At 48.5% G+C, this 115,343-nt stretch carries 105 protein-coding genes, 1 tRNA gene and 1 riboswitch (2 of these 107 cut by a window edge); of the genes, 35 read left to right on the forward strand and 71 right to left on the reverse strand.

Annotation, left to right across the window (positions count from 1 at the left end):
• The 3 genes from QL223_RS09920 to QL223_RS09930 all read right to left on the reverse strand — a co-directional run.
• A protein-coding gene (locus QL223_RS09920) for a methyl-accepting chemotaxis protein (protein ID WP_281544629.1) crosses the window boundary here: on the reverse strand, positions 1 to 1,402 show its 5' portion. Its footprint begins 914 nt before the window's first position; only the first 1,402 of its 2,316 coding nucleotides appear in the window; its start codon is at positions 1,400 to 1,402; its stop codon lies beyond the left edge, outside the window.
• A gap of 328 nt (positions 1,403 to 1,730) precedes the next feature.
• Positions 1,731 to 2,237, reverse strand: a complete 507-nt coding sequence (locus tag QL223_RS09925) for a GNAT family N-acetyltransferase (RefSeq protein WP_281544630.1) — start codon at positions 2,235 to 2,237, stop codon at positions 1,731 to 1,733.
• Positions 2,234 to 2,944: an aspartate/glutamate racemase family protein gene (locus QL223_RS09930; RefSeq protein WP_002540524.1), complete on the reverse strand. Its 711-nt coding sequence runs from the start codon at positions 2,942 to 2,944 to the stop codon at positions 2,234 to 2,236. The genes QL223_RS09925 and QL223_RS09930 overlap by 4 nt, the downstream gene beginning before the upstream one ends.
• A gap of 193 nt (positions 2,945 to 3,137) precedes the next feature.
• Here QL223_RS09930 and QL223_RS09935 point away from each other — a divergent pair, with 193 nt between their 5' ends.
• Positions 3,138 to 4,049 (forward strand): aldo/keto reductase family oxidoreductase, encoded by a 912-nt coding sequence (locus QL223_RS09935; RefSeq protein ID WP_281544631.1) that lies wholly within the window; start codon positions 3,138 to 3,140, stop codon positions 4,047 to 4,049.
• Between the two features lie 25 nt (positions 4,050 to 4,074).
• Here QL223_RS09935 and QL223_RS09940 read toward each other — a convergent pair whose 3' ends face one another.
• Positions 4,075 to 5,301 carry an EAL domain-containing response regulator gene (locus QL223_RS09940; RefSeq protein WP_152442393.1) on the reverse strand — a complete coding sequence of 409 codons (1,227 nt, stop codon included), beginning with the start codon at positions 5,299 to 5,301 and terminating at the stop codon, positions 4,075 to 4,077.
• A gap of 270 nt (positions 5,302 to 5,571) precedes the next feature.
• Here QL223_RS09940 and QL223_RS09945 point away from each other — a divergent pair, with 270 nt between their 5' ends.
• Positions 5,572 to 6,456, forward strand: coding sequence for a DMT family transporter (locus tag QL223_RS09945; protein WP_239643992.1), 885 nt, complete (start codon positions 5,572 to 5,574; stop codon positions 6,454 to 6,456).
• A gap of 41 nt (positions 6,457 to 6,497) precedes the next feature.
• Here the strand turns inward: QL223_RS09945 and QL223_RS09950 are convergent, their stop codons facing one another.
• Complete coding sequence (locus QL223_RS09950; protein ID WP_002540528.1) at positions 6,498 to 6,989, reverse strand: MarR family transcriptional regulator; 492 nt, start codon at positions 6,987 to 6,989, stop codon at positions 6,498 to 6,500.
• Positions 6,990 to 7,447: 458 nt separating this feature from the next.
• On the opposite strand from QL223_RS09950, the gene QL223_RS09955 reads away from it, so the two are divergent.
• The 6 genes from QL223_RS09955 to QL223_RS09980 all read left to right on the forward strand — a co-directional run bounded on the left by QL223_RS09955 (position 7,448) and on the right by QL223_RS09980 (position 14,859).
• Positions 7,448 to 8,704, forward strand: coding sequence for an imelysin family protein (locus QL223_RS09955; RefSeq protein WP_002540529.1), 1,257 nt, complete (start codon positions 7,448 to 7,450; stop codon positions 8,702 to 8,704).
• Positions 8,705 to 8,787: 83 nt separating this feature from the next.
• Positions 8,788 to 10,164 carry a di-heme oxidoredictase family protein gene (locus tag QL223_RS09960; RefSeq protein WP_281544632.1) on the forward strand — a complete coding sequence of 459 codons (1,377 nt, stop codon included), beginning with the start codon at positions 8,788 to 8,790 and terminating at the stop codon, positions 10,162 to 10,164.
• Positions 10,165 to 10,175: 11 nt separating this feature from the next.
• Positions 10,176 to 11,189: an imelysin family protein gene (locus QL223_RS09965; RefSeq protein ID WP_281544633.1), complete on the forward strand. Its 1,014-nt coding sequence runs from the start codon at positions 10,176 to 10,178 to the stop codon at positions 11,187 to 11,189.
• A gap of 9 nt (positions 11,190 to 11,198) precedes the next feature.
• The gene (locus QL223_RS09970; RefSeq protein WP_039850283.1) at positions 11,199 to 12,281 is read left to right on the forward strand and encodes a DUF1513 domain-containing protein; all 1,083 of its coding nucleotides are present in this window, start codon (positions 11,199 to 11,201) and stop codon (positions 12,279 to 12,281) included.
• A gap of 101 nt (positions 12,282 to 12,382) precedes the next feature.
• Positions 12,383 to 14,023, forward strand: coding sequence for a L,D-transpeptidase family protein (locus tag QL223_RS09975; protein WP_281544634.1), 1,641 nt, complete (start codon positions 12,383 to 12,385; stop codon positions 14,021 to 14,023).
• A gap of 281 nt (positions 14,024 to 14,304) precedes the next feature.
• Positions 14,305 to 14,859, forward strand: a complete 555-nt coding sequence (locus QL223_RS09980; RefSeq protein WP_002540535.1) for a DUF882 domain-containing protein — start codon at positions 14,305 to 14,307, stop codon at positions 14,857 to 14,859.
• 43 nt (positions 14,860 to 14,902) lie between these two features.
• On the opposite strand, the gene QL223_RS09985 is transcribed toward QL223_RS09980, so the two are convergent.
• Both QL223_RS09985 and QL223_RS09990 read right to left on the reverse strand, forming a co-directional pair.
• A complete protein-coding gene (locus QL223_RS09985; RefSeq protein ID WP_281544635.1) occupies positions 14,903 to 16,639 on the reverse strand; it encodes a lysophospholipid acyltransferase family protein in 1,737 nt (578 codons plus the stop codon).
• Positions 16,640 to 16,673: 34 nt separating this feature from the next.
• Positions 16,674 to 17,498, reverse strand: a complete 825-nt coding sequence (locus QL223_RS09990; RefSeq protein WP_002540538.1) for a UDP-2,3-diacylglucosamine diphosphatase — start codon at positions 17,496 to 17,498, stop codon at positions 16,674 to 16,676.
• Positions 17,499 to 17,777: 279 nt separating this feature from the next.
• On the opposite strand from QL223_RS09990, the gene QL223_RS09995 reads away from it, so the two are divergent.
• Entirely contained in the window at positions 17,778 to 18,431 is a 654-nt protein-coding gene (locus QL223_RS09995) for an MBL fold metallo-hydrolase (RefSeq protein WP_281544636.1), read from the forward strand.
• A gap of 4 nt (positions 18,432 to 18,435) precedes the next feature.
• Here the strand turns inward: QL223_RS09995 and QL223_RS10000 are convergent, their stop codons facing one another.
• Positions 18,436 to 19,125, reverse strand: coding sequence for a DUF2982 domain-containing protein (locus QL223_RS10000; protein ID WP_002540540.1), 690 nt, complete (start codon positions 19,123 to 19,125; stop codon positions 18,436 to 18,438).
• A 328-nt stretch (positions 19,126 to 19,453) separates the two neighbouring features.
• On the opposite strand from QL223_RS10000, the gene QL223_RS10005 reads away from it, so the two are divergent.
• Both QL223_RS10005 and QL223_RS10010 read left to right on the forward strand, forming a co-directional pair.
• Positions 19,454 to 19,831 (forward strand): MarR family transcriptional regulator, encoded by a 378-nt coding sequence (locus QL223_RS10005; protein WP_281544637.1) that lies wholly within the window; start codon positions 19,454 to 19,456, stop codon positions 19,829 to 19,831.
• 351 nt (positions 19,832 to 20,182) lie between these two features.
• Complete coding sequence (locus QL223_RS10010; RefSeq protein WP_165012421.1) at positions 20,183 to 20,584, forward strand: hypothetical protein; 402 nt, start codon at positions 20,183 to 20,185, stop codon at positions 20,582 to 20,584.
• A 56-nt stretch (positions 20,585 to 20,640) separates the two neighbouring features.
• On the opposite strand, the gene QL223_RS10015 is transcribed toward QL223_RS10010, so the two are convergent.
• Both QL223_RS10015 and QL223_RS10020 read right to left on the reverse strand, forming a co-directional pair.
• The gene (locus tag QL223_RS10015; protein WP_281544638.1) at positions 20,641 to 22,050 is read right to left on the reverse strand and encodes a basic amino acid/polyamine antiporter; all 1,410 of its coding nucleotides are present in this window, start codon (positions 22,048 to 22,050) and stop codon (positions 20,641 to 20,643) included.
• 241 nt (positions 22,051 to 22,291) lie between these two features.
• The gene (locus tag QL223_RS10020) at positions 22,292 to 22,807 is read right to left on the reverse strand and encodes a hypothetical protein (RefSeq protein WP_002540544.1); all 516 of its coding nucleotides are present in this window, start codon (positions 22,805 to 22,807) and stop codon (positions 22,292 to 22,294) included.
• A 200-nt stretch (positions 22,808 to 23,007) separates the two neighbouring features.
• On the opposite strand from QL223_RS10020, the gene QL223_RS10025 reads away from it, so the two are divergent.
• Positions 23,008 to 23,646, forward strand: a complete 639-nt coding sequence (locus tag QL223_RS10025) for a thiopurine S-methyltransferase (RefSeq protein ID WP_281544639.1) — start codon at positions 23,008 to 23,010, stop codon at positions 23,644 to 23,646.
• Between the two features lie 66 nt (positions 23,647 to 23,712).
• On the opposite strand, the gene purT is transcribed toward QL223_RS10025, so the two are convergent.
• The 9 genes from purT to QL223_RS10070 all read right to left on the reverse strand — a co-directional run bounded on the left by purT (position 23,713) and on the right by QL223_RS10070 (position 33,702).
• Positions 23,713 to 24,888, reverse strand: coding sequence for a formate-dependent phosphoribosylglycinamide formyltransferase (purT, locus tag QL223_RS10030; RefSeq protein ID WP_281544640.1), 1,176 nt, complete (start codon positions 24,886 to 24,888; stop codon positions 23,713 to 23,715).
• 177 nt (positions 24,889 to 25,065) lie between these two features.
• Entirely contained in the window at positions 25,066 to 25,950 is an 885-nt protein-coding gene (locus tag QL223_RS10035; RefSeq protein WP_083939927.1) for a DMT family transporter, read from the reverse strand.
• A gap of 121 nt (positions 25,951 to 26,071) precedes the next feature.
• Positions 26,072 to 26,959 carry a cytidine deaminase gene (gene cdd, locus QL223_RS10040; RefSeq protein WP_002540548.1) on the reverse strand — a complete coding sequence of 296 codons (888 nt, stop codon included), beginning with the start codon at positions 26,957 to 26,959 and terminating at the stop codon, positions 26,072 to 26,074.
• Positions 26,960 to 27,108: 149 nt separating this feature from the next.
• Positions 27,109 to 27,798 carry an LrgB family protein gene (locus QL223_RS10045; RefSeq protein ID WP_002540549.1) on the reverse strand — a complete coding sequence of 230 codons (690 nt, stop codon included), beginning with the start codon at positions 27,796 to 27,798 and terminating at the stop codon, positions 27,109 to 27,111.
• 3 nt (positions 27,799 to 27,801) lie between these two features.
• The gene (locus QL223_RS10050) at positions 27,802 to 28,146 is read right to left on the reverse strand and encodes a CidA/LrgA family protein (protein ID WP_002540550.1); all 345 of its coding nucleotides are present in this window, start codon (positions 28,144 to 28,146) and stop codon (positions 27,802 to 27,804) included.
• A gap of 129 nt (positions 28,147 to 28,275) precedes the next feature.
• Entirely contained in the window at positions 28,276 to 28,773 is a 498-nt protein-coding gene (locus QL223_RS10055) for a hypothetical protein (RefSeq protein ID WP_039850284.1), read from the reverse strand.
• A gap of 133 nt (positions 28,774 to 28,906) precedes the next feature.
• Entirely contained in the window at positions 28,907 to 30,331 is a 1,425-nt protein-coding gene (sbcB, locus tag QL223_RS10060) for an exodeoxyribonuclease I (protein ID WP_281544641.1), read from the reverse strand.
• A gap of 108 nt (positions 30,332 to 30,439) precedes the next feature.
• The gene (locus tag QL223_RS10065; RefSeq protein ID WP_281544642.1) at positions 30,440 to 32,503 is read right to left on the reverse strand and encodes an EAL domain-containing protein; all 2,064 of its coding nucleotides are present in this window, start codon (positions 32,501 to 32,503) and stop codon (positions 30,440 to 30,442) included.
• Positions 32,500 to 33,702 carry a GGDEF domain-containing protein gene (locus tag QL223_RS10070; protein WP_002540555.1) on the reverse strand — a complete coding sequence of 401 codons (1,203 nt, stop codon included), beginning with the start codon at positions 33,700 to 33,702 and terminating at the stop codon, positions 32,500 to 32,502. The genes QL223_RS10065 and QL223_RS10070 overlap by 4 nt, the downstream gene beginning before the upstream one ends.
• A 409-nt stretch (positions 33,703 to 34,111) precedes the next feature.
• Here QL223_RS10070 and QL223_RS10075 point away from each other — a divergent pair, with 409 nt between their 5' ends.
• The 8 genes from QL223_RS10075 to QL223_RS10110 all read left to right on the forward strand — a co-directional run bounded on the left by QL223_RS10075 (position 34,112) and on the right by QL223_RS10110 (position 43,318).
• A complete protein-coding gene (locus QL223_RS10075; RefSeq protein WP_281544643.1) occupies positions 34,112 to 34,960 on the forward strand; it encodes a TauD/TfdA family dioxygenase in 849 nt (282 codons plus the stop codon).
• Between the two features lie 615 nt (positions 34,961 to 35,575).
• Complete coding sequence (locus QL223_RS10080; protein ID WP_281544644.1) at positions 35,576 to 37,231, forward strand: peptide ABC transporter substrate-binding protein; 1,656 nt, start codon at positions 35,576 to 35,578, stop codon at positions 37,229 to 37,231.
• Positions 37,232 to 37,239: 8 nt separating this feature from the next.
• On the forward strand, positions 37,240 to 38,187 hold the full coding sequence (locus QL223_RS10085; protein ID WP_281544645.1) for an ABC transporter ATP-binding protein: 948 nt from the start codon (positions 37,240 to 37,242) through the stop codon (positions 38,185 to 38,187).
• 10 nt (positions 38,188 to 38,197) lie between these two features.
• Positions 38,198 to 39,214: an oligopeptide/dipeptide ABC transporter ATP-binding protein gene (locus tag QL223_RS10090; RefSeq protein WP_281544646.1), complete on the forward strand. Its 1,017-nt coding sequence runs from the start codon at positions 38,198 to 38,200 to the stop codon at positions 39,212 to 39,214.
• Entirely contained in the window at positions 39,211 to 40,173 is a 963-nt protein-coding gene (locus tag QL223_RS10095; protein ID WP_281544647.1) for an ABC transporter permease, read from the forward strand. Before QL223_RS10090 ends, QL223_RS10095 begins: the two co-directional genes overlap by 4 nt.
• Positions 40,174 to 40,175: 2 nt before the next feature.
• A complete protein-coding gene (locus QL223_RS10100) occupies positions 40,176 to 41,117 on the forward strand; it encodes an ABC transporter permease (RefSeq protein WP_002540562.1) in 942 nt (313 codons plus the stop codon).
• Between the two features lie 150 nt (positions 41,118 to 41,267).
• Positions 41,268 to 42,455, forward strand: coding sequence for an NnrS family protein (locus QL223_RS10105; RefSeq protein ID WP_281544728.1), 1,188 nt, complete (start codon positions 41,268 to 41,270; stop codon positions 42,453 to 42,455).
• A 92-nt stretch (positions 42,456 to 42,547) separates the two neighbouring features.
• Positions 42,548 to 43,318, forward strand: coding sequence for a class II glutamine amidotransferase (locus QL223_RS10110; RefSeq protein ID WP_281544648.1), 771 nt, complete (start codon positions 42,548 to 42,550; stop codon positions 43,316 to 43,318).
• A gap of 30 nt (positions 43,319 to 43,348) precedes the next feature.
• Here QL223_RS10110 and QL223_RS10115 read toward each other — a convergent pair whose 3' ends face one another.
• Complete coding sequence (locus QL223_RS10115; RefSeq protein WP_281544649.1) at positions 43,349 to 44,107, reverse strand: hypothetical protein; 759 nt, start codon at positions 44,105 to 44,107, stop codon at positions 43,349 to 43,351.
• A gap of 322 nt (positions 44,108 to 44,429) precedes the next feature.
• On the opposite strand from QL223_RS10115, the gene QL223_RS10120 reads away from it, so the two are divergent.
• On the forward strand, positions 44,430 to 45,065 hold the full coding sequence (locus QL223_RS10120) for a 2OG-Fe dioxygenase family protein (protein WP_046303307.1): 636 nt from the start codon (positions 44,430 to 44,432) through the stop codon (positions 45,063 to 45,065).
• A gap of 160 nt (positions 45,066 to 45,225) precedes the next feature.
• On the forward strand, positions 45,226 to 46,581 hold the full coding sequence (locus QL223_RS10125) for a MipA/OmpV family protein (protein WP_002540568.1): 1,356 nt from the start codon (positions 45,226 to 45,228) through the stop codon (positions 46,579 to 46,581).
• Positions 46,582 to 46,685: 104 nt separating this feature from the next.
• Here the strand turns inward: QL223_RS10125 and QL223_RS10130 are convergent, their stop codons facing one another.
• The 4 genes from QL223_RS10130 to QL223_RS10145 all read right to left on the reverse strand — a co-directional run bounded on the left by QL223_RS10130 (position 46,686) and on the right by QL223_RS10145 (position 51,037).
• Positions 46,686 to 47,162, reverse strand: a complete 477-nt coding sequence (locus tag QL223_RS10130; RefSeq protein ID WP_002540569.1) for a hypothetical protein — start codon at positions 47,160 to 47,162, stop codon at positions 46,686 to 46,688.
• A 172-nt stretch (positions 47,163 to 47,334) separates the two neighbouring features.
• Positions 47,335 to 47,925, reverse strand: coding sequence for an FMN-dependent NADH-azoreductase (locus QL223_RS10135; protein WP_281544650.1), 591 nt, complete (start codon positions 47,923 to 47,925; stop codon positions 47,335 to 47,337).
• 192 nt (positions 47,926 to 48,117) lie between these two features.
• Positions 48,118 to 48,816 (reverse strand): NrdJb, encoded by a 699-nt coding sequence (locus QL223_RS10140; RefSeq protein ID WP_281544651.1) that lies wholly within the window; start codon positions 48,814 to 48,816, stop codon positions 48,118 to 48,120.
• Positions 48,817 to 48,880: 64 nt separating this feature from the next.
• Complete coding sequence (locus QL223_RS10145; protein WP_281544652.1) at positions 48,881 to 51,037, reverse strand: adenosylcobalamin-dependent ribonucleoside-diphosphate reductase; 2,157 nt, start codon at positions 51,035 to 51,037, stop codon at positions 48,881 to 48,883.
• 347 nt (positions 51,038 to 51,384) lie between these two features.
• Here QL223_RS10145 and QL223_RS10150 point away from each other — a divergent pair.
• The 3 genes from QL223_RS10150 to QL223_RS10160 all read left to right on the forward strand — a co-directional run bounded on the left by QL223_RS10150 (position 51,385) and on the right by QL223_RS10160 (position 52,791).
• Positions 51,385 to 51,458: transfer RNA gene (locus QL223_RS10150), tRNA-Cys, on the forward strand.
• A 119-nt stretch (positions 51,459 to 51,577) separates the two neighbouring features.
• Positions 51,578 to 51,835: a DUF6482 family protein gene (locus QL223_RS10155; protein ID WP_002540574.1), complete on the forward strand. Its 258-nt coding sequence runs from the start codon at positions 51,578 to 51,580 to the stop codon at positions 51,833 to 51,835.
• 275 nt (positions 51,836 to 52,110) lie between these two features.
• Entirely contained in the window at positions 52,111 to 52,791 is a 681-nt protein-coding gene (locus QL223_RS10160) for an HAD hydrolase-like protein (protein ID WP_002540575.1), read from the forward strand.
• Positions 52,792 to 52,852: 61 nt separating this feature from the next.
• Here the strand turns inward: QL223_RS10160 and QL223_RS10165 are convergent, their stop codons facing one another.
• Positions 52,853 to 54,241 (reverse strand): sodium:alanine symporter family protein, encoded by a 1,389-nt coding sequence (locus QL223_RS10165; protein WP_281544653.1) that lies wholly within the window; start codon positions 54,239 to 54,241, stop codon positions 52,853 to 52,855.
• A 129-nt stretch (positions 54,242 to 54,370) separates the two neighbouring features.
• Positions 54,371 to 54,483: riboswitch (glycine riboswitch) on the reverse strand.
• A 386-nt stretch (positions 54,484 to 54,869) separates the two neighbouring features.
• Between QL223_RS10165 and QL223_RS10170 the strand changes: the two genes are divergently transcribed.
• Positions 54,870 to 56,006 carry a hypothetical protein gene (locus tag QL223_RS10170; protein WP_281544654.1) on the forward strand — a complete coding sequence of 379 codons (1,137 nt, stop codon included), beginning with the start codon at positions 54,870 to 54,872 and terminating at the stop codon, positions 56,004 to 56,006.
• A gap of 62 nt (positions 56,007 to 56,068) precedes the next feature.
• Positions 56,069 to 57,223 carry an amidase family protein gene (locus QL223_RS10175; protein WP_281544655.1) on the forward strand — a complete coding sequence of 385 codons (1,155 nt, stop codon included), beginning with the start codon at positions 56,069 to 56,071 and terminating at the stop codon, positions 57,221 to 57,223.
• Positions 57,224 to 57,855: 632 nt separating this feature from the next.
• On the opposite strand, the gene QL223_RS10180 is transcribed toward QL223_RS10175, so the two are convergent.
• The 19 genes from QL223_RS10180 to QL223_RS10270 all read right to left on the reverse strand — a co-directional run bounded on the left by QL223_RS10180 (position 57,856) and on the right by QL223_RS10270 (position 72,602).
• A complete protein-coding gene (locus tag QL223_RS10180; protein WP_281544656.1) occupies positions 57,856 to 58,509 on the reverse strand; it encodes a DUF4376 domain-containing protein in 654 nt (217 codons plus the stop codon).
• 2 nt (positions 58,510 to 58,511) lie between these two features.
• Complete coding sequence (locus tag QL223_RS10185; protein ID WP_281544657.1) at positions 58,512 to 59,405, reverse strand: hypothetical protein; 894 nt, start codon at positions 59,403 to 59,405, stop codon at positions 58,512 to 58,514.
• Positions 59,405 to 60,004: a putative phage tail protein gene (locus tag QL223_RS10190; RefSeq protein ID WP_281544658.1), complete on the reverse strand. Its 600-nt coding sequence runs from the start codon at positions 60,002 to 60,004 to the stop codon at positions 59,405 to 59,407. The genes QL223_RS10185 and QL223_RS10190 overlap by 1 nt, the downstream gene beginning before the upstream one ends.
• Positions 59,992 to 61,071, reverse strand: coding sequence for a baseplate J/gp47 family protein (locus tag QL223_RS10195; RefSeq protein WP_281544659.1), 1,080 nt, complete (start codon positions 61,069 to 61,071; stop codon positions 59,992 to 59,994). Before QL223_RS10195 ends, QL223_RS10190 begins: the two co-directional genes overlap by 13 nt.
• Positions 61,061 to 61,519, reverse strand: coding sequence for a phage GP46 family protein (locus tag QL223_RS10200; protein ID WP_281544660.1), 459 nt, complete (start codon positions 61,517 to 61,519; stop codon positions 61,061 to 61,063). The genes QL223_RS10195 and QL223_RS10200 overlap by 11 nt, the downstream gene beginning before the upstream one ends.
• Positions 61,516 to 62,106, reverse strand: coding sequence for a phage baseplate assembly protein V (locus QL223_RS10205; RefSeq protein WP_281544661.1), 591 nt, complete (start codon positions 62,104 to 62,106; stop codon positions 61,516 to 61,518). The genes QL223_RS10200 and QL223_RS10205 overlap by 4 nt, the downstream gene beginning before the upstream one ends.
• Positions 62,100 to 63,224 (reverse strand): phage baseplate assembly protein, encoded by a 1,125-nt coding sequence (locus QL223_RS10210; RefSeq protein WP_348651393.1) that lies wholly within the window; start codon positions 63,222 to 63,224, stop codon positions 62,100 to 62,102. Before QL223_RS10210 ends, QL223_RS10205 begins: the two co-directional genes overlap by 7 nt.
• Positions 63,142 to 64,341 (reverse strand): DNA circularization N-terminal domain-containing protein, encoded by a 1,200-nt coding sequence (locus QL223_RS10215; RefSeq protein WP_281544663.1) that lies wholly within the window; start codon positions 64,339 to 64,341, stop codon positions 63,142 to 63,144. The genes QL223_RS10210 and QL223_RS10215 overlap by 83 nt, the downstream gene beginning before the upstream one ends.
• Before the next feature lie 9 nt (positions 64,342 to 64,350).
• Positions 64,351 to 66,126: a hypothetical protein gene (locus tag QL223_RS10220; protein ID WP_281544664.1), complete on the reverse strand. Its 1,776-nt coding sequence runs from the start codon at positions 66,124 to 66,126 to the stop codon at positions 64,351 to 64,353.
• A 110-nt stretch (positions 66,127 to 66,236) separates the two neighbouring features.
• A complete protein-coding gene (locus QL223_RS10225) occupies positions 66,237 to 66,629 on the reverse strand; it encodes a phage tail assembly protein (protein ID WP_062715044.1) in 393 nt (130 codons plus the stop codon).
• A 12-nt stretch (positions 66,630 to 66,641) separates the two neighbouring features.
• Positions 66,642 to 66,995, reverse strand: coding sequence for a phage tail tube protein (locus QL223_RS10230; protein ID WP_062715042.1), 354 nt, complete (start codon positions 66,993 to 66,995; stop codon positions 66,642 to 66,644).
• 12 nt (positions 66,996 to 67,007) lie between these two features.
• A complete protein-coding gene (locus tag QL223_RS10235; RefSeq protein WP_281544665.1) occupies positions 67,008 to 68,480 on the reverse strand; it encodes a phage tail sheath subtilisin-like domain-containing protein in 1,473 nt (490 codons plus the stop codon).
• The gene (locus QL223_RS10240) at positions 68,477 to 68,680 is read right to left on the reverse strand and encodes a DUF2635 domain-containing protein (RefSeq protein ID WP_062715038.1); all 204 of its coding nucleotides are present in this window, start codon (positions 68,678 to 68,680) and stop codon (positions 68,477 to 68,479) included. Before QL223_RS10240 ends, QL223_RS10235 begins: the two co-directional genes overlap by 4 nt.
• Positions 68,677 to 69,288, reverse strand: a complete 612-nt coding sequence (locus QL223_RS10245; protein ID WP_062715036.1) for a hypothetical protein — start codon at positions 69,286 to 69,288, stop codon at positions 68,677 to 68,679. Before QL223_RS10245 ends, QL223_RS10240 begins: the two co-directional genes overlap by 4 nt.
• Positions 69,285 to 69,827, reverse strand: a complete 543-nt coding sequence (locus tag QL223_RS10250; RefSeq protein ID WP_281544666.1) for a phage virion morphogenesis protein — start codon at positions 69,825 to 69,827, stop codon at positions 69,285 to 69,287. The genes QL223_RS10245 and QL223_RS10250 overlap by 4 nt, the downstream gene beginning before the upstream one ends.
• Positions 69,827 to 70,264 carry a DUF1320 domain-containing protein gene (locus tag QL223_RS10255; protein ID WP_281544667.1) on the reverse strand — a complete coding sequence of 146 codons (438 nt, stop codon included), beginning with the start codon at positions 70,262 to 70,264 and terminating at the stop codon, positions 69,827 to 69,829. The genes QL223_RS10250 and QL223_RS10255 overlap by 1 nt, the downstream gene beginning before the upstream one ends.
• A gap of 15 nt (positions 70,265 to 70,279) precedes the next feature.
• On the reverse strand, positions 70,280 to 70,672 hold the full coding sequence (locus QL223_RS10260) for a hypothetical protein (protein ID WP_281544668.1): 393 nt from the start codon (positions 70,670 to 70,672) through the stop codon (positions 70,280 to 70,282).
• A gap of 73 nt (positions 70,673 to 70,745) precedes the next feature.
• Positions 70,746 to 71,633, reverse strand: coding sequence for a Mu-like prophage major head subunit gpT family protein (locus QL223_RS10265; protein ID WP_281544669.1), 888 nt, complete (start codon positions 71,631 to 71,633; stop codon positions 70,746 to 70,748).
• 6 nt (positions 71,634 to 71,639) lie between these two features.
• On the reverse strand, positions 71,640 to 72,602 hold the full coding sequence (locus QL223_RS10270; protein ID WP_281544670.1) for a phage protease: 963 nt from the start codon (positions 72,600 to 72,602) through the stop codon (positions 71,640 to 71,642).
• 289 nt (positions 72,603 to 72,891) lie between these two features.
• Here QL223_RS10270 and QL223_RS10275 point away from each other — a divergent pair, with 289 nt between their 5' ends.
• Positions 72,892 to 75,513, forward strand: a complete 2,622-nt coding sequence (locus QL223_RS10275) for an ATP-binding protein (protein WP_281544671.1) — start codon at positions 72,892 to 72,894, stop codon at positions 75,511 to 75,513.
• Positions 75,514 to 75,556: 43 nt separating this feature from the next.
• Here the strand turns inward: QL223_RS10275 and QL223_RS10280 are convergent, their stop codons facing one another.
• The 11 genes from QL223_RS10280 to QL223_RS10330 form a co-directional block, all read right to left on the reverse strand.
• Positions 75,557 to 76,033 carry a hypothetical protein gene (locus QL223_RS10280; RefSeq protein WP_281544672.1) on the reverse strand — a complete coding sequence of 159 codons (477 nt, stop codon included), beginning with the start codon at positions 76,031 to 76,033 and terminating at the stop codon, positions 75,557 to 75,559.
• Positions 76,034 to 76,291: 258 nt separating this feature from the next.
• The gene (locus QL223_RS10285; RefSeq protein WP_281544673.1) at positions 76,292 to 77,047 is read right to left on the reverse strand and encodes a phage minor head protein; all 756 of its coding nucleotides are present in this window, start codon (positions 77,045 to 77,047) and stop codon (positions 76,292 to 76,294) included.
• Positions 77,040 to 78,596, reverse strand: coding sequence for a DUF935 domain-containing protein (locus tag QL223_RS10290; RefSeq protein ID WP_281544674.1), 1,557 nt, complete (start codon positions 78,594 to 78,596; stop codon positions 77,040 to 77,042). Before QL223_RS10290 ends, QL223_RS10285 begins: the two co-directional genes overlap by 8 nt.
• Before the next feature lie 9 nt (positions 78,597 to 78,605).
• On the reverse strand, positions 78,606 to 80,192 hold the full coding sequence (locus QL223_RS10295) for a hypothetical protein (RefSeq protein WP_281544675.1): 1,587 nt from the start codon (positions 80,190 to 80,192) through the stop codon (positions 78,606 to 78,608).
• Entirely contained in the window at positions 80,189 to 80,767 is a 579-nt protein-coding gene (locus QL223_RS10300) for a DUF3486 family protein (protein WP_281544676.1), read from the reverse strand. Before QL223_RS10300 ends, QL223_RS10295 begins: the two co-directional genes overlap by 4 nt.
• Position 80,768: 1 nt before the next feature.
• On the reverse strand, positions 80,769 to 81,065 hold the full coding sequence (locus tag QL223_RS10305) for an ArsR family transcriptional regulator (protein ID WP_158174742.1): 297 nt from the start codon (positions 81,063 to 81,065) through the stop codon (positions 80,769 to 80,771).
• A complete protein-coding gene (locus QL223_RS10310) occupies positions 81,062 to 81,391 on the reverse strand; it encodes a DUF2730 family protein (RefSeq protein ID WP_158174741.1) in 330 nt (109 codons plus the stop codon). Before QL223_RS10310 ends, QL223_RS10305 begins: the two co-directional genes overlap by 4 nt.
• On the reverse strand, positions 81,391 to 81,615 hold the full coding sequence (locus tag QL223_RS10315) for a TraR/DksA C4-type zinc finger protein (RefSeq protein ID WP_115659816.1): 225 nt from the start codon (positions 81,613 to 81,615) through the stop codon (positions 81,391 to 81,393). Before QL223_RS10315 ends, QL223_RS10310 begins: the two co-directional genes overlap by 1 nt.
• Entirely contained in the window at positions 81,612 to 82,223 is a 612-nt protein-coding gene (locus QL223_RS10320) for a hypothetical protein (RefSeq protein ID WP_281544677.1), read from the reverse strand. Before QL223_RS10320 ends, QL223_RS10315 begins: the two co-directional genes overlap by 4 nt.
• A 10-nt stretch (positions 82,224 to 82,233) precedes the next feature.
• Positions 82,234 to 82,758 (reverse strand): N-acetylmuramidase, encoded by a 525-nt coding sequence (locus QL223_RS10325; protein WP_281544678.1) that lies wholly within the window; start codon positions 82,756 to 82,758, stop codon positions 82,234 to 82,236.
• 167 nt (positions 82,759 to 82,925) lie between these two features.
• Positions 82,926 to 83,333, reverse strand: coding sequence for a Mor transcription activator family protein (locus QL223_RS10330; protein ID WP_158174739.1), 408 nt, complete (start codon positions 83,331 to 83,333; stop codon positions 82,926 to 82,928).
• Positions 83,334 to 83,632: 299 nt separating this feature from the next.
• On the opposite strand from QL223_RS10330, the gene QL223_RS10335 reads away from it, so the two are divergent.
• Entirely contained in the window at positions 83,633 to 86,152 is a 2,520-nt protein-coding gene (locus tag QL223_RS10335; protein ID WP_281544679.1) for an ATP-binding protein, read from the forward strand.
• On the opposite strand, the gene QL223_RS10340 is transcribed toward QL223_RS10335, so the two are convergent.
• The 9 genes from QL223_RS10340 to QL223_RS10380 all read right to left on the reverse strand — a co-directional run bounded on the left by QL223_RS10340 (position 86,149) and on the right by QL223_RS10380 (position 92,306).
• Complete coding sequence (locus QL223_RS10340; protein WP_281544680.1) at positions 86,149 to 86,607, reverse strand: regulatory protein GemA; 459 nt, start codon at positions 86,605 to 86,607, stop codon at positions 86,149 to 86,151. The genes QL223_RS10335 and QL223_RS10340 overlap by 4 nt on opposite strands.
• Positions 86,607 to 86,819, reverse strand: coding sequence for a hypothetical protein (locus QL223_RS10345; protein WP_281544681.1), 213 nt, complete (start codon positions 86,817 to 86,819; stop codon positions 86,607 to 86,609). The genes QL223_RS10340 and QL223_RS10345 overlap by 1 nt, the downstream gene beginning before the upstream one ends.
• A gap of 57 nt (positions 86,820 to 86,876) precedes the next feature.
• Positions 86,877 to 87,125 carry a hypothetical protein gene (locus QL223_RS10350; RefSeq protein ID WP_188009225.1) on the reverse strand — a complete coding sequence of 83 codons (249 nt, stop codon included), beginning with the start codon at positions 87,123 to 87,125 and terminating at the stop codon, positions 86,877 to 86,879.
• A 9-nt stretch (positions 87,126 to 87,134) separates the two neighbouring features.
• Positions 87,135 to 87,746: a DUF3164 family protein gene (locus QL223_RS10355; RefSeq protein WP_158174732.1), complete on the reverse strand. Its 612-nt coding sequence runs from the start codon at positions 87,744 to 87,746 to the stop codon at positions 87,135 to 87,137.
• Between the two features lies 1 nt (position 87,747).
• The gene (locus tag QL223_RS10360) at positions 87,748 to 87,981 is read right to left on the reverse strand and encodes a hypothetical protein (RefSeq protein ID WP_281544682.1); all 234 of its coding nucleotides are present in this window, start codon (positions 87,979 to 87,981) and stop codon (positions 87,748 to 87,750) included.
• Positions 87,982 to 88,046: 65 nt separating this feature from the next.
• On the reverse strand, positions 88,047 to 88,616 hold the full coding sequence (locus tag QL223_RS10365; RefSeq protein ID WP_281544683.1) for a hypothetical protein: 570 nt from the start codon (positions 88,614 to 88,616) through the stop codon (positions 88,047 to 88,049).
• The gene (locus QL223_RS10370; RefSeq protein WP_188009221.1) at positions 88,613 to 89,224 is read right to left on the reverse strand and encodes a hypothetical protein; all 612 of its coding nucleotides are present in this window, start codon (positions 89,222 to 89,224) and stop codon (positions 88,613 to 88,615) included. Before QL223_RS10370 ends, QL223_RS10365 begins: the two co-directional genes overlap by 4 nt.
• Before the next feature lie 13 nt (positions 89,225 to 89,237).
• Positions 89,238 to 89,969 (reverse strand): ATP-binding protein, encoded by a 732-nt coding sequence (locus tag QL223_RS10375; RefSeq protein WP_188009220.1) that lies wholly within the window; start codon positions 89,967 to 89,969, stop codon positions 89,238 to 89,240.
• Positions 89,970 to 90,080: 111 nt separating this feature from the next.
• The gene (locus QL223_RS10380; protein ID WP_281544684.1) at positions 90,081 to 92,306 is read right to left on the reverse strand and encodes a DNA-binding protein; all 2,226 of its coding nucleotides are present in this window, start codon (positions 92,304 to 92,306) and stop codon (positions 90,081 to 90,083) included.
• A gap of 478 nt (positions 92,307 to 92,784) precedes the next feature.
• Between QL223_RS10380 and QL223_RS10385 the strand changes: the two genes are divergently transcribed.
• Together QL223_RS10385 and QL223_RS10390 are read left to right on the forward strand one after the other, a co-directional pair.
• Positions 92,785 to 93,465: a hypothetical protein gene (locus QL223_RS10385; RefSeq protein WP_281544685.1), complete on the forward strand. Its 681-nt coding sequence runs from the start codon at positions 92,785 to 92,787 to the stop codon at positions 93,463 to 93,465.
• 44 nt (positions 93,466 to 93,509) lie between these two features.
• Complete coding sequence (locus QL223_RS10390; RefSeq protein WP_281544686.1) at positions 93,510 to 93,875, forward strand: hypothetical protein; 366 nt, start codon at positions 93,510 to 93,512, stop codon at positions 93,873 to 93,875.
• 430 nt (positions 93,876 to 94,305) lie between these two features.
• On the opposite strand, the gene QL223_RS10395 is transcribed toward QL223_RS10390, so the two are convergent.
• The gene (locus QL223_RS10395; RefSeq protein ID WP_281544687.1) at positions 94,306 to 104,466 is read right to left on the reverse strand and encodes a S8 family serine peptidase; all 10,161 of its coding nucleotides are present in this window, start codon (positions 104,464 to 104,466) and stop codon (positions 94,306 to 94,308) included.
• 667 nt (positions 104,467 to 105,133) lie between these two features.
• Between QL223_RS10395 and QL223_RS10400 the strand changes: the two genes are divergently transcribed.
• Complete coding sequence (locus QL223_RS10400) at positions 105,134 to 106,189, forward strand: AraC family transcriptional regulator (protein ID WP_281544688.1); 1,056 nt, start codon at positions 105,134 to 105,136, stop codon at positions 106,187 to 106,189.
• Between the two features lie 15 nt (positions 106,190 to 106,204).
• On the opposite strand, the gene QL223_RS10405 is transcribed toward QL223_RS10400, so the two are convergent.
• From QL223_RS10405 to QL223_RS10430, 6 genes are all read right to left on the reverse strand, one after another.
• Positions 106,205 to 107,227 (reverse strand): LacI family DNA-binding transcriptional regulator, encoded by a 1,023-nt coding sequence (locus QL223_RS10405; RefSeq protein WP_281544689.1) that lies wholly within the window; start codon positions 107,225 to 107,227, stop codon positions 106,205 to 106,207.
• Between the two features lie 51 nt (positions 107,228 to 107,278).
• A complete protein-coding gene (locus QL223_RS10410; protein ID WP_281544690.1) occupies positions 107,279 to 108,472 on the reverse strand; it encodes a Gfo/Idh/MocA family oxidoreductase in 1,194 nt (397 codons plus the stop codon).
• Between the two features lie 32 nt (positions 108,473 to 108,504).
• Positions 108,505 to 109,161 (reverse strand): hypothetical protein, encoded by a 657-nt coding sequence (locus tag QL223_RS10415; RefSeq protein WP_281544691.1) that lies wholly within the window; start codon positions 109,159 to 109,161, stop codon positions 108,505 to 108,507.
• A 5-nt stretch (positions 109,162 to 109,166) separates the two neighbouring features.
• Positions 109,167 to 110,324 (reverse strand): Gfo/Idh/MocA family oxidoreductase, encoded by a 1,158-nt coding sequence (locus tag QL223_RS10420; protein ID WP_281544692.1) that lies wholly within the window; start codon positions 110,322 to 110,324, stop codon positions 109,167 to 109,169.
• Positions 110,325 to 110,491: 167 nt separating this feature from the next.
• Entirely contained in the window at positions 110,492 to 111,496 is a 1,005-nt protein-coding gene (locus QL223_RS10425) for a sialic acid TRAP transporter substrate-binding protein SiaP (RefSeq protein WP_281544693.1), read from the reverse strand.
• A gap of 321 nt (positions 111,497 to 111,817) precedes the next feature.
• The gene (locus QL223_RS10430) at positions 111,818 to 112,705 is read right to left on the reverse strand and encodes a helix-turn-helix domain-containing protein (RefSeq protein WP_281544694.1); all 888 of its coding nucleotides are present in this window, start codon (positions 112,703 to 112,705) and stop codon (positions 111,818 to 111,820) included.
• A gap of 119 nt (positions 112,706 to 112,824) precedes the next feature.
• Between QL223_RS10430 and QL223_RS10435 the strand changes: the two genes are divergently transcribed.
• The 3 genes in view from QL223_RS10435 to QL223_RS10445 are tightly spaced (at most 29 nt apart) and all read left to right on the forward strand, a layout consistent with a single transcriptional unit that may run on beyond the window.
• Positions 112,825 to 113,886: a 4-oxalomesaconate tautomerase gene (locus tag QL223_RS10435; RefSeq protein ID WP_281544695.1), complete on the forward strand. Its 1,062-nt coding sequence runs from the start codon at positions 112,825 to 112,827 to the stop codon at positions 113,884 to 113,886.
• 29 nt (positions 113,887 to 113,915) lie between these two features.
• Positions 113,916 to 114,788 (forward strand): amidohydrolase family protein, encoded by an 873-nt coding sequence (locus tag QL223_RS10440; protein WP_281544696.1) that lies wholly within the window; start codon positions 113,916 to 113,918, stop codon positions 114,786 to 114,788.
• 18 nt (positions 114,789 to 114,806) lie between these two features.
• Positions 114,807 to 115,343 carry the 5' portion of a 4-carboxy-4-hydroxy-2-oxoadipate aldolase/oxaloacetate decarboxylase gene (locus QL223_RS10445; RefSeq protein WP_281544697.1) on the forward strand. 174 nt of this gene lie beyond the right edge of the window, so only the first 537 of its 711 coding nucleotides appear in the window; its start codon is at positions 114,807 to 114,809; its stop codon lies off the right edge, out of view.

Genomic DNA, 115,343 nt, shown 5'->3' on the forward strand with positions numbered 1-115,343 from the left:
CATCCAGACGCATCGTGAGGTCATGATTTTTGGCGATGCTGGTGATACGTTGGGTGAGATTGGCAATCGGCTTATTAATGCTTGAAGCAATCACCCAAGCGCAAATGATAGCAATAGCAATAATCACGACGCCTGTAAGAGCTGCCGCCTGATACAAAGTGGACTCAAGAGCGTGAACCTCGAACAGCGCTTCTTGTTTGTTTATCTCTGAAATCAGTGCCCATTGGATGCCAAGAATATCTATCGGTGTGTAGGCAGCGAACACAGTGCTACCAAGATGATTCTCCGTAGCTACGAAGCCTTTTTCGCCTGCAAGCGCCTGGCTCGCGTATGTTGAATCTATAGGCTGCTGCCCTGCAGAAGACTCTGTGGTGGCAATGCGGTCGACCTGTTTCTGCGGCACGCCAAATGTGGCAAGTAGTTTGAGGTATTCTTCTTTATCTTCAACCAACATACGGGCTTGAGAGCGCATCAGGCCGTCTGGGCCAACCAAGAATGACTCCCCGGACTCGCCCAAACCGTCTTCTCGCCACCTCCCGTGGTAAGTCATAATGGTGTTAATCGTATCAATGGGCATTTGGAAGACGAGTACACCGATGTTTTTTCCATCTTTTACGATCGGGGATCCAATGAAAGAAGCGGGGCTGTCATAGGAAGGGTAGTAGGGTTTGAAATCGACAAAGGAAAACTCGCCTTTGCCTAAACTTTTCGCACCAGTAAACGCTTCAGCAAGACCGCTGTCTTTGTAAGGGCCTGTTTGGAGGTTGGTCGCGAAGTCGAGCTCTTTGAAAACGGAGTACACGATATTGCCAGAGTTATCGACCAGAAAGATGTCGTAGTAACCAAATGACTCCAGAAAGGTGCGGTAATTGTTGTGAAAAACCTCGTGAATCTCACTGTAAGTCGTGCCATCGCTTGCCTTGTCTAACAGGTGCTTATTACCGAGTGGGTGTTCGTTTAAACCGATATATGCCTGTTGCAGAAGCAATCCGTTTTGACCAATGCTGTCGAGGTTTGAGAGGGCGTCTGTACTGGCATTATTGGTTTCCCTGAACGTAGCCCCAAACTCATTTTGGTAATAGTTCTTGAGAATGTCTCCCTGTTCCGTGGTTGGGAACGTCTCTGTGGTGACACTTTGGAAGCTTTTCGCAAATTGAACCATGGCATCTTCTGTCATGGTTGAGTTGGCCAGATTGGTGAGCTGTTTACTGATGTTGACGAAATAATCTTGCACTTCCGCTTTTTTCACTTCTCTGACTGAAAGCAGTTGATTCTCCAACTGATGTTCAATCGCTAATGAGGAAGTATTGATGGCAGTTGCTGTGAGTAAACTCGCTGTCGCAATGACAGCGATGGCGCTGATTGCGATGAACGCGGTTTTAATTTTTGTAGAAATTCTCATTGTCACCTTGCTCCATAAAAGAGACATGCGATCCAAATAGGTTTCTTGAAAGTGTAGGAAAACTTTTTGACAAATTGTTTACTTCGCGCAGGAATCTTTGTGCGGGCTCATTAAGGTAATGAAAGTGAAGGGAATTAGTTTTCATTATTAAAAACAGAGGGATAGAAATTTAAATTAAGAAGTGAAATACGGTAAATGTGGAGGGTTGTTGGTGGGATTGTATGACTTTATGGTCTTTTCGGTTTTTGCGGTGGGTAAGAGAAATTGGACAAAGTTTATAAGCCTTTGCCCACTTTAAAATGTGTTGATAATGAATGAGGATATGTATTTATTTGTTATTTATTGATTTCTCTAAAATGGCAACGGAGTAATACTGGTCAAATTTATAGCCAACATCAGTCAATAGCCCAACCTGTTGAAAGCCAAATTTTTCGTGCAATTTAATTGAGGCAGGGTTCGGTAAAGTAATCACAGAATAAGCTCTAGACACCGGAGAAGATAACATTTTGTCCAAAAGAGCCTCCATCAGTGCTGATCCTAAACCCTTGGCACGCACGCCGGGGTGGAGGTAGATCGTGATTTCAGAACTGACTTTGTAGGCCTGTTTTTCCCTGAACTCGCTGTTATAGGCAAATCCAATCACTTCGCCATGCTCGTTCTCTTTGACCAGTACATGGTAGTAACCCTCACTGTTTTTCAGCTTTTCCAGCCAGGCTTTACGTCGTTCGATTGTCCATGGCTCGTAATCGAAAGTGATCGAGGTTTCACGCACATAGTGGTTGTAGATGTCGTTAATGGCCTGAAGATCTCCGGCCTGTACTGCTCGAATTGTCATACTGCATCCTTGCTGAACTCAGACAGTGCTAGTTTAACTGCTGCTTCTGCATGCAGTTCAGTGGTGTCATAGAGAGGAATAGGAGTATGCTGCTGCTGGATCAACAACCCTATTTCAGTGCATCCCAATATAATACCTTCAACCCCACGGGCTTTAAGTGCATCGATAACAGAAAGATACTGTTTGCGGGAATGCGTGTTTACCTCACCTTGAACCAGTTCTTGGTAGATAATTTCGTGAACAATGTCCTGATGCCAACCTTCCGGAACAGTCACCTGAATACCGTGGGAAGTAAGACGCTCCTTGTAGAATGGCTGTGACATGGTAAAGCGTGTTCCTAACAAACCAACATGCTTGATGTCATCTTCTTTGAGCTTCTGAGCGGTTGCATCGGCAATATGCAGGAGAGGAATGGAAATCGCGTCTTGAACTTCAGAAGCCACTTTGTGCATGGTGTTGGTACCAATCAGCATAAAGTCAGCGCCTGCGGCTTCAAGCTTTCTTGCTTCTCCTGCTAATTGTTTTGCAGATTCATCCCAAGCATCAGCGCGTTGCTGAGCCTCAATTTCGGCGAAATCGACGCTGCTCATCAGGATTTTCGCGGAGTGATGACCACCTAAAGCTTCCCGAGTGTATTGGTTCAATAACCTGTAGTAAGTCGCTGTCGACTCCCAACTCATTCCGCCAATTAAGCCAATGGTTTTCATATTCGTATCCTTACGCGCGGGTCTTCTCGAATATATATCGAACAAGCTGAGGAAATAAAACACTTTTTGGGCTCAGAGCTGAATCATTTTTTGGACGGCAAAGTGCTTTCAATTTGCGGCCCATGTTACATTGTTGGCTTTCCACCTTTGCTGATGTTGCAAAGGAGATACTCAAATAACAGGAGTAGGTTGAGTGACTGCGATTAAACGGGCACAAATAGCGCCGCAAGGGCCAGAGCTTTCAGAGCTCGTTCAAGGTTATTGGCGCCTAGGTGAATGGGGAATGTCTCCACAAGAGCGCCTTACCTTTATCAAAAAGCACCTTGAACTGGGTATCACCACGGTCGACCACGCAGACATCTACGGTGGCTATCAGTGCGAAACGCTGTTTGGTGAAGCGCTGAAGCTGGAGCCTTCACTACGCGATAGCATGGAGATTGTCTCCAAGTGCGACATCAAGCTGGTGAGTCAGAGTGCTCCGGAGCGTAAAATTAACCACTACGACACCGGAGAAGCGCATATTCTGCAGTCAGTCGACAACAGTCTTTCCCGTCTTGGCGTGGATAGTCTGGATGTGCTCTTGATCCATCGCCCTGATTGTTTGATGGATGCTGATGAAGTGGCTGTTGCATTTGAGAAGCTTCATACCGCCGGTAAGGTGAAGCACTTTGGTGTCTCTAACTTTACACCTTCTCAGTTTAACCTGCTGCAATCCCGCATGGATAAGCCTCTGGTGACGAATCAGGTTGAAATCAATCCAATTAATTTCGACGTCGCACACGATGGTACTCTGGATTTAATGCAGCAATTGCGTGTTCGTCCAATGGCGTGGTCTTGTTTGGGCGGTGGGGAGGTCTTCTCTTCGGATTCTGAGCAAGCCATTCGTCTGCGAGCAACGCTGCCAGAAATTGCTGAGGAGCTCGGTATAACGATGGAGCAGGTGATTTATGGCTTTGTTATCCGTCATCCAAGTCAGCCTTTGCCAATCGTTGGCTCGGGTAAGATTGAACGTGTGGAATCTGCTGTGGGGGCAATGTCAGTCGAACTGAGTCGTGAGCAGTGGTATCGCATTTGGGTTGCAAGCAAGGGTCACGGTGTGCCGTAGGCCATTTCTTTTTTGCACTTCAGCGTTAGCGGTTGGTTCCGTCTGAACTTATGCTGGCGCCAATTCCTTTCAACCAACTGTTGTACCAACTTCTTAGCGACTCTATGGGTCTAGGGCGGCAAATGAGAAAGCCTTGGAGCAACATCTCTGGGTAGTTGGAATGCAAGTATTCTAACTCTTCGATTTGTTCGATTCCTTCAGCAACTAATTTGACATCGAACTTATCCATAATATTCACCAATGACTGAACAATAACCTGGCTGAACTGGTCCTGATGAATTTTGCTTATCAAGGTTCGGTCGATTTTAATCTCGGTGAAAGGCAATGTACGCAGTTGTTGGATGTTGGTGAAACCTGTGCCGAAGTCATCAAGTGATACACCGTGTCCCCGAATTCTCAGTCTGTTAAGAGACTCCATTTGTTCGGAGCTTTTCAGTGCATATTCTTCTGTGATTTCCAGAGTGACGCGGGACTTGTCGATACCGTGTGCTTCAAAAAGAAACTCCAATCGATTGGGTACTTCCAAATCAGCCAGCTGTGAGGCAGACAAATTGAGGCTTATTGTGACATCTTCTCCAAAGATATCTGACAGTTCTTTAATGTCTGACGCTGTCATCTCTGCCAGCTGCATTGTGAGGAGGTCAATCAAGTCATTTTCAATGGCTGTTGGGATGAAACGACCCGGTAAAATAGCGTTGGATTCACCTGGCTTTTGAATCCTGGCTAACACTTCCAGACCTTCTACGCGATTGTTTTGTGAGTTCAATTTTGGTTGATAGTAGGGTACTACCTGTCGGTGCGTAATACAGTCGATGAGCTCAGAGGGAGACATTCTCTGGTAGTCCAGAAATTTTCTTTCTTCAAAGTGAGTTAATCTGTCCAGAGTTAGCTGCAGTGCGTCTTTGTTAATGGGCTTTGCAATATTGCCCAACAGACAAACCTGTTGCTGACGAGCAATTGAACTCGCCAGTTCAATAATCCTTGCGTCCAGCCCAGACACGATTGAGACACCTCCGGTAAATTTCATTTTTCCTAAAGCTCTAATCACCGCCATTCCATCAATAGAGGGCATGTTGAGATCGGTGAATACAATGTCATATTTGTTGGGCGCGCGACGTAGTTCTTCTAACGCTTTGTAGGGGTTACTGAAAGTGTGAACATTATTCTCACCAATTTCTGATAATAGAGATCTCACCATCAGTAAAATAGCTTCAGAATCGTCAACGACGAGAATGCTTCTTTCCACAGGCAATCTTCCACATAAGATTTTCGGTTATCAAATATAAAACTAGATGCTTAAAGCCAAATTTCAATCAGGTCTGAGTGTGTGGATCTCTATGTTTTAGCAGCGTCTAATGCAAATATTTAATGGTTTGAAAAGGTTAGTGGTTCGGAGGCTAATTTAATCCACAGAAAAATAGTGTCTTTATTGTGAGCAGTAGAGAGTACCGTATCCGGCCAGTGGTTTTGTGACTCTTCGGATACGCTTCACCGTACGGTATGTAAGCAGGGAAATATGGAAATGAAAAAACTGGATGTGATGGAGTTAATGCTACTCGCTGCACTTTGGGGAGGCTCATTCATCCTTATTCGTTATGCAGTGCCGGACTTTGGCCCATTGGCTTTAATACTGGTGCGAGTTGGCCTCGGCGCACTGTTTTTGCTTCCGCTATTACAACTCAAAGGGCATACCGCCGCTTTCCGTGAGCATTGGTTTCACGCTTGTGTCGTCGGGCTTTTTAGTTCGGCTATTCCATTTATTCTTTTTGCCTATGCCATGGTCAGTGTGACCGGGAGTTTTGCATCTATTGTGAATGCAGGTACGCCTATCTGGGGGGCGATTATTGCCTATCTTTGGCTTGGCGAGTCGCTGAACCGTGATCGGATATTGGGTTTGTTACTGGGTGTACTAGGGGTGATCATCCTGGTTTGGGGCAAGCTGGATTTTGGCGATCAAGGTCTGGGTTGGCCGGTCGTTGCTGTGCTGGGCGCTACTTTGATGTATGGCATCTCCGCGAGTTATACAAAGCGATTCCTGACCGGAGTTCCACCATTGGTGACAGCAACAGGCAGTCAGGTTGGGTCAACAATTGTTCTGCTGCCTCTGGGACTGCTTTTTTGGCCAGAAACTGCGCCAGATTCTGCAGCCTGGATCGCGGCAGCCATTTTGGGGATTGCATCTACCGGCTTTGCTTACATCCTGTTTTTTAGACTGATTAGCAGGGTAGGGCCAACCAATACGATCGCAGTCACTTTCCTTATTCCGCTATTTGCTGCGGTTTGGGGTGTTGCCTTCCTGGGGGAAATCATCACACCGAGAATGTTGGCGGGGGGATTAACGATCTTTGCTGGTACTGCCCTAACGACGGGAATAGTGAGTTTCGGACGAAGGGAAAAGCGAGCATAAAAAAAGAGCCCGAATGGGCTCTTTCCGATCCTGTTTTTTCATCACTCAGAGCGTACAGGCTCGGCGGATGTAAGAGGTGTCACTTCCAAAAGCGGTGCTGCGTCAATGTTGTCAGCGTTCATCATCGAAGAGATGCGCTGGACAGAAGAGATCAGTAGGGACTGTTCCCACTCTTCGAGAGACTGGAAGCGGGAAATAAAGCTTTCCTGCAAAGGCTTTGGAGCCTGCTCTAATGCTTTCACACCTTCAGGTGTTAAATGGGCATGAACTTTACGCTTATCCAGATTACTTCTCACACGCACAATCAGGTTACGGTTGGCCAAGCGATCAAGAATTGTGGTCGCTGTTGCCTGACTCATGTTGGTGTGGTTGGAAAGCTGACGAATGGTGACTTCGCCCAGTTCCTGGATTGCACGCATCAGAACCAACTGGGGTCCTGTCAAACCTGCTTCTTTATTCAGTTTTCTAGAATGCAGATCGATAGCGCGGATGATTTGTCGTAGTGCAACCAGAACCTCTTCGTGCTTCTCCATAGAAGCCTCTCCTTTAGACAGCAGGATGTTAAAAATCGCGGGGATTATCGGTATAAAAGATCAAGATTTAAAGACCTTTTACACAGGAATATTGCTGATAGGGCAATAAGCTTAAAAGACGGAGACTTTCATCACTGATTCACAGCAGAATGTGCGCCGTTGTTGAAGGAAAAATCCCAGCGATTATCGGATATTAACTTGTATTTCTCACTTTAACTTTAGGTCAACCTTACACCCAAGGCTCAATCTGTCTCAAGCGATGTGACACGAACCTTCACCCGAACCTCTCATTCATCCTTGAAATAAAATGAAAGTCCCAAAATTTCAACGAATGATTACGTTTGGTCAATCTAAATGATAAAAACTATCAATATCATTTGAATTTACTCGAGTGTGAATGTAATAATTGTTGTCGATCGCAATAATTTGTTACAACTACACGCATTCAAGGAATGATTATGAAGCGCTCCACTTTGGCAATTGCCAGCTCTATTTGGGTTCTTTCTTCTGTTTCAACCACTGCAATGGCGGCAACGCCGGACGAAGTCGTAAACCACTACGCAAATCTGGCGCACGCTGTTTACAGTGATGCGCAACAATCTGCGATGAAGTTGGATTCCGCGATTGAAGCCCTCATCGAATCTCCATCTCAAGCCAACCTAGATGCTGCAAAAGCAGCTTGGGTTGCTGCACGCGTACCTTATCAACAATCTGAAGTATTCCGTTTTGGTAACGCTATTGTGGACGACTGGGAAGGTCAGCTGAATGCTTGGCCACTGGATGAAGGCCTGATTGACTATGTAGCAACGGATTATCAATACGAACTGGGTAATGGTGGTGCAGTAGCGAACATCGTGTCTAACACTAGCATTCAGGTGGGTAGCGAGAAGTTGGATGTCACCGCTATTACGCCTGAGTTATTGGCTTCTTTGAACGAAATTGGTGGGTCTGAAGCGAATGTGGCGACAGGTTATCACGCTATCGAGTTCTTACTTTGGGGTCAGGATCTGAATGGCACTCAATCTGGTGCGGGTGAGCGTCCTTACACTGATTTTGCCTACGGCGAAGAATGTACCAACAACAATTGTGACCGCCGACGTGAATACCTGAAAGCCGCTTCTGATTTGCTCATAGAAGATTTAACTTGGATGGAAAAGCAATGGTCTGCGAATGAGTCAGGCAACTACCGCGAAACCCTTTTGAAAGAAGACACCACAAACGGTCTGCGTAAGATGCTGTTTGGCATGGGCTCACTTTCACTCGGTGAGTTGGCAGGCGAACGCATGAAAGTCGCGTTAGAGGCGAACTCGACGGAAGACGAGCATGATTGTTTTTCTGACAACACGCACAACTCCCACTATTACAACGAGCAAGGTATCTACAACGTACTGACTGGCTCTTATCAGCGTATTGATGGTTCTGAACTGACGGGCCCTTCACTGCTGGATATGGTGAAGAAGAAAAACGATAAAGCGGCTGCACAAATCAAAGCTGATTTCGACTCTGCCCGCACTGCCGTTTACCAACTCGTAGAATCTGCTGAGAAAGACAATGTGCATTTTGACCAGCTTATTGCGTCCGACAACGCTGATGGTAACAAGCTGGTGAACAACGCCATTTCGGCACTGGTTCAACAAACCCGCAGCATTGAAACGGTCGCTGCGGAGTTAGGGATTTCCAACCTGAACCCTGACAGCGCTGATCATCAGTTCTGAGTTTGATTCTTATGTTTTACCAAGCCTCCCTGGGTTTTAGGCCTTAGGGAGGCTTCTGTCGTTTAGCTGGTTTCAATGTCGTTATGAAATATATTCCTTTCGCTTTTGCTGTAATTGCCTGTTCTGCCAACGCCTCTGCTATCAAATCCGGTGGAGATACCACGACCAACAAGCAGGGTGTCAATGCCTTCTCACAACCTGCCACCAACCTTCCTATGATTGAGCGCATCGACTTCAGCGTCGGTAACAGCTTTTTCAGAAACCCTTGGGTAAGTGCGCCTGCTTCGACGGATGCAAGGGATGGACTGGGCCCACTTTTCAACACAAATGGTTGCCAGAACTGCCATATCAAAGATGGGCGCGGTCATTTACCCAAACCGGGCGATGACAACGCCGTTTCTATGCTGATCCGCCTTAGTATCCCTGCAATGACAGATGCGCAGAAAAAAGCGCTGATCATGTCAGGTAACATCCCTGACCCGGTTTATGGCGGCCAACTCCAGGACTTCGCACTTCCGGGGGAGAAGCCAGAAGGTCGGATTGCCCTGAGTTTCGAGAAACACAATGAAACGTTCAAAGACGGTTATTCGGTAGAGCTTCGAAAACCTGTCATCACTATCGAAGATCTCAATTACGGAGACATGCACCCTCAGATAGAGAAATCTGTTCGTATGGCGCCACCTATGATTGGTCTTGGTTTGCTTGAGTCTGTCACTGAGCAAACGATGAGGGGTATTGCCGAAGCGCAAATCAAAGAGGGCAAAGGCGTATCAGGGCGTCCAAACGAAGTGTGGGATGTTCTGCAGGAAAAAACCGTCGTTGGACGCTTTGGATGGAAAGCCGGCCAACCCACACTGATGCAGCAAAACGCGGCGGCATTTAATGGTGATCTTGGCTTAACCAGTGCTTTGTTCCCCGCGGAGAACTGCACTTCAGCCCAAACACTCTGTGAACGGCTGCCAAATGGCGGTACCCCTGAAGTCACAGAAAAGGTGCTTAATTTCGTTGAGTTCTATTCCCAGCATCTAGCTGTGCCTATGCGTCGAAACCTCGACGATCCCAAAGTGCAACTAGGGGAGAAGCTCTTCACCGACGCAGGCTGTGAAAGTTGCCATCAATCAACGCTTCAAACCGGAGAGCGCACTGATAGGCCAGCGCTGAGCAATCAAATTATTCATCCTTATACAGATTTGCTGCTTCATGACATGGGTGAAGGATTGGCAGACAACCGCGGTGAATTCATTGCCAACGGGCAGGAATGGCGAACTGCGCCGTTGTGGGGCTTGGGCTACACCGAAGAGGTGAATGGACATACCGAGTATCTGCATGATGGGCGGGCAAGAAACGTAATGGAAGCGGTTCTGTGGCATGGCGGCGAAGCCGAGAACAGCAAACAACACGTTTTGGGATTCGATAAAACGCAGCGCGAAGCCCTGATTGCTTTCCTGAATTCGTTGTAGGAGCGGTAGCCATGTTTGTTCAATCACCAATGAAAACACTCACGCTAAGCGTGACGCTGTCACTACTGTCGGGTTGTTTCAGTGAAGCAGCATTGAAAGAGAGTGAGCTGGTAATGTGGGAGATGCAAAAGCAATCCACTAAGCGATTTCTCGAAGCTGCAAGAGCGTTGGAAGGAAGTGTTCGTGGACTCTGCAAAACACCTTCTGAAGAAAAACTGAATCAAGCGCAGAGCATGTGGATCGAAACCATGAGGGCTTGGCAGCCTTTTGTGGGAGGGAATTCTGGCAACGAAGCGGCTATGTCGATCAGTTGGAACATCCAGTTTTATCCTGACAAGAAAAACACTACGGGTCGTCAGTTGACCCAGCTCTTGAAGAAAGATGCGGTTCCAACTGCTGATGAGTTGGCTCAGCAAAGTGTTGCTGTGCAGGGGCTTGGCGCGATTGAATGGTTGCTGTTTGACGAGGCAGATGTCGAGTCCATGGAAATGCGTTGTCCTCTTACGCTGTCGGTAGTCGGTCGAAGTGTGAAATCAGCAGAGGCGCTGGACAGCGCGTGGCAGGTCAACCCTTGGAATGACCTGACTGGGAAGCAACTGGAAGCAGAGACGCTTCGCAGCGTGACCTCCCAACTCGATGCAATTTCAAAGACCTTATCATTACCAATGGGCAAGCCGGGTTTCCCCAAGCCTTATCAGGCTCAGGCTTGGCGCTCTGGTCAATCGAATGCGTTTTTGAGAGATGGACTGGTGTCTTTACAACAACGGTACGAATCCATACTCCAACCACTGTTGGTTGAAAAAGGACATACCGAACTTGCTCACCGTTTGGATTTCCATTTCGAGTCGGCGGTGAAAAGTGTTCCGGAAAGCATGTCAATGGCACCGCTACTGGCAGATAAGTCGGGCTATCAGTCATTGATGATTGTTGCTAACAACATTGATTATCTGCAAACCGCACTGAGTGACGAAGTAGGGCCAACGTTGGGCTTGGTGGTTGGGTTTAATTCAACGGATGGAGACTAAAGGGTGAGTATGAGCCAAAAGCGTCGCCGCTTGTTATTGTCTTCATTGGGTTTGCTTACTACAGGAGCTTTAGCTGGTGGTTGGCGTGTTTATCTGAATGAAGCCGATAAAGCCAAACCAGCGTTTCTTGGCTGTGCCAAAACATCAGACGGAAGTTTCGCGGTAACGGCAGCGAATTCAAATGGGGAGGTTTGCTTCCAAACCTCATTACCCGGACGTGGGCACGGCATAGCAATAAACCAGAATAGATCGCTTGCCTATGTGTTTGCGCGGCGTCCAGGACAATTCATTGAAAGCGTCGATCTGGAAACAGGCGCCGTTCGCAACACGACTTCGCCGCCAGCTGGAAAATTCTTCTACGGGCACGGCGACGTACTAAGAAACCAACTCTTTGTCGTAGAGGGAGATATCGCAACGAGTGAAGGCAGTATTGGCATTTATCACACCCATCGAAATGGCTCATTGACCCGTGTGCGTGAAATTTCTGGCTTTGGTATCGGTCCTCATGAAATGAAGGTTATCAATGGCACTACTCTGGCAGTCGCTGTTGGTGGGATCCGCACTGAAGGCAGGAAGAAATTGAATCTGGATTCGATGCAGCCGTCATTGGCGTTGTTGGATATTGAGTCAGGACAGGTGAAAGAGAAATACACCTTAGAAGATCCAAAACTGAGTATTCGCCACTTGGCATTGAGCCCAAAAGATGACGTGGTGATTGCGCAGCAATATCAAGGAGACGCTGAGAACATCGTTCCATTATTGTCAATAAAAAGACCAGGACGTGACATTACGCATCTCAAAGCCAGTAGAGAACAGTGGACGCGTTTTCAGCAATACATTGGCAGTGTTGCGTGTACAGAATCGCAGATAGTTGCGACTTCTCCACGTGGAAATTGTTTTGGAATTTGGGACTTAGCCTCAGGCGTACTTACTGAGATGGGATCATTGATCGATGCCTCGGGTGCGGCTGCGGAGAAGGACCTTTTTGCTCTCAGTGCGGGTAGTGGGCGATTAGTCATACGTAATCATCAAAAAAGTATTGCTTTTCAGCCTTCTAGCGTCGTTTGGGATAATCATTGGGTCATGCTTTAGGATGATGCTTTTCTAACCCTTTGTTTTCCAATATTCATAAAAATTCCGCCAGCGAAAACCGCGCCATTTGCCATACTATGATCTCTAACCGGAGGTAGCGCATGTTTTCTGCTCGTACGCTTATCAAGGCACTGTTTGTATATGTTGCCATGCCATTGGCCGCTAACGCATTGGAAACTATGGAGTCACCTAATAGTGTCTCTAAAGAAGCCGTGCTGTGGGTCAAACAGGCCGAGCCGGAGCCAGGTGTCGTCAATTTCACTTATGACGTCGCTAAAATTTATGAATATTTCTCTTATGCTCCTATCTGGCATGACTACCGTGCAAAAGACGAGCTTGAAACCCAGATAAACATTATCTCGCTGGCTGGGATCAGTCAGGATTTTGAATGGCGTGCGGTTATATTGCGTCAGCTAAGAGCCAGTGGTGATTGGCGTGCGTACGACGTATTCGCCACTGACAGCCTTCTTGCACTGATTGGCTACATCGAATCGATTCCTGAATTTGGTAAGAGTTGGTATTTCGGTACGGATATCAGTGATGCTTTGCCGCGACCAACGCTCACTCAAACCAATAATCTGATTGTTTCTGCCAGCAGAAACGAACTTTATGATTTTGTGTTTAAGTTGCGTCCGGATACGCCTCAGTACCGTGAAATGGCAAAAGCGATTGTTGCTCTCCAGGATCAAGAATCCATGTACTGGCCGAAGGTGACGCAGGGTGGGCTGATCAAGCACGGCGCAAAGCTCGAAAATCCGGATAACCTCATCACCAATCTTGAGCGCCAGGGTGTTTTGAGTACCTATGACGCGCAACGCCTGAAGATAGAGCAAGTGGGTTTTTACAATGCCGTGTTGGTTGAAGCAGTCAAACGTTTTCAAGAAAGACATGGCTTGAAGCGAGATGGTGTTATCGGCAACAAGACGCGTCGTTGGTTGAATATGTCGGTGAACTCCAGGATCCAAATTCTTGCCTTGAATATGGAGCGTCTGCGTTTGTGGCCGACAGATCGTGAAAAAATCATTCTGGTAAACATTCCAAACTACGAAATGGAACTGTGGATGGACAGTCAACTTGTGCTCGACAGCAAAGTGGTTGTCGGTCGACCAAGCCGAAGGACACCACTGTTTGAATCGCGCCTAGATTCCGTTGTCTTTAATCCGAGTTGGAATGTGCCAGTTAAGATCATGCGTGAAGACATTTTACCCAAGGTGCAACAGGACAACGAATATTTGGATAAACACTCTTATACCGTCCTGAGTAGCTGGGTAAATGGGTCAGTGATTTCCTCTGAAGAGATTGATTGGGAGAGCGTGAGCCCGAATAATTTCCCATACCGTCTTCAACAGTCACCGGGTAATTTCAATGCGCTTGGCCGCTACAAGTTCAATACACCCAATGGCAATGCTATCTATTTGCATGATACGCCAGCCAAAGGTTTGTTCAGCAAATCGCGCCGCGCATACAGCTCAGGCTGTATCAGAGTACAGAAAGCGGAGATATTGGCGCAGGTGCTGTTGAGCCGATCTGGGTTGGAGTTTGGTGACTACGAATATTACCAGCGTATTCCCGAGACTAAGTGGGTATCGCTGCGTAAGAAGATCCCAGTTCATACCATTTATCAGACTGCGTGGGTGAATGACGACGGTGAAGTACAGTTTCGTGAAGACGTCTACCACTACGACGCACGCCCTAAGCGCAACGCAGCCTTTTCATTAACCGCTAAAAACCAGCAGTCTTAGCCGCTTCAAACCGGATTGTGGTGAGTGTCAGTGTGATGCTTACCACAATTGCATATTTTTACACTCTCCTGACAAAGTCTAAAACCCGCTGAAAATCATCAGGAAATGGTGTTATTTACAGTAGCTCGCTCATTATCGAGACATTTTGGGGTTTGATTAACGTTTTCATTGTCGATAAATTCCGACTGTTTTTAAGAGTTGCCACAGGAAAAGCGCGGGATTTGGTGTAGTTAGCAACTCTGATTGTTTATTTAGTACTTTGTGGGAAATTGTTAGTTGTTATGGACGGTTTGGATACCCAGCGTCGTCGCCTAATACTGGGCGGTGCGGCGTGTTTAGTGGCGGCAGCCTTACCTCAAACGGCGCTCGCTCTGCCGTTGGCAGTCGGTAAACCACGAAATATAGACATGTTGAGCATTAATACCGGTGAACATGCTGATGTTTGCTATTTCAATGGTAAGCAGTATGTAGACAAAGAATTGGCTGTGCTGAATCAGCTATGCCGTGATCACAGACGTAATGTTTCTACCGAGATGGATCCGAAACTCTACGATCAACTTGCGGCGATTTATGACCTTGTCGATGCCAGAAACCCAATCACTATGGTGTCGGGTTATCGTTCCCCAGCGACCAATGAAATGCTGCGTAAAAATGGCGGGGGTCAGGCTAAGAAGAGTTACCACACCACAGGACAGGCCATCGACTTCTTCATTGAAGATGTATCTTTGTCTAAATTGCGCAAAGCCGCCTTGGAGCTTCAGGCTGGTGGCGTTGGTTATTATCCGCGTAGCGGCTTCATTCATATTGATACTGGGCCGGTTCGCAGCTGGTCTTAACTATCGAAGATTTAAAAAGGCGCCTCGGCGCCTTTTTCAGTTCTTAAACCAGTTCGATTTCTCTCATGTGCGGAGAGATGTACCTCTGACGTTTCTTCTCTTTCAGCTTGGTCATATCCACCATCACTAAGCCATCAATGCAGTCGGCAAAGTCTGGGTCGATACTGAAATCCAGAAACTGTACGCCGCCCGGTTCGCAAAGTTCGCTGTATTGCTTATAGAGGGTAGGAATGCCCGTCCCCAGATTATCGAGCAGCATTTTGAGTGTCTTCAGATCTTTCTGATAGTCATCGCCACAAAAATGGACAAGCAGTTCATGTTCTTTCTGGCTGTCGATATTGAAAGGGCGCTTGGAACGCGCGATGGTCGCATGTGCACCAAAGTAGGTGCTGTAGAAGAAAATCAGTAACTCCTTCGCGGCCTGTGGCATGGCATTGCTGATGGTGACCGGGCCAAAGAGATAGCGGTAATGAGGGTGCTTCGCCAGAAATGCACCAATTCCCAACCAGAGGTAATCCAGACTGCGCTTGCCCCAGTATTTAGGTTGCACAAAGCTTCTACCAAGCTCCAAACCTTTGTTCAGCACGTCTGACATGCCATCTCCGTAGTCGAACAGGGTATGGGTATACACTGCCTTTAGCCCATGCTGCGCGATAACGGCTTGGGTATCACAGAAACGATAAGCGCCGACAATGTCCATGGCTTTGGGGTCCCAAAGCACCAGGTGGAAATAGTGCTGATCGTATTTGTCGATATCGCGGCGTTGCCCTGTGCCTTCACCCACAGCGCGGAACGCCACTTCTCGCAAACGGCCAATTTCACGCATGACATGGGATTCGTCTTTGTACCGATAAAGGTAGATGGATTTTCCATCGGGTGTTTCGCCCAGTCGCTCGCTCTGTTCCAATTCTTTTGCCAGTTTCAATCTTGGCTCGGGGGAAGCGATAGCCGACTCGGTGGGGAATTCACCTGGCTTGCCTTTCGCGATGCTGTAGAGGTGCTTTCGGAACAGCTTCACTCGCGTTTTTGGGGGAAGATTGGCGCTGGCATGATAGCTGGCAAACGGAATGGCTTCGCCAATGGTCAGATTGATGGTGTTGTTTTCCTGTCCAAACATTTCGTTGACCAGCAGCAGGGTAGACAAGGGTTTGTAGACCATGGAAGCGCCATAAAACACCGCTGAGTTTCGACCATCAACATGAATAGGTAAGATAGGCGCTTTGGCTTTGGTCGCCATTTTCAGAAAACCATGATGCCAGGCTTTGTCCTTCACTCCGGTCGGGCTGAAACGAGAGACTTCGCCTGCGGGGAAAATAATCAGCGCGCCGTCATTTTCCAGCCAATCATCAATCTTGCGCAGATTCTCTTTTGGCGTTCTCCCAGACATGTTATTCACTGGCAGCAAACAGTTGTGCATTGGCTCAATCTGCATCAATAAGTTGTTAGCGACCGCTTTGACATCCGGCCGAATTTCACGAACCAGTTTTAGCAATGCGAGGCCGTCAAGCGAACCGATGGGATGGTTGGCGATAATCACGACGCGGCCAGTGGAAGGAATACGCTCTCGTTCGCGGTCGCTGGTGGCATAGCTGAAATGAAAATAATCCAGCACCTGTTCGACGAACTCAAAGCCTCTCAGATAAGGGTATTTTTCCGCAAAGCTCTGAAACGCTTCCTCGTGAAGTAAGCGACGAAGTGTTGAGCTGACAGGGCGAGAAATCCAGCGCTTGTCAGCGATACTTGGGTAGTTCTTTGTAATGACATCATCAATGCTAAACATATCTTTCCTTTTGCCCCTGAGCGTTTTTCGCTCATCAGGCTGCTTCTATGCTTTCTTTCTCTTCACGGAATCTATTCATTTCTGGGTCGACAAAGGCGTCAGTTTCCGCAAGTAATGTGGATTTTTCAGTCCATCGGATAAGCTGAATGGTGCCATCGTGCTGTTCGAGCAAAGCGGTGCAGTTCTCAATCCAGTCGCCGTCGTTGAAGTAGAAGGTGCCTTCCAACCGCTTAATGTCCGGGTGATGAATGTGTCCACATACAATGGCGTCTGCACCACGCCGTCTTGCGAATTGCACTGCAGCATTTTCGAAACGCTGAATGGCGACATTGGCGGAACTGACTTTTGACTTGATGTATGAGGCTAGAGACCAGTACTGGAATCCGGCTTTACGACGAAGCCTTGCCCACCATCTGTTCAGGAAAAGCAGGAAGTCGTAGCCGACATAGCCGGCGATTTCTGTCAATCGGCTGTGGCATACGGCGTTATCGAACTCATCGCCGTGCACGGCGACAATCCGTTTTCCGGTGACGGTTTCATGCTCGAAACGGGCACGTACTTCGATACGTCCAAAATCGAACTTGAGATAGTCCCGTACCGCAACGTCATGGTTTCCGGGAATGTAGATGAGGCGTGTACCATCGTGGGCACGTTTCAAGAGGAGAGAAAGCACCTGACTGTGGGATTCCGGCCAGTGGTGGCTGGACTTCATCGAGTAAAAATCGACGATATCACCAACAAGTACGATGGTTTCTGCGGTATGTCGATTTAAAAAATCGAGCAGGTATTGCGCTTTACAATCCTTGTTTCCCAGGTGCAGATCAGAAATCCACACAGTTCGCACAGAGATAGGGTTCATAGGCATCCATTTGATGTTCAAAACGAATCAACTGTCGATGCTCAATGTAGTGCGCTTACATGAAGGCGAGTTGTCAAAGGGGTGACAGACTGGTGTCAGACTGTTTGCAAGTTGATGACAAAATCAGCAGCATTCTTTCCAATTCCTTGATCATATTGAACTTCATTGAAATGTGATTGGCGCGCGTATATGCGCCCCTCTAAAGGAACGGTTCTCGTTAAAATGAGAACGCGGGCGTGATATGCTTTCGCTGATTTTTGCATTTATACGGATTTTCTTATGGCTTTGAAGTACGAAATCGTTCCTGTTACGGGGTTCCAGCAAAACTGTTCCATCATCTGGTGTGATAAAACCAACGAAGCGGCGCTGGTTGACCCAGGTGGTGACGTGTCCAAACTGGTGGCAAAGGTTAACGAGCTCGGTGTGAACGTGGTTAAAGTGCTTCTGACTCATGGCCATTTGGATCATGTTGGTGGAACTGAAGAAGTCCGTGCGGCTTACAACGTGCCTGTGATTGGCCCAGAAAAGCAAGATGCGTTCTGGCTGCAGGCGCTGCCAGCGCAAAGCGAAATGTTTGGTTTTGCGCGGACTGAAGCGTTTGACCCAGACCAATGGCTGGAAGACGGCGATGAAGTGACACTGGGTGAAAGCGTACTGAAAGTGATTCACACGCCAGGTCATACGCCTGGTCACGTTGTGCTTTTCAGTGAAGAAGATCGTATGGCGTGGGTCGGTGATGTTCTGTTCAATGGCAGCATTGGGCGCACAGACTTCCCTAAAGGGGACCATGCAACCTTGATCAGTTCAATCAAGGACAAGCTGTTCCCGCTAGGTAATGACATCACTTTCGTGCCGGGTCATGGTCCTACATCAACGTTCGGTATTGAGCGTCAGCAAAATCCGTATGTCGCGGATAACATGCCGATCTGGTAAGAAACTATTCTTCTGCGGGTGTTCTGCCCGCAGAAGCCAAATACTGTCTCGTTAGCCCCACAAAATCTTCTAGCGGCCTGTCCAACAGATCTTCACTGACAAACACGTCATACCCCAGTAACTCTCTGGTGTACTTCATTCTGTTCGCCAACATCGCCACCAGACCTTTGTAAACCTTACCACTGGCCGATGTGTAAGGCGTGTCGTCAAACATCATGTCTTCGAGTTTGCTGCTCATTGGTTCTTCGGCGCGTCGGTAGGCGCTAAGCAAGAGCCCGCGCTGCTCCATGATGATTTGGCCTGCAAGGCGATAACTGATGCCTTCAAGGAACGGTTCATAGTCTTTGAGCCTCACACCGAACCAAGGCAAAGACTGGTGCCAGCCTTCATGGGAAACGGAAGGAATGCCAATTTGATAGATATTGCGCCATTTAAGGCTCCAGCCTCCTTTAGGCGTATGGTGCTGAATGTGCATGTCAGACAGTGAAAAGGAGAGGCGTTGCTGGTCGATCACATAGCCAATATATACACCCAGTGATCCGAGAAGGCAGAGCCCAATCAGAGCGGGAACAGGTTTCACCTGCGGGTTGAGCAAAATAAATGTCACCACCACCATGGCCAAAATCAACACGGCGATACGGAAATATTTGCCTATCTGCTGGTGGGGAGGATAAATCAGCAATCGTTTACTCACTGGGTTGGTACTTTCCTTGTATTACTTCTCTAAAGCTTAGTTCGATCACCGAATACTATCGGTCGAATTCCAAACAAAATAAAGTGTAGTTTCCGACACTTGGCTCAACTTTCATTCTCAGTCGTCGTTAGTGCTACAAAACGCGGGGGATTTTTGATATAAAACGCGCTTTGTTTTTAACTCTGCTTGATACCGAAGCGGTGATAAAAGGCTGGTTTAGGGAAGTAAAACAAGGCTTTTGCCTTCCCAAACGGGCTTTTGGAACGAGTATTCGCTTTAGAAGACTGTCGGTAAATTTCAATGCAGTACGTCGGAGTAGGACGATTTAATGAAGATCTCTCACAAACGTAAAGTTCAACTTAAGCTTCAGAAACACATCAAAGCAGCAAAATCTGCATCAGCAGTTGTTGCGAAGAAAGAAGCGCCAGTAAAAGCGGTTAAAGCTCAAAAGCCGGCAGTTGAGCAAAAAACTGAAGCACCAGCAAAAGTGGTTGCAGACGTTTCACTGACCCCAAAACAACAGCAAGTGTTGGACATCGTTCGTCAGAACGCAGAAGGTATCAACCCTAAAGGTATCGGTCTGGCAGCAGGTCAGGAAGATTCTAAAGCGGCATCTTGGGCGACAGGCGCGCTGAAGAAGCTGGCTGAAGAAGGTGTTGTAGAGCGTATCCAATCTGGTAACAAAGTACTGTACAAAGCACTTTAATCGCGCACAGATCGTAAGTTTGAAGAACCAGCCTCCGGGCTGGTTTTTTTGTAGCCTCTTTTCGGTGGTTTTTAACTCGGTGTTAAAGCGCTGTAGATAAGATTGATGGTTTTTCTGGACAACATAAATTTATCGCTGATCAAGCCCAAAGTTCTTGTTTATTTGCGAGATTAATCTCGAAAAACACATATAGTGAGTGATAAGTTGAACATTAACCAAGCGACTTCTCTCTCGCTTTAAGGCATTAAAGAACAGCTTTTGAATCGTCAGTTTGGCACTTAAAAGCAATGGGCGAAATGAGAAGTAGTCGCTTGGAATATCTCAAGAATAATGAAAGCAACGGGATTTGCTATGACTGGATATTTAGACAGTACAAATAAGCAAAACCAGCATGTCGTGAGCTTTGACTATACACAGTTTCTGTGCGAATCCAGCCGCCAACATTGGACGTTTTTTGAAGCTCTGACGGCACAATTGGGCCGGTTTAAGAGAAAGCAGATCGAAACATACGAAGGGTTTTTTCCAAGCGAAGCGTTCACTTTATCGGTGACACACTCTCTATCATCGCTCTATAGCGACGTTTCTAACCTTGTCACACTGGTGGAAGAGGCGAAACGCCAACACATTGAAACGCTGAACATCTTTCTACCTTACGCACTCGATACTGCTGAGTTGGAGAAAATCCGTCGGAAGACGGGGGCTCTCGTTACTCAACATGAAGGTGACAGAGACTTTTTGCAGATCATGCTTTAACAAAAAACGCCACCGACTTGGGTGGCGCTTTTTTTGTTGGGTACGACCAAATCTTGCTAAAGCGTGACGCCCTCAGCCAATAAATAAACCCCATAAGCACTGGCGACAACAATCACAACCAACAGAATCTTATTCCTCCCGTTAAAACCGGCTTTACCGGTTTCACGCATGGCATGAACGTAAAAGGCCAAACCCGGCAGGTACAGCAGAGTAGCAAGCAGTAGATGGTGAATGCCAGATGCGTAAAGTAGCCAGATGCCGTAAATCGTTGCCAGAAATGCAATGGCTTTGACTTTGAACGTATCAAGCTCACTGAAAGACAATTTCATTAAGTAGGCTGCTACGAGTAGGTAGGGCACTAAAATCATTTCCGATGCGATGGTCAGCAAATCATCATATCCGCCGCCAATAACAAACATCAGAATCAGGCATAGCTGAACAGCACAACTTGTTAGCCATAGTGAATAGGTGGGCGTGCCATTTTGGTTAGTTTCAGCGAAGACTTTGGGAAACATGCCGAGTTTTGCCGCAGTGTAAGGTGTTTCGGTCGCCAGCAATGTCCAGCTTAGGTAGGCACCAGAGACAGAGATGATTAGCCCGATCCCAATGATCGCCGCGCCGATGTCTCCAATCAGTGTTTCAAGGATTTTAGCGGCTGATGGGTTCTGCAGCTTCGCTAGCTCTGGCGTTGATATGACACCCATGGAAAGTAATGTGACGAACACATACAGGAAAAGACAAATCAGTAAGCCCAGAATAGTCGCCCGACCGACGTCTTTGTTGTTCTTTGCCCGGCTGGAGACAACGACTGCACCTTCCACCCCAATAAACACCCACACTGTGATCAACATGGTTTGTTTGATTTGATCAAATAGGCTTGGCTGATTGGCGATGTTAAGGCCGGTAAAATCAAACGTGAACGTGTCCCATTTGAAGGCGATAAATGTGGCAATGATAAAGACAAGGATTGGGATCAGCTTGGCGATAGTCGTTACATAGTTAACGATGGCAGCCGTTTGAACACCACGTAACACCAAAGTGTGTACGAGCCAGATAAGTATTGATGATAAAGCAACGGAAACTAACGTATTCCCATCACCAAACAATTTGAACGTCGGCGTGTCAAAGAACAGCCCCAGAGTGCTGAATACAATCACCAGATAAGAAACGTTGGCGACGGCCGCACTGAGCCAATAGCCCCATGAAGAAAAAAAACCGCACAAATCCCCAAAACCAGCTTGTGCATAGCCGAACACGCCACCCTGAACATCGGGTTTGCTTAATGTGAGTTCTTGGAAGGTCAATGCCAGACATATCATGCCAAAGCCAGTGATCAACCAACCAACGGAAACCGCAGCAGGGCTGGCAATGGCTGCCATATTTTGGGGAAGACTGAAAACCCCGGCACCTATCATGGAGCCAATGACAAGGGCAGTGAGTGCCTTTAAATCCAATTTATTGCTCAAAACCTAGCATTCCTAGTTCGATCCGTCGGAAAAGCTGAGTATAGGCAACGGGCTAAGGTGACAATCTGTTCAGAAATGGGAAATTATGCGTTGGTGATGCTGTTGAAACCCGAATATTTATATAGGGTCAACAGGCCCTTGGCTCTAAAAAGGTTTCGCGGCACTAAGGGTCAACAGACCCTTGAGTCATATTGACTCCAAGCGCCGCGAGGCAGTGTTCGATATTGTTTTGAGGTACAGGTTAGTGAAGTTGTTCAGGGACACCTGAAATCACGAATCCTGGTGTATGGGTTTCAGTCCCGGATAGAGATTCAGCAAAATGGCTGAGCTCACCAAAACCAATCACAGCGGCAGAGGTGTCTGAGGCCAGTGCTTTACGCATAAGATCTTTAGCGTCGTGGGTTGCTGTTGGACGAGCAATACGAATTTGAGATTGTTGAATGCCAGCCTGAGTAAAAAGTGAAAGAGAGAAATTGGATGGCGGCGCAATCAAGGTAATCCACTTATGACTTTCTGCGAGGCTTTTAACCAATCGCAGCAGGTAAGCCAATTCGCTCATGTTGTTTTGGTAGATATTCACAGAGACCAAATGACAGGAAATTGAATCACAGGAAATCGAGGCGTCATTGCTTTGATAACGATGTGCCTGGTGAAAGCTGCGCGCACCAGCAGCAAGACGGGCGTAATGCTCGCGAACAGCAGAACGGGTCATGTGTGTGTGGTGAACGGATTGGTTGATCGCAAACGACTGTTTCATCATGTTTTCCTGTACGAATATCCAATACTGTATGTGTATACAGTAGTTATAATTTAGTCAAAAAACAATAGAAAATTGGAAAACATCGCGAAGTTGATCACGAATATGATCCTTTTGGCCTTCGAGAAATGGTTTTTTCCGGCTGAGTGACACTGTTAAGATGTCGCCCTTGTGTGGAATGTAACAACGAGAAAAACAACATGGATCAGGAATTTTGGCACAGCCGATGGGCAGAGAATCGCATCGGTTTTCATCTCTCGGATACCAATCCGCTTCTGGTTAAGTATTGGCCTTTGCTTCACCCTCAACGTGAAGAGGCGGTGTTTGTTCCTATGTGTGGCAAATCCATTGACCTAAGCTGGCTGGCCAGCAAGCACGACGAGGTAGTGGGTGTCGAATTGAGTGAAATTGCAGTGCGTGCGTTTTTTTCTGAGCACCTTTATACACCGACGGTTACGTCGATGAGCCCGACGATGAAGCTGTATCAATTTGATGAGCTGTCTATCTATGCCGGTGACTATTTCACTGCGCCGTTAGAAACCTATCCGCTGATTTATGATCGTGCTGCGCTGATAGCCATGCCTGAATCCCTGCGTCAACAGTATGCGGAAAGGTTGTTGTCGCTTCTTAAACCGGGCGGACGCATCTTGTTGGTGACACTTCATTATCCCCAAGAGCAAATGGACGGTCCTCCATTCAGTGTCGAGGGTGACGAAGTACGCCGATTGTTTAATGGCTATAAGATCACTCATCTAAATCGTGATGAGCAGGCAGATAGACCACCTAAAGGTAAAACCGCGGATTTCTTTGCAGAAGAAGTCTGGTTGATAGAGTCGTAATAAATGTAATGTAAACAAAAACGCCACCTAATAAGGTGGCGTTTTTTTATGCGCGATTGTTGGCGTTTAGAAATCGACCTGAACAGATGAAGCGACACTCACGGCTTTGCTCACTGCAGAATCTGTATTGGTATCAGTAGCCAGTGCAACGCCTAAACGGCGACGGCCGTTAATGTCTGGCTTACCGAACAAGCGAACTTGAGTATCGCTGTAACGCAGTGCTTCGGTGAGTCCCTGAAAACTCAGGTTATCCGACGTGCCTTCCGCAAGAATTGCGGCAGAAGCAGAAGGACCGAACTGGCGAATTGCATTTACGGGCAAGCCCAGGAACGCGCGTACATGAAGGGCGAACTCAGAAAGATCCTGAGAGATCAGTGTCACCATACCGGTATCATGCGGACGAGGGGAGACCTCACTGAACATCACTTCATCGCCTTTGATGAAAAGCTCCACACCAAACAGACCATATCCTCCCAACGCAGTGACCACTTTGCGCGCAACATCTTCAGCGGCTTTGAGTGCTTTCTCACTCATTGCCTGCGGCTGCCATGATTCACGGTAGTCGCCATCTTCCTGACGGTGGCCGATTGGCGCACAGAAATGAATGCCATCGATGGCACTAACAGTCAGCAGAGTGATTTCATAATCGAACTCAACGAACCCTTCAACGATGACTTTGCCACGGCCGGCGCGTCCGCCTTCTTGGGCGTAATCCCATGCATATTGAATGTCAGAGGCAGATTTTACTACGCTCTGTCCTTTACCCGATGAACTCATCACTGGCTTAACAACGCACGGAAATCCAACTTGCTCGATGGCTCGCTCAAACGCTTCCTGCTTGTCTGCAAAGGCGTAGGGTGAAGTAGGAACCTGCAGTTCTTCTGCTGCCAGACGACGGATACCTTCACGGTTCATTGTCAGCTGTGTTGCTCGTGCGGTAGGAACCACATTGAGCCCCGATTTTTCCAGCTCAACCAGACGGTCAGTGGCGATGGCTTCAATCTCTGGCACAACATAGTCAGGCTTTTCCTGAGCAATCACCGCCGCAAGAGCATCGCCATCCAGCATGTCAATCACATGGCTGCGATGGGCGACTTGCATCGCAGGAGCATCAGCATAACGGTCACAGGCAATGACTTCGAGGCCGAGTCGTTGGCATTCGATCGCCACTTCTTTGCCAAGTTCACCAGAGCCTAAAAGCAGGACGCGGGTTGCGCCAGGACGGGTAGCAGTACCAATCATGATATTCTTCCAATCATTCAAATGTCTGGCCGCAATTCTACCTTAAGCAAACGTTTGCGCAAACGTTTGTTTTTATCCTGAGACACTTGAAAACCTTTTGTTCTGGGCGACGTTTTGAAAAACTTCATAAGAAAAAGCCGCTCAATTAGAGCGGCTTTTTATCTGATGCTGTGGCAGTTAGCGGTTTGTTGGTTTTCGCGTTTCCCAATGGGTAATAAAGAATACCGCAGCAATGATGATAGCAGCGCCAAGCCAGAGTCGGCCTGGTGGCACCCAGCCAAATACCAAGAAGCCAAACAAGACGTTCAGTGGCAGCTTTGCATGGTCAAAAGGCTGTACGAACGAAGCATCCGCCACAGCGTAAGCTTTGGCAATCGCCCATTGAGCTAATGCGGTCAAAAGGCCTGCGCCCAGAAGCATCAACCATACAGTTTGACCGCTTGGCATTGTCCATTCTGGCGCTGCCAGCAAAATGTTGAATGGCGTGATAAGAAGCAGCAGATAAACCACCATGGTGGTTGGCGAATCGTAGTGCGACAGTTTTTTCACCATCAGAGAGTAGGTTGCCCAGAAGAAAGCTGCACCCACCGGCAGAAGCGTTGCCCAGTTAAAATCATCTGACCAAGGCTCCAATATGATCATGGCGCCCACAAAGCCGCTCAGCGTTGCAAACCAGCGTGCAGGGCCGACTCTTTCTCCAAGGAAAAGGCCAGATCCGATGGTGGCAAACAGTGGTGATGTCATCAGCAGTGCGATGCCTTGCCAGATTGGTACTGGATAAGCCAGCGCCCACAGCCAAAGTTGAATACCAATCACCGAGAAAAAGACTCGCAGACAGTGCATACCGAGATGTTCGGTTTTCAGTGCCTGTCGGATCCCCATACTTTTCAGCCAAGGGAGCATGGCAATCAACGCAATGAAGTACTGAATGAAAGCAACAGTGGTAGAAGGCAGTTGCATTTTAAAGCTCACATACTGCGCGAGACTGTTTACCATCGCGAAACAGACACCGGCGGTCAGCATCCATGTGGCACCTAGAATAGGGTTGTGTTGTTGGCTCATGTGCGTGTTGGAAAGAGAAAAAGTGTTCCGATACTAGCGAAAAAATTGTACATGGGAAGGGGAAAACGTAAAAACGCCGGGAATATCCGGCGTTTTGTCACTTAAGTGTCGCGAATAGGCATTAAATCGCCAGATAACCCAAAGGAATATCAGGGTTTAGCGCTTCCAACATCGCCTGGGTATCTTGCAGGTGACTGTTGTTGGCATTGGCGGTTTCAACCAAGACCACTTCCTGAATATCAGTCAAAGGCGCATTAGCCAGGTTCATTAAGTTCAGGGCGACCTGAAGTGGAGGCAAGCTTGGGTTAAACGCAGCGTTCTCAGCATACATACCAGTGAAGACATTGCCTTTGATATCACGCACCGCAACACCGCTCAGATTGCGGGTGTATGGCGCATGGCTGCGGTTAGTGGCTTGAACAGCGGCCTTAATCAGCTCATCGTCTTCTTTTGCGGCTAACCCGTGATTAACTGGTGCTAACAAGGGTTGGTCGACACCGAGGTCAGATGGGCCAAATGCTTCTGGCAGATAGCTGTGCAATAGCTTGGCTTCACGCTCAGGCAATTGGACTTGCAGCAATTCTGCACCACTCAACTCGTTCATGAACTGACGGCAATGACCACACGGGCTGTAATTGATGGTGATATCTGTCAGGCGGGTTTCACCTTTCAGCCATGCGTGGCTGATGGCAGATTGCTCAGCATGAACAGACTGGTTCAATTGAACACCTTCATATTCCATGTTTGCGCCCAGATACAAGCGGCCTGATTCGCCACGTGCAATGGCGCCAACATAGAACTTTGAAATGGGGGCAACCGAATAGGCGGCGGCTACTGGCAAGAGGGCAACGCGTGCCTCGGCGTCTGAAAGTCCAGTTTCTTCAAGCAGTGCGGCAAAGTCTTGGGCACTGATTGTGGCATCAAATTCTGGTGCAGTAACGATCTTGTTAACTGCTTCTTTGAACGGAGTAGGTAAAGCTGCAATTGCTTCCTGAACGCTAGCTCGCATGTTCGCTCCAATGCTCTTGTTATGGGAGAGTATTCTAAAGCGAATTATAGCCAAATTAACGTGATTTAAATCACTTAATATGTGCAACATTTAGTTCCATTGCATTAATTAGGGTGATCTCACATGATTTCGATTTCATTTGATGCCTGTCATGTTGTGGTGTAATTAATAACAAACACAATAATCGGATACACAAAGGGTGCGAGAATGGTGGTGATGATGCCGCAAATCACCAAGGCCAGTGAACTCATGGCACCTTCCTGATAATTACTCTCTGCTGCTTTTGCTGTGCCGATGGCGTGAGAAACTGCACCAATGGATAGTCCTCTCGCCAGCGATGATTTCACCTTCAATGCATTCAGCAATGGATACCCAATCAAAGCACCAAACAACCCCGCGACCACTACCAACGCCGCTGTGACGGCAGGGATCCCACCAATGTGCTCAGCGGTGCTCAAAGCAAAGGGCGTTGACACAGATTTAGGCAGAACAGACGCAGCGATTTGTAAGTCACCACCTACCCACACGGCAATGAGTGAACCTAAGATCATCGAAGCAAAACTCGCTAAGGTGCAGGCAATAAGAATGGTTCGCCAATGCCGGTGGATGACATGCATTTGTTCATACAGCGGATAAGCCAATGCAATAACCGCAGGGCCAAGCATGAAGTTAATGATTTGGTTCTGCTCAAAATAAATCTGGTAGGTATCACCGCTATAAATGACCATGGGCATGAGCACTATCAAGCTAATCAACAGCGGATTGAAAACAGGATGACGAAGCTTGAGGGCAATCTGTCGGGCAATGGCATAGACAATCAGTGTCGCGATAATCCACATGGCTCAGTTCTCTTCCTTATCTTTGTCCAGCAGTTTAGCCATCACCACTAATACAATCAGCGAGCTCAACACTGTAGCACCTAGCAAAGGCAAGGAGTCAGAAACCAGTAAAGTGAAGTGATCCATCAACCCCATGCTGGCGGGGATAAAAAACAATGGCATCACCATGATCAGTAGCGTGCAGGCATCTTTTACCCAACGTCCAGGCACCACTCCTGTGGTCAGGCTGACAAAAAGTAACAACATACTGACGATGCTGCTTGGAAAAGGCAGATGCAGGAAAGTCGTAATAAGACTGCCGATCGCGTAGTAGAGCGCGATCAACGCAAATCCGATCAGGTAGTTCACTTTATTTGTCTCGCTTGTTCTGAATGACAGACATTCTACTACGAGAGCGTATATGAAACCTTGTTCTATTCGAGGAAGATCACACAAAAAACGGCAGTCCAAGCTGCCGTTAGGTTTCATGTCATCACGTTAGAAAAAGTAGACGGCACCCGCGGCTGCAGCGACTAAAAAAGTGACAGCACCCAGGAAAAGATGGGCGGTTTTTGGGTGGGGTTCTGGTTCCGCGATGGCCTCTTCCAGGTTGATGTCGAGTTCGTCTGGCAGAGAAGGGTCGGGCGGTAACTCGTCTTGTCGCTGATATGTTTTTTGTGGCAAGGCGATGCGATAACCATGATCTCCTACGACATCCAGTGGCAGGATTTTTTCTCCTTGACGATAGGATTTCGCCAGCAAAGAACAAATACTGTTTTGATGCTGGGAGAACGAAGAGTCCGGCAATGAGGTCGCCGTATATAGGACTCTCGCTGAAAGTACTTCGCCCGCATGGTAGCAAAGCATTTCTAGCAGTCTGCATTCTTCATAGGTCAGGGTAGTGACTGTGCTGTCACGCCAATACAGAGAACGGCTCTCAGGTTCGAAATCTACATCTGAAAATCGGTAGCAGCGACTGTTGACCTTGGTGACCATCTCATTTCCCACACGGCAATCTCTTATAAGAAAAGTGTGGACTCAAATCACAGAAATTCAAATGAAACGCACCTGAAAATACAGGTGCGTAAAGCGAACATCACACGGTAAACAATTAATCTAGGTCGAGAGCCTAAGAAACCAGTGACTCGACATAGTGATAAACGGACTTAAGAATCTTAAATTTTTTATCGTCACTTTGATTGGCTTCAGCCAGTGCTTCCAAATTTGCCATATAAGCAGGTAACTCAGCCTCGAAATAGTCGCGACGATGCATGTGCCATTTTTTCTGCTCGCTGTCACTTAATGTAGCGGGATAGTTTCGTGCTCGATAGCGGAAAAGCAGTGGCTTGATACGCTGATCTGAAACCTGTATATCCAGAGCCGCCAGATTTTCCGGTTTGGTCTGGCGGATGATATCCATGGTAGAGCGATCAGACGGCGAGAAGAAGCCGTCATAAAGCGCGGCATCGACATTGCCGGACGATTGATATTCCGGCTTCTCGGCATAAAGTGCGACAAGCTTTTCACGGACAGAGGGATTGGCTTGGAGCTTTTTCAGATTCTCCAGACATTGTTGGCGGTCAATACCCAGTCGGGCGGCATCTTCCGGGCGCAGGGTTTTGGCTTCAGCAAGCACAGGACATTTGTTGATGTGGATGAGTTTGATAGGAGCTGGTAACTCGTCCGGTGCCAGATCAGTATGTTTAGTGTAAAGGCGTTCACGAAGGGCGTCGGTATCCAAATCAAATAATGGCGAAGGATCACGAGCCAAATCGACGGCAATGACAGCGTTTTTGTTTTCAGGGTGCCATGCAACAGGCACTACCCAGCTGGTGTTACCGCGCTCAGTGCCGAACATGCCAGAAACGTGCACCAATGGTTTCATGGAAACCACATCAATCAGCGGTGTCAGCTTGTTTTTATTTCGGTATGTATAGAGATAATCAAACAGACGTGGTTGCGACGTTTTCAGCTTTTTCGCCATTTCAATGGTGGCATGGACATCGGCCATCGCATCGTGCGCATTGCTGTGTTCGATGCCATTCGCCACAGAAAGATGCTCCAACTTAAAACTGATATTGCCTTCACTGTTTTCCGGCCATTCAATCCCTTCAGGACGGAGCGCATAAGCTGCGCGCATGGTATCCAGTAAGTCCCAACGCGAGTTACCGTTCTGCCAGCTCCAGCCGTAAGGGTCGAAAAAGTTGCGGTACAGCGTGTAGCGCGTTACTTCATCATCAAAGCGGATGTTGTTATAACCCACGGCACATGTTCCTGGCACTGAAAGCTGCTCGTGAATTTTGGCAATAAACTCAGGCTCAGACAGGCCACGACTGACCGCAGTTTGCGGCGTAATACCTGTGATCAGGCAAGCCTCTGGCTGAGGCAGATAATCATTTGGCGGCTGACAGTAAATCACCAACGGCTCACCAATGATGTTGAAGTCTTTGTCTGTTCTGACGCCAGCAAACTGGCAGGGGCGATCAAGAGCAGGGCTGGTTCCAAAGGTTTCGTAATCAAAGAAGAAAAAGGTAGGTTCGTTGGCTTGTGTCACGGTGTTATCCAAGGGTTTGATAGACGGGAGGATGTTACCGCAATTTGGCGGAGAAATCTTGCCTGCATAGCGAAAAACAGGCCCCGATAGAGGCCTGTTAAAGCGGAGTTACACAGGCATTGGTTTATGAACCAGATAGCCCTGAAGATAGTCGATACCCAACTGCTTCAGGTAATCGGCTTCTTCCTCGGTTTCCACACATTCCGCTACAATGGTGATTTTCAGTGTGTCAGCAATGCACCGTAGATCTTCGATGATGGTGCGCTTGACTGGATCAGCAATACAGTTGCGGACCAGAGAACCATCAATTTTTACAGTATCAACTGGCATGGTGAGTAATTGGTTATACGTTGCATGGCCTGCACCAAAGTCGTCTAATGCCAACCGGAATCCTTTGTTTTTAAGTCGTTTCAGGTTTTCTTGTAGTAACTCAGGGTTATCGATTGAACCTGATTCAACCACTTCTATGTTGACCTTGTTAGGTTGAACACTATGAGTGTCCACCCACTCGATAAGCTCTGACACCGCAGCACCGTCGCTTAAGTATTCAGGTGTGAGGTTTACAGAGCCGTATTCGAAACTGTCTTGATCCAATTCGCTCAGGTAAACAAGCTGGCGCATCACGATTTTATGCTCTAGCTGTTCGAGGTATCCCAACTTCTGGGCGCAGTGGAAGACAATACCAGTGTTAAGTACTTTCTCATCAAAGGAGAAACGACTCAGTAGTTCAAAACACACTTTATCCGGGTTGGCGATATTCAGGTAATTCTGACGAAGGATCTGAACGTTACTGACATCTAACTCTTCAAGCATGGCGATGTAGTCATCTAAGCCAGTGTCATCGCAATCAACGACATAACCTGGAGTCCCTTTATCTCCTAAGCGCATGTTGACGTTTAGGCGGTTAACAGCTTGCTTAATACGAATCCCTTTACGACAACGACAATAAAAGATTTTCTCCGGATAGAAGTTAATCTGGCGTTGTTCAAGGTATTTATCCAGCTTTGCCGGGATCATTTCCAGTTCGGCAATGGCATTTTCCGTATTACTGGTAAGCATGATGAGTGCAGACACGTCATAAAGCATGTAGCACTGTTCAGATAGCTTGGTATGCCCTTCAAAGAAACGTGAAATTTGGCGCAAAATGCTATCACGCTTTTCCAGTGGATATTTGAACACCGGGCGTAAATCAAGCGCGGCTACGATGAAGTTTTCTTTTACCAGTGAATTGGCATCCAGTTTTTGGAAAGTACCAAAGTTACTCTGTTTATCGAAATAGAGGCTTTGCAGGTTGCTTTCTATTTCATTTCTCAGCGATCGCTTATATTCCAGCATGATGTAGATAATCAACGAGAACATAAAAAACAGTGACAAGCGTGTGTTTAGCGTATGCAGGTTGTCATAGGCTGATGGGTGAAAAATTTGCCCATAGCCAATGATCATCAGCAGGATTTGAGTCAGCTCTGAAAAGTTAAATACCGCCAGTGTTACTAAGGGAGCAAGTAGCATATATGTCATTGACGGCGAGTGCGATGCAGTATCAGTAAAATGCAAAACCAGAAAGATACCCAAGACCAAACTACCTTTGTAAAGCCAATCGGCTTTAGACATGATAGAAATTCTTTTAAGTAAATCTTTGAGGCAGTTTGGGTGGCTTAAACCATATAAAACAAGCGCAATAACAGGGCCTGTGATTAACACGCCAATGGCATCTGTGAGATACAGATTCAGTGCTGCATCAAGGTCGTAGTTGCCTGGTGCTAAGAGCGCTAATGAGGATGCGCCGATAAATGGCATAGCAAAAACGTAAAAACAAAACGCTACGCGAAGCGCATATCTGCGTCTTCTCATTTTCTGAAGTAACTCTACGGAGAAATAGAGGGTTATCGTCATTATTAACGTATAGAGGTAACCTACGCCACTTGGCGTTATATTGATAAAGCTATAGAAGAAAAGCAACGCCAGAAATTGCCCCAAAACACCATCCTTGCCATACATATAGGCTACTGCCACCATGGTTCCAGCGGTAATAGAGAAAAGCTGAGCACTGACCAATCCTTCTTTGGGGTACCAGCCAAGCTCAGTGCTTACCAAAACCAACAGAAATGAGAAAGCTACATAGAACGGATTACAGTTCATTGAGTGAGTCGGAATGGATTGAAAATACTTCATGCCAATGTCACCTTGTTGCGTCCACGATGTTTTGACTGATACAGGGCTGCATCAGCTGCTTTGTAGGCTTTCGAAAACGTTGTATTCATTGCTGAGTGACCACCGATTGACACGGTAACAGGCAGATTTGCAATATATCTGGCTGAGATGGATTGACGAATCTGCTCGGCTTTATCAAACATTGCACCTCGCTGCATGTCTTTGAACATGACAACAAATTCTTCTCCTCCCCAGCGCACAGCAACGTCTTCAGCGCGAATTTGAGCCAGTATGATTTGTGCGCACGCGGTGAGCACTTCATCCCCTTTGATGTGCCCATGGGTATCGTTAATTTGTTTGAAATGATCTATATCGATAACCAGCATCGAGAAATTATTCATTCGTCTGAACTTAGGCTCGTAATAATCACGGCGGAAAAGACCCGTCATTTCGTCATTCTTGATTGAACGTCCACGACGGCACATCAGGCGATAACCCAAGTGCAATAAAATCGCTGAAATGAATGAAGGCCAAAGTGCATGTTTCAGTACATCCAAATAGTGAAAACCAATGTTAACCGGCCCGTCATTTGAACATGGTAAAGTTGCTGGCTCATCATAAATATTGTTTTCCCCATTGAGGTTCAATGTGGTGTGGTGATTGGCATTGTATTTATCAACGATATTGTTTGTGTGCGTGGCTTTGATATCGACAGCAACAATTGCATCCAACGACTTCCTGTTGTGGATCGGGAAATAAATCGTTCTTACTTTTTGTTTGGTCACTGCCTCTTCATAGACTTCTGTAATTCGCGTCGTGCAGCCGTAAAACTCCTGATAGATATTGCCCAAGTGCTCTCGTTCGATAAGTGATTTCAAGTTTTCGTGCATCGCATAGCTTTTAAATAGATCTTGGTAACCAGGGCGCATAGGATGAAAAATGCCGAATGTACTTGGGTTTTCCAGCACTGAAATTGACCAAACTGAATCGGGTGCACACGTTTTCAATCGATCATTCAGTTTGTCCAATCCCCCCGCGAGGTCTTTTACTGCAGTATTGTTTTCGCGCACGAGAATGCTGGTGTCGCCAACTTTGTACTCACCAGCGTTGAAGGCTTGAACCGAAGTATTGTTATAAAACGAGCCGAAGCGTCGAATGGTGGAGTACAGTTGTCTGTACTCTTCATCAATAGTTTTGATGAGTTGTTTGGCGTGCACCATGTTGTAGACCTGATAGCACGTTGAAACGACCCATAATGTCAAAATGAATAATTTCACAAATGACAATGGTTGTAAGTGCTTCACGAAGTTGTGAAATTTCATAGTCAGTACATGCCTAAGTAATTTGGTTTAGTCTTGTGTAAATGTGATCTGAGTGGTGTTTTCGCGGCGAGTGTAAACATTTTGCTCATGAGTTCAACGAAGAAAATTTATCGTCATGGCAAAGGCTTTTAATGGTTGTAGGTGGCTGATAATTTGGTGGAAACCTGACAACCATTTGTTTGAAAGGAAACCGGTGACTTCACGGTCTTTTAAATGTCTAGAAGATTGGTTCTTAGACACTTGCTATTAGACTGAATTGATCGCGATAGGGGCTGTTGAAAATTTCTTTTGATGTGGGTGATGAAGGATGTTGAGTATTAAATCTTGCAATAAAACGATAGGCGCAGTGATTTCAGGTATTGATCTCACCAGTTTTAATGACAGCGAGTTTGCTCAGCTCTACCAAGCATTTTTAAAATACAAAGTCATCTTCGTCCGCGACCAGTTTCTTTCCCCCGAATCTCAACTTAAGCTTGCTGCCAGATTTGGTGAGTTGGAAGAGCCACATCCTTTCTTTCCTCATGTATCAACACACCCGCAAGTCAGTGAAATTGAAACGACGCCCGGAAATCCGCCAGGAAAAAGCTACTGGCATACAGACATGACCTGGCAATCAGCACCACCCAAATGCTCGGTGCTTTGTGCTCAACATTTACCGGACAAAGGCGGGGACACCATTTGGGTCTCGATGGAAGCGGTTTATGCGTCCTTACCCGAACCTTTAAAGCAAAAGCTGGCAGGTAAAACTGCCACCCATGCAGTTCACGGCTTTGCAGGGAGTCGTTTTGACGAGGTCAACAGTGATGGGGATAGTCGTGTCGATGGCATTTCGAAAGGCATGGTGGCGGTGAAACATCCTGTTATTGCCAAGCACCCTGAAACAGGTAATCCAACCCTTTATATCAATGAGCAGTTTACCCGATGGCTCGACGATCCTTGTATTGAGGAAGAGGGGATAACGTTAGATAGGTTATTTGATTACGCCCATAATGCATCGCTTCAGGTAAGGTTTCGCTGGGAAACAGGAAGTGTCGCTATTTGGGATAATCGCTGCACCCAGCATTTTGCAGTGACTGACTACGGTGACAAACCAAGGAAGTTACACAGAGTTGTAGTGAAAGGAACCCCACCTGAGCCTTTCGAGTTGTATCGGTAGGTGTTTTAAACACAACTCGCGAATATTCTCCTATCTGGAAGTCTATTAACATATCGCTCAATATGTGTGGCTGCTTTTATCTGATTAGGTAGTGATAAATTCTTCTAACCCTGCGATTTGAAGAGCTTGATCAAAAATCAAGGTTTTTACTTAAACGCCGAGTTTTGGCCTAAGTATTCTGTTAGTCAAAATCCCACCAGAGTTAACTCATTCCGCGCAACGCCGCTTTAAAACTGTGTGTTTAATTGTTTATGAGCGCACTTAGTTACCTTTACACTACTGTCTCAAAAATAAAAATGAATATTTGCGCGCTCTTGCTGGGTAAAAATGCTTTCTGGGTATTGTTTTCTAGCCAGTAACTGTCTGATTTAAATAATTTTAAAATGTTAAAAATAGTGAAATGCGATGCAGGCAGATATTTCTGTGAGTAACGAGTTCCATTTGAATGAATTGTAGGCAGTATGGAGTCGACATGTAGTGAAACATATGTTTAACATTGCGGGAATATGCGCAACTTTTCTCTGCATCTGGTTTGGGGCCTAACAAGACCGCCTGTTTTGCGCATAGGTTTTGGGTAACGGATTTGCCCCTCTTGTTCATGAAGGAACCGATAATATGAAAAAAACAATCCTCGCCATGGCGATGGCAGCGCCACTGGCACTTTCTGCAGCATCAGCAAACGCCGAAACACTGAAAATTGGCATGTCTCAGTACCCTGAAGGCTTGCACCCAACTTTGGTGTCCAATGTTGCAGCTTCTTATATTTTGAGCACGTCTTACCGAAACAGCGTTATCTACGGAAAAGACTGGTTACTGCAGTGCAATACCTGTGTTGAAGTCCCTACTTTTGAAAACGGTCTTGCTGAGCTAATCACACTGGAAGATGGCCGTGAAGGCATCAAGATGACTGTCGCTATCAAAGATGACCTGTTCTGGGGCGATGGTACGCCTGTAACAACCAAAGATATCCTCCTTGGTTACAACATTTCTGTCGATGAAAGGGTAGGTAACCCTGGACTGCAAGAAGCTAAGACTGTCGAGAAAGTCGTGGCTTTGGATGATAAGAATTTCGAAGTTTACTTGAACAAAGTAACCTTCAAGTACAACACCTTCGTGCCTGATGCATTGCCAGCGCATATTGATGGTCCTTTGTATGAGCAAGACCCTGCCAGCTACCCGAAAACAACTCGTTACGCGACTGACCCGACTAACCCAGGTCTTTACTTTGGCCCATACGTTCTGACCAAAGTGAATGCGGGTAGCTTTATCACAGCAACGCCGAACCCACACTGGAAGGGCAAAGCGCCTTCATTTGACGAGCTAATTTTTAAAACCGTTGAGAATACTGCGGCGCTGGAAGCGCACCTGATGTCTGGCTCTGTCGATTATCTGCCAGGCGAGCTTGGTCTTTCGCTTGACCAGGTACAACAGCTAGAAAAACGCCACAGTGGGAAGTTCAATGTTCATTACGAACCAGGTCTTCTGTATGAGCACTTGGATACCACTATGGATAACCCGCACCTTGCCAAGAAAGAAGTCCGTCAGGCTCTACTTTACGGTGCGAACCGTCAACAGTTGGTTGATAAGTTGTTCGGTGGTAAGCAACCGGTGGCAAACACCAACGTAAGCCCGAGAGACACAACGTACTACGCAGATGTTAAGAGCTACGAATACAACCCTGAGAAAGCGAAAGAGCTTCTGAAGCAAGCAGGTTACACACTGAAAAAAGGTGTGATGGTTGATGGCGAAGGCAACGAACTTCATCTGGAACTGATGACCACCGCAGGTAATAAAACCCGTGAACTGGTTCAGCAAGTGCTGCAGTCTCAGTGGAAACAGATTGGCGTAAAAGTCTCTATCGTGAACCAGCCTGCGCGTGTTTATTTCGGTGAAACACTGAACCAACGTAAGCACAAAGGCCTCGCGATGTTTGCATGGTACTCATCACCTGAGAGCCCACCGCGCACCACACTGCTGTCTACCAACATTCCTACTGAAGAAAATGGTTGGTCTGGCCAAAACTACATCGGCTACAAAAACCCAGCGATGGATGAACTGCTGAACAAAGTAGAGAAAGAGCTCGACACCGAGAAACGTAACAAGATTTTCCATGAAATCCAGAAAATCTATGCAGAAGATCTCCCAGCTCTGCCGCTGTACTTCCGTTCAGACAGCTTTGTTAAGCCAAAATGGCTGGAAGGGGTGACGCCAACAGGTCACATGTTCCCTTCCAGTAACTGGGTTGAAGAGTGGTACAGCACCAAGAAGTAGGAGCTTTTATGGATCAGACGATACTGGATGTTCGTCAACTGCGGGTAGCCTTTAAAGGCTACCCAGCGGTGAACGATATCAGCTTCCACATTAAGAAAGGCGAGATACTTGGTGTCGTCGGTGAATCAGGGTGCGGCAAGAGTCTTGCCGCCCTTACCCTGATGGGCCTGCAACCGAAGGTGATGAAAGCCAGTGGCCAGGTGGTATTTAACGGCGAAAATTTACTAGCAAACAAAGAAGCAGATTGGCAGCAGGTCCGTGGTGAAGGTATTGCCATGATTTTCCAGGAGCCAATGACTGCATTGAACCCGGTTGTAACCGTCGGTGATCAGATCGCTGAAATGTTCGAATTGCACCGTGGTAGCAACAAGGTTGAAGCGCAAGAGCGCGCAATTGAAATGCTGGAAAAGGTACATATTCCTGATCCGGTTCGACGTGCAAAAGCCTACCCACATGAACTCTCCGGTGGGATGCGACAGCGCGTAATGATTGCCATGGCATTGGCATGTGAGCCGGAACTGATTATTGCCGATGAGCCAACAACTGCACTCGATGTAACGGTTCAGGCTCAGGTTCTTGATTTACTGGAAGAACTTCGTGATACCACAGGGACTGCGGTTCAATTTATCAGCCACAATTTGGGTGTGGTTTCGCAACTGGCTGAACGCGTTATCGTGATGTACGCCGGTCGTATTGTAGAGCAGGCAACAGCAGAAGAACTCTTTGCCAACCCTCAACATCCGTACACTCAAGGACTTTTGGTGACACTTCCAAGAATCGGCGGCGCACGTGACGTTCTACCTGCCATTCCAGGCGCTGTACCACCACTTGATCAACGTGGACAGGGTTGTCCTTTCGCAGATCGTTGCGGAAAAGCAACGCCAACCTGTGTAGCAACCATGCCGGAAGAGGTGGAGCTGAACGCAGTACATACTGTGGCCTGCCACCATATCTAAGGACGGACCTATGACATTATTAAAACTAGACAACGTCTGTCAGCGCTATCCCATTGGCAAGAAAGGCTGGCTTGGGAAACCTGCGCAAGAATTGCGAGCGGTAAACAAAATTTCACTTTCCCTGAATAAAGGGGAGACGCTCGCCATTGTAGGGGAATCAGGGTGCGGCAAATCAACACTCGGCAGAATGGTCGCTCTGCTGGAATCACCAGTTGAAGGTGGCGTTGAAATTGATGGCATCCAAACGGCCGGATTAAAAGGGCAAGCGCTTAAAGACCTTCGCAGAAAACTGGGACTGGTTTTCCAGGACCCGTATTCCGCACTCAACCCAAGATTGCCTATCTCTGAGCTGGTAGGCGAACCACTCGAAGTCTACAACGTGGGCGACAAAGCGTCGCGCAAAGCCAAGGTGATTGAGGCTTTGAAAGCTGTTGGTCTGAGCGAAGACGCGCTTGACCGTTACCCTCATGAATTTTCAGGAGGTCAGCGTCAACGTATCTGTATCGCTCGTGCTTTGGTGCTCGATCCCAAACTGATCATTGCCGATGAACCTCTGTCTGCGCTTGATGTGTCGGTGCAAAGCCAGGTTTTGAACCTGTTTGCCGAACTTCAGCGCGAACGTAACCTTTCTTTCTTCTTCATCAGCCATGACATGGCGGTGGTTGATTATCTTGCCGACACCATTGTGGTGATGTACCTCGGTCAGGTGGTTGAGCAAGCGCCGCGCGACGCATTCTTCTCGAAACCAGCTCATCCATACAGCCAGGCACTGCTTGCTGCAGTTCCTGAGGTAGGGAAGGGCAAACGTACACGTGGTCTGGCGCTTCAAGGTGACGTGCCGAGTCCTATCGATCCTCCAAGTGGTTGTACTTTCCATCCTCGTTGCGCAAAAGCAACAGAGAAGTGTAAGACGGAAATTCCGGTTGCTTCTGTCTATGAAGACGACAGCAAGCACATGGTTGCCTGTCACTATCCAGGTGAAGTGATCGAAGTAAAAAAGATGGAATCTGAGGAGGCCACGGTATGACGCAATTTTTGATAAGCCGGGTGCTGCAGAGTCTGTTTGTTCTGCTCCTCGTTTCGTTCGTTTCTTATGCCTTGATTGGTCTGATGCCGGGTGACCCAATCGATTTGATGGCGACATCCGATCCAAACATGACCGCAGAAGACGTGGCTCGACTTAAAGCGCTACAAGGGTTGGATAAACCGTTGTTAGAGCGTTATGGCAACTGGTTGATTGCAGCGTTACAGGGTGACTTTGGTTACTCGCGTCTTTACTACAAACCAGCTGAAGATGTGTTGATTCCGGCGGTTTGGAACACCGTTAAGCTGGTGGGTATCGCGACTCTGCTGTCATTACTGATTGCGATTCCAGTTGGTGTGATTGCCGCGCTGAAACACCGTTCTTGGGCTGACTATGTGATTAGCTTTGGTGCTTTCGTCGGTTTCTCTACGCCAGCGTTCTGGTTAGCACTGATGCTGATTCTGGTGTTCTCTGTGACGTTGGGTTGGTTACCTGCTGGTGGTACGGGTGAAGCGGAAGGCGGTGGTTTTTGGATTCAAGCCAAGCATCTGATTTTGCCAGTGATTTCGCTGACGGTACTGAATGTCGCGAGCCATTCCCGTTATGTGCGCGGCACCATGCTGGAAGTGATGCGTCAGGACTATATCCGTACAGCGATTGCCAAAGGCGCATCGAAAACCCGCGTTATCTGGAAGCACGCTTTGCGTAACGCGATGATCCCTTTGGTCACCATCATTGCTTTGGATATCGGCTTCCTGCTTTCAGGTGCACTGATCACGGAAACCGTGTTTGCATGGCCAGGTATGGGTAAATTGATTTTTGACGCCATCATGGGTAACGACTACAACTTGGCATTGCTCGGTTTGATGGTGATTACCTTAACAGCATTGCTTGGCAACCTGTTGGCAGATATTGCCTATGCCAAGCTTGACCCACGTATCAGTCTGACCAAAGGAGCATAAGCATGACACAACAAGTGACTAACGCTGCTCCTGCAGCACCAAAACGTAAGGCATCATCTCCATGGGTATTGGTATGGCAACGATTCTGCCAGCACAAAGCGGGACTGGTGAGCGCGGTATTCATTCTACTGCTGACTATCTTGTGTTTCAGTGCGCCGTTACTGGCGGCGTGGTTTGGGCATGACCCTTTTGAAGTGGATTTCTTTGCCCGCTTTGAACCTGCAAGCAGCACGCACTGGTTAGGTGCTGATGAACTGGGTCGTGACGTATTCCTGCGCTTGCTTTACGGCGGTCAGGTATCGCTGGCAGTCGGTGCAGTGGCTGCGCTGGCGACGGCGATACTTGGCACCTTGATTGGGGTATTTGCTGGGTATTTTGGCGGCAAATTGGACTCAATACTGATGCGTATTGCAGATTTCACTTTGTCACTGCCAACACTGCCACTGATGATCGTTTTGGCAGCGGTAGACCTGAGCAAACTGGGACTGCCTGATAGCTGGGCGCAAGGCGAGAATGCAAGCTTCATCCGCATCATTGTGATTGTTGCGCTGTTTGGTTGGCCAACCACTGCACGTCTGGTGCGTTCAGGTACCTTGTCTGTGCGTGAGCGTGACTACGTAAAAGCCGCGATTGGCTACGGCGCTTCACCTTGGCGCATCATTCGCCGTCACGTACTGCCTAACGTGCTTTCGCCAGTCATCATTGCGACTACCATGGCACTGGGTGGCGTTATCCTGCTTGAAAGTGCGCTGTCATTCCTTGGCTTAGGGATTCAACCGCCAATGCCATCATGGGGTAACATGCTGCAGAATGCGCAGGAAGTGATTTGGCAGTCGCCAGGTCTGGCTATCTATCCGGGTGTTGCCATCTTGATCACCGTTATGGCGTTTAACTTCCTCGGTGATGCACTGCAAGATGCGTTGGATCCGAAATCGGGAAGCTAATTTAACCTAAGAACCTATTCAAAGCCGGCAATCGCCGGCTTCTTCTTTTCCTCAAGATACTGATTTGTTGATACAAAATTTGCTTACTTTCTTATGAGAACTTAAAGTGTATAATAAATGCATCTTTAAGTTCAAAGAGACATTTCCATGATGATCAACATTGTCGATAAGGCAAAGGAAGAACGTATTCCACCGGTTCTACGATTAGGCTTTAGGCCATTTTTCCTTCTGGCTTCTGTCTATGCCGTGTTTACTGTGACCGTCTGGAGCTGGATTTTCTCCACTGGCGCATCGACGTTACTCAATGTCCCACCACTTTGGTGGCATGCTCATGAAATGTTGTTTGGATTTGCAATAGCGGTGGTGGCAGGTTTCCTTTTGACTGCTGTTCAGACATGGACAGGCGTGAAGGGAACATCCGGTTGGAAACTTGCAATCATTGTGATGCTTTGGGTATTACCGCGGGTTTTATTCTGGACTGACACACCACTGGCGGTGATTGCTCTGATTGATGGTGCATTTCTGCTGGTTGTTGGCTGGGAAGTGGGGATGCGGGTGGTGAAAACGAAACGTTGGCGGAATTTGTTTTTCATTCCAATGCTCACCGTTGCACTTATTGCTAATTTCGCTAGCTATGCCACGGTGAAGGGAATGCCGCCATTTTCCTCTAATGCACTGTGGCAGGCGATGATTTGGTGGTTCATGCTGCTTATATCCATCATGGGCGGCAGAGTGATTCCATTTTTCACCGCAAAACGTTTTCAGTTTGAAGCACCAAAAGCCTTACTGTGGCTTGATGTCGCTGCGAATCTCCCGCTCGTCTTACTGGCGATTCTGAGTTTCTTTCCTTTGGTGGGCTCGACAGTTACTCTGGCTTTGCTGCTGGTGGCGGGCAGTGCGCAACTGATTCGTCTATACCGCTGGGGTGGTGTTAAGTCAAAGAGTGAGCCTCTGGTTTGGTCATTGCACCTGTTTTATCTTGCTTTGCCGTTGGGACTGTTTGCCAAAGCAATGGCAATTAGCAGCCCTTGGGTATCTCATACTTTGATACACCTACTGGCTATGGGTACCTTAGCAGGCGTTATTCTGGCGATGATTGCTAGGGTGACAATGGGACATACCGGGCGTGCAATATACCAAGGTCCGCCGTTTGCTTTTGCCTTTCTTTCCCTCGTATTCGCCACCCTTGTCCGCGTGGTGGGGCCTTCGATCTGGCCTGAATATTTGAGTACATGGATAGTCGTTGCAGCGGTGGGATGGTCGCTATCTTTTGTCTCGTTTGCTGCTATTTTCGGCCCAATGCTGATAAAAGCAAGAACTGACGGCCACCCAGGTTGATTTAAATGCCCAACATAAAAATGCGCTGTCTGGCACGGCAATTTCCCATAACTCACGCATACTTAGAATGTCTGAAGTGATAGGAGGTTGCTGTGTGTAGGTGGTTAGCGTATCAAGGAAAACCGTGTTTTTTGGATGAAATGCTTCATCAGCCAAATCATTCGCTGGTGTCGCAAAGTATGGATGCCAACAAAGCCGTGACGGCGGTCAATGCTGACGGTTTTGGTATCGCGTGGTATGGCGAAAAACCAACGCCAGCGCTATATCGTGAAGTCTTACCTGCTTGGTCTGATGCCAATCTAAAATCACTTGCTGAACACACACGATCTCACCGTTTTATGGCGCATGTCCGTGCGTCGACAGGTACAAATACTTCCCGAGAAAACTGTCATCCATTCAATGTCGATAATTGGCTGTTCATGCATAACGGACAAATCCCTGAATTTGAACAGACGCGCTACAGCCTAGAGCGACATCTGGAAGAGCCATACTACCTGAAGCGAAAAGGCTCGACAGATAGCGAACTTATCTTCCTTCTTCTGCTGCAATACAACATGGAGTCGTCGCCCAAAGAAGCGCTTAAAAAGGTTATCGCTAGGGTGGAAGCTGAAATGCGCGTCAAAGAGGTAGAAGATCCGTTTAAAGCATCGATTTGCGTCAGTAACGGTAAACAATTTTGGGGATTAAGATATGCCACTCATGGTGTGCCTCCGACGTTGTTCTACAAACATCTAGACAGTGGCGTGGTACTGGCGTCAGAGCCATATGATACTGACAGAGAAGGGTGGAAAAGTGTGCCAGCGCAGAGCTTTATTGCGCTTGAAGGCGAGCAGGTGGATATTACGCAATTCGAGATGAGATAGGGCGGAGAACCGCCCTACAATTTTGCGGGGTTATACCGCCATGCTGTACGGCTGATATTGCGCCCAGGCCATTTGGTACATCTTTCGGGATTGTTGGCGGAGTTGAGCGATTTTGGTGACTTCAAACTCTGTCATTTCGCGATGTGCAGCATCGCGCTCAATGCGCTGAATTTGCTCGTAGATACCATGTTCAGGGCCATTCTTGATTTTAGAGATGGCACTAAGGTGCAGTTGTACTTCGGCCACCAATTGGCTTTCTGGCAAAGTCACCAGCACTTTCAGATCACGATAACCAGAAGGGCGAGGAGCCTGAAAGCGGTTAATCACTTCAAGCGTCTGGGTTTGGGCTGCTAGCTTTTCGTAGGCCTGATTCAGAGAATCAATCGAGTCAGATTCAATGGTGATTCGAACTACATCAGTGAGCTTAGACACATCACCATTCAGTTCTTTATCCACTTTTAAAGCAGCACGATCCTGACCCTTCATGCCAGCACTCAGCACTTTTGCGTTTACAGAATCGGCAATGCCTATCGCAAGTGCTTCCAACTCTTGTTGTGCGTCAGGGGCGAGCTTGTAGAGAGTATCCAAATCGTTAACGGGTTGATTGACCTGGTGAGCTCTGAATGAAGGAATAGCGAGCAAATCAGACAATGCTTGTTGAGGTTCAAATTGCTCATAAGCAGGGCTAGGGTGTTCAGGGAGGGACTTTATGTCTGTTTGATTGGCATAGGCTGGAACACGAATTACCAGAATAGGTACGATAATCAGCGCCTTAATCATTCTTCCCATTTACTTACCTCTTGGTTTCCTTGGGCATCCACAAATCTATTTTATCCATGGAGTATGAATGTTAGCTGAATGGAAGATTCAGGTTCGCGCTCGAGCTCTCAAAGTGTGTTTGACCAATTTGGTACAGATCAAATAACGCGAAATAAAATCCTTTTAATTTTAATATATGCCAATTATATGAGCGTATTTGGTGTTTAAGGTGATTTTATAATCTATAAAAGATTGTCAAAAATGATGCAGTGTCGTTAACTTTATGTGATAACTGTGGTCGGTGAACTCTTATCCAGAGTACCCGATTGAGGAACAATATGGAGGACGTAACATGTACCATCCAGATTACCTTATGCAGCTTTGTCATATCAGCGACCAGGCTGTGAAAGAACTTGTACCCATGTTTGATGATCTGCCAACTACCCCTTATGCAGACGGTCAATATCGGTTAAGACGCTATTCGATTGTGCATTGTCATGACGGTGCGCTTCGACAAATGGAACACCACACTTTTGTGCAGTCGCAGGCTATCAACCAGCATCAAGGCGGTGTTGTCCGTGACTTTGAAGAACTGACGCCAGCGGTACTTCACTCTGAAGGATTGTTTGAACTCTGCCGCTTGTTTAAAGACAACAACGAGCTTGAAGACGAACAGGATATCGAAATTCACCAGATGCGCGTTGTTACACTGAACGACATCACTCCCGTCTCCCCAGAAGGGATTCACCAAGATGGCTTTGACCATATCGCGATTGCCGCAATAGACAGACAGAACGTACAAGGTGGTGAAATTCTGGTGTACAAAGACAGAAGCGAACAGCCGTTCTTCTCGCTGGCAATGAACAATGGTGATGTTGCTCTACTCGATGATCATGCAGTTTGGCATAACGCCAATCCCATCAGACCGCTCAATCCATCAGAGCATGGTCATCTGGATCTCTTTGTTTTGACAGCAAGAGAGCATTAACACCAAAAAGCAAAGCGCTAAAACTATAGACACTGGTGGCCAAATTGGCCGCCAGTCTTTTTTCATACGTTCTTAACTCACTGATTTCATGAATTAATCCGAAACACTTTCCTTTGAATGCGTTACAATTACCTCACTTGGATTAATGCATAGAAGATGAATGAAAAGTCAGTTTCCCTTAATGCTTGCTGCTGCGTCCCTTTGTTTTACTGGAGTATCACACGCGAACAGCGACCCCGAACCCATTGAAAAGTCTGAGACTTTAGAGACATTGCGCTTAAAGCGAAGTGAGAACTGGGGTTTGGCAGCAACAATTCGCTCTGCGGGTATTCCTTATGCCAACAGCGGCAGCGATATTGTCTCAAGCTTTGTACCGATGATGTTCTATGAAGATGAAGCATTCTTTATCGATGGTACTGAAGGTGGTTTGAGGCTTTGGGAAGAAGATGAGTGGCGACTGAATACCATTCTTCGTATGCGTTTTATCGACCTGCCTACAGCAGTGCAAAATGACATCGGTGGCGACACCGGGGATTTTGGCTTCCAGTTGAAACGTCAGTTGGGTGATGGTTGGTATGCGGACTTAGACCTACTTTCAGATAAAAGCAGCCGTTTTCACGGTATTGCGACCTTGGGTAAAAAACTCGAAGGCGAAAGTTACGATTTGAATGCGACAGTTTCTGCGCGATACAAAGATGCCGACTTCAACAGTTTCTATTACGGTCTTTCTGAATACCGAAATGATGGCGTGAAACTGGGCGCAGGGATGGATTTCAAGGCGGGTGTGAAAGGGCGTTACCACGTTTATTCTAATCTTTACTTGGTTGGCGCGGCTTATGCGACCTACTTCGACGAGAATGTTCGGAATGCGCCGACTATCAGCAATGATTGGCACGGTGAAGTTTATGCGGGCTTCGGTTTCTTTAATGATAACCGCCGCCACAGCGAGCGTGAAATTTCGACCCGTCCATATTGGCGTTTAGCGCATGGCTGGGCAACTCCCTCTAATATTGGCGATATCCTCGCCGGTGACACTGAAAAAGACCCGTTCAATAACCAACTGACTTCCGTTTTCTATGGTCACCCACTCAGTGATGAATTGTTTGGTATCCCGATGGACTTGTACCTGACACCGGGTATCGTTTGGCACTGGAACTCAGAGGTTCAGGCTTCTTCTGCCGAAATTGTGATGGCCATTAAAGCTTTTTATACGGTCGATTGGCCGACCAAGTGGCGACTCGGTGTGGCAGAAGGCCTTTCTTACGTGAATAACATCACGTATATCGAACAGACGGAAATGGATGAAAAAGGCTATGAGCCAAGCAACTTGCTCAACTTCATCGATCTATCTCTTGATGTGAATCTTGGGGATCTGTTTGGGAAGTCAGAATGGAACCGGGCCTGGTTGGGGTATTCGATTCATCACCGCTCGGCAATCTTTGAAAAAGCGAGCCAGTTCGGCCGTATTAAAGGCGGCAGTAACTACAACACGATTTACTTACAGATCGAGTTCTAGGTAGTTTTGGGACTGAGAGAATAGTAGAGCGAGATAAGGCGAGCGCCGGGATATTTGGGAGAGAAAGGATATGATACTTTCAATTTCCCGACGCTCTAATTGGGTTATGGCGTGTAAGGGAGGTAACCAGTAAAGCCGACGATCTTCCAACCTGCAGGCGTTTTCTTCAGGTAGTAGAGCGTCTGCCAATTCAGTACTTCTGGCTCTTTACCGACGACTTGAATCGTGCCATCAAACTGCTTTCTCGCAATCGCCTTGCCATCTTTTACTTCAATCTGTTCCAGCGTTGTCAGCTTGTGAACGGCGTCTTCCAAAGGCTCAGCATATTCAGTATTTAAACTTGCGCGAGCGGCTTCCAGCCAGGAGTCGCGGTAGTTTTCGAAGCGTGAGAAGGCGAGATTCCATTTACCTGGGTCATTGTCGAAACCCGCGTTGACGGCAAAGAACTCGTCCTCGAGGAAATCATTTTCTACCATGGACCAATCCGCCTGGGTGTAAGCTCGGATATCTTTTGCGACTAACATGTCCCAAATTTCAGCGCGGTCTTCGTCATTTCCTAAAAATGGATTTGCTTTAATCACTTAAGGCTCCAGCAGGGCAAATCAAAGGCCACATAAGAACGGATTATTCACCAAATGAAAATGCCGAAAAGGCGATGCTGAGAGAAAGATCCAACAAAAAAAGGGTGTCTACACAGACACCCAAAATGAAAAAGGAAATTTAAGTTAGCAATAGCATGAAGGAAATTGTTCTTTACGAAACAAGCGCCTGAAGGTTTTTGGCTGCTTGCTCCATGGATGCCTGTGCAGGTTCTTCGCCCATTGCCAGCGCTTCGGCATAAACAAATTGTACGTCGGTGATACCAACAAAACCCAGCACGGTTGTCATATAACCGGTGATGTGCTCGGTCGGCATGTCTTTATGCATACCGCCTCTGGTGGTGACGACAATGGCTTTCTTACCGGTCAGCAGGCCTTTTGGACCATTCTCGGTGTAAGAGAAAGTGACGCCAGCGCGGGCGATAAAATCAATCCAGTTTTTCAACTGAGTTGGAATGTTGAAGTTGTACATGGGGGCCGCGATAACCAGCGTGTCACTCGCCTTAATTTCTTCAATTAGTTGGTCTGATTGAGCCAGCGCTTCCTGTTGACGTTTGGTTGGGTTTTCAGCACCGCGTAAGCCCATCATCAGTTCACCGTCCAATACTGGAATGGGGTGAGCTGCCAGGTCACGTTCGATTATAAAAGTGTCTTCACCAAGCTGTGAAACCAACTGGTCAATCAATTTGGTTGAAGAAGAGTATTCGCCGAGAATGCTTGATTTTAAAAACAGTACGCTAGCCATAATTTGCTCCGTTTAAGTATTTTGGTCACGTGTCTTGTGTTGTTAGAACAAACTATAGATGGTTGTTTATTCACAAAATAGCGGAAAAATTCGTATCGGTTGTTCGAATTAATTGAATAAGATGAGGGAAGGTATCTCAGATAGCAAAAAGGCTTCCATCAGGAAGCCTTTTCTTTCATAGGATTCAGTACATTAACCGCACTTAGAGTCGCCACAGTTCAAGCATGTCTGACAACCGTCTTTCACGATAACGGCTTTGTTGTGGCACTTGTAGCAAAGGGTAGCGCTCGGTGGAAAGCCCGTGTTTACTGGTTCTTCCTCTTTCACTTCTGCTTTTGCCGCGTTCTCAGTACGTTTGGCTTCCAGAAATGCCTTCTGGTGTTCGTCCATCTCTGGGTTTTTCAGCATACCGATTTCCATCAGGTGCTGTTCAATCACATTGCCGATTTCAGCAATCAGAGAAGGCACATATTTACCTTTGTTCCAGTAACCGCCTTTAGGGTCGAATACGGAACGCAGTTCTTCCACCAAGAAAGTGACGTCGCCACCTTTGCGGAATACCGCGGAAATAATGCGAGTCAGCGCGACGATCCACTGGTAGTGCTCAAGGCTCTTGCTGTTAATGAAGATTTCAAAAGGACGACGCACTTCGTGGTCAGTGCCTTCGTTCAGCACAACATCGTTGATGGTAATAAACAGAGAATGTTCAGAAACGTGCTCTGGCGTTTTCAGCTTATACGTCGAGCCCAGCAGTTTTTCAGGGCGTGGCATTTCTTCATGCATGGTTTCAAATGTTGGTACTTCAACAACCGGAGCGACAGGCGCTTCCTGAACGGCGTCTTTGCTTTTTACTTTGTACGCAACAATTTTGCTTTCGATTTTACGTGTCATAACGAATTACTTCTTTCTCACAAAGGGCAGCGAAATCGCCACCCCTTTATTTGTCTGTCTGCGGTTAGAACTTACCGTAGTAGCCTTCTTTCAGGGCGTCGTAGAGGTTAGCTGCGGTGTGTTCTTCACCGTCATACTCAATCTTCTCGTTGCCTTTGGCTTCAAAGGTGGTGCCATCTTCCAGCGTGAATACGTAAGTGGTGTTTTCCAGATCTTCTTCTTTAACCAGAACACCCTGGAACACTTCTGGGTTGAAGCGGAAGGTGGTACAACCTTTCAGACCCTTGTCATACGCATCCATGTAAATGTCTTTAAAGCTTTCAAACGGGAAGTCAGTCGGTACGTTTGCAGTCTTCGAAATTGAAGAGTCAATCCAGCGCTGAGCAGCAGCCTGAACTTCAACGTGCTGGCTTGGTGTAATGTCATCGGCAGTGATGAAGTACTCAGGCAGTTGCTCGTCTTCCTTAGTGCTGTATGGCATCGCTTTCTGGTTGATCAGTTCGCGGTATGCCAACAGCTCAAAGCTGAACACATCGACGCTTTCTTTCGATTTCTTACCTGGCTTAATCACGTTACGGGTGTAGTGGTGAGCAAAGCTTGGTTCGATACCGTTACTTGCGTTGTTTGCCAGTGACAGAGAGATGGTACCTGTTGGTGCGATAGAGCTGTGGTGGGTGAAACGACCACCGTTCGCCGCCAGTTTCTCAATCAGGTCTGGACGTACTTCGCCAATTTGCTGCATATAACGGCTGTATTTCGCGTGCAGGACTTTACCTTTCACTTTGTCGCCCACTTTGATGCCGTCTTTCGCCATTTCAGGGCGCAGACGCATCATCTTAGGAGTAACGTCGAATTCTTTGTCCATCACTGGTGCTGCGCCTTTCTCTGCAGCAAGCTCGATCGCTTGTTCCCAACCGGTGATCGCCATTTCCTGAGAAACTTGCTCAGTGAAAGCGATAGATGCTGCGCTGCCATATTTGTGGCGAAGCATCGTCAGGGTAGAACCCAAGCCAAGGAAGCCCATGCCGTGGCGGCGTTTGGTTTCGATTTCTTCACGTTGCTTCTCAAGCGGCAGTTGGTTGATCTCAACCACGTTGTCCAGCATACGGGTGAAGATAGCCACAACCTTACGGTACATGTCCCAGTCGAAGTAGGCATTTTCAGTGAATGGGTCGCGAACGAACTTGGTCAGGTTCACTGAACCCAGCAGACACGCGCCGTAAGGAGGCAGCGGCTGTTCACCACATGGGTTGGTTGCACGAATGTCTTCGCAGAACCAGTTGTTGTTCATTTGATTAACTTTGTCGATCAGGATAAAGCCTGGTTCCGCGTAGTCGTAAGTTGACGACATGATCACGTTCCACAGGTTACGCGCCGGCATAGTGCGGTAGATTTTGCACGCTACGCGGCCTTTATTATCTTCAACCAGACCATCTTTGCTCGGCCAATCTGCCCATACGATGCTTTCATCGTTCTGCAGATCGGTACCGTCTTGACGCGCTTCTTTCGCGGTCACAGGGAAGATCAGTTGCCATTCGCCATCGTTTTTAACGGCTTCGATAAACTCTTCAGTGATCAACAGAGACAGGTTGAACTGACGTAGACGGCCATCTTCACGCTTCGCACGGATGAACTCCATCACATCTGGATGACGGATATCCATGGTGCCCATTTGTGCACCGCGACGACCACCTGCTGAAGAAACGGTGAAGCACATCTTGTCGTAGATATCCATGAACGACAGTGGGCCGGAGGTGTAGGCACCGGCGCCAGAAACAAACGCACCGCGTGGACGCAGGGTAGAGAAGTCGTAGCCGATACCACAGCCCGCTTTCAGGGTCAGGCCAGCTTCGTGCACTTTACCCAGGATGTCGTCCATTGAATCTTCAATGGTGCCACTCACAGTACAGTTGATGGTTGAGGTCGCAGGTTTGTGCTCGAAAGCGCCAGCGTTAGACGTAATGCGGCCTGCTGGGATAGCACCGTGACGAAGTGCCCACAGAAATTCGTTGTACCATTTTTCGCGTACTGATTTTTCTTCGAGATCGGCAAGTGCACGAGCAACACGCTTGAAAGTGTCATCCAGTGTCGCGTCGATTGCGTCACCGTGTTTGCTTTTCAGGCGGTATTTGCTGTCCCAAATTTCCATCGACGTATCTTGGTAAGGAATAGCGAGTACGCCAGTGGACTCGATATCAGAAGCTGACTTGGTTTTAGCCATTATGAATTGCACCTCGAAAGTAATGCCGTCTTGTTGAGCGAAGCTTGGCCAGAAACACTATATTGTGCCCCTGATCGACAAGGGCGCAGATCAAACCACTATATCCTGTGATCTTCAAGTCTTGACAAACACTCTTTTCGGCAGAAATTTCACTTCTCCTTACAGGATAGTGTGTTGTGCATCTAAAGCCTCTCAATGTGAGAGGTGTTATGCTTGCAAAGGCGCATTTTTGCTCGAAGTGATCAAATCAGAAACACTCAGTTGGAAAGGTGAAAAAAAACGTTGCGTTGAGCGTGAGCCTCTCTATAATTCCGTCCCGTAACCAGAGACACTCTCTGATACTCAAAGGCGCGTTGGCAGAGTGGCTATGCAGCGGATTGCAAATCCGTGGACCTCGGTTCGACTCCGGGACGCGCCTCCATTTTTTCCTCCCTCCGATTTTCCTTGTTCCCACTTCCGGCTTTACCAAAAGCGCTACTTTCTGATCGCTGTTGCTTTACCGCGCGTAACTCTCTTAAATCACAACAAGAGGGAAGACCAATGTCGAATGCAGAAGCCATCATTGTTAGCTGTGGAGATACCAGCAAATACCTCATTGGTACCAGCGCAGGTCGCGGCACAGTGACATATCAGCGGAGCAAGGACGGGGATTTGATGTTTTTCGAATGCCTAAACACAGCAAAAGAGGCCCTTACACAGCAGGGTTTTACATCAGCGACATTGGTGATGGACAATCCCTACGACGAAATGATTGGTGAAGAAGCCAGTGAAACCAGTAGTCACGTGATTTCGCTTTAGGTCTGGTTAAACTTCAGCATCGCCCCACATCACACAATCTTTGAAAGTGATGGTTACAAATTGTAAGTAGCCATCACCTTGTCACATTTCTTTTCTAGCGTATGCGCCAATCTTGATGTGCGTCTACTATCTGTAATTATCAGTAAAGATTGTTGCCCGGACGTTGCATTTGTAAATACAATGTTCGGCTTGCGCGGAAAATGGTGATCGCCACGCGCAATGTCAAATCAGCCTTGAGGGTTGTTTCTGTATCCTAGATTTGAGGACTGGCGTTAATGAACCTGTTTATGTTGGATGTCGATGGGACGTTGATCGACAGCTACGACTTTGATTCCGATTGTTTTCGCTCTGCTGTAGAGGAAGTAGTAGGAATTGAACTAACCGATGATTGGGGAGCGTTTACCAACGTGACTGACGTCGGCATTTTGGAAGAACTGATCGAACAACAGGGTATGCGTCAAGACAGAATGCGTATCCTTCGTGAAGTGAAAGCACTGTTCCTGCAAAAACTGAGAGAATATATTTCTTCAAACAAAAATGACCTTGTTGCCACACCAGGCGCGATCGAGTTTGTGAATGACATGAAATCACACCCAAATGTGGTATTGGCTATCGCAACGGGTGGTTGGCAAGAATCTGCCAAGATGAAGCTGAGTGCGGCGGGTTTTGATATCACCGGCGTGAGCTTTGCGTCTTGTTCCGATGCAATGACACGGAGTGAAATCATGGCGCTGGCCGCTTTCCGTGCTAAGCAAGACACGGGTGCTGTATTCTCTCGCCGCGTTTACTTCGGTGATGGGGAATGGGACAAAATGGCAACCAGCACTCTGGGCTATGAGTTTGTCGCCGTGGGCACGAAAGTTCAGCATCACACCCGAATTCCGAACTTCGTTCATTATGATGCGATCTTCGGCAAGTTGGGTCTTAGTGATATGCTAAATGCTAAAACTGCGTAGTCATCAGGAAAAACAAAAACAGCGCCAATTGGCGCTGTTTTTCGTTCTAGCAAGTCAGTAATCAGGCATTAGCGGCTTTCGAATCAGACGATGAGCTAACCATATTTTTCAGCGCTTCAAAGTAGATGTTGGTTTCTTCTGCAACAACATGGCGGAGCAGGATCAAGCCAATCAGGTTTGGTACTGCCATCAGTCCATTCACGATGTCGGCAATCAGCCAAATCATATCCAGTTTGATAAACGCACCGGACAAAATCAGCGCTATGAAAACAATCTTATACGTCAGCACCGCACGTTGACCAAACAGGTACACCACACAGCGTTCACCGTAATAGTTCCAACCAAGAATCGTAGTGAAGGCAAAGAACATCAGGCCAATAGCAACAATCATCGGACCAAAACCTTCATTCAAGCCAAGTGAGAAGGCCTCAGTTGTCATGCGTGCGCCTTCAATATCCATCGACCAAACACCGGTTAGCACCAGTGCCAAACCTGTCATTGAACAGATGACGATGGTATCCAAGAACGTGCCAACCATAGAGATCAAACCCTGGCGTACACATGAATTGGTTTGCGCAGAGGCGGCTGCCATTGGCGCACTTCCCAAGCCTGATTCGTTTGAAAACACACCACGGGCGACACCTGCCTGAATGGCAATCATGATAGAGGCACCTACGAAACCACCTGTCGCAGCCTGACCGGTAAACGCAGACTCCACAATCAGGCTAATCGCAGAGGGAATAGCACCTGCATTGTTCACCAGAATGCCGACACAAGCAGTGACGTAAACCACCGTCATTGTCGGAATGATTTTGCTCGCGAGACCTGCAATGGATTTGATACCACCGATGGTCACTGCGGCAACCAGCACAGTCAGCACAATCGCGGTGATTTCATGTGGAATATTGAACGCAATATGGCTGGCATCCACAATGGCATTCACCTGTGGGAAAGTACCGATGCCAAAGCAAGCCACACCAATGGTGAAGAAGGCAAACAGACGCGCCAGCCACTTTTGGCCTGCACCTTTTTCCAAGTAGAGCATGGGTCCACCCAGCATGTTGCCTTGGGCGTCTTTCTCGCGGTATTTCACGGCAAGCAGGCACTCTGCATATTTTGTTGCCATGCCGAAAAGAGCCGCCATCCACATCCAGAACAGAGCACCCGGACCACCCAGTTTCAAGGCGGTGGCAACACCAACAATATTACCAGTTCCAATGGTGGCAGAAAGGGCAGTACAAAGCGCAGCAAAGCTAGAGACATCACCTTTACCAGTGACACCTTCTTCTTTCTTGAACACGTAAGATAGCGCTAAGGGCAATTTAGAAAACTGGATCGCGCCAAGACGGAAAGTGAAATAGATACCTGTGCCGACAAGTAGCAGCAGAAGTGGTGGACCCCAGACGAGGTTATCGATGATTTGCAGAAAGTCGTAAAGCGAATGGTTCATTTATCCCCCTTTAGATTAAAAGGAGGAGAGTAGCCGCAGAAAAATAGCAGTATATATACCCAAATGGCCGGAATATGCTCGCTGAATCGTGTATCTTCAGGTTGTTTGGGTATAACGCAGATTGATGCGGTTATCTCCTCTGTCCTTTTGCCTGAGAGTTTCACTCGAATCCATCAATTAAGTTGGGCGAGCTTGCTCCTTCGGCGGGTAAGTCTGGCTTACCTCTCTCCAGAGTTCCCTCCCGCTACTGTCCTTACTCAAACACCAACGTCAGTGTTAATGAGTGCCTGAAAGATTTACTTCTTCGGCGGATGGCCAATGCCATCTCTCTCCAGCAGCGTTCACCGGGTCTTCAAATTTTCGTTGGTATCATAGATCACAAAAATGTGAATGCAATTGAAAATAGACTGTTTGGTAAAGAATTAGCCGGAGTTACCTAAAAAGATAAATATACGTTAATGAAACGTTTCTTTGTTGGGGTGAAAAAAGGAGATGTCGAACAAACCTTGAACAATTGTCCGGTCGGGGATGTGAGCATTGGTCTATCTTAATTCTGAGACAAGATCTGGCTCAAGAAAGTCCCCGAGAGGCCGATATAACTTCATCTGAACTGTAATTAAATCTGTCAATGACCACGTTTAACGAAATCCTTGGTACCAAGTCGGGTGATCCCGAATCCACTGTGAAACAGCGCTACAAGTTGCTGTCTGTTCGCGTGCACCCAGATAAAGGTGGTTCCAAGGCGTTGATGCACCTCGTTCGCCATTCCTACGACAACATTGTCAAAGGGAAAGGGGAGCATCCTCTTGCGATTCCAGCGGTCTCCTTTGCGACCGGCGGTAATACCGCTGCGTTGGAACGAGAGCTGTCAGCGGTTAAAAAAGAACGAGACGAGTTGTCTGCGTTGAACCAGTTACTCAAGGTGCAGCTTAATCAAGCGCGCAAAGGAAGCAGCAATACATCGAACAGTACTGATTACTCCCGCAAGATCGCTCAACTTGAAGGGGAAATGGTGCTGCTCAAAGAAGAGCGAAATCGCCTTCAAAGCCAGAAAGATGCAGCCATTGTAGAGCAGGGTAAGCTGGCTGGTGAGCTTCGCCGCGCCTTGTCAGAAAACGAAATGCTGGAAACTGAACTTGAGCGTAATGCCGGCGTGAAAATGCCGGGTGCCGTTCAATGGGCACAAAAGTTTTGGTTGCCTGCAATGGCGATGTCTTCACTGGTAGCAGTGTTGTTTCTCGGAGCAACAATGGTGAACTGGTCGGCAATGACCGTGTGGTTTGATAGTGAAGAGCCAGAAGTGACTCCACCTAAGGTCACAGTCGTGCATGCCAAACCAAAGAGTCCCATTGCGGCTGATAATGAGCCTGCCACCGAAGACACCACACCCGTGATGTCAGAGGCGCTGCGCAAGCCGTTTCTTCAACTGACAAATAAAACAGGGGTTTGGTCGCTGGCGTCATACACCGAGACAGAACGGCCGTATATTGCTATTCGCAGTGACAACGGCTCTTACATAGTGAATGACTGTAGCGGTGAGTTCAGGCTTTACCTCAACGAGCCATTTAAACCGTTGCGAGTGGCGGCGAACCTGATCTATTTGCACCAAAATCAGCATTTCCACGTATATAAGATTCCATATGGACAAGGGTCATCAGCGGAGAGCTGGCTGCAAAGCAGAAAGCTTGAGATAAACGACGAGCTCTTTACCAGTGAGGCATTTCGGGACAGTCGCAGCGCCTTGTTGGAAAAATGTCGCTCTTAATTACGCAGAGTTTGACTTTTAGTTATAACCTTATGAATAACTAGAGGAAATAATTAATCGATATGGCCGAGGACAACTTTCTCATCAATGTGTACAAACCAGAGCGGCAGGATTTTCCCTCTGGTGTGTTAGCCCGCCAGCGCCTTGTTGTCAGCGACAATGTGGGCATACAAGACATGGTGACGGGTATTGGGATTCCTGCATGGGCTGATGGTCACGAGCCGGCAAAAAATGACGCGCACGTAGTTTCAACCCTGATGCACTCAGGTTGTCGATTGATTGGCAAAGCGCAAGTTGATGATTTTGGAACCAGTATTAGCGGTCTTAACCCTTTCCTCGCAAACCTTAAAAATCCTGTCTCTCCGGAATCCCGATTAGGTGGTTCATCATCAGGCGCAGCTATCGCTGTAGCCAAAGGCAAAGCGACGATTGGTATCGGTAATGACTGTTGTGGCGGAGTGTTGATTCCGGCTTCCTATTGTGGCTTGTATGGCTATCGTCCGTCGCAAGGTATGGTTGACCTTCGTGGGATCACTCCGTTTTCACCGTCATTCGATGCGGTGGGTTTTATGACAAGGCATCTTCCCACGCTGGAACAGGTTGCCGAGAAGTGTTGGACGAAACCGCCTAGGGCGGGCCGGCTCAAGAACATTGTTAACGCGTCTTCTTTATTCCATGAGCTACTTTCTATCGAAGCGCTGCTAGAGTGGGAAGAAAAGTTATCCAAATCGAAAATCTTCCGAAATGACATGCCAAATCTCAGCAAGTTAACCCTGACACAGGCACACAATATCCACTCGGTGATTCTGGGCAGGGAAATTGATTTGCAGTATGGCCAGTGGCTGGATGTGCATAAACCTAAGTTCTCGGAAGAGACGGAAGAACACTTAAAGCAAATTCGAGGTAAAAGCTTTAAAGATTTCGTCGAGACCAAGAAGAAGCGTGAATTTTTCAGTGACAGTCTGCAGGGTTTCTTTGGCTCGGGAGAGGTACTGATGATTCCTACATCTCCCGGTCAGGCACCCACTGAAATGTTTATGGACGAAACATTCCTTATCAACCAACGCCGCTTATATGCTATTGCTGAAGTGGCTGGCTTGGCCCAGCTGACGTTGCCTATTTTGATGGTGGATGGTACGCCGATGGGTGTGTCTCTTCTTGCTCATCCTGGCGAAGATAGACTGGTGTTTGAAGCTGCCGCTCGTTGGTATCAATAAACGACTTCCTGCGTTTAAACCTCTTTGATTTCTGCCACATTTTTTCTGTGACACTTTCGTTTTGGATTGAGTTGTCAACAGCCAGTCTCATTTTGTCTCACTGTTTTGACCGACATGTAACACGGTGATGTGCAAATGGTTTATTCGTCATCTAACGAACTATTTTTACCGAACTCCGACCACTCCTTTCGACCTCTCCTTTAGACATCAGGTCAAGAAAAATTTATTTTTTCTTCAAATTGCTGGTAAGTTACTTATATTAAAGGGAAAAATAGCCATTGGCTCATAGTGAACCTATCAACAGAATCTGTGGATAACTAGGTGAATTAGTTGGGCGGCAAAAAATATAAAGTTATGATTTTAATGATATAAAAATCCCCTCGTGGTCGATTTGTGAATGGCTGTTTGGCTGTGAATGAGGTTTGTTACAGTCTTATTAAACCCAAAGATGAAAATTGTTTTAAAACTGACCGATATTCTTTCGCATTCGGGTGAAGATAGAACGAAAAACTGTAGCCCGCCGCCAAAGCTGAAAAATGAAACCGCTTATATTGGAAAGTCTTTAACATCCCATTTTAAGCGGCTTCTCTGTACAGTGTGCGTAGGTCTGTAAACGCTCCTTAAACAGTGATTTACCCGACGTTAAACGCCAGCACCGCTTCAAAGCTCTCCAGGCTATCTACTTCTTGTTTCATCTTTCTTTGTTTGTCATGGATAACGAATCCTTGCAGGTTTATTGCTGCTTTGACCTGCTTTAGTTCCTCTATGGTCATGCCATGGTGGTCTTGGTTATTGGCGTCAGTCCAATAAGGTGGCATTACCCCTGCAAGAATGGTGGAGTCTATTCTCATGCGAGCTTCGGGCCCAGCATCCCAGACGGTATCATTGGCGATGACGGTTGCTCTGACGTCATTCTCCGTTGCAAATCGCCAGGCATTGATCTCTTCACGTTTTGCTTTTTTTGCTCTGTCAGTGCTTGGTTGCCAGGTACCGTTTTTGTATTCGTGATATGGGGTAGGCTGTTCATCAAGCGTCCACTCAGTATCAAGAGGCCCTAACTCTGTGACTTGTCTAACGATACCTGCTTCAAGGGTGGAGTAAGCCGTTTTGCCTCGATGATCTTCCACGTAGATACAGTCGCTAAGGTCTTCCAAAGCCACCACGGCGTATCCTTCTTTGCTCGGTAATGGCTCGAAACTGATTGCGAAGCGAGGCTTATTCCATTTATCGCCTTCCATTGCACTGAGTACTTCAAAGGTTTCGGAGTCAACAGTCCAGTATTTCATGGTTATACCTCTATCAGTAAAGGAAATGCTCGGTTTCGAGGCCGCACCGTCCGCCACCAATATGTTCCGGTACCTGCATGTATTTCAGGAGTATTTGAGTTGTACAGTATGGTGTGATCAAACGTCGACTCGTAAACAGGATCGCCATAGACATTCGTAATGTTGCTAATGGTGTGGTTGTTCCTAGAATTTGCTGTGCCATTTTCCCCTGTGACTTTTGTTCCTGGCTGATAGTGGTTGAAACCGCGATTGGCATCAACGCCTCTACCCTGGTCGAGTACACGAAAGAACTCGCCACCTGTTTCTGGGAAATCAATCATCCCTGATTCAGAGTTCACAAACTCCGGGAGCGCAGTTGCCAATCGCCAGAACACGGCAGCAGGCACCGAGTTGCCTGCGACATTCAACGTGCCTTCTGGAAAAGTCATGCTTAACCAGGGCCAAAGTGGGGTGCCTGGCCGCGCTTTTTTGAATGGAGTCCAGTAAAACGGCTTCGTAAGGTCAGACCAATCAGATTGTCGGTTGGCGGGATCTAAAGGGTCTTTACCTGCGACTGATTCCAAGTTGGAGTAGTACTCAAAAAACTGAGTTTGCCCTTCAGTTGTCACACTGACGACATCACCTAGTTTGTATTTACGATTCGAACGATAAGGTGAGAACTGTTCTCCATTGGCTTTCATTAGCCGGACTAAATGGTCGAACTTTCCTTGTTCAAACGTGACGCCGGATTCGGTTAGAGCATTCAAAAACTCGGAAATAACAGCATTGAACCAATCTGCACCAGGATAGCTTGGAGCAGCACCCTGACCGCCTTCTGTAAAGTAGCCGCCTTCTCCAATAGGATTTTTAGCTGGTGGTTTTACAGCGACTTGTGAACCATTTTGTAGCGGGTGCATCAGTTGGCCTCCCTGTAGAAAAAGTCGTAGTACTTACCTGCCAATCTATAGCGATTGAGCAGGCATTCAGGTGAACTCTCACCGCTATTAAGTGGTGTGAGAATGGTATCTAGGCACGTAAATCGGGCACTTGGGGAAGTGAACACATCGATATCGAGTACATGGCGATAACGCTCGGGATAAATGGGAGTGTTGCAGTCACGAAGGCAGTGATGCGGAAATTGTTCTCTAACCTTAATGTTAAAACCTGACCTCGCGGCGATTTCCTCAATGTGAAAGGCAGACTGGACGCCCTTTAGGCGGTCTTTACTTTCTGCTGCTGCACGTCGTGATGAAATAGTTTGCTCTTTCTCAGCGCACTCGGGCAGCCCGAGATATTGCTCATATTCACTCAGTAAAAGGTGAGATTGTTCAGGGGTGGTTTCCTGCTGCAGCGCATCCGTTAGGGCATCGATATCCGCAAGGCTTGTGGCCAGAGCCCGAAGCAATCGCGTTTGGTTGGCGTCCATATCCCGAGGCCAGGCAATGCCTTGAGGCATCAGCTGTTGCAACACATCTAACCAGGCATCGGTGGATTGTGCGCGCGTCACTCTATCCATTGCGGTACCTCGAAAGTGATAAGCTCATCGCTTTGGCTGGTGATGTCACTGTCCAGTGGGGTGGTGTAATCGACAAGTCCAGGTGCGGTGCCAATCGCGGTGCGAACCTGAGAGAGCAACAAGCTGCTGCCGGGATGGGCCAGTAAACGCTCCAATCGCGTCAGTTGCGCGATGACAGCGGCACGTGTGTCGCTGTTATCCGGGGTGAGCTTAATGGTCAGTTGAACGGGCTTTAAACGCAGCTTGAAAATAATGGTTTCAATCCCTGCAGGGCGGCCTACCTCCAGCCCTGTGGCTGGGTCTTTATGACGATAGATATACCCTCTGACAGCGTCCATTTTAGCGGTTGAAGGCAGCATGTCGGCATCACTATCACACACAAACGTGAGGCCGACAGTGCTGCCACCTTGCCATGCATCGTAGGCCCAAGCACGGGTAACACCGGGCACTTCAGTCGCCCAGGCCACATAGTCATGAACAGCCCCACCCATCGGAGGGTATTGTTTGCGAAACCAAAGCCGTGCCAACAGCTCTGAAATCGGCTCGATGTCAGTACCGCCATCCATGGTGATGACGGTCGCCTGGCTGCCGATACCGGGAGAGGGGTTAACCAGTGTCAGGGTGTCATTGGCTGCCAGGTTCCCGGATGTTCCTGCCTGCTCGGCCTGTATCTCTGCCACCAGTTCGCCACCTGTAGGCAGTGCACTGTCTGTAACACGGTATCGCGTACCGTCACCGGAGGTGAGGACGCTATCAAGAGGCAGTTGGGCGTTATCGCTTGCGCTTAAGGTGGCGCTTCCTTTTGCGTTTTGAGCCAGTTTTCGTGGCACGCCTTCATAGGCGGCCCTGGCTTCGATGGTGCTGTCGTCACTTTCTGCGGTTGGCACAATCTGTTTGGAAAGCCAAACCAGCTGGTCATGTAAATCGCGCTTGGCGGCACCGACCGCAAAGGCAATTGCGCGCTCGCTGCAAATAGCAGGTAAGTGCGCATTGAGACCTAACTCCAGCGCAATATCACCTTCAATCTGTTTGATGGATTCGGCAAGCGTGGGCGGGTTATAAGGCATAAGATACCTGCGCATTCAGTTGATAGCTGTCCCATCGAAGGCTGATGCCATAACTCATGGCGGTGTCATCGGGCTTAGTGATAGCAATGTCCAGACGCAGGCGGTCGGCCCCCGTGCGTAATGCCGTGACACGGTAGCGTTTCGCGTACCCTTTCAGCAGTGGGATAAGGGCTTCACGCGCGTAGTCTTCGGCGCGTTGTAACGTGGCTGTAGTGAGTTTTTCCCGTCTCAATAGCCAAAGACGCGAGCCCCAGGGCGTTTCAACAAAACTGTCGCCAGGCCAGCCGCGTCTGTCGGTGTTCCCAGCGGGCAATACATCACTTTCTTTGGCTCGTGCGTCAGTCATCAACATCATGAAGACCAGAGAGTTCAGGCCATCATCTTCGGCCAATGTTCCCTGCTCAATGCTGTGATCTGCGCCATTTTGATGCCAGTAAATACCAATCATTGCGGGCCATCCGATAAGTTGTCTCTTCCGTTTTCTTTGTGGCGGTGAGCCTCGGACTCGATGCCTTTAAATGTCCCGCCTTCCTGACCAATCACCCGGCCTGCTGCTTCGCAGTTTCCGCCGATGGTGAGGTTGCCGGATATCGACACATCAGGGGCAGTTATATCAACCCCGTCTATGGCCGTGATATTTACCTGTTTCACTGAAATATTAAGGGTGTCTGCGATAAGCTCGCCTTTCTTTCCCTTGGTCAGTTTGAAGAAATGGCCTTCGAGGTGATAAAGGGCGCTGTCACCGGGTTTGAGGTCTTTCAGACGCACCGTTTTATCTTCAGCGCAGATCACCACCAGGTTTGAGCGGTTGCCATTCAGGGCGAGGGTAATGGCCTCGGAACCCACAGGGGGAACGCTGGTATGGCCATAGTTCTGCCAGCGTTCAATGTTGCTGTCGGTTTCATCGGCGAGTGTTTGGATCTGAAGCTGCTGGCGTTGGGTCGTGTCTGTGATAATCCGCAATATAGCCCGATCCACCATCAGCTGCAGTCGCCGTTTAACAGGCATTAAAAGGCGGTTAAACGGGCTTACCATGCGCCCACCTGTTGGGTGTCTTTTTCCGTTTCTATCGGGATATCCATGGCCTCGGGCGGAACCAAACCGAGCACGGTGATGCGTCCCTGGTCATCTTCGATATGCGTCAATGAAGCAATCAGCATCACCGCATCAATGCCCTGGATAGGGTCATCGACCCGGATGCGTCGATTGAGGGGCCACAATGCGCCGTCAGGCATCCGCCAGCCTTTGACGGTGATTTCAGTCTGGGTGGCGTCGGCCAGCGCCCGCTGTTTTTGCCACTGGCCGCGACGGCTTGCGCCATCGGCGGTGAAGACTTCCTCAGAGAGAATAATTTTAGGGCGGTACCGGGTGACGCCTTTGTCATCGACAGAGATTAACTGGCCGCCGATTTTGGCGGCTGGCTCTGCATCAAAGGTGGCACCACTTCCCACACCCTTAATGATGTAACGGCTGAAGCGCTCGGCTTCGCTGAATCGGCCTCGGGCGGCGAGAATGTTCTGGCCCAATATCAGGGCGGTATCTAGCTGGAGGGTGTTGGCACGTGTGATCACCAAGTTGCCAGCTGCATTGCTGGTGAGTAACACCCCACGTTGACGGGTTAACCGTTCCAGCAGCTCAAAGGGTGATTCGCCTTGCTCCACGCGAACCGTATCAAAGGGGCGTCCGACGTCGGTCTCTACCTCTACCTGGATGCGGTAAGGTTTGCAGATTTCTGCGGCGATGCTGGCCAGTGTGATGTGTTTCCATTCGCCAGAGCGGTGAACCAGGGACGACTCGACCAAGTCCTTGGTTTTGCACCTGGCCGTGATTTGATAGCTGAGTGAATGGGCGTCATAGCTTGGGATGCGTTCAGCAATGTATCCGGTGGCCACGGTTTCCTGGGCAATCAATACCTCGACGGCCATGCCTTCCTTGAGGGGTAACACTTCGGCCTCTTTCCAACTGCGGGTAATACTGAATTGATGCTCACCCGTTACAGCTGACAGGGATCGGCTGATACTGATGGCTTTCCAGCCCTGCCAAAGTCGGCCCCCGATTTTGAGTGAGACCTTATCCATTGTTTTGCTCCAATACATCCACATTACCCGAGATGAAGGCGGGGCGGGCGAGACGGTTACGTTTGACGATGTCATCCCGCTGGCGGGCGTCGCCTGTGAGCTGATAAGCGAGCAGGGCAGCGGGACGCGGGCGGTCAATATTCACCGTACGCATGCGCGGCAGCTGCCGCGCGCGGGCTTTGATGTCATCGACAACAGACAGACGCAACGTGCGCAATGTTCTCCAGCCTTCACGGTTACCGGCTTCGACGGCGCGCTCGGCCTGCCGGGTGAGGGAGGTGGCGAGCGTCTGCGCGGCCAGCTCGGCTTCCTTACTGTCAGATAACTCGCCAGCAGCAATGGCATTGGCTTTGCCAGTGACGACAGCGGTTAGCATCAGATCGCTGGCTAAGTGTTTGGTGTCAGCGCTCGGGGCATCAATGGTGGGGTTCATGGCCACCCGTTCACCTTGCCAGGTTTGTTCAAGCTGATCGTATATCGCGAGGGAAAGCGGCAATTCGGTCGCCAAATCTTTCACCCGAAACACCAGTTGGGTGATGTCCCTGGCTTGTTGGCCGGGGTAAGTCAAACCCCGTGTGATAGAGGATTTCATACGGCCCAGTCGATTGACCCAGTCGCCTGTCTGTTCGGGCAGCCCCGGCAGGTTGTTCACTGTGCTGTCCAGGCTGTCGAGCATGCCATCCATCTGTTTGGCGAGACTGGCGTTTTGCTCGGGTGTCAGCGTCTCAACCTCACGGGCAAAGGCGTCACATTGTGCCTCGTTTGCAAGCGCCGCCTGTGAGGACACGGCCTGTTGCGTATCGATGCGATCAGCAGGAAACAAGGTATCGCTGGCGGCGTAGACCTGAAACGACAGGCGGCAGATATCGCGCTCATTGTTGTCGAAGTCATAGCTGACATCGCCGACCTGTACCTGACGGATCCCCCAATAGGGATGCACCAGTTCACCTGGGCCTGCGACGTTCAGCGCATCGAGCAACTGCTGGCACTGGGCTTGTGCGTTTGGCCCCACCAGAACGGCTTTGATGGTTTCTGCATTCAGAGCGCCGCCATTATCTTCGGGCCAGCCCTGGTCGCTTTTCGGGTATTCGTGGGTCACGGCACGTCGGCCTGTTTTGCCGCGCACCGTTAATAACAGAAAGGGCACCCCACGAAAGGAAGCTTCACGCCTGTCTTGCCAAGGTTCTTGCATCTTGTCCCCTTAGTCCGCCATAGACAGACCGTGATCTACCGTCAGAGGAATACCGTTGTAACGCACCTCCGCGCTTTTTATCCGGGTACGGTTCTCGTGCATTTCAATGGCGATTTTTCCGCGAATTTCACCCGCTTCATTAGTGGGTTGGGTGGCCTTTTGACTGGTGAACCAGCCAACAATATCGTCGTATACGTCCAGTAAGCCTGGAGGGGGGACAAAAGAATCGGGTAAGCCAGTGGTATCGACCTCTGACGCTCGGCGGATATCGATGGGAGAGAACTCGGGTGCCAGGTTTATCAGGCCATACCCGACGCCTGTACCCTGAGCGGCGATATTCAGCCAGCGGTGTCGGCCAGTAGCACCGCTGTATTTGCCCTGTGTGCCTGGCTGCCTCTGTGGCAAGGCATTGGTGGCTGGCATGTTCACCACATAAACAGGCGTCACACCTCCGGCAAGGGTATTGGCTGCATCGCCCACGCCTCCTTTTTTACCAAATACAGCCTTTAAGTCCTTGGCAACGCCCAGCGCCTTGCGGGCGGCAACCAACCCCGCCACGGTGAGGCCGATATTCTTGCCAAGCTGCAGCCAGCGGTCGAGGGTGGCAGCGTCCAGGCTGTTGACGGCATCGGCCAGATCCTGAAAGGGTTCGGCCAGCTCTCTTTGTGTTAGGCGATGAAGGGCGGTCATCAGGTTATCGACGCTCGCCTGGTAATCCTTGGCGACCTTGGCCGCATCCTTGAGGGTGGTTGAGCCGTCGGCAGTGACAGACAAAAATGCGTCAAATGATGTGATACTGCCCTTGGCGGAAAACTCCCCCATTAAGGGTTTTAGAGCGCGGATTGCCTCTTCCCCAAACTTGATGGTATCGAGTGCCTGGGTCATGGTGTAGCGGGTGCTGCTGCCTGCTTCTGTGATGATCTCTCTCATCAGGTCGGGTAAGGGGCGCATCACTTCCACGCCGTCTTTGAGTTTTTCCGGGTCAAAGACATGGATCCCGGCCAGCTCTTTCAGCTTCTTCACCTTGTCCGGGGTGGTCATTTCGCGGATCAGTGCTTCATAGGCAGTCACAGCCTGTTCGTCAGAGCCCGCACCGCTTCGGATGACCTGCATGGCGGCACCCAGCTCCAGCACGGCTTCCACACCCTGGCGGCCAGTGGCCGCATAGGTGGAAAGTAGCCGTTCACCCTGGGCGGCAAAAGATGCCATGGTGAATGCGCCGCTTTTCCCCTGGACATTCAAGCTGTCCATGGCGGTCAGCACTTCCTGTTGGGTCTCCACTGACAGCTTTTTCAGTTGGGTCAAAACGGCACCAATATGGCCACCTGTTGCGCCTGTGGCCTGAGAGAAGAGGGCGATGTTTTCCATGTTCCTGCGCGCAAACTCAATATCACCGAGCTTTTCCATCACCACTTCCAGCCCTTCGAGCGTTTGGGTGGGGTCGATGCGAATACCTTCAGAGCGGGAGATATTTTCAATCTCTTCGTAAAGAGCGCGGGTTTGCTCTTTGGTGAGGTCAGCGGCGACAGACAGACGGGACAAGCGGCGGTCGAGGGTCACCAGCCTGTTGGCCACGGCACCGCCAGCGACGGTGGCCACCAGGGCGGTGTAGCGGTTTTCCATTGCATCCAGCCCTTTGTTCACGCCCCGGACAGCATGGCGAAAGCCTTTGGCCATGCGTGAATTACTTTCAGCAAACTTCTTCATTTCACTGGAATAGGCCCGCGCCTTTGAGGTGAGATTACCCGAGAGGTTGATGATGATTTCGCTGTTAAGTTGGCTCATGCTGTTTTGCCTTCAGTGCGCATAAATGGTCAAACAACCAGGTGACGGGTTTATCGAGAAAGTGATCAACAGGGGAGAAGTAGCGGCCAGCCAGGGCCAACACGACGTGCTCAAGTCCTGCTGCCTGACTGCTCCAGTCGCCCCCGTTTTTCGGCCACCCCCACAGCCGCATCAAGTCGCTCGGCCTGCTCGTTAAGCAGGGAAAAGTCATCGACATGAAGCTGGTAGAGCTGGCGCTCGGGAAGTGGCCCTTTAATCTCCCCGATGGATTCGATTTGGCGACAAAGGAGTTCAATGCCCATCCTGACTTCAGAGACCACGGTGATCCCGCGTTCGGCCCCGGTCTGAGGATCGGGCACAAAGACCACCTGTTCGGCCTTGGTGCGCGCTTCAATCACATCGCGTGTGGTGAGCTCACGAAGCACCACGTCATACTGCAGCTCGGCATCATCGCCCTGGCCAAAGGGCAGACCATGCGAGAGAGTAAATTCAATTTTCGCCATGCGTGCCTCCGGTTAAATGCGTTTGCACTTGCTGCCAATGAATTTGCCGCCTGTCTCGCCGTTGTCTTCATCCAGCTCTGCGGGGTTTTCGAGTGCGCTGCCCGTCATCATGTAAGTGAGGCCATTGTCGGCGTCAAACACGATGGTGGCGTTTTCCAGCTCGTTGAGTGCCTGCACATCGGTATCACTGTCCACCGCAAGCTTGAAATCGAGCGAGGGTGCAACAAAGCGTTTACTGTTGCCCCAGACGCGGCCCCCACCTCCGTGCGAGGTGCGGCTGAATCCGCCGGGGTTGAGGCGTGCGCCGCCTTTGGTCTTGAGCTCCACGCCATTAGCGCGGATTTTTGCATAACCCAAAATAGCCATGGGCGTTTCTCCTTACAGGTAGAACTGAACGTTCATGGCCATGATGCGCAGGCCATTAATTAAATCCGGGGTACAGAGTACGTTGATACGGTTGGCATCCGAGCGGTCGCGGGTGACCTCAAGCTCTGCGTTGTAGCGCTCGAAGTTCTCAACCAGTCCTTTCTCCTGCAACTGCAGGAACACATCGAGCATTTCCGCGCGCAAGATTTTAGGCGTCACCACAGGTTGACCCGGCTCCAGACTGTCGAGCACGTCATCCCCGGCGAGCTTGTGACGGGGAAACTTCTGGGTGAAGTGAGCTTTATGTACAAAGCGGAAATAGCCCAGGGTCATGGGGGTGGTGATGTCGAGGTAACTCGGATCCGGGCTGCCAAATGCATTCACCTGGTAGGTGCTGATCTCCCGTTCAATCAGACAGCGGTTACCCGCATCCACCTGATAGGTTGCCAGTCCGTCATGCAGCAGCAGGTTGCGCTCTACCAAGTCCCAGCGGTCACGCTTGGCAGGGGGCAGCAGGCCCACCAAAGGCAGCGTCTGCAGGGGTCTGGCCGGATCAATCGCCAGGTGATAAGCCGCCTGTGCCGCATAAGCCGCCGCAAACTCCCAGGGCGGATTGGGCGCGTGATTGGTGCTCATGCAGGTGATTAAATGATCGTTACGCGTGTTGCCCCAGGTACCCGTTTCGGCATGGTTGCCACGAAAGGCGGTGTAGCAAACCGCTTCCATCATTCGCAGTGGGCCCCAGCGGTCATTGAGCTCGGTGCGAAGGCCATCAAGGAAAGCCTGATCGTTGAACGGGCAGACAATATGGTTAAACCACTCATCACCGAGCGCGCCAATGACCTCACTGGCATCGACATACCCCGCGCCACCAGTCAGCGGCGTCAGGGTAAGGGAAATGCCTGGGGGCAGCTGCTCGGTATCGTAATAGTTGAAGCGCACATCGATATCGTTACCTGTGATGCCTTTCCATTTGGCGGTAAGCTTCACGCGGGTGTTTTCGGTCTCAGGAATTTGCGCCCTGACAGGCAGTGAAGATTGGCTGTTAATGGCGGTCACAATGGCATTGGCAATCGCGCCTGCTGTGTCGTTGGTTTGCACGCCGACTTGTACCCGCTGGCCTGCAATCATCAGTGACAGGGTGCCCGCTTGACTGGCCGAGCCTTGCACACTGATGGCCTGACCTGACATAGCGGCAGAGCCTGCCGAGGGTTCAGCGACAGGCATGGCCCAGGTTTCGGTGTAGCTATTGCCCTTGCGCAGGGTTTTCAGCATGGCGGTGAGCATGGCATCGTCACCGAACAAAGTGCGCGCCTGGTCATCACTGGTGATGCGGTATTGTTCGAGCGGATTTGCCGAGCCGCCTGTCTGGTGACCCATCACCAGAATCTTATGTTGCTGAATAGCGGCACCCTGATTGGCGTTCGCGTTATCAAACGCCATGTAAAACAGAGGCACACGAATATCATTCGGGATGGACATCATTTCGATCCTTTCGTTTTCACGCTGTCTTTGGTGGTGTCATTGGTCACCTCGGGCGCGTTTGTGGTCACTGAGCCTTCTCTCACACGGCGGTGCCAATAGGCGTTCATCACAACAGGCTCACCGTCTTCGCTGAGGTGTGCGCCGTCCGGTTTACGTACTTTCACCGTTTTATCTGTGGGGTAGAGAGTCACGCTGTTCATTGGGTGTCCTTGTCGTTGGAGTGTTGAACGTTAATCGTTGCGCTGAGGGTTGGGCTGCCTTCGTTCGGGGTGTCGAGTTGAACCGTGAGAAAGTCATCCAGGGAAGACAGGTCAACGGGCACATTGAGGCGGCATTCCTGCTGCCAGCTGACAGACCAGATCGCCACGCCAATATCATCCAGTGCTTCGGTGCAGAGGTTCTGGGCGGTGACTCGGTCTGCAGGTTTATAGGCTGTCCGGCCAAAGGCGGGCGTCCAATCCTGGCTGGCAATGAAGAGGGCGAGCTGACTGCTGATGACCTCGGCGCGTTCGTCGCGGTGGTGGCCAAAATGGTCAGTGGTCATCACAAAGGCCACCAGAGACACCAGACCGACCACGCTGCCCGCTTCGCGGCGCACGTTGCTGACATTGAGCGCCGCCACACGGATAACGCCGTAATGGGTGACCTCCTTTTTCACTGCGTCAGGCGAGGCAAAGCGGCCTTTGTGGCGGTTGATGCTGCCGACCTGGTTGGGTGCTTCCCCTTTAAAGTGATGAAGTGCCTTCACCGCGGCGGCGGTGATGGCAAGCGTCGTGCCTGTGATGTCGAGTTGCGGGCGGCTTGTCATGGCAAGAGCTCCCCATAAAAGTCACCAATCAGTGCATAGAGGTCTTGCTGGTTGTCCTGCGACAGCCCGAGGTATTCACGCTGCGGCATTTTCATGTGCCGGACGTGGGCGGCGACGCTCTGCCATACAGGATGGCGGAGCACTTTGCCGAACGCTTGGGTAATACGTCGGTGATGGGCGCTGATTTGCACCGCGCCATCAAACCCTTCCTGGTGTACCGCGGCATAGATGAGCGGCGACCCCACATAGACCTTGTTGCCCTTGACCAGGTATTGAATGGAATCATCCAGCTCGCCTTCCCCCATGAGCAGGGAGTGATTACCATGGCGCGTTTTGGCGTAGGCATCAGACCAGCTTTCCCAGGGTGTGCCATCAGGCGCGGTTTTCTCGTCCCTGATGCGTCGGTGGGTCTGGGTTTCGGCTTCCGCGCCGATAAGGTTCAGCAGCTTTTTACGATTGCCGGTATCACTGAGGCTGGCAAGGTGGGCCTGTATGCGGGCAAGCTCAGCTTGCCCCGAGATATTCACGGCGATAGCCATCAAAGCACCCCGCCCAGTTGTTTGCGCATCGGTGGCCGGGAGGCATCAATCACCTCAGCTTTGCCAGTGTTTGTTTCTTGGGGCTTCTCTGCCTGGGGGACGCCTAAATCCCTCCGGCCTGCCTGAATATCTTTCAGGGTGGCAATGGCATCGTCATAGCGTTTTTGCACCAGGTCGGTCACGTTGCTGTCACGGTCTGCGAGCCAGTAAAACGCGATGGAAATGGCTACCCGGTTGAGCGTTCTTGGCACGCGGCTTAGCGGCAATGGATAGCGGGATAAAAAGGTATTTATCTCTTCCGTGGCATCACCGAGTGCTGCGTTGATGGCGGCCTCATCAAGGGCATCAGGGTTACCTTGTTGAGCGGCCACCGTCCAAACAAACGAGGCATCGCGGTCGAGCAAATCCTGCTGGCTGGCATAGACGGTGGCGCTCATGGCTCAGGCTTCCTTCTATTGCGTATGCTGGCGTTCAACAAAGAGCATTTGCTCCTGCTCCAGGCGTTCAAGCGCAGCCGCATCGATAAACACATCAGCGTCATAATTTTGATGTGCGGCGGCAGGGTCTTCGACCACAAACACATGTGCGCCGTCGTGTGGCCAGAAGCGGGCGCAGCGCCAGAAACCATCGACGGGTTTGGATCGGACAAACAGAGCAATAAAGGCTGTCTCTCCCAGCTTGGCCATCATGGCTTCCTGTGGGTTCAAAGGGCTTTGCTCGCTATCCGGTTGCGGTGTCTCAGTGGCAGCGTCAACAGCGCTGGCTCCTTGGGTGCCAGTGGTTTTTTCAGTGCTCCCAGAACGTGACGCTTTGGTTGACGTGGCAGATTTAGTGGCATCGTTCACTGTTTCATCCTCTTAGTCGCAAAGGCCGCCTGACGGCCAATGCTGAATGGGGTTAAACGTGGTTTAAACAGGGTTAACCAAGGTATGGGCTGACCACGACCTCGACATCCTGGTAATAAGGGTTACTGCCGCCATCGCTTAGCAGGGCGACGTTGATAAGCTTCTTAGCAGCAGCGCGGTTACGCGGGCCGACGATGAGCTTGGTCGGACGAATACCCAGAGGCGTGCCGTTGTTCTTGCGAATACCGGACAAGGCTTCAATGGCTTTTTCGTAGTTGAATTCCGTCAGTGCGGTCTTTGAGCCCACGGCGGTTTGCCAGAAGCCGAAACCGACATTGGAGCGGCCATCGGTACCTGCGGCCATGGCGTTATTGAACCAGGTGAACTCTTCGTTCGGGTTCATGTTCTTGAACACAAACGGGCGGCGGTTTTGGTAGATGATGGGCTTCAGTACCTGCGTGTCATCAATCAAAAACCAAGGTTCGCCTGTTGCAGAAGGCACACCGATGATATTGGAATAGGTGCCATCGCCCATTGGGTGGTCAGCATCAAAGAAATACTGGCCATCAAAGCAGGTGGTCTCAAAACCTGCTTTGAGGAGGCCGTAGGCGAGTTCATCCGGGAACAGGGCAACCTGAAAACCAAAGTTTTTGGCGAGCACGGAATACATACCAATCTGGTCATCATCCACGTCTTCGCGTTTGACCTTGATAGAGGTCTCCCAGGTTTTGTTTTCGATGGCATAGCCATGTTTGCCAATGTCAGCCAGCTGGCGTTCGCCCACCCATTCTTTGATCCCCGGAATGTCAGCCAGCCAGCCGTAGTTATTGGCTGAGGTTGAGCTTGGCACTTCAGTAGCAATTTCCTGCCATTGCGGGCTGGCCGTGGTGAGCCCCTGGGTGTAGGCCGCGCTCATGCCTGTGAACAGGGCTTCCAGAATTTGCGCTTGAGACTGTGACATCAGTGGTTACTCCTGTGTGTGGGTTTTGGCGGCTAGATATTGCTCCTGGGTGATGTGGAGCTTTCGGCAGATGGCGAGCTCGTGCTCACCCAGGTTGGTTTTGTTTTTCGGTGGCTGGGTATGTCGGCTTTCGTCGCTCACCACTTTGGGCGCAGATGCCAGGAAGCGGTCAAAGCCTTCGCGGTCAGTGCGACACATAGAAAGGAACGCCGCCTTATTTGCGGGCGCAATCTTGCCTTCCGCGATAGCCTCATCAACCACAGCTTCGGTTTCTGCGTCCTGCTGTGCTTTTAGCTGGCCCTCGGCAGCTTCCGCCCGGTTCAGCGCCAACTGATGGGTTTCCATCGGGACATATTTTTTAAGATCAGGGTTGTCGGCGCGGTTGAGCGCTAGCTGCTTGTCAGATTTCAGCGTCTCAATCGCTGAGAGGGCATCCGCTTCAGTCGCGGTAGCCGTATCCAGCGCCAGCGCCGTTGCCAGAGTGACAGGGAGTGTCATGGTTTCTTGCTCCTGTTGTTGTCGGTTCAGTGCAGGGAGTTCGGTCAGGTTGGGTTTGTTGGTAAAGCCGACGGATTCAATCGCGGTGACATTGCCTTGGGCATCGTGCAGAAAAGCGGGGGAGTAATAGCGGTATTTGCGTTCGGTAATGATATCCACGCCTTCACGGTTAAAGGCGACGCGGCCCCAAATGGCACCATCGCGAACGTCGTATTCTTCCACCCAGCCATAAGCGGGTGCTTCCTCCCCTAATGGGCCTTTGATGTGGGTAGCGTGTTCAATGTCCCAGGGTGCAGAAGCGGCAGAGTTCAGTACCACGTCATCAGGCGATGAATTTGACCAACTGCGGCCATCGATGCCGGAGAAGGTGCCAGAGGGGATGAGCTCTAGCCAGCGTTCACGGGCATCTACCTGCTGTGGTAGCAGTTGAAAACAGAGCGCCAAGTGGCGTGTTTTGGGAGTTTCTGGCATTTCACTGGCCTGATGTTTTGGTCAACAGTAGAAGCCAGAATATGTTTGTAGATGTTTAGGTGAGATTTACGAGGGTGGTTGTTTCTTGGAAGTTATTGAGGATAGACAGTACTGAAGTTAGGTATTGGAGGAAGGTTAACGGTTTAAAAATATAATCGAGTATAGAAGTCTTTACTTTATGATAAGGTATTGACAAGTAAGCTCGACAATGACGCTTGCGGGAGTAGCGAAACTGGTTATTCTACTTGCACTCCAACCGTACCGAGAACCAATGTGGTATCTATAAGAAATGTCAAAAGAAATGTACTCAGATTCGAAAATTTTTAGAGCATCTTTTGGAGAAAAAGGTGATCAGTATGACGCTCATAGAGCAAATCTATACGACAGTTTAGATACGTTTAGAGAACGAGTAGGGGAGTTGGTATCAACGCTGCCTGAAGAAGTACCGGGATTAACTGTTCATAACCTTTCGCATATGGATGCATTATGGGAGATGCTGGATATTTTAGTTGACGAGGACTATCCACTCAATCCTGCAGAAGCTTATGTTTTGGGTGGAGCAATATTGTTACATGACTCGGCAATGACAATATACGCATATCGAGATGGAGTAGATGAACTTAAACAAACTCCGGAATATCGAGATGCTTTGGATTATTTCAAGGTAAACACTAGTCTGGATAAGGATAGCGTTGATTTTTCGAAAGCTTCAGAAAAATATGCAAGAAGTTCTGCTCTGAGAATGAAACATGCGGAGAAAGCACAAGACCTAGCAACTCAGGGGTGGCGTAACCCTTCTAACGGTGAGATCCTTCACCTTATTGAAGATACTCAGTACAGAGAGCATTTTGCGCACTCCATTGGTTTGATAGCACATAGTCACAATTGGGGTATCAATGAACTAAAAACACGACTAAGCGAGACTAAAGGAGCATTTACTGATTTTCCTACGGAATGGACGGTAAATGAACTGAAGCTTGGATTAATATTACGATGCATAGATGCAATGCATATTGATGATAGAAGAGCCCCTTCGTTTACTTCATCAATTAGACATATAAACTCTGAGTCACTTGTCCATTGGAGCTTCCAAAATAAACTGGCAAAGCCTACAATCAGTCCAGAAAACCCCAAACTAATCTATAGTTCTAAGTCTCCATTTAATGTGGATCAGGCTCCAGCATGGAGCCTATGCTTCGATATAATTCAGATGATTGATAAAGAGCTAATTAGTTGTTCTGATTTTATGGAAGAACGTGGGATTCCTCATTTTAAAGTTAGTGGGGTTGTTGGGGCCCAAAGCCCAGAATCATTAGCTAAACATATTCAAGTTAATGGTTGGACACCTTTACCCCTAAATATGCAGGTATCCGATGTTCCATCTCTTGCAAAAACACTGGGTGGTAAAGACTTATATAACTATCCTCTAACACCACTTCGTGAGTTAATTCAAAATGCTGCAGATGCTATTGAGGCTCGAGCAGCTATGGAAGATGAATTTAACTTACAAGAGCATGGAGAGATCTTAATTAAAATTAACCGTAATCAAGATAAGACGATTATCGAGGTTATTGATAATGGGATTGGGATGTCAGAAAAAGTTCTAACTGGATCATTACTAGACTTTGGCTGTTCGTTTTGGAAGTCTTCTGCCGCTCGAACAGAGTTTCCTGGGCTTCAAGAGTTTACTCACAAATTTAGAGGACGCTACGGAATTGGCTTTTTTTCTGTATTTATGTGGTCAAGTAATATAGTAGTTAGCTCTAGACGTTATCAGGATGGCAAAGGAGATTTTAGAGCATTAGTATTTCATGATGGCATGAATTCTAGGCCTATAATGCGACCAGCAGAGCCTAGTGAAACGTCAAGCAGATGGAACTCAATGGTTCGGCTGGAAGTCAACTCTAATGAGTTTGAGGATACTATTTTAAATCAACCCAGAAGACCAAATAATAATGGTACTGTCAACTACCATAGAACACATTCACCTAAAGATTTACCAACACTCCTCAAGCAGATGTGTGGTACGTTACCAGTGAAAGTTATCTTGAAGGAAGATAACAAAGAACCTTATAGTATTAGTTTGCCGAATTGGAAAACATGCTCTAATAAAGAGTTTGTTGAATTTTATAAAGGTGCACTTTTTTCAAATTCAATAGTAGGTGATAGATTTTTAGAAACACTTTCATGTATTACTGAAAATGGAAAAGTTCGTGGTAGAGCGTTTATCTCTCCATATGTGGATGAAAGTAATAATAATCTTTTTGTTTATGAAAAAGGTATTTTTATAAATGGTTTAAACTTCAATAATGTCTGTGGTGTGGTTGAGTCTTGCACTACTAATGCTGCCAGAGATAGATTGCCTAGAGCTAAATATTTAACTGATGAATGGTTTAAAGATATAAGTAAGAAGTGTTTTGATGTATGCCGAAATATTGGTGAGCAGATTTCCATTCAATCTATCCTTGCAAGAAGTGGTAATACCGATGATGACCAACCTCAATACATCATGGGCCGGAAGATTATCTCATTCAATGAAGCTAAAGAGCTTATATCAGAGCGTGGAACTTTCAATGTGATACTTAACTGTCCAGGAAAAGGGCGTAATAAATTGTCATGGCCTAGAGTTAATGAGCTTCATGATATTATTGGATTGCAAGTAGACGAAGAACGTATTCATTCTGTTATTGGTCTAAGGTATGGCGATAGTTATTTGACTAGCGTAGATCTGGTTTCGGATGATATTGACACTAGTATTATGAATTTTATATCTAACGACAGCTCTTATTTATCTAAAACTTTACGTAAGCTTAGCGAATGTTGCGGCGAGGATTACGTGGTGAGCTGTGAATATATAAAGGTTGATAAGAGTTATGAGGATGATAAGCTAGTTATAAAGGTTTCATCATAATTTTATTTGGAGGGCTCAGAGCCCTCCTTCTAAATTTTTATATTTATATCGTCATTGATGTGACGAGTTCTGGATTTAAGAACACTATTAAGCTTATCACTAGCATAACAGATAGAAGTATTATTAGGTGAGTCTCGCTCCATCGCATTACTTTCTTAAATCCGATGATTGGCTTTTTTCTGCCTATATCACACTCCACTTTCTCTAATAATTCTACTTCTTCTTCTCTGTAATCCAACCATGAAAAAATTACAGCAAGACTTGTTAGGATTAGAAATAATATGATTATTGAAGATATTAATCCAGCGGAGGCGATCGCCAAGTTGGCTGTTTTTAATTCGATCTTCCCTTCGATTAAAGCTAACAATACTCCTGTTATGGATGTTGTCATTAGAATCGTTGATTTTTGTAAATATGAAAAACTTGAGTTATGAATTCCATCTAGATACTTAATTTTATCAAGGATGAACTTGTATCTTTCAACTGCCAGTTGTTGACTGGTACTATTCTTTTCTTTCATTTTTCTTTCGTTATAGTGAATAATTTCAATATTATATTGCATTTTGATTTTATTGTATATTAGGAATCGCCCATTTTTATAAACAAGTGTCTTTCCAAATTTTCTGTATCTGGATTAGTAAGACAATTACTGAAATCTTGGTGCTGATTAAACCACATGACATCTATTGAAAGGCTTGTTTAAAAGCTGTTTAAATCGGGCGTACAGTAGATGGAAGCAGATGAGCAATCAATCATGTTAAATTTGGCAAAGAGATGTTCACAGCGCCTCCTGTTGCGTTTTCTGAAATCGCCTTCTTATCTCTTCTTTTCGTTTTCCTGGGTGATAGCTCCACCCCGGATCTATGCCCCTCGGTACCCGCTCAACTTCCCCGGTTCGTTTGTTAACCCAATCCCTTTCCTCAAGCGGTGGTGCTTCTATTCTGTACTGGCCTGAAGCAATCAGTCTGTCGGCTTCACGTTGGCTCAACTGGCGAACTCTGCATTTGCAGCCCCAGCCATTGGGTGGCATGTGGGTTTGCCACCAGGGATGATCGGTAGGGAGGATAATACCTGCCCAGGCTTGATGCTCTCTTCGGTGTTCTCGGCTCGGGCCCAGTTCATAGAGCAGAAAGGGGTGGCTGGTTTGGGTGCGCTCGATGCGTTTCCATTGGCCCGCCGCGCGGGCGGTGCGCATGTTAGTTCGATAAATGGTTTTTAATCGGGCATTGCTGCCGAGCTTCACCACTTTGACATCGCTATCGAGCGGGTCACGAGCAAGCTGTTCACCCCACCATCCTTTCTTTATCAGGTAGGGTTTCAGGTTTGCAGCAAACTGGCCGAAGGTTTGGCCCTCTTCGAGCGCTTGGTTGAGGGCTTCTTTCACATCCTGCAGCATATCGAGCTGCATCATCTTGGCGACGGTGAAGGCGATATTGTGTTCTTCTTTCCACACATCTGCATGATGGAACCCCACCTTCAACCCTTTGGCTTTCAGATAGGCCAGCGCCTCTTCTGGGACGATAGCCTTATCCATCGGTTACATCTCCAAGGGCACGAGCTTGCCAGCAAAGCCTGGCGAGTTGCTCTGCAAAGTCAGTAGCCTCAAGTTCCTTGGCGATATCGCTCAGGGCCAGATTGAAACCTTGGAAACTGTCGGCCTGCTTTGCGGCTTCCAGGATTGGGTTCAGTAAGGGGGCGCTGACGGCTTCCCAGTCTTTCAGCCCACTGTTTACCAGCTCGTCAATTTCCGCCTCTGTATCAATGGCGGGTAGGGCACGGTTAAGGGCTAACTGTTGTCGGTTTAGCGCAGGTTCAAAGATAGGCTCATTGTTGATGGCATGCAGCAGCTCGCCGTCGCTTTCTGGATCAGACAGACCAACCTTGTCGCGTACCTCTGATGCCTGCACTTTCATGCCTCTGTCTATTAGCGGGGTGATGGCTTCCACCCAGGCTTTGATATCTTCACTTTCTTCAAGCTTGAGGATGATGCGGGGATAGTGCTTTTGTGGCCCCCAGTTCATGTCGATGAAAGGCTTCACCAAACAGGCGTTCAGCGTATTGGCGAGCTGGCGGGCGTCCCAGTTGATAATGTCCTGGCGCACTTCATTATGGACTTTGGCCTGGCTCTGGCTTGAGCCGTCATCCGTGGTCATGGTCTGGCCAAGGACAGTTTTTGAAATCTGGCGGTCGGCCCATTCGGCCATGTTCTCAAACAGGGTATCGCCGCCGTTGCCTTTAGCGGTCTCCACCATCTCTATTTGCATGGATTCAGGGATAGCCGCACCTGCATCACTGGCAATGGTGGCGATGGCATCGATTAAAGTACGGATATCATCTTCTGAGGCATTGCTGTGGTATTTCCCCACGCGGATGGGCATGCCAAACACCTCGGCAAACGCCCACCAATCCCGAACCGTGAAGGATTTCAGCATATACATGACAGCAACTACGCGGGCGAGACCCGCCCGCAACCAGTGACCGGATTTCATGCGCGGCAGATGTACCAGGTACTTATTGGGGGCGAGGGGTTCACCATCGCTGGGGCTGTCGTCGGTGAGTAATCTCAGCTCACTTTGTGTTTCCTCATCCAGTCGGATAAAGCGCGGGTCTACCCATTTGTATTCGAACGGTTGCCAGGGCGTGTCGCTGGTGTCCCACAGTAATTCAACCAGGCCAATTCCTTTACCAATGCCATCCAACAGGTCAAACACGCAATCTTCCCATTGCGGATGGCGAAGGAGTTGGCGCACTGCTTCGGCCAGTTCCTGGTCTTGGGCATCGTCGCTGGCGGCTTCTACGGTTGGGCTGATGGAGGCTGCAGCGAGCTTACGGGTAGAGAGTACCGAGCGGTAATGGGTATCGCGCTCTTCCATTTCTTCCGCCAGGATAAAATAGTCTTCGGCCTGCCCGTTGATGGCATTGCGCAGCACGTTGGCGAGCCTAGCCGGGGAGAGATAACTGGCGACAGAGTGGGCGGCCATCGGGCGGCGCACACTGGTGACATGGGCACGGCTATGGTGTTGCTGCAGTGCCTCTTTTTCATCCCGCGTAAAGGGCTTATTGGTGGCTGGGTTGATAATCATTGTGCTCTCCTAAAGCAGGCCACCGCGCATGCCTTTCAGGCCACGGGTGTGTTTGAACTGTCGGCGGGTGTCTTCATGCAGGTGTCGCTGGTTTTCCTTTTGCACGATGCGGTGCAACTCATAACGACGGCATTCTTCTTTAGATGCTAAATAGGCAAGAAAGATGGCAATGGCTGAATCCCCGTGACGTTGATGGCCGTCGCTGGATTTGGTGCGGGTGTCATCAATGCTGGGTACCCCACGAATGATTTGAATGGATGAAAAGTCATTAATCACATCTTCATTCTTGGGAAGTTGTATTTCGTCATCTTCAAATGCAGCTTTAAAGCGCGGCATGTTTTCGCGGTAATAAGCGGTCGATAACATCACCTGTTCGACTTCTGCCCCGTATTTCTCTTCGGCTTGCTCGGCCAAATATTGGCCATTGCCTCTGGCATCGAGTTTGATGCCATCACGGCGTGGTAATCGGTCAGCAATGAAATACAGCACTTGCTCTTGCTGTTTAAACGGCACATTAAACAGCTCAACCAAAAAGGGGATTTGGCGCTGGGTATTGGCCAGCACGGTACAGGGTGCAAAAACGGTTAAATCCCCAGAGCGGGCAAAATCTTCCCCGAGGGTATGGCGAAGGTGCTGAGGCAAATCATCGAGCAGGGGTTTAACGTGAATGTTTAACCACTCGGCCATCTCCAAGACGCGTAAAGGTTCGGGCAGGGCGTTAAACGCAGCCGAGCCACTGAAGTGAACCACGTTGTTTTCTAATATGGCTGCGCGCTCGCGATAGCTTCGGGGAATATAAACACCTGAGCCGGATTTCGGCACACAGAAATATTCTTCCAGTGCATCTTCTTCGGTGGCCGTTGCTTTAATTAATCCGGCTATCCAATTATCTTCGGCTTCCTGGCTCCAGCGCTGACCGCTGACCTGGCAAATACGTTGGTATAATCCATCATGACAGGCATCACTCAGGGTAATGGTGTGAACGCTGTATTCTTTTTTCCCTGCGCGGCTTTGTTGAATGAGTTCATTAAACGGGTTTTCAGTCCCGTTGTGGGTGGAAATAAGCCGGACTTTACAGCCCCACATGGTTAAGGCGAGGGCGGCTTTTAATACTTCTGCTAAACGTTCATGAAAGGCCGCTTCATCAATGGTGACGTTTCCCTGCATGCCGCGAAGGTTTGAAGGATTGGATGACAGAGCCTGCACTTTAAAACCGGACGCAAAGTAAATCACGAAGGTCAGAATATCTTTGTCTTCTTCTTCGATGACTTCTTCGCAAATTTCGCCCGCTGCTTTATCAAAGGCTTTTGCCCACATGGCGACAGCATCAATAAACTCGCGGGCCATCTCTTTATTTGAGCCGACATAAAAATGATGACAGCCACCATGGGCTTTGCTTTTTGATGTGGTTAATGCGGCGTCACAAGCTTCGGCCCAGGTGATACCGGTTCTTCGTGACTTCTCGGCAATCTTGAGCGGGGATTCATCCTCAATCCAATATTTCTGATAAGGCAGCAGCACCTCTTTTTCATCATATTGGTAATGAAGATGATTAACTGCGCGCGCAATGGGGGAGCGCTCTTGATGGGTATTCATGAAGACAGCCCCAATATTTGATTGCGAATAGTGGTGGCCCCTTCTTTGGTCAGCCCTAATGTTTTGGCTGCCTGTTCGGCTGTGCTTGCCGCTTCTTCCATGGCCTGTTTACGGATTTCTTTTTCGAGCTTCACGCTGCCGCTTTGCGCTTCCTGCAAACGTTTAATGGCAAGTGAAAGCGCTGACAGGGTTTTCGGGTCGAGCGGTTCATTCTCTTCCAGCGCTTTCATTTGAATATCGAAGATTTGGCTTTTGCCGATTTCAATTAAGCTCCGGGCAATATCGGTTTGCGGGGTTTCACCAAATTGTTTTACCCATTGTTGGGTGAGTTGCTGGGCCTGCTGATAACGCGCCATGCCTTTATGAAAACTTTGCGAATATCGGCTTAGGGCATTGCGGCTGATTTTCTGTTCGTCGGGCAGGTCAAACTCATCAATCAACGCATTAATCTGTTCGCGGATTTCGGTCTGTGGCATTTTGCCGTCACGCAACAGAATATTGAGTTGGGTTTTAATATCGTCCGGCAACTTGTCTATTTTGCTGATGCGGTTTTTGGTGTGCGCCTTGTCAGCCATATTATTCCCCTGGACGTGGGCGTTTAATGGCAGGGTGGGTTGCCTGGCCGGTGGCGATATCAATACCGCGTTGGGTAATACGCGCGACTTGAGTGCCTGCCACATCGCGAAGCGTGACCAGCAGCTGCTCCGCGAGCCAGCTTAATTCTGTGCGCACCAAATCGCGGCTGACATTATGGCCATAAGCATCCAGCGCGGAATCAATAATAGAATCGTTAGCTTCATAGCCTGGCATTTCATTGAGCACGCGCAACATCACCAGGCGTCGGTCTTGTTGAAGTAATGTTTGCAATGTCATCCGTTCTTTTCCTTGAGTTCATTTTCTAGCAGCAGGTTGCTGATGCGGTCTAGCCCTTCGAGCTTGGGCCTGATTTCCCGAATATCGCCGCGAAGTTTTTCAATGCTGAGTTTCAGGCCAGACACTTCATCATGGTCGGGTAACTTCTCGACCTGTTGCTGCAGGGCAATATGACGCTGTGCCAATTCACTGTGCGCCTCTTTGATGTTCTGCAGCTCTTCTTTGCGGGCAAAGGTTTTCATCAGGGCGAAACAGGCCAGCAGAAAAAGTACATTGAGTACGGTGGCCATTATTGGCCACCAGGTTCGGATGAGCTCCAGAGTCATTAACGCCCCCTGCGTTCGTGATAGCGCTGACATTCAATACAGCGCGCCGCATCGGGCTCGGCATCTAAACGTGCAGCGGGGATTAATTCGCCGCAGCTGATGCACCAGTGATTTCCCTCGTCATCAATATCTGCGGTGTCCCGGTGGCGACATTGATGGGCGTGAAGCAGGGCGCTTTCGAATATCTCATCGCTGATTTGAGCGCGATCGGCGATATCACTCATCGTGCCCCCTGTTGAGTCGGCGTTTGAAAGGCAGATAATCCCTGTTTAAACGCCGTTTTAATCGCAGTGGTGTGACCGCGTTTATCCAGCGTTCGCCAGCCCATGTAAGTCAGGAACGGTGCGATTAAGATGCCCGCAAATTCCATATTGGCCCCATCACCTTTGCTAAATGCGGCCAGTCCTTCAAACAGGAAGATGTAAGCAATACAGGAATACAAAGACAGTCGAGCGCCTTTGGGGCGGGTACGGCGGACATATTCATCTTCCGCTTTGTCGCCTTCACGGATGGTCGTCTGGGTTTCCCTGTGTTCGCTTTGTTTGTCGTTCAGTGTCAGTTCCAGGCGCCGGTTTTTCTCTTTCTCCAGCTCGACTTTGATGGTCTCCAGTTCAACCAGGGCATCGGGTGGCAGTTGGGCGACCAACTGCTCTACCTTCTGCGTTTTGGCTGCTTTGCCATTCACCGTGGTATCAACATGGTCAACCAGGTTGGCAATGTCTTTGGCGACGCTTTCTGTTTTGCCGCCGAACAGGGAACCAATACCCCGGAGAACAGCGGGGCCGAACTCGGTGGCGAGGCTTGCGATAGTCGCGATAGTGGCTAGGGCCATGGTCTGCTCCTTATTCGAAGGCAATGGCTTTCTGGGCCAGTTCATCAATGCGGTTGAACCAGCCATTCAGGAAACGTTTTTGTTTGGGTTTACGGGCAACGAGCTTGGCGTAAAAGCGGGCACGCTGAAGGCTATATCGCGCGATGAGCACCAACGGCGGTGTGCGCTCGACAGCTGCGCGGGTCTTAGGGCCTGCATCGCCATCATCAACCACATCGATAGCGCGCTGCAGTTGTTTAATTGCCTGGCGTTTGCCGTGCTGGATAGCAGCATCAAATACCAGAAAGCCCGCCACTGCAGGAAGGTGAGGGCATCCGGTTTTAATCCAGTAATCGCGGTGATAGATGGCCACAGCATCATCAATACTGAGCGCTGCAATATTGAGGTTGGGATAGCTGCGTTTGCTGATGCCATATTTGGTTTCGCCGCCTGCATCCAGCGGGTCATCAACATAGCCGCCTTCACGCTCAAGCACAAAATGCACAGCATGACAAAAGGCAGGGGGAAAAGCGTTTGTGTTAAAGGGGTATTGCATGACTGAAACCTCTGTAGGTGGTTTCAGTCAGGTTATGAGCGCGGGGTGAGTGTGGCGGATTACCGTTGGTGATTGTTTATGACCAGATAAAAAATTGGCCCCGGAGAGAAGGGGCCAGTAGTCGGCAAGTTGGCGGTCTGGTTCGCGTCAAGAAGTGCTTTTGGGAACTACCCAAACAAGTCTGGTTGCCGCCTTGTCTGTTCCATCCTACGCATCCGGGCGCACACTTCGTAAATGGTTTTCTCTGTGACGTCGTAGCGCCTCGCAAGAATTTTTGTATTCGTGCCGTTGAATTCATGCCAGATGTTCATGTCTCGAATTTGTTGGCGTAATCGGTCACCTCTTGGCAGGTAAACCTGCATACCGCCCATGTACTCGCCAATATCCAGCACGCACTCCAGCGCCAGCTCAGGGATATCGATACCACGCTTACTTAATCTTTGCTGCAGCACGCCATGAAGCTCCAACAGGATAGTTGGCCAGGCGTTATGTTCGTCCGGGAGATGGTCAAGGTGTTCGAGTAGAGATGGGTCGAGATGCCCATCTCCAAACAGGTCGGTTTGCTTTGCTTTCATCGTGGCCCCACTTCACCAAAAACGTTGATACATCTATTGCAGATGGATCAAAAAGGATCGTCAATGGTGGATTTTGACTTTCACCTTCTTGTGGCCAAGTTAAGTTTGAATAGTCACTCAGATTGTTCACTAAATAATGAAAAAACTTAAGTAACGTCGGTAGGGTTGTTCTTGCCTGAAAAGTGTTTTTCTATATAAATTTCAACGTAATATTTCCAAAATTTGTGGTTTGTAGCAATGTATATGATATGCATCATTGTTAGTATTGAATTTTAACCACATATGGGGGGGGGGGCAAATTGGAAGAGGGTACAGTGTGTAACTTGCAAACAATAAAAGAATCAATGCTTCAGTTTATACAGGTTGGTGAGGTTAGCGCTAGCCCTATTGAGTTATTGACCAAAGGAAACACTGTATTTCCAAAAGAGTCTGATCTATGGGACTATAAAAAAGAGTTTGGTACCGACCCTGCGTCTCTTGCAAAAACCATAATGAGCATAGTTGCATTCCACAACAGTTATGGTGGTTATCTTATATACGGTATTCACGAAACTCAAAAGGACATCCGTTTCGAACCCATAGATGTTGACTTTTCTGATTTTGACCTTTCTGTAGTTAGAAATCTTATCAAGAAGTATACCAATAAGCAGATTGATATTACATTTAATACTCATTTAATTACTATAGAAGAAAATGAATACTCTATGGGGTTAATACATATTCCCAAGCGTGAAAGTGGTGAGAACCCTTTGGCGTTTGTGAGAGATGGCCCGCAAAAAGACAAAAAGCCTATTTTCAAGGTTCATGATACCTACATGAGAACCTTAGATGAGAAAATTCCTGCAAAAAGTCCGTCAAATTGGGAGTTCCTTTTCTCAGGACGAAATTTTCCAAGTGGTAAAAAATTAGAAGTTAGAGAGATTGCAAAGTCTTTAGATCATAACTTACCGGATAGACAGCTTATATGTTCTGATTTTATTGGTAGAGAAGACACATTAAGTAGCCTTTGGAAGTGGTTGTCTGACGATTTCGAGTACACAAAGATCCTATGCGGAGACGGAGGAAAAGGTAAAACATCAATAGCATATGAGTTTTCTACTAGGTTTGTTAGTGCAGCTCCTTCAGGATATGAGAGAGTTGTATGGTTATCAGTTAAAGAAAAACAATTTTCTGGAGTTGATAATGATTTCTATGATTTGAACGACTCAGATTTCAAGTGCTCTAGAACATTTTTATTGGCATTGTCAGAGAAATGTTCTTTGGAATCAGAAGATTATGATGATGTTGCAATTTCTATCATAAAACAAGAGCTAAGAAGTGCACTTCCCATTTTCCCTTCCTTAATTATTGTTGATGATATTGACTCATTAGAAGATGATGAACAGAGAAAGGTAGTAGATAGTTGTCGTCAATTGGGATCAAATAACGTTAGGTTTCTAGTTACAACAAGGAAGAAACTCGCATACTCATCTGACCTCTGTATCGATATACCAGGCATGCCAATAGATGAGTATAGTCAATATGTTGATTTGACGTGTACGAAATACAATAGTAGCTCTCTAAATAGAAATGCCATTGGTAGGTTGCACTCTGCAACCGATGGTTCCCCTTTGCTTACTTCCTCCATATTAAGACTAATCAAGTTTGGATATAAGTTTGATGCGGCCATTAAAGAGTGGAAAGGGCATGCAGGAGAAGATGCACGAGATGCAGCAATTCGGAGAGAAATTGATTCTTTAAAGAGGAACTCAAAAAGAGCACTACTTGGTATATATTACTTCGGGAGCTGTTCTGTCACTGAACTAAAACAAGCATTAGTTTTTCAACCAAATCAACTATTGGAATGCCTAGAAGAACTACAGTCCTTGTTTTTAGTGAGTGAACCATCAATTATTGAAGGCGAGAAACGTTATAGTTTATCAAATACAACAGCATTAGTAGTCAAGTCGAATGAGCGAGAGTTGGCTTTAGATTTTGATAAGATAAAGACATCAATCAAAAATCTTAGAGCAGGTACTGATACTTCAGGAAAGCAAGGCAATAGGAAATATATAGGGTTGATAATTAGGCAGTCTGTTGCTTTTCTAAAAGAAGAAAAATATCTTGAAGCTATTAGAACAGTTGATGAAGGATTAAAGAAATATAAAGAAAATCCTGATTTGCTGCTAATGAAAGCTAGGTGCTTAAGTGAACAGCCTAAGCCCGATTATGACTCTATAAAAAATATAGCGGCCAAAGCTGTTAAAAAAGGACAAAAGAGAGAGAGAGCATTTGAATACTGGTATTTAGCAGAGTCCGAAACATCCTCAGTGACAGGCATAATTGAGTGCTGCCTAGAGTCTGTAAGAGTATTAGGAAGCAACAAGTCAGTTTGGTACCAGCGTCTAGCAAAAGGTTATCTATCTCGAGCAAAACTAAGAGGGGTTGAAGTGGGCTATGACGATATCGTAGAAGCAAGTAACTCTCTAACTCAATCACTCAAAACCTCAGGGGATGCAGATAAGAAGCAATTGCTTAAAGATCTGTCAGATGTGCACGATCATATATGGAAAATTCTAGAAGCGAATACGCGTTTGAGTTGGTTATCATCTTTTGATGAAGTGGTTAAGTTAATCAAAAAGGGTGATGTAAGGACGAAACTCTACTGCAATGCCAGAACATGTTTGACAGAAGCTGAGGCTGAGTTTAGAGCCAAGAGGAAAGAACTGCCATCTAGTTTCTGGATTAGGGCAAAGCAATTTAATGAACTAATTAACTCCAGGAACAAGCAAGACAAGATCGACAGGCCGTTTGAAGATCTATTGATTACTACAGCTTAGTGTTCTAAGTGAATCAAAGACACTCGAAGCTTCCACTTTTTTAGGCTTTCTAAAATTGTGTAAGCTTCCTGTTGATTGCACCAACCGACATGTTCAACCATTCTGCCACTATGTTTTTTAGTCATCCTACGAACATATCCATCGAGTGCTGTTTCTGACCCATCCCTTATAATCCCCTCCTTAGCCATCGTGATCCAAAGCGCCCGGATTTTCGAAATTACAGTGGGTTGGCCTTGGGTTTTTGGACTCAGTCGCTTTTTGCTTTGGGTGACTTTCTTTTTAAAGCCTTGGCGTTCCATCGCTAGAAGTACCTTTTCTAGCTCAGCATCAAGCATACTCTTGCAACTATCTTTACCCGTCTCTCGCTGCAGCAGGGCACGGTAGATCTCATCATCCAGGCCAAGCTCTCTTTTACCGATATGGATCAGCCTAATTAGGCGTGTTCTCTGTTCCATTAGTTGTTCTCCTCAATCCACCATTCAGAAACGGCTCCAAGTTGGATAAGTTCAACAGCGATAAGCTGCCCCTTTCTGGCATAGCCATAAAGCGCTGAGCATTCCGGTGCCTCGTAATGAATGAGTTGGGTATCTTTGACCAAGGCATTTGCTTCGTTAGCGCTGGCTTTTTTGAAACCTGCCAGTGGAAGGTTTAAACGGGGTTCAATCATGGTTTATTCCCTCGTTAAAAAGAAAAGCCCCGAGTGTTTGGGGGCTTGGATTTAGGGTTAATCTTGCTCCGAGAGGGGAGGCTTATGGGTGATACCCAATAGGTACTGCAGCATGTCAGCAACTCCCCGCTGATAGAGGTTCGGGTTGTTGGCTTCGTCACCTTGTACAGTGCGAAGTAACATGACCAGTTCCTCTGTTTTGTGGCGGCTTCGGGCTCTTTCAAAGAAAGCCAAACGCTGTTCACCCAGTTCAATATCTCTTGGGCCCCGGATAAGAGGCATGACGATATCTATTTCGCGTTTCATGGGCCCACCTCAGAGCTTGGCGATGTCGAGCGGAATTTGGCGATAGCTGCCATCACTGTTGCGCTCATACAGTCGAAGGTAGCTACTGGTACCGGTGACCTGGATTGAATCGGCAATGGCATCCATGGCTTCATTCCATTGGGAGTCATCGATATCTAACTGACGCAGTGAGAGCACCTGGTTAACATCGATACGCCCTTGTTTGTTGACCCTGAAAGCATGATCAACCAGCGCTTTGATATGGTCGTTGACGTTCTCGCTCCAACGGTTAATACAGGTATCAATAAGGGTCTTGGCCGCTTGGATACGCTCGTCAAACACTCTGTGTTCTCCTTTTGCGCGGACAAGCTTGTAACGGCCATCGAAACTCATCAGAGTGACGTTACCTTTCGTGCCGCCATATTTGACGTCGTATTCCTCTGCAGACAGGTCAACAAAGTCAGTGACCTCATTCATCGCCAGCAGTTTGAACGCTGCCAGTGCTTGCTGCTGTTCTCTGGCTGCAGACACCACGTTCTGAACCAGGTCGTCTCTCAGTAGGTCGATGGCTTTGATTTGAGTTTCCGGCACCATGTGGCCTTGTGCATTAACGCGGTAACCTTGTGGAATTTGAACAGTCATATTAATCCTCCCATACGACACAGCAGCCTGAGTGACGTGCGGCGCGGATGCGACGGGTCAGGCCATTAACGGTTTCAGTGATCAGAACGCTATGGTGTTGAAGCTCCGGCACAGGTGCATCGACGTGTATCACCAGCGTTTTTTCGGTTTGAGCAGTTTTAGTGACCTGACAGTTCATTTTCTGAAGGGCCTGGAGCAGCTGCTTTACCTGATGTTGTGGATTCAAACTTTTCATCTTGAATTCCTCATTCCCTGGTTCGAGTTTCAGCCTTTTATTACCTCTTGGCTGATTCACGATGTTCATTCTTTAATTAGGCGGTTGTAGCGATTACCAACGGCTATCAACTCGCGTTTGAGTAGCTCGATGTACAGGCGGTGATAGCTTCCGGCCATGTGTTCAGAATCAGTTTTCGCTTGCCGTTCCAACCTCGCGCAAACAGCAGCTGCGTCGTATTGGCGCAGCGTTACTTTTTCTCTGGTTGGTTCTGAGCAAACCTTTTCTGATTTCTGCATGGCAGCTTTGGACTCAATGCTTAACCTGATAGGGGTGGTTAAACGCTCATCCAATTGGCTATTAGGGCAACCGCTTCTGCAGGCTTTCCAAAGGCGTATGGCATTGGGTGTGCTGCCAACATGTTTGGCGTTTTGATGTGCTGCGCATTTATGCTTTGGAATTTCTCCCAGGACAGGGCACACAACCGTGTACCCCATGAATACGCTTTCCACCAGTCCTTGAACCCGCTGCATGTTGCCTTTGTATTTGCCGTTAAGGACTTGAGAGATCATCGCTTTCGAGACGCCCATTGCACTGGCGGCGCTGCCTAGCGAAGTGGCATCCACTTGCTTTCTCAGTTCATCCAGCCATGTCATTGGTTAATCTCCTTTTTTGATGAAACCTTCGAATGGTTGTTGGCTTCATCTAGTGTCTGAAAGCGATAGAACTTTTTTTCGTTCTGATCCCAGAGTCCACTTTTCCTACCTTTGGGGGCGAGTCTCCCTGTATCTCTCGTGAGCACCCAAACGGGCTCATAACCATTGTTTAATCGCTTAACTTGAGCCCCTCGAACGGTAAACGGCGAAACATAACCTGCTTTGTGAAGCACGGTGATGAAGCGCTCTGCGACCCTTACAGGGACATCGATAGAAGAGAGCAAATCTGTCACCGTGAACTTTCTGCTGATTTTCATGTTGTTCCAGAGCATCTGCCGATCACTTTTTGAATATCTGCTTTTGCTTTTATCTCTTGTGTGACCTTTAAACTCCGGCCTTGCCTGATGCGTTTTTCTGTAGCACTTAGGATCGCCACTTACTCCTTTACCGCTGACGTAAGTTAGCCACCCTCTGTTGGCAAAACGACTAAGATTGACGCTCACTAAATCAGCAGAGATACCCGTGTTCAGCGATACATCTCTGGCGTTGACGACATCGTGGGAGCAGATATATGTCCATATTTGCTCGCACTTATATTCCCTAGCCATGAGGTAACCTCCATTAGTTGCGGGCTACGGTCATAAATAAGTCGAGACCAGAAATGTCATCCATCGTAACAACGCCATCAGGTGGTGGGTTCCCATTCACAGAACGCTCAATTTTGCTAAGAGCTGAAAGAATGGTTCTAACCACACCTCTGGATTTCACCCGAATGTGGTCGAGTAGGGCATCATCAAGGTGGATTTGAGGGTCTATCTCCATCAACTCATAAGCGAAAGTGGCTACGTCTTGCAGATCAGCAGGTTTGAATTCCACCCACTCGCTGATGCGGTTGTGGAGTTGCTTGCGGTGTGAGATACGGCGGGCGATTTCTTCCATGCCGACCAGAACGACAGGCTGCTCGGTGTTGTCGTAGATATCACGGAATGATTCCATGATTTTCTTACTGCCAACGACATAGTCAGCTTCATCAACAAACAGGCTAAATTCGTTTCTGCGAACGCACTCGATAATGTCTTCGAGAGTTTGGTAAGCGCGTCCCGCAGGGATGAGACCACATTCTTTGGCGATACGATTTAAGATGCTGGTAGGTGTATCGCTCGCGCAGCATCGAACATAAACACCATTGGTGCTATCCAGATTGAAGAGATACTGAAGAGCGGTGGTTTTCCCAAACCCACTTTCGCCATGGATTAATCCCATACCGGGCACAATTTGGGAGCGGGTTAATAGGTTTTCTAACAGTGCCATGGAGGCTGACACGTTTTTCACATCGACAATCTTATTTCTCATGTCTATGATACCTTATGATTATGGTTGCTCTTACGAGCGATTAATCGGGCTCACAATCGGCCAGGATTGTGAGCCGTCCCTTCTCGCTTCAGGTGATACCCAAAGCCAAGATCACTTAGCCAACCGACGTGTTTTACCGCCGGATTCGATGTACTTTTTAATTTGAGGTGCAGTGAGTTGATGGTTGCGCATGTAGTTGCTAAACCACTTTTTCTGCCTTTCGTCTAACTCCCCGCCGTTAACCAAGATGTCTGCCATATCCCAGGCGATCTCGCGTTCGCTTTTGAGCATTCTGGATTCTTGCTCAGCGGTTCTTTCGGTTTGTTTCTTGCGTTGTTCTCTATGCTGTTCAATGGCCTCAAGCTGAGCATGGCTGCGAGTCTGTGAAGGCTTCATGCCCGCTTTTTCGAGTGCGGTCAAAAGGACGTTACTGTGCTCTGTTGTCTCTTTCGGGAAAGGCAGCATGTTGTTTTTGGCTTTTGCCTGGGCAATGGCCTCAGCGGCCAGATCATCAATGCCAAACTCATCGGCATAACGCTTCATATCGCGTTTAAATTGGCGAAGCTGTTTCTCTGTTTGGCGTCTAGCTTCGATGAATTCTTGCGGACTAATTTCACGGCCTATTAAGTCAGCGTTGATGGCCTCGATACATTCACCATCACCATGGACGGGGTAGAGATAGGCACGGGCCACATCGCATGGGTCGAGGTATACGTTGACTCTCTGACGCATGTATTTTTCTTCTTGGAGCTCTGGTGCACGGTAGACGAGTTTGTTGACCTGAACGCCACCACGACGAATGCTTTTCTCTCCGGCGAAGTTCAATAAGGTGTCCAAAGCTCGCGGCTCTGCAATAAATTGGGGTTTATAGTTCGCTTTTTGGTAGTGCTGGTAAGGGCTTAGACCGTCTAATCCTGAATGAGGATTTTGGTGGTAGTAATGCTCTAACCAATCATCCATGAATTGCTGCATCTCACTCGGAGAGATCCCAAGCTCCAGTGCATCTTCATACCGTTTCTTTTTTCCATCGCCAATGCGGGCTGCGAATGCATGACAGGCTTCAATGAGCTCTCTATCTTTCACGCTATGGCCAATGTAGTTGGGCATCACTTCAACAATGCCGCCTTGGAAAGTGCCAAAGAAACGTTCAATAAATGGCTTTTCCCATCCTGAGAAGGGTTTCGCCCGCATGTGTTTTACGCCGAGGGAAGCAAATACGGCCCGTGATTTATTCGCGATGTAGTCGCTGCCGTTGTCAGTTTTGATGACGCCGTCTTGATTGGGCATCCCCCAGTCCAAAATGGTTTTGCGGATTAGCAAGCAAATAGCCTCAGAGGTTGAGGTCGGTGCGAGAAGCATTTTCACGCGTCGTGTGTAGACATCGATACAGCCCACAATTGAATAGCGCACGAGCTTGCCATCAACGTTTAACATGATGTCAGTCGGGGTTGAATCCAGCTCCCAGAGGTCGTTTGGCCGACTCACCCAGGCATCATGGTCATGGATTAGCCCACGTTCTTTGCCGTAAAAGCTTTTATGGTCAACGGCGAAGGTGTGCTTGCCCTGATTTGTGTTTACCCAGTAGTTGATCCACCGTCTAAAACTGGATGGGGCAGGTACTGTCCAACTAGCCTTAGTTTTCTCTTTCTGCACCAGCGCATATTCCCGCATCTTGTAAGGCTGTTTTTGAAAGTGCGGGCGTGAAATTAATAAGGTGATACAGAACTGCTCAAGGTCTGGCTGTTGGCAAATGACGCTGTCACTTTTTCGGGCGTTTTTGCGTCTAACAAGACCGCAAATCCCGTCTTGCTGAAGTGCTTTTTCCCAACGATCAATGGTTGAACGACTGACGTTTACTACCACCTCGTAAACGGTATTTTCGAGAGGAAGGGTTTGCTCCTTAAACTCTTGGATAAAGTGGGTATGGCCGTCTGACATTTGGCCCTTGAATGCAGATAAATAGAGCGAGCGCAGGCGAACAATCTCTGCACGAGATTCAGCGAGCTGTTTCTGGCGGTCAGTGAGAGTATTGAATGCTTTGAGTCCCTCCGCACGAATGTTGGCCTGCTGCTTATCTTTCGCTCGGTTCTCCTGGTCTAAGCTGGCATTGAGCTGAGCAGCTGCACGTTCGCCATGAGTTTCTTTAATTGCTGTTTTGCTTAGTTCAGCAATAGTCGCACCAGGAAGTGAGCTGATGTGATACTCGTAGCCTTTACCCACGGGGCGCTTACGCACTTGCCATTGGCCTTTTTCCGCACGAATGCGCACATTTCTGGCCGTTTGGGGCATAGCTGGCAGACCTGCCAGATCATTCGCGGTAAACCATTCTTTACCCATCAGCTTTGTTCCTTAGTAGATCCTCAGCGAGTGTTTTTGATAGTTCGCGTAGGATTTCTTTGTACGCACCACCTCGAACTTTTCTTTTGGAGCAAGGTGGGTGCTCTTGAATACATTTCTGAACTGTTCTCGGGCCAAATCCATTCTCAAGCGCCCAACTTCGGCAGCTATAGCCTTTTTGGATCAGTGCCGCACGAACGTCTCTTGCGGTGACTAATTTCATGGTTTGGTTTAAACTCTTGGTTGTTTTGTTCGCATCGCGAACAGTGAATATTGCGCACCAAAGTTCGCACTGCGAACTATGAAGTTAAATATAATGCGAACTTTTGAGCTGATCAATTTATAGACAGTGATTTGGTTCACATTTATCTGCCTGGTACTTCCGACTTACACTTAACTAGTTGATAGATTTCTTTTTATTTTTTTTGGTTAAATCGGCTTGGAATCTGGACAGATTTTTTCGGAGGAAACTGGGGTAATGAACTCCCTTACCGACAGACTGAAATACATCATCGGCGAGCAAAGCATTCGAAGTTTTGCGTCGAAAGTCGGTGTATCCGAAACTATGATTCGCAAATACCTGAAGGGTGGGGTACCAGGTCTCGATATAGCTGCCAAAATCTGTTTGGTAGGCGGTATTAGTGTTCACTGGTTTGCGACCGGGGAAGGGGAGATCTTCACCGGGGATGTGGTTACTGATATTGACCAAGTGGCAATGCAGGCCATCACCACCATTGATAGTGAAGAGTTCGTTCTCGTTGAGGGCTACCATGTCACTGTCGATGAGATGGACAACAGCGAGCAAAACTCAGCTCCAGTTAGGCGAAAGCTCGCCTTCAGGAAGAAATGGCTAGAGTATCGAGGTTTGAAGCCAGAAAGCTTGAGAATCTACTTCGTTAAAAGCTATGTGGAAGGCGGAATCATTAGCGGCGGCGACAGCGTCATGATCGATATGTCAGATGCATCTGTTTCCGATGGTGTGCTTGCCCTGAAACTGAATGGCAACATGCTCATCCGATGGGTCAAGGTCAGAGTCGATGGCAGCGTTGATGTATACACGGACATCAACAAAGAGCCAGACGAAAACGTTGAAGCCGATAAGCTGCAGAACATCGAAGTCCTGGGCCGGGTAGTGTGGCTTGGGAAGGATTTTAAGTAGAGAGCTAACTTAGGTTTAAGCGAACGCAAAATAGGTTACGTGTTATGTCAGAATTACAAAACGCGCATTTCTGGGTGGCAAAAACCAGCCTCAACGATATCAGCGTGATTTTCAAAGAGACATATAGTGAAGATGACTCTCCAATCAATGAGTTTGCCTGCCAACAAGACGAACTGTTTTACGACCATGACTTTTTCTATATTGAAGACCTTTCTCATGGCATTGATAACTTTTTCCCAAGTGCGGGTATACCTACGGAAAATCAAAAACCAATACTTGATGCTTTGAAACCTCATTTATTGAATGCCACACACATAGTTGTAGGAGATTCTAGTGATTTTAAATCACCTAGGTCTTGTGTAATTGGCTCTTCTCAATTTACTTATGTTGGTATGTTTAAACACTGGTAGTGTTGCAAACAGGGTATGAGATCAGATCCGATCCGATTCAACATCTCTTTACACATGCTTATTCTTAGCTAATTAAATAAATATCATAAGGTTAAGTGAGATAAGACGAATCGGATCAAGCATCCGATTCAAAAAGCGGATAACTTGGAACGTTGTAACAAGGAAAAGCTTTCAAGCCAAAGCAGGTAAAGGTGCGAGCCGAAACGGCTGTGACCGACCTCATTTCACCTCAGATGAATTCGTACGTAGTCTTTTGCTAGATTTGTCCCACATTAGGCGATTGCGGCTCGAACTCTCCAGCTTTCACTTAGTCCGCGCCATCAAAGGGCTGTCCCACAAAATCCCAAGCGATCCCATTTAATCCCAATGTTTCATTAATAGTGGTGGGTTACAAAAACCAGACTGGGTTACCCAGTCTGGTTTGCTGCCATTAAAGAGACTCGATAAGGTCATCGACCCCATTCTTATTGGTATCTTGTCCGCCAAGTGCATCCCGCGCATCCAGCCTTCCGTCCCGATAGGTGTCAAAATCTGCGAAATTGGTACTGTCGATATCGAAGTTTGTACTATCGTTGCCGGGGTTAAGGCTCTCTAAATCGATGAAGTCTGCAATACCATCGTTATCACTGTCCGGCAGGTTTGCGACAGTGGCGCCAGGATCGAAGTTATCCACCGTAAAGTTGTTGTCCACATCTTCAAAGCCAGCTTCAACGACGTCTGGAATGGCATCGTTGTCACTGTCCAAATCCAAGTCATTGGGAATACCATCATTGTCCGAGTCTGCGACAAACTGCGCTCCGGGTAAGGGAGAGAGTAGGAAGCGACTGATTTCAACGGCACCGCTGTAGAAGCTGGAATCTACGTAAAAGTCAGGGGTTTCCCCTTCAAATACGTGGGTGCGCAACAGTTCGTTGTTTCGGAAATACGCAATGACACGATCGGCTACCTGAATGGAAAGGGTATCCCCAATCGCAATACCGCCAAATGAGCCTTTTGAAGCGCCACTCTCATAGATGTAGAGCGTGCTTCCAACGATGTAAAACGCATAATCGATATCTTGATAGCTGGCGGAAGTTTCATCTCTACCCAAACCTATCATGTTGTATGTGCCAAGACTGTCGACCAGAAAACTTAGCTGATAGTGCGAGCGGAAGCCGTATTCAGAAAAACGTTTAGAGTTTGCCTGGGACTGCCAATAGCCGCCGTTGCCAACCAAGGTTCCTTGGCTAAGGTTCGCATTGCCAGTAAGCACAGGCCAATCCGTTACGCTGGCATTGATGTTTGATTCCAGATTGTTGGCGATACCGTCGTTGTCCCTATCCATATCACGATTATTCCCGATACCATCCCCATCGGTGTCTGTGGTTTCAGAGGCATCCGTTGGGAAGGCATCGCTGTTGTCACCCATACCGTCTCCATCCGAATCCGTGGTTTCATTCGGATCGAACGGGAAGGCATCGTAGATATCTAACGTGCCGTCGTTATCGTCGTCATCGTCGTTCGGGTTGGAGAGTCCATCGCCGTCGGCATCTTCTGCACGATCGTCCACACCGTTGCCGTTAACGTCATTGCCGCCTTGTTCATCATTGCTGTCGAGTTTGCCGTCGCCGTTGGTATCGAAGGCAGCAAAGTCGTAGCCATGCATGTCGAAGGCAGTACCATCATTGGCGGCATTCTGGCTTTCCAAATCCAGATAATCAGGAATGCCATCGCCATCAGAGTCCGGGGCAGGGTTGACGGAGGCTTGCTGATCAATCGAGTCGACGGTTAAATCGCCGTCAGCATCAACCAGACCCGCTTCGATGACATCCGGGATGGTGTCATTGTCGGAATCCAGGTCCACATCGTTGGTTATTCCATCGTTATCTGCGTCCTTAGAAGCGCCTGAGCCTGAGAGTGGCGTAAGTTCAATGCCAGACAGCTGAATTGCCCCGCTGTAGAAGCTGGTATCAACATAAAAATCCGGTGTTGAACCGCTGTAATTGACACTACGTACCAGCGAGCCATTGCGGTAATAGGCAAGGGTACCGTTGTTCACTTCCAGCGCCAGATCATCACCTGCGGCGACCGTACCAAAGCTACCGATATACGCGCCGCTTTCATAGATGTAGAGGGTCGAGCCAGCGATATAGAAGGCGTAATCAATATCGGTATAGCTTGCTGAGCTTTCAGTGTTGCCCAGCCCGAACATGTTGTAGGTACCAAGAGCATCAACATGGAAGTTCAGTCGGTAGTTATCGGTGAAACCATAGCTGGAGAACCGCGCTGAGTTCGCCTGATAGCTCCAGCTTCCGCCGTTGGCTGAGAGAACACCGTTCGAGAAGCTGGCTCCGTAAAGCACAGGCCAGTCAACGATATCTGCCTGAGTACGGGATTCCAGCTCATCTGAAAGGCCATCATTGTCTTTGTCGATATCACTGTTGTCGCCAACACCATCGCCATCGGAATCTGTGGTTTCAGAGGCATCGTTGGGGAAGGCATCGGCATTGTCGCCCACGCCATCACCGTCAGTGTCCGAGGTCTCTGACGCATCTTGTGGGAAGGCATCCGAATTATCGCCCACACCGTCGCCATCAGTGTCTTTCGTTTCCGTGGCATCTGTTGGGAAGGCATCTGTGTTATCGCCGACGCCATCGCCATCCGAATCGGTGTCTTCATTCGGGTCGAATGGGAAGGCGTCGTTAACGTCTAAGGTGCCGTCGTTATCGTCGTCATCGTCATTCGGATTAGAGAGTCCATCCCCGTCCGCGTCTTCCGCGCGGTCATCGACACCGTTGCCGTTCACATCGTTACCGCCGAGCTCATCATTGGCATCGAGCTTACCGTCGCCGTTTGAATCGAAGGCAGCAAAGTCGTAGCCATGCATGTCGAAGGCAGTACCATCATTGGCGGCATTCTGGCTTTCCAAATCAAGGTAATCCGGAATGCCATCGCCGTCTGAATCCGGGGCTGGGTTCACTGAGCCCTGAAGATTGATGGCGTCAACTTGAAGGTTTCCGTCGGCATCAACCAGACCCGCTTCAATCACATCCGGGATGGTGTCATTGTCAGAGTCCAAATCGAGGTCGTTGGTGACACCATCGTTATCTGCGTCCTTAGAAGCGCCTGAGCCTGAGAGCGGAGTAAGTTCAATGCCAGACAGTTGAATTGCCCCGCTGTAGAAGCTGGTATCAAGGTAGAAGTCAGGCGTATCTCCACTGTAATTAACTGAACGGACAAGTGCGCCATTGCGATAGTACACAATGGTGCCGTTATTCACTTCCAGCGCCAGATCATCACCCGCTACGACCGTGCCAAAGCTGCCGATATACGCGCCACTTTCGTAGATGTAGAGGGTTGTGCCTGCGATATAGAAGGCGTAATCAATATCGGTATAGCTCGCTGAGCTTTCAGTATTGCCCAGCCCGAACATGTTGTAGGTACCAAGCGCATCAACATGGAAGTTCAGACGGTAGTTATCCGTGAAGCCATAGCTGGAGAAACGGGCTGAGTTCGCTTGATAGCTCCAGTTTCCGCCGTTGGCAGACAGAACACCGTTAGAGAAGCTGGCTCCGTAAAGCACGGGCCAGTCAACGATATCTGCCTGAGTGCGGGATTCCAGCTCATCTGAAAGGCCATCATTGTCTTTGTCGATATCACTGTTGTCACCAACACCATCGCCATCGGAATCCGTGGTTTCAGACGCGTCATTCGGGAAAGCATCAGCATTATCACCAGCACCGTCTCCGTCTGAGTCAGCGGTCTCGGTGGCATCGTCTGGGAAGGCGTCACTGTTGTCGCCGACGCCATCCCCATCGGTGTCTGTGGTTTCAGTAGCATCTGTTGGGAAGGCATCACTGTTATCGCCAACGCCGTCACCGTCCGAATCTGTGGTTTCGTTCGGATCGAATGGGAAGGCATCGTAGATATCTAACGTGCCGTCGTTATCGTCGTCATCGTCGTTCGGATTTGAGAGTCCATCGCCGTCCGCGTCTTCCGCGCGGTCATCGACACCGTTGCCGTTCACATCGTTACCGCCGAGCTCATCATTGGCATCGAGCTTACCGTCGCCGTTTGAATCGAAGGCAGCAAAGTCGTAGCCATGCATGTCGAAGGCAGTACCATCATTGGCGGCATTCTGGCTTTCCAAATCAAGGTAATCCGGAATGCCATCGCCGTCTGAATCCGGGGCAGGGTCGACAGTGCCTTGCTGATTTACTGAGTCGACTTTCAAGTCGCCATCAGCATCGGCTAAACCGGCTTCAATCACGTCTGGGATGGTGTCGTTATCAGAGTCCAGATCGACGTCATTGTTGACGCCATCCTGATCGGCGTCAGCGGATACACCGCTACCGGACATTGGCGTGAGGCTAATATTGCTCAGGCGAATTGCGCCATTGTAAAAGCTGGTATCAACGTAGAAGTCCGGTGTTTCTCCGCTGTAGCTTACTGTGCGGATTTCCTCGCCGTTACGGAGATAACGGATCGTGCCCTTGTTCACTTCCAGCGAGAGGGTATCGCCAGTAGCGACACTGTTCGCGCCAAAGTTGCCACGGTATGAACCGCTCTCATAGATATAGAGCGTGGTGTTCACGATGTAGAAGGCGTAATCAATATCAGGGTAATTTGCGCTGCTTTCAGCATTACCCAAGCCAAACATATTGTTGCTGCCCAGCGATTCAACCGTGAAATTCAGACGATAATTATCACGGTAGCCGTACTCAGAAAAACGTACTGAGTTCGCCTGATAGCTCCAGCTTCCGCCGTTAGCAGACAGAACACCGTTCGAGAAGTTAGCTCCATAAAGCACAGGCCAGTCAACAATGTCCGCTTTGGTACGCAGTTCTAACTCATCCGCAAGACCGTCGTTGTCACGATCGATATCCGAATTATCACCCACACCATCACCGTCAGAGTCTGTGGTTTCAGAGGCATCGTCCGGGAAGGCATCGGCATTATCGCCTACACCATCACCGTCAGTGTCTGTGGTCTCCGATGCATCTTGTGGGAATGCGTCACTGTTGTCGCCGATACCATCACCATCGGTGTCTGTGGTTTCAGTAGCATCTGTTGGGAAGGCGTCACCGTTGTCACCGACGCCGTCACCATCAGAATCGGTGTCTTCATTCGGGTCGAATGGGAAGGCGTCGTTAACGTCTAAGGTGCCGTCGTTATCGTCGTCATCGTCATTCGGGTTCGACAGTCCATCCCCGTCAGCATCTTCGGCTCGATCATCGACACCGTTGCCGTTCACATCGTTGCCGCCGAGCTCATCATTGCCATCGAGTTTGCCGTCGCCGTTGGAATCGAAAGCAGCGAAGTCATAGCCATGCATGTCGAAGGCCGTGCCATCGTTTTCTGGGTTTTGACTTTCCAGATCGAGGTAATCAGGAATACCGTCACCGTCTGAATCCGGGGCAGGGTCGACAGTGCCTTGCAGATCGACTGAGTCGACTTTCAGGTCGCCATCAGCATCGGCTAAACCGGCTTCAATCACATCAGGGATAGTGTCGTTGTCGGAATCGAGGTCAATATCGTTGTTGACGCCATCCTGATCGGCGTCAGCGGATACACCGCTACCGGACATTGGCGTGAGGCTAATATTGCTCAGGCGAATTGCGCCGTTATAGAAGCTGGTATCAACGTAAAAGTCCGGTGTTTCTCCACTGTAAGTCACCACACGGATTTCTTCACCGTTACGGAGGTAGCGGATATTGCCGTTGTTAACTTCCAATGAAAGCGTATCGCCAGTAGCGACACTGTTCGCGCCAAAGTTGCCACGGTATGAACCGCTCTCGTAGATATAGAGCGTGGTGTTCACAATGTAGAAGGCGTAATCAATATCAGGGTAATTTGCGCTGCTTTCAGCATTACCTAAGCCAAACATATTGTTACTGCCCAGCGATTCAACCGTGAAATTCAGGCGATAGTTATCGCGGTAGCCGTACTCAGAGAAACGTACTGAGTTCGCCTGATAGCGCCATGTGCCGCCATTGGCAGAGAGTTCACCATTGGAGAAACTCGCCCCATAAAGCACGGGCCAATCAACAATGTCAGCTTTGGTGCGCAGCTCTAACTCGTCCGCAAGACCGTCGTTGTCACGATCGATATCCGAATTATCACCCACACCATCGCCGTCAGAGTCTGTGGTTTCAGACGCATCGTCAGGGAAGGCATCAGCATTATCGCCCACACCATCGCCGTCTGAGTCAGTGGTCTCAGTGGCATCGTCAGGGAAGGCGTCACTGTTGTCGCCGATACCATCACCATCGGTGTCTGTGGTTTCAGTAGCATCCGTTGGGAAGGCATCACTGTTATCGCCGACACCGTCGCCATCGGAATCTGTGGTTTCATTCGGATCGAACGGGAAGGCGTCGTTAACGTCTAAGGTGCCATCATTATCGTCGTCGTCGTCATTCGGATTAGAGAGTCCATCTCCGTCAGCATCTTCCGCACGATCATCGACACCGTTGCCGTTCACATCGTTGCCGCCGAGCTCATCATTGGCATCGAGCTTACCGTCTCCGTTAGTATCGAAGGCAGCGAAGTCGTAGCCGTGCATGTCGTAGGCGGTGCCGTCATTGGCGGCGTTGTGGCTTTCCAAGTCCAGATAATCGGGAATGCCATCGCCGTCAGAGTCCGGGGCAGGGTTGACGGAAGCTTGCTGATCAATCGAGTCGACGGTTAAATCGCCGTCAGCATCAACCAGACCTGCTTCAATCACATCCGGGATGGTGTCATTGTCGGAATCCAGATCTACGTCGTTATTGATGCCATCGCCGTCTGCATCGGAGTTAATTCCCCCACCAGACAGTGGTGTCAGGCTGATGCCGCTCAGTTGGATTGCGCCGTTATAGAAGCTCGAATCAACATAAAAGTCCGGTGTTGTGCCGCTGTAGTCAACTGCACGGATTTCATTGCCGTTGCGCAAGTACCTGATGGTGCCGTTACTAACCTCCAGAGACAAGGTGTCCCCAACCGCAACACTGCCGCTTCCAAAATTGCCTCTGTAGGTACCACTTTCATAGATGTAGAGAGTGGTGTTGACGATATAAAAGGCGTAATCAATATCGGTATAGCTTGCCGAGCTTTCAGTGTTGCCCAGCCCGAACATGTTATTGCTGCCGAGGGCTTCCACCGTGAAGTTCAGGCGGTAGTTGTCATTAAAACCATAGCTGGAGAAACGGGCTGAGTTCGCCTGATAGCTCCAGCTTCCGCCGTTGGAAGACAGAACACCGTTAGAGAAGCTGGCTCCGTAAAGCACAGGCCAGTCAACGATATCTGCCTGAGTGCGGGATTCCAGCTCATCGGAGAGACCATCATTGTCTTTGTCGATATCGCTGTTGTCGCCAACACCATCGCCATCGGAATCCGTGGTTTCAGACGCGTCATTCGGGAAAGCATCGGCATTGTCGCCCACGCCATCACCGTCAGTGTCCGAGGTCTCTGACGCATCTTGTGGGAAGGCATCCGAATTATCGCCCACACCGTCGCCATCAGTGTCTTTGGTTTCCGTGGCATCTGTTGGGAAGGCATCTGTGTTATCGCCGACGCCATCGCCATCCGAATCGGTGGTTTCGTTCGGGTCGAACGGGAAGGCATCGTAGATATCTAACGTGCCGTCGTTATCGTCGTCATCGTCATTCGGGTTGGAAATCCCATCACCGTCTGCGTCTTCCGCACGGTCATCGACACCGTTGCCGTTCACATCGTTGCCGCCGAGCTCATCATTGCTATCGAGTTTACCGTCGCCGTTGGAATCGAACGCAGCAAAATCATAGCCATGCATATCGAAGGCCGTGCCATCGTTTTCTGGGTTTTGGCTTTCCAAATCGAGGAAGTCTGGAATGCCATCATTATCAGTGTCTGGGGCTGGGTCGACTGAACCTTGTAGATTGATAGTATCAACCGTAAGGTTGCCGTCCGCATCGGCAAGTCCAGCTTCAATCACATCTGGAATCGTGTCGTTGTCAGAGTCCAAATCGACATCGTTGTTAATGCCATCATTGTCAGCATCGACAGAGAAACCGGAACCAGAGAGCGGCGACAGCGAGATGTTTGAAAGCTGAATCGCACCACTGTAGAAACTGGTATCAACATAGAAATCCGGTGTTGAACCGCTGTAACTCACCGAACGTACCAGCGAGCCATTTCGGTAATAGGCAAGGGTGCCGTTATTCACTTCCAGCGCCAGATCATCACCCGCTGCGACCGTGCCAAAGCTGCCGATATACGCGCCGCTTTCGTAGATGTAGAGGGTCGTGCCTGCGATATAGAAGGCGTAATCAATGTCAGTGTAGCTTGCCGAGCTTTCAGCATTGCCCAGCCCGAACATGTTGTAAGTGCCGAGGGCATCAACTTGGAAGTTCAAACGGTAGTTATCCGTAAAACCATAGCTGGAGAAACGGGCCGAGTTCGCCTGATAGCTCCAGCTTCCGCCGTTGGCTGAGAGAACACCGTTTGAGAAGCTGGCTCCGTAAAGCACAGGCCAGTCAACGATATCTGCCTGAGTGCGGGATTCCAGTTCATCGGAGAGACCGTCGTTGTCTTTGTCGATATCGCTGTTGTCACCAACGCCATCACCATCGGAGTCTTTCGATTCGTTGGGGTCAGATGGAAATTCGTCGCTGTTGTCGCCGACACCATCACCATCAGAGTCCGTGGTTTCCGTTGCATCCAGTGGGAAGGCGTCGTTTTCGTCTAGAACGCCGTCATTGTCATCGTCATCGTCCTGAGAGTTACCGATACCATCGCCATCAGTGTCGTATTGCTCGTTAGGGTCAAGTGGTCGCCAGTCTTCATCATCGTTAACACCGTCACCATCATCATCGTTGTCGGCGTTATTCCCAATACCATCACCATCTGTGTCTACGGACTCAGTTGCATCTTTCGGGAAAGCATCTTCCTCGTCTGGAACGCCATCATTGTCATCGTCGGTGTCGACGTCATCGAGAATGCCATCACCGTCTGTGTCTCTGGTGACGGATTCAACGAGGGTTTTCATATCCAGAATACCGCCTGTTACTGTTAAACCAGACCAGGCTGCAACAGGGCGGGCGGTGTCCATCACCAGTTGTTTAATTTCGCGATAAGTCATGCTTGGGTCTAACGCCCAAGCCAGTGCGACGGCGCCCGTGACCACAGGGGTGGCCTGAGACGTGCCGCTGAACCCGGAATAGCCGCCAGAGGAATTTGCCGTGTTAAATTCGGTGGGCGCTGCAATATCAACACTCACTGCACCGTAATTGGAATAGCTGATACGACCTTCGCCTTGGTTGGAGGCTGCAATACTTAGAATGTTGTCGTTATCGTAGGAGGCGGGGTAGACGGGGCTGTTATCAATGTTGCTGTTAAAGTTGTGCGAAGCAATCACCATAAGGTGATCATCACTTTCAATTTCGGTAATCAGATCTTTGAAAGCCTGACTGTAGTCGCCGCGTATGCCCCAACTGTGGTTTGAAATCCGAGAACCTTTGTCCGTGGCATAGCGAAGAGATGCCATCGCGTCAGATACTGCGGCAGAAAAACTCAATGGACCACCTGTATCCATCAATTGACACTTCCAGGCACTACCAACATAACCAATGCCGTTGTTGCCTTCACCACAAATGGTGCCGGCTACTGGGGTGCCATGACCGCCAAAGACCTGATTGGTACGACCGTTGATATCATCGACAATACCGTTACCGTCATCATCGACGCCATTGCCGGCAATTTCATCCGGGTTAACCCAGAAGTTATTACGAAGATCTTCGTGACTGCGCAAGATACCCTGATCGTACACGGCGACAGGGCCAATAGCAGAAGCGTCGGTCGTGGTTTCCCATGCTTGATAAGCGCGCAGTTGATTGAGCCACCATGCAGTACCATTGCTGATCCCTGCATTTGATTCGTTTGGTGCCAGGGCCCACTCAATCAGGTAATCAGGCTCCGCAAAAGCCACGTTAGCGTGAGCATTTGATGCTTCGAGTGCTTGGGCAAACGTCAGCTCTTTAGGGATCTCGTATACATGAACCGCTGTGGATCGGTTAGCTGGGTCAATACTGCGTAGATGGGAAAAACCTATGTCTTCCAGCGCGGTTAAAGGCTCCGCACTCTCAGTGATTCGAACGGTCAGCACATCGGGTACATGCTTTGATTCAACCATTCGCGCAAAAGTCGGCAACAGAATGGGGTTACGTCCCTGGCTGACATGATAGCTTTCAAATTTTATCCAGCCCGGGGTTCTGGGCTGTGCTAGGTGAAGCGTAATTTGATTGCGCCAATATTCGCTATTTGGATAGTTTCGCAATGCCTCTTGCAACCAAGGTCTTTCCGCATTGATAGGATATTCCACCCCATTTCCAGCGAGACTTTGTTCAAATGGAATTCTTGGAATCGTTGAGTCAGCGTTTGCTGTTGAAATAGGTGATGATGGCGTGTTGAAGGATTCTAAACCATCGAAAAGATAAGCGTTGCTATTGGATGTCGGCTTGCTGAGATCATTTATCGCAATAGCGGTAAGTAAGCAAAAGGCAATGGCAGAGAGCGATACTGCCGTTTTTTTTATTACTTTTCTGAAGAGGGCGTGAGATTTCTGGTCAGTGTCTGTATGGCTATTTTTCTTTTCCACAGTAGATACCTTTTGCAAGTAATAGCTAATTGATAATTAATTAGTTTTTGTTCTTGTGTGACCTGGTTCTATCCATTGTAGGTATGAATTTATAATTAATTAGTGATGAAATTATCCTAGTGCTAGAGATTAATTTTACCGTGTAGCAGTTTTACGACTTGGCCTGTTTATATTCTTATTGTTATTTGGAAGTTGTATCTTTAGAAAGTGCTTAATTAATGTTTTTAGTTTTGGTTCTGCTAATGCTTATCAATTATTAGATGTGCTAAAGGTGTCTGAAATTTGTTTTTATCTTTATGTGAAGATTTATCTTATTGAGGTTCACGATATTATCTAATTACCACAATATCTATCAATGCATTAAAATGCATATTGACGGGATGTGGAATAAATGTGCAAATGGAGTGAGATCATACAAAAGTATTAGTTCAAAAATCTGATGAAAAGTTGAGTTCTGACGTTTGACCATCATGTGATGGACTTCTTGTTAATGTGTTTTGTTGCACATGGCATGCTGTGTAACTTATTGATGTAAAATTGAATGGGCTTTGGTGAAGGTTAAAAATCAGTAGTTTTTAATATGGATTATCAGTCGAAACACAGTCAAACTTAATCTACAAATTTTATAATTGTTCGGTAACTTGCTGGGCGATAAAGAAAAGTGTGAATGATGAGTGCAGAATATTCAGCATTGAGTGGGTTCCTCATTCCGATCATTATGTCGATGAAAAAGTTTGAATTTGACGTTGAACCCACTCTGTCTCGATTCGGTATTTTGGAAAGCGAGGCAAACAATCCAGAAGGACGAGTGTCGGTTGATCGCTTGGGCCATCTTTTCGCTTTCTGCAATAAGAAAGTTGGAGGAAGAGCATTCGGACTCGATGTTGCTCAGAACTTCCGGCTCTCCACATTACACATCTTTGGCTATGCGATTCAGTCGTCATACAGCTTGAAAGACGCCCTAGAGCAATTCGCTAAATACCGCCGTATGCTCTCAAACAGCGTTCAAATCCACACGCGTGTCGAAAATGCAAAACTCTTCATTGAATTTGATGTTGAACGTTACAAAGACAGTGGCCGACTCGCGTTAACCCCACAGCTGATCGAAGCATTGAGCATTGGGGTGATAAGTCAATCCCGAGAGATGATGAGCGGGTATATTGGTCCTATTGATATCAAGTTCTCATTTGAGCCTTTCTCTGAACCCTGTCCAGAAGTGGCAAGCTATCTGTTAGAAAAGGACTGCACTGTTGAATATCAGTGCGAGAAAAATGCGATTGTGTTTGATCTCCAACTTGCCAGCCTGCAGTCTCCAGGCAGTAATCCTTTGATGAACATGGTTCACACTAAGCTGCTGAATACTTTCATGGAGCGTTTTGACCGTTCCAATATCACTTATCTTGTCGAAAACAAAATTGCCGAAGAGTTGCGTTATGGCAACCCTTCGCAGTCCAAAATTGCAGAGGAACTGGGCTATAGCCTTCGTAACCTGCAACGACGTTTGAGAGAGCAAGGAACGAGCTTCAAAGACATTCTTGAAGAAACAAGGAAAAACCTCGCCACAACGTATATTAAGCAACCTCAATACACGATCAGTGAAGTGGGGCATATGGTGGGCTTTTCCAACGTAGCAAACTTCAATCGTGCTTTTCGACGGTGGGAAGACTGTTCGCCAGGGGAATACCGAGAACGTTACTTTTCTAAGGGGCGGCTGACGGCCTAGTGCCGTCTACGTGAGTTAAGTGTTTTCGCTGGTGTAAATAAAGAAAGGAAGCACGCTCATTTTCTTTTGCTGTCCTTCTTGTTGTTTGAGACTGGTGAACATTTCCACCGCTTTTTCAGCCACTTGATCAAAGTCGGCAGACAGCACCATGTCTACACCGCCTTGAAGTAGTTCTGTCTTTGCTTGCGCCGTGAGTTCGGTAGAAACGAAGAAAGGCCGTCTGTCACCGCCGTATTCAATAATGGCGCGCCGAATACCACTGGCGCCGCCACCCGCGCTGAAAATCCCAACCAAATCCGGTGTTTCACACACCAGTTTCTTGGCTGCTTCATAGGCTTGGCTGTCGTCATCTGAACTGACAACGGATTCTAGTATTCTGAAAGCAGGCGCTTTTTCGCGGAAATAACTGCGGAAGCTGATTTCCCGATCTTGCTGACTGAGGTATCGGTGGCTACCAATGATAACGCCTACGGTGCCTCTGTCCCGACAGAACCGATCCATCGCCCACGCCGCTGTTCTTCCTCGCGTCCGGTTGTTGGTTCCAACAAAGCCAGCGAGATTATTTGCCGATAGATCGGAGATTATCGCGACCACAGGTACATTCTTTTCTGCCAGCTTGTCGATGGCTTCTGCAACGAAAGGATGATCGATGGAAGTGATGGCAAGGACATCCACTTTCTTGCCGAGTTTTAGCATTCGCGCTGCAATCTTCTCCGGCTCGAGGCTGTCAAACGTTTCTATAGTCAGCTTCGAATTGGTATTTTCCAGCTTGGCTGATTGCGCTTCAAACGCCTCACGCAGCAGGTGGGAGATGTTGCTTTGCAACAGAATGCCGCAGTGTATCGAAGGGGACGGAGTAGCGCTTTGCGTTTCAACAAACGCAGCAGGGGGACGCCAGCCTAACTCTTTTGCTGCCGCAATGATGCGGTTCGCTGTGGCACTTTTTACCGGTGCACGCTGGTTGATCACCCTATCTACCGTGGCGACACTCACTTTCGCGTACTCAGCGATTTGCTTTATTGTGACTCGCTTTGCCAATCGCGCCCCCTAACATTGTGATTGGCGGAGCGCTCGCTCCGCCTTATTTAATTATTGGCAACTTACCCATGCGCCGCCCGACGTATTTGATTCCACGGATGCTTCGATGAATCTCACGCCTTTGGCGCCATCTTCTACAGTTGGATAACTGAGCCAACCTTTAGGTGCAGAAACCCCGTCTTTTCTTGCGGCAACAGCCATCGCAAACTCGGTGTAAAGGTTTGCCCATGCCTCAATCAAGCCTTCCGGGAAACCACGGCCGGTACGAACAAAGCGTTCAACAGCAGGGTAGATACCATGGCCTTGGCCACGGCTCAATACACGATCGGGTTCACCATATTTGTTGTATTTGAGTTGCTCGGCATTCTCCATATCCCACTCGATGCCACCTTCACTACCAAAGACACGAAGACGCAATCCACCGCGGTTACCCGAAGCGATACGCGTTGCCATTAACGTCCCCGGTACATTGCCTTCGTAGCGGGTCATCATAAAAACAGTGTCTTCCAAGGGTTTTGGTGCGCCGCAGACATGCATTTCAGCGCGAAGGTCGGTCATATCCAGCCCCGATACGAAAGTGGCGAGTTGGGCAGCATGAGTGCCAATATCACCGGTACAGCTGGTGGATCCGGACTTCTTAGGGTCTAAGCGCCATTTAACATGCGCCGCTTCGCCAACATCATCAGGGATCATCCAGTCCTGCATAAACTCAACGTGGATTTGCACGACTTTGCCAATCGCACCGTTTTTTACCATTTCGCGGGCTTGTCGAATCATGGGGAAGCAGGACATCGCATAACAGACACCAAACACTTGTCCGGTAGATTCAGTTAAAGCGACTAAATCTGCAGCTTCTGAATACACATTGGTGAGCGGTTTATCACAGAGCACATCAATACCCACATTCAGAAACGCTTCTGCTGCTTCAAAGTGAACATGGTTCGGCGTAGTAATCATTACTGCATCAATGCCATCCTCGCGCTGGGATTCTTTCTCTGCCATTTCCTGATATGAGGAATAGCATCTGTCTTCCGGTAAAAACCACTGTGCACCTCTTGCCTTGGCTTGCTCGGGATCGGAAGAAAGCGCACCCGCTGTGATCTCCCATCGATCGCTCAGTCTCGCTGCCATCGCTTGCGTCACTGCAATACGTCCGCCACCGACAACGCCAATTCTCAATCGACGCGAGAGGGCAGGGAAAGCACCGTCAAAATCTATGTTTTCTGGTAGTAATCGTGTTGCCATTTTGAATCCTTTTTCTGGGCTTAACGTCAGGTTTATCTTGGGATGGGATTGCCGGACGTTAGAATTTCAATCGCCATAAATATACCTGGCGTAATAGTTTCGTATTGGTGCCATGGGTAATTCAGCTCGGCATCAAACATGGGTTTGTGCGTACAACCCGGTGCCATGGTTTCTTCGAGAAACAGTGTCGATATGTCTTTTTCGCGGCACTGCTGCATTTTCCCGAACCCAACGATTTGGGTATGCACTTCCTGAGGCTCTTCGCCGCCCAAGTGCACATGGTTTTTGTGAAGTCCCACATTCAAAGGCACAGTAGACGCGTGATACATGCTGAACTGGATGTTGCCGACAGCATTTTTTGGTGACATATAGTGCCCAACGCCTTTTAACCTTTCTTCACGACGAATCTCATAAGCCAATGGCCAGGTGTTTCTTACCTTGTCCAATAGTGCATTTTCATCTTCAAAATCATCAAAGCGTTCCACCAATACACACTTTTCTACGTTGAACAGCGTGACATCGGTGGCGATGATGGACTGAAACGGTGCCAGCCACATGCCGGCCGCATATAGCTGAGATTCAGCGAGATTCAGGACGATAGTTCTTTCAGTAATGACGATTTCTGGTTCATCAACGATGTACTTCACGGTGAAAAACGGTTCCGCAAAATCCAGTGTTTCAAGACTCATGGTGTTCATGCTCCGTTTTCGCTTTTAGGGAAATCTTCAGGTAAAGCGCTTGGTGATTCACAGCGGCTTTTTATCTCGACAAACTGTCCGGTTTTGGCCGACTCAAGAATGCCAAACATCACTTCACAAACATGCTGAGCAAGTTCACCACTGGCGCGGGCTGGGCGCTGATTTTTCACCGCATAAGCCAGATCAAGCAGGCCAAGGCCGCGGGCTTCTTGATTAAAACCGTGGGTGTTCTCTGCTACCGACCAAAATTCAAGGTTAGGCGTGCGAGGGCGGTAAACCCAACGGGCGGTTTCGCGTGTTTTGTAGAGCACCTGACCGCCAAAAATATTGAAGCCGTCAGTGGGGTCTGGGTCGTTGATGCAAAGCGTCCCTTTTTCGCCGTAAATTTCCATGCGCGGTGTTTGTGAGTCCCATACATCGAAACTGGCCATTAGTGAGCCCTGAACGCCGGATTCAAACTCCAGAAGGGCGTTGATGTGAGTATCAACATTAACAGGAATTTTTTCGCCAGCACGCGGCTGTGATTCAATCAAACGCTCATCCAGCGTCTTTTTGGCCAAACCACAAACGCGGGTGATTGGACCAAGAAGAGCAACCATGGCTGTCAGATAGTAAGGCCCAAGATCCAGCAGAGGGCCACCGCCATTTTGATAGTAAAAATCCGGGTTTGGGTGGTGACGCTCGACGCCTCGGGTTGGGACAAACGCCATCACTCCGGTGGGCGTACCAATCACACCTTGGTCCATCAGCTTTTTACAAGTCTGGAGTCTTCCACCAAGGAAGGTGTCTGGTGCATTGCCCACGTAAAGGCCTTTTGCCTTAGCAAGGGCGAGAATTTCTTCTCCATCCGCTAAATCAGTCACGAACGGTTTTTCAGAGTAAACGTGTTTTCCAGCGTTCAATGCGGCGATAGAGATCTGCGCATGAGCGGCGGGAATCGTAAGATTCAATACACAGTCAATAGAAGGGTCATTAATGATTTCATCAGGCGTGCAGACACGCGGGATGTTGTAGGCTTCGGCTTTTTGTTTTGATTCTTCGATGTTCAGGCTGGCACAAGCGACAATGTCGATGAAGTCGAACTTCTGACAGGTTGTCAGGTACTTATCGCTGATGACACCACATCCGATTAAGCCGATTCGAAACTTTTCCATGTTTGTTCTCAGTGCTGTCTTGGGGTTTACGTTTGGTGTTGTTCACCATCCTCAAGATGCTCGAACCCAAAGCGCACAAATGGCACCTGTTTCATTGCTCTAAGAGGGAGGTGAGTTAGGCACCGCAGCGATACTGCTGCCACGATGCCCGGTTTACTTCGTTGGAATTACAGCGCGTTGATTTTGTCCAGCAGACCTTCTGGCCATTGCTCAGAGTAATCAGAGTTCAGGTAAGCGCCTTGTACAGTTTCCTGGAACGCTTTCAGGTTTGGTTCGTACACTTTCAGGCCTTGATCTTTGAAGAACTGAACCAGTTCTGCTTCAAGTGCAAGCTGCTTCTGACGTGCAGATTCTGCCGCATCATCAGACGCTTTTTGCAGCGTTGCTTGCTGCTCTGGCGTGAACTTGTCCCACACTTTCTTCGAGATAGCGATGTAGTTCAGGTCAACCAAGTGACCGGTCAGAACGATTTGCTTGGTCACTTCGTAGAATTTCGCATCTTTGTCGGTTGGCAGTGGGTTGTCTTGACCGTCAACCGCGCCAGTTTGCAGCGCTGTGTAGACTTCTGCAAAAGCCATTGGTGTTGGGTTTGCGCCCAGTGCTTTACCCAGGAACTGCCATGCGTCACTGCCTGGCATACGCAGTTTCACGCCTTTCAGATCCGCTGGGGTTGATACTTCAAAGTCTTCACGAAGGTTAACGTGGCGACGGCCGAGGTACATGACGCTCAACAGTTTCACGTTAAGGAGATCTTCTGCTTCTTCTTTCAGGTCATCCATGAAGTCTGCAGCGAACACACGCTTCTGATGTTCTGCATCACGGTGTACGTAACCTGCCGAGAAAATGGAGAAAGCAGGAATAAACTCGGCAAGCTCCTGTGCGGAAGTGATGGTCATGTCCAGGTTGCCACGGGCAATGGCTTCCAGATCGGTACCTTGTTTAAATAGTGAACTGTTCCAGTGTCCTTCGAACTCAGCAAAGTCGGAAACGGCTGGACCGAAAACTTCGGTCATCGCAACTGCGCGTTGGTCAGTCGCAGATGCTGAAGCAGACATTCTCAGTTTGGTGTCTGCTGCGTGTGCGAAAGATGTTGCGCCCATTGCAACGACCATCGCTGCTGCTGTGAATACTTGCTTCAGTTTTGGTCGTGCCAATAGTGCTGTCGATTTCATGCTTTTTACCCCTGCATTTGTGTTGTTGGTTTGCATTCCATTCCGTTTCATTATTGGTCTTGTTAATTTTAGTTAGCAAGATGTTAACAGTATTTTAAATGAGACAAATCAATCATGGAAAATGAAAGAAAAACATCATTATTTGGTGGGTGTTTAAAAATGCAGACAGGAAAATGGTTAACTAATAAATTGATTAGTAAGCCTTTGAATAGAAACTTGGACGAAAATAAATGATGTATTTATTTCTTATGTCGTTTGAAAAAATACGTCATAAAAAAGCCAAAAAAAATTTTTCACCTTCATTTAAGCGCATAACGAACGCTAAATTTGACGCTGACTTTCCGCTACCCGCGTTTTGAATTGCTTAGGGGCTTGTCCGGTATGTCTCTGAAAAAATCGCGAAAAATAGCCGGGATCTTTAAACCCAAGTTGGTAGCCAATCTCTTTGGCTGACAATTGAGTGAAAACTAGCAAGCGCTTTGCCTCATCCAGTAAATGCTCGTGAACAATGGCTAAAGCTTGTTGACCTGCTGCACGCTGGCAGACGCGGTTGAGTTGTCCCTGACTCAATCCCAACGCCTCAGCATATTGGCTGACTTGCCAGTGCTCGGTGGCATGTGTGTCAACCAATCGGACAAAGCGCTCAAACAGGGCGGTTTTTCCATCGGTATTTTCCTGAATGTCACTACGTTGCCCGTGCCGCGCTAACATCACGAACACAATCTTCAAGTAAGCGCCAATGATAGAAGCCTGACCAATCTTGGGTGTGTGGAACTCTTCGAGCAACCGATCTCCCATTCGGGTGATCTCTCCTTCATCGGTGTCGACAGTGAGTGGAATCACCATAGGTTCACGAAACAGTTGCGCGAGTCCCTGCCTTTCAGCGTCGTTAAATAAACTCATCATGAAAGGGTGGGAAACAGAAACAATAAATCCGGTCACGCCGGGCTGGTGCGCGAAGCCGTGGACTTCTTTTGCAGGAATGGAAAGGACACAGCGACCATGGTATTCGGCATTTCTATCGCAAATATGCGCATGCATGGAACCGGATTCAAGAATCATCAGCTGGTGGAGGTTGTCATGGCGGTGTGGATGAATTTCCCAATTGTGCTTGGGCAAAGATTGCTCCAATCGCGCGATGTGCATGTAGTCCGGCGCTGTCTCGGGAAGTTCTTCGCCATAGAGAAAGTAGTGGGGGATATCAGCCATTCAGTACAACCTCAGGAAAACAGAATGTTAAAAATGTACAACAAAATGTAAAGAAGTTGAATTTATTGCGAGCGGAATCATGCCTATGCTGTTTTTAAAGCACACAAGGAAGGTGAGAGATGCTGGCAGTTCCCTATATGCAAATGCGCGGTGGCAGTTCTAAAGGGCTTTATTTTTTAGCCTCTAATCTGCCGAGAAATGAAGCATTACGCGATCAGGTTATTCTCGATGCAGTCGGTCGTGACGCCCGTCAGATAGACGGCCTGGGTGGAGGCCATCCGTTGACAAGCAAGGTCGCTGTTGTCTCTCCATCATCATTGCCCGATTGCGATGTCGACTATCTGTTTGTTCAGGTGGTCGTAGGAGAGAACCGGGTGGATACCTCTCCAAACTGCGGAAATATTCTCGCTGGTGTTGGTGCTTTTGCTATCGAAAACGGACTGGTAGATGCGCAAGACGGTATCACGACTGTGCGTGTGAATATGGTCAACAGCGGAAACCGCTGTGACCTCGACGTACAGACGCCGAATCAAAAAGTGCAATACGAAGGTGATGCTGCGATAGATGGGGTGCCGGGTACTGCAGCGCCTGTTATCTGCAACTACAAAGACATCGCGGGCTCGATTACTGGGAGCCTGCTTCCTACTGGAAATATCAAAGATACCTTCGATGGCGTCGAAGTCACCTGTATCGACAACGGTATGCCCGTTGTCTTGATGCGCGCTTCTGATCTGGGTGTGTCGGGTTATGAATCGGCCGACGAACTTAACGCCAACGAAACACTGAAAGCAAAAATTGAATCAATTCGTTTGCAGGCGGGTGAGGCAATGAATCTGGGGGATGTAACTGACAAAGTTGTCCCTAAGATGAGCCTGGTTGCACCACCTGTAGACGGTGGGCACATCTGCTCACGCACCTTTATCCCAAGAGTCTGCCACACCGCCATAGGTGTTCTCGGTGCTGTGTCAGTAGCAACGGCTGCTGCCATGCCTGGAAACGTGGCTGAAGGTATTGCTGAAATCCCGGCAGGAGATGTGAAGACGATTTCTGTTGAGCATCCCTCTGGTGAGTTTTCAATGACGCTAACGTTTGATGATCAAAACAACGTCACAAAAGCCGGGCTGCTGAGAACCGCTAGATTGCTCGCCAGAGGTGAGCTCTTTGTCCCTATCAACAAATAAAAACAACGAAAAGAATGAGGAGTCATGGAATGACCAAGCCAAGCTGTATGCCACCAGATAACAACACGCGAATGCCGCGTTTTGTAGCGCCGCCAAACTCGTGTGATGCACATTGTCATGTGTTCGGTCCTCACGCACAGTTTCCTTATGCGGAAACGGCGACTTATTGGCCGCCTGATGCAGGTAAAGATGCGCTGAAACGTGTTCACGACAAATTAGGTATCGAGCGTGCAGTGCTGGTTCAGGCGAGCTGCCATGGTCGCGACAACCGAGCCATGATGGATGCGATTGCATCAAGCAACGGAGCTTACCGTGGCGTTTGTATGGCGGATGACACCTTCACTGATAACGATTTTCAAGACCTGCATGAAGGCGGCGTTCGCGGCATTCGGTTTAACTTCGTGACCCATTTGGGCGGAGCGCCAAACCTGGAAATGATGGCGAGAGTGCTCGAGCGTGTGAAGCAATATGGCTGGCACTTGGTCATTCACGTGAATGCTGAGGACATCATCAAGTATGAAGATTTCTTCAACCGTATCGACATGACCATCGTGGTTGACCATATGGGTCGTGTACCTACCTCAGAAGGTGTGGGTCAGCAGGCGTATCAAATCCTGCTTGAGTTTATGCGTCGCGAAAGCTGGTGGGTGAAGGTATGTGGTTCCGAACGAATTGCAATGGCTCCTCCTTTTTACGATGCCGTGCCATATGCACAAGGCTTGGTGGAAGTGGCACCAGACCGTGTGCTCTGGGGTACCGACTATCCGCATCCTAATATTAAAAAACATATGCCTAATGATGCGGATCTGTTGGATCTCGTTCCATTGATTGCACGCGACGAAGCCACCCAGAAAAAAATTCTGGTGGACAACCCAGCAAGACTTTACGGATTTGATGACTAAAGACGCAAGGACAGAAGTATGTCTATGAGAACGATTCAAGGCGTGGCGGTTAAACACATAGAACGCGCCGATGCCAAAGTGATTGAAGGGCTGGCCGGTTGTGGCAGTGCAACGGTACACGAAGCGCAACAACGTACAGGCAACCTAAACCATGAACTGCGTCCGATTTACAAAGGCGCACAAATTGCGGGTAGCGCAGTCACTGTGCTGGCGCAACCGGGTGATAACTGGATGGTACATGTCGCTATCGAGCTTTGTCAGCCAGGTGATGTACTGGTGATTGCGACCACATCGCCATGTACTGATGGTTATTTCGGTGACTTGCTGGCGACCTCGGCACAAGCGAGAGGCGTGCAAGGACTGATCATTGATGCGGGTGTGCGTGATACCAAAGACCTGACGGAAATGAATTTCCCCGTGTGGTCAAAAGCGGTTTCCATCAAAGGCACGGTGAAAGCCACCTTGGGTTCCGTGAACGTTCCGGTGATTTGTGGCGATCAGCCAATTTATCCTGGTGACGTGATTGTGGCTGACGACGACGGCGTGTGCGTCGTA

This window comes from Grimontia sp. SpTr1, assembly GCF_947387585.1.
Lineage (GTDB): Bacteria > Pseudomonadota > Gammaproteobacteria > Enterobacterales > Vibrionaceae > Enterovibrio > Enterovibrio indicus.

What these genes read in the sequence shown, in the direction of transcription:
- QL223_RS09925 (WP_281544630.1), bottom strand. Translation starts at nt 2,237, where the DNA reads ATGACAATTCGAGCAGTACAGGCCGGAGATCTTCAGGCCATTAACGAC.
- QL223_RS09930 (WP_002540524.1), bottom strand. Translation starts at nt 2,944, where the DNA reads ATGAAAACCATTGGCTTAATTGGCGGAATGAGTTGGGAGTCGACAGCG.
- QL223_RS09945 (WP_239643992.1), top strand. Translation starts at nt 5,572, where the DNA reads ATGAAAAAACTGGATGTGATGGAGTTAATGCTACTCGCTGCACTTTGG.
- QL223_RS09950 (WP_002540528.1), bottom strand. Translation starts at nt 6,989, where the DNA reads ATGGAGAAGCACGAAGAGGTTCTGGTTGCACTACGACAAATCATCCGC.
- QL223_RS09955 (WP_002540529.1), top strand. Translation starts at nt 7,448, where the DNA reads ATGAAGCGCTCCACTTTGGCAATTGCCAGCTCTATTTGGGTTCTTTCT.
- QL223_RS09960 (WP_281544632.1), top strand. Translation starts at nt 8,788, where the DNA reads ATGAAATATATTCCTTTCGCTTTTGCTGTAATTGCCTGTTCTGCCAAC.
- QL223_RS09965 (WP_281544633.1), top strand. Translation starts at nt 10,176, where the DNA reads ATGTTTGTTCAATCACCAATGAAAACACTCACGCTAAGCGTGACGCTG.
- QL223_RS09970 (WP_039850283.1), top strand. Translation starts at nt 11,199, where the DNA reads ATGAGCCAAAAGCGTCGCCGCTTGTTATTGTCTTCATTGGGTTTGCTT.
- QL223_RS09975 (WP_281544634.1), top strand. Translation starts at nt 12,383, where the DNA reads ATGTTTTCTGCTCGTACGCTTATCAAGGCACTGTTTGTATATGTTGCC.
- QL223_RS09980 (WP_002540535.1), top strand. Translation starts at nt 14,305, where the DNA reads ATGGACGGTTTGGATACCCAGCGTCGTCGCCTAATACTGGGCGGTGCG.
- QL223_RS09985 (WP_281544635.1), bottom strand. Translation starts at nt 16,639, where the DNA reads ATGTTTAGCATTGATGATGTCATTACAAAGAACTACCCAAGTATCGCT.
- QL223_RS09990 (WP_002540538.1), bottom strand. Translation starts at nt 17,498, where the DNA reads ATGAACCCTATCTCTGTGCGAACTGTGTGGATTTCTGATCTGCACCTG.
- QL223_RS09995 (WP_281544636.1), top strand. Translation starts at nt 17,778, where the DNA reads ATGGCTTTGAAGTACGAAATCGTTCCTGTTACGGGGTTCCAGCAAAAC.
- QL223_RS10005 (WP_281544637.1), top strand. Translation starts at nt 19,454, where the DNA reads ATGAAGATCTCTCACAAACGTAAAGTTCAACTTAAGCTTCAGAAACAC.
- QL223_RS10010 (WP_165012421.1), top strand. Translation starts at nt 20,183, where the DNA reads ATGACTGGATATTTAGACAGTACAAATAAGCAAAACCAGCATGTCGTG.
- QL223_RS10020 (WP_002540544.1), bottom strand. Translation starts at nt 22,807, where the DNA reads ATGAAACAGTCGTTTGCGATCAACCAATCCGTTCACCACACACACATG.
- QL223_RS10025 (WP_281544639.1), top strand. Translation starts at nt 23,008, where the DNA reads ATGGATCAGGAATTTTGGCACAGCCGATGGGCAGAGAATCGCATCGGT.
- purT (WP_281544640.1), bottom strand. Translation starts at nt 24,888, where the DNA reads ATGATTGGTACTGCTACCCGTCCTGGCGCAACCCGCGTCCTGCTTTTA.
- QL223_RS10035 (WP_083939927.1), bottom strand. Translation starts at nt 25,950, where the DNA reads ATGAGCCAACAACACAACCCTATTCTAGGTGCCACATGGATGCTGACC.
- cdd (WP_002540548.1), bottom strand. Translation starts at nt 26,959, where the DNA reads ATGCGAGCTAGCGTTCAGGAAGCAATTGCAGCTTTACCTACTCCGTTC.
- QL223_RS10045 (WP_002540549.1), bottom strand. Translation starts at nt 27,798, where the DNA reads ATGTGGATTATCGCGACACTGATTGTCTATGCCATTGCCCGACAGATT.
- QL223_RS10055 (WP_039850284.1), bottom strand. Translation starts at nt 28,773, where the DNA reads ATGGTCACCAAGGTCAACAGTCGCTGCTACCGATTTTCAGATGTAGAT.
- QL223_RS10065 (WP_281544642.1), bottom strand. Translation starts at nt 32,503, where the DNA reads ATGAAGTATTTTCAATCCATTCCGACTCACTCAATGAACTGTAATCCG.
- QL223_RS10070 (WP_002540555.1), bottom strand. Translation starts at nt 33,702, where the DNA reads ATGGTGCACGCCAAACAACTCATCAAAACTATTGATGAAGAGTACAGA.
- QL223_RS10075 (WP_281544643.1), top strand. Translation starts at nt 34,112, where the DNA reads ATGTTGAGTATTAAATCTTGCAATAAAACGATAGGCGCAGTGATTTCA.
- QL223_RS10080 (WP_281544644.1), top strand. Translation starts at nt 35,576, where the DNA reads ATGAAAAAAACAATCCTCGCCATGGCGATGGCAGCGCCACTGGCACTT.
- QL223_RS10085 (WP_281544645.1), top strand. Translation starts at nt 37,240, where the DNA reads ATGGATCAGACGATACTGGATGTTCGTCAACTGCGGGTAGCCTTTAAA.
- QL223_RS10090 (WP_281544646.1), top strand. Translation starts at nt 38,198, where the DNA reads ATGACATTATTAAAACTAGACAACGTCTGTCAGCGCTATCCCATTGGC.
- QL223_RS10095 (WP_281544647.1), top strand. Translation starts at nt 39,211, where the DNA reads ATGACGCAATTTTTGATAAGCCGGGTGCTGCAGAGTCTGTTTGTTCTG.
- QL223_RS10100 (WP_002540562.1), top strand. Translation starts at nt 40,176, where the DNA reads ATGACACAACAAGTGACTAACGCTGCTCCTGCAGCACCAAAACGTAAG.
- QL223_RS10105 (WP_281544728.1), top strand. Translation starts at nt 41,268, where the DNA reads ATGATCAACATTGTCGATAAGGCAAAGGAAGAACGTATTCCACCGGTT.
- QL223_RS10115 (WP_281544649.1), bottom strand. Translation starts at nt 44,107, where the DNA reads ATGGGAAGAATGATTAAGGCGCTGATTATCGTACCTATTCTGGTAATT.
- QL223_RS10120 (WP_046303307.1), top strand. Translation starts at nt 44,430, where the DNA reads ATGTACCATCCAGATTACCTTATGCAGCTTTGTCATATCAGCGACCAG.
- QL223_RS10125 (WP_002540568.1), top strand. Translation starts at nt 45,226, where the DNA reads ATGAAAAGTCAGTTTCCCTTAATGCTTGCTGCTGCGTCCCTTTGTTTT.
- QL223_RS10135 (WP_281544650.1), bottom strand. Translation starts at nt 47,925, where the DNA reads ATGGCTAGCGTACTGTTTTTAAAATCAAGCATTCTCGGCGAATACTCT.
- QL223_RS10140 (WP_281544651.1), bottom strand. Translation starts at nt 48,816, where the DNA reads ATGACACGTAAAATCGAAAGCAAAATTGTTGCGTACAAAGTAAAAAGC.
- QL223_RS10145 (WP_281544652.1), bottom strand. Translation starts at nt 51,037, where the DNA reads ATGGCTAAAACCAAGTCAGCTTCTGATATCGAGTCCACTGGCGTACTC.
- QL223_RS10155 (WP_002540574.1), top strand. Translation starts at nt 51,578, where the DNA reads ATGTCGAATGCAGAAGCCATCATTGTTAGCTGTGGAGATACCAGCAAA.
- QL223_RS10160 (WP_002540575.1), top strand. Translation starts at nt 52,111, where the DNA reads ATGAACCTGTTTATGTTGGATGTCGATGGGACGTTGATCGACAGCTAC.
- QL223_RS10165 (WP_281544653.1), bottom strand. Translation starts at nt 54,241, where the DNA reads ATGAACCATTCGCTTTACGACTTTCTGCAAATCATCGATAACCTCGTC.
- QL223_RS10170 (WP_281544654.1), top strand. Translation starts at nt 54,870, where the DNA reads ATGACCACGTTTAACGAAATCCTTGGTACCAAGTCGGGTGATCCCGAA.
- QL223_RS10175 (WP_281544655.1), top strand. Translation starts at nt 56,069, where the DNA reads ATGGCCGAGGACAACTTTCTCATCAATGTGTACAAACCAGAGCGGCAG.
- QL223_RS10180 (WP_281544656.1), bottom strand. Translation starts at nt 58,509, where the DNA reads ATGAAATACTGGACTGTTGACTCCGAAACCTTTGAAGTACTCAGTGCA.
- QL223_RS10185 (WP_281544657.1), bottom strand. Translation starts at nt 59,405, where the DNA reads ATGCACCCGCTACAAAATGGTTCACAAGTCGCTGTAAAACCACCAGCT.
- QL223_RS10190 (WP_281544658.1), bottom strand. Translation starts at nt 60,004, where the DNA reads ATGGATAGAGTGACGCGCGCACAATCCACCGATGCCTGGTTAGATGTG.
- QL223_RS10195 (WP_281544659.1), bottom strand. Translation starts at nt 61,071, where the DNA reads ATGCCTTATAACCCGCCCACGCTTGCCGAATCCATCAAACAGATTGAA.
- QL223_RS10200 (WP_281544660.1), bottom strand. Translation starts at nt 61,519, where the DNA reads ATGATTGGTATTTACTGGCATCAAAATGGCGCAGATCACAGCATTGAG.
- QL223_RS10205 (WP_281544661.1), bottom strand. Translation starts at nt 62,106, where the DNA reads ATGGTAAGCCCGTTTAACCGCCTTTTAATGCCTGTTAAACGGCGACTG.
- QL223_RS10210 (WP_348651393.1), bottom strand. Translation starts at nt 63,224, where the DNA reads ATGACATCGTCAAACGTAACCGTCTCGCCCGCCCCGCCTTCATCTCGG.
- QL223_RS10215 (WP_281544663.1), bottom strand. Translation starts at nt 64,341, where the DNA reads ATGCAAGAACCTTGGCAAGACAGGCGTGAAGCTTCCTTTCGTGGGGTG.
- QL223_RS10220 (WP_281544664.1), bottom strand. Translation starts at nt 66,126, where the DNA reads ATGAGCCAACTTAACAGCGAAATCATCATCAACCTCTCGGGTAATCTC.
- QL223_RS10225 (WP_062715044.1), bottom strand. Translation starts at nt 66,629, where the DNA reads ATGGCGAAAATTGAATTTACTCTCTCGCATGGTCTGCCCTTTGGCCAG.
- QL223_RS10230 (WP_062715042.1), bottom strand. Translation starts at nt 66,995, where the DNA reads ATGGCTATTTTGGGTTATGCAAAAATCCGCGCTAATGGCGTGGAGCTC.
- QL223_RS10235 (WP_281544665.1), bottom strand. Translation starts at nt 68,480, where the DNA reads ATGATGTCCATCCCGAATGATATTCGTGTGCCTCTGTTTTACATGGCG.
- QL223_RS10240 (WP_062715038.1), bottom strand. Translation starts at nt 68,680, where the DNA reads ATGAACAGCGTGACTCTCTACCCCACAGATAAAACGGTGAAAGTACGT.
- QL223_RS10245 (WP_062715036.1), bottom strand. Translation starts at nt 69,288, where the DNA reads ATGACAAGCCGCCCGCAACTCGACATCACAGGCACGACGCTTGCCATC.
- QL223_RS10250 (WP_281544666.1), bottom strand. Translation starts at nt 69,827, where the DNA reads ATGGCTATCGCCGTGAATATCTCGGGGCAAGCTGAGCTTGCCCGCATA.
- QL223_RS10255 (WP_281544667.1), bottom strand. Translation starts at nt 70,264, where the DNA reads ATGAGCGCCACCGTCTATGCCAGCCAGCAGGATTTGCTCGACCGCGAT.
- QL223_RS10265 (WP_281544669.1), bottom strand. Translation starts at nt 71,633, where the DNA reads ATGTCACAGTCTCAAGCGCAAATTCTGGAAGCCCTGTTCACAGGCATG.
- QL223_RS10270 (WP_281544670.1), bottom strand. Translation starts at nt 72,602, where the DNA reads ATGCCAGAAACTCCCAAAACACGCCACTTGGCGCTCTGTTTTCAACTG.
- QL223_RS10275 (WP_281544671.1), top strand. Translation starts at nt 72,892, where the DNA reads ATGTCAAAAGAAATGTACTCAGATTCGAAAATTTTTAGAGCATCTTTT.
- QL223_RS10280 (WP_281544672.1), bottom strand. Translation starts at nt 76,033, where the DNA reads ATGAAAGAAAAGAATAGTACCAGTCAACAACTGGCAGTTGAAAGATAC.
- QL223_RS10285 (WP_281544673.1), bottom strand. Translation starts at nt 77,047, where the DNA reads ATGGATAAGGCTATCGTCCCAGAAGAGGCGCTGGCCTATCTGAAAGCC.
- QL223_RS10290 (WP_281544674.1), bottom strand. Translation starts at nt 78,596, where the DNA reads ATGATTATCAACCCAGCCACCAATAAGCCCTTTACGCGGGATGAAAAA.
- QL223_RS10295 (WP_281544675.1), bottom strand. Translation starts at nt 80,192, where the DNA reads ATGAATACCCATCAAGAGCGCTCCCCCATTGCGCGCGCAGTTAATCAT.
- QL223_RS10300 (WP_281544676.1), bottom strand. Translation starts at nt 80,767, where the DNA reads ATGGCTGACAAGGCGCACACCAAAAACCGCATCAGCAAAATAGACAAG.
- QL223_RS10305 (WP_158174742.1), bottom strand. Translation starts at nt 81,065, where the DNA reads ATGACATTGCAAACATTACTTCAACAAGACCGACGCCTGGTGATGTTG.
- QL223_RS10310 (WP_158174741.1), bottom strand. Translation starts at nt 81,391, where the DNA reads ATGACTCTGGAGCTCATCCGAACCTGGTGGCCAATAATGGCCACCGTA.
- QL223_RS10315 (WP_115659816.1), bottom strand. Translation starts at nt 81,615, where the DNA reads ATGAGTGATATCGCCGATCGCGCTCAAATCAGCGATGAGATATTCGAA.
- QL223_RS10320 (WP_281544677.1), bottom strand. Translation starts at nt 82,223, where the DNA reads ATGGCCCTAGCCACTATCGCGACTATCGCAAGCCTCGCCACCGAGTTC.
- QL223_RS10325 (WP_281544678.1), bottom strand. Translation starts at nt 82,758, where the DNA reads ATGCAATACCCCTTTAACACAAACGCTTTTCCCCCTGCCTTTTGTCAT.
- QL223_RS10330 (WP_158174739.1), bottom strand. Translation starts at nt 83,333, where the DNA reads ATGAAAGCAAAGCAAACCGACCTGTTTGGAGATGGGCATCTCGACCCA.
- QL223_RS10340 (WP_281544680.1), bottom strand. Translation starts at nt 86,607, where the DNA reads ATGGAACAGAGAACACGCCTAATTAGGCTGATCCATATCGGTAAAAGA.
- QL223_RS10345 (WP_281544681.1), bottom strand. Translation starts at nt 86,819, where the DNA reads ATGATTGAACCCCGTTTAAACCTTCCACTGGCAGGTTTCAAAAAAGCC.
- QL223_RS10350 (WP_188009225.1), bottom strand. Translation starts at nt 87,125, where the DNA reads ATGAAACGCGAAATAGATATCGTCATGCCTCTTATCCGGGGCCCAAGA.
- QL223_RS10355 (WP_158174732.1), bottom strand. Translation starts at nt 87,746, where the DNA reads ATGACTGTTCAAATTCCACAAGGTTACCGCGTTAATGCACAAGGCCAC.
- QL223_RS10360 (WP_281544682.1), bottom strand. Translation starts at nt 87,981, where the DNA reads ATGAAAAGTTTGAATCCACAACATCAGGTAAAGCAGCTGCTCCAGGCC.
- QL223_RS10365 (WP_281544683.1), bottom strand. Translation starts at nt 88,616, where the DNA reads ATGACATGGCTGGATGAACTGAGAAAGCAAGTGGATGCCACTTCGCTA.
- QL223_RS10370 (WP_188009221.1), bottom strand. Translation starts at nt 89,224, where the DNA reads ATGGCTAGGGAATATAAGTGCGAGCAAATATGGACATATATCTGCTCC.
- QL223_RS10375 (WP_188009220.1), bottom strand. Translation starts at nt 89,969, where the DNA reads ATGAGAAATAAGATTGTCGATGTGAAAAACGTGTCAGCCTCCATGGCA.
- QL223_RS10380 (WP_281544684.1), bottom strand. Translation starts at nt 92,306, where the DNA reads ATGGGTAAAGAATGGTTTACCGCGAATGATCTGGCAGGTCTGCCAGCT.
- QL223_RS10385 (WP_281544685.1), top strand. Translation starts at nt 92,785, where the DNA reads ATGAACTCCCTTACCGACAGACTGAAATACATCATCGGCGAGCAAAGC.
- QL223_RS10390 (WP_281544686.1), top strand. Translation starts at nt 93,510, where the DNA reads ATGTCAGAATTACAAAACGCGCATTTCTGGGTGGCAAAAACCAGCCTC.
- QL223_RS10400 (WP_281544688.1), top strand. Translation starts at nt 105,134, where the DNA reads ATGATGAGTGCAGAATATTCAGCATTGAGTGGGTTCCTCATTCCGATC.
- QL223_RS10410 (WP_281544690.1), bottom strand. Translation starts at nt 108,472, where the DNA reads ATGGCAACACGATTACTACCAGAAAACATAGATTTTGACGGTGCTTTC.
- QL223_RS10415 (WP_281544691.1), bottom strand. Translation starts at nt 109,161, where the DNA reads ATGAGTCTTGAAACACTGGATTTTGCGGAACCGTTTTTCACCGTGAAG.
- QL223_RS10420 (WP_281544692.1), bottom strand. Translation starts at nt 110,324, where the DNA reads ATGGAAAAGTTTCGAATCGGCTTAATCGGATGTGGTGTCATCAGCGAT.
- QL223_RS10425 (WP_281544693.1), bottom strand. Translation starts at nt 111,496, where the DNA reads ATGAAATCGACAGCACTATTGGCACGACCAAAACTGAAGCAAGTATTC.
- QL223_RS10430 (WP_281544694.1), bottom strand. Translation starts at nt 112,705, where the DNA reads ATGGCTGATATCCCCCACTACTTTCTCTATGGCGAAGAACTTCCCGAG.
- QL223_RS10435 (WP_281544695.1), top strand. Translation starts at nt 112,825, where the DNA reads ATGCTGGCAGTTCCCTATATGCAAATGCGCGGTGGCAGTTCTAAAGGG.
- QL223_RS10440 (WP_281544696.1), top strand. Translation starts at nt 113,916, where the DNA reads ATGACCAAGCCAAGCTGTATGCCACCAGATAACAACACGCGAATGCCG.